The 112195-nt window shown below is 68.2% G+C and carries 106 protein-coding genes, 2 tRNA genes and 2 riboswitches (2 of these 110 running past the window's edge); of the genes, 65 read left to right on the forward strand and 43 right to left on the reverse strand.

The window, feature by feature from the left end; all coding sequences use genetic code 11:
- Nucleotides 1-1755, forward strand: the 3' portion of a protein-coding gene (locus tag LIN44_RS01570; protein WP_227313264.1) for an ATP-binding cassette domain-containing protein. The gene continues 87 nt to the left of window position 1, outside the view; the window shows 1755 of its 1842 coding nt (coding positions 88-1842); the start codon falls outside the window, past its left edge; the stop codon is at nucleotides 1753-1755.
- Between the two features lie 20 nt (nucleotides 1756-1775).
- Complete coding sequence (locus tag LIN44_RS01575; protein ID WP_227313265.1) at nucleotides 1776-2519, forward strand: ABC transporter ATP-binding protein; 744 nt, start codon at nucleotides 1776-1778, stop codon at nucleotides 2517-2519.
- A 258-nt stretch (nucleotides 2520-2777) separates the two neighbouring features.
- Here LIN44_RS01575 and LIN44_RS01580 read toward each other — a convergent pair whose 3' ends face one another.
- Nucleotides 2778-3713, reverse strand: a complete 936-nt coding sequence (locus LIN44_RS01580; protein ID WP_227313266.1) for a LysR substrate-binding domain-containing protein — start codon at nucleotides 3711-3713, stop codon at nucleotides 2778-2780.
- 156 nt (nucleotides 3714-3869) lie between these two features.
- On the opposite strand from LIN44_RS01580, the gene LIN44_RS01585 reads away from it, so the two are divergent.
- The 15 genes from LIN44_RS01585 to LIN44_RS01655 all read left to right on the forward strand — a co-directional run bounded on the left by LIN44_RS01585 (nucleotide 3870) and on the right by LIN44_RS01655 (nucleotide 18334).
- Nucleotides 3870-4865: a tripartite tricarboxylate transporter substrate binding protein gene (locus LIN44_RS01585; protein ID WP_227313267.1), complete on the forward strand. Its 996-nt coding sequence runs from the start codon at nucleotides 3870-3872 to the stop codon at nucleotides 4863-4865.
- Between the two features lie 2 nt (nucleotides 4866-4867).
- Complete coding sequence (locus LIN44_RS01590; RefSeq protein WP_227313268.1) at nucleotides 4868-5740, forward strand: N-formylglutamate amidohydrolase; 873 nt, start codon at nucleotides 4868-4870, stop codon at nucleotides 5738-5740.
- Nucleotides 5741-5951: 211 nt separating this feature from the next.
- Nucleotides 5952-7910: a tRNA uridine-5-carboxymethylaminomethyl(34) synthesis enzyme MnmG gene (gene mnmG / locus LIN44_RS01595; protein ID WP_227313269.1), complete on the forward strand. Its 1959-nt coding sequence runs from the start codon at nucleotides 5952-5954 to the stop codon at nucleotides 7908-7910.
- A gap of 21 nt (nucleotides 7911-7931) precedes the next feature.
- A complete protein-coding gene (gene rsmG / locus LIN44_RS01600; protein ID WP_227313270.1) occupies nucleotides 7932-8633 on the forward strand; it encodes a 16S rRNA (guanine(527)-N(7))-methyltransferase RsmG in 702 nt (233 codons plus the stop codon).
- Nucleotides 8634-8718: 85 nt separating this feature from the next.
- Nucleotides 8719-9492 (forward strand): ParA family protein, encoded by a 774-nt coding sequence (locus LIN44_RS01605; RefSeq protein ID WP_012354286.1) that lies wholly within the window; start codon nucleotides 8719-8721, stop codon nucleotides 9490-9492.
- Between the two features lie 16 nt (nucleotides 9493-9508).
- A complete protein-coding gene (locus tag LIN44_RS01610; protein ID WP_227313271.1) occupies nucleotides 9509-10411 on the forward strand; it encodes a ParB/RepB/Spo0J family partition protein in 903 nt (300 codons plus the stop codon).
- Between the two features lie 317 nt (nucleotides 10412-10728).
- Nucleotides 10729-11235, forward strand: coding sequence for an ATP synthase subunit I (locus tag LIN44_RS01615; protein ID WP_370641599.1), 507 nt, complete (start codon nucleotides 10729-10731; stop codon nucleotides 11233-11235).
- Between the two features lie 242 nt (nucleotides 11236-11477).
- A complete protein-coding gene (gene atpB / locus LIN44_RS01620; RefSeq protein WP_035848827.1) occupies nucleotides 11478-12344 on the forward strand; it encodes a F0F1 ATP synthase subunit A in 867 nt (288 codons plus the stop codon).
- A 71-nt stretch (nucleotides 12345-12415) separates the two neighbouring features.
- Nucleotides 12416-12682: a F0F1 ATP synthase subunit C gene (gene atpE, locus LIN44_RS01625; protein WP_011299478.1), complete on the forward strand. Its 267-nt coding sequence runs from the start codon at nucleotides 12416-12418 to the stop codon at nucleotides 12680-12682.
- A 99-nt stretch (nucleotides 12683-12781) separates the two neighbouring features.
- Complete coding sequence (locus tag LIN44_RS01630) at nucleotides 12782-13252, forward strand: F0F1 ATP synthase subunit B (RefSeq protein ID WP_018006202.1); 471 nt, start codon at nucleotides 12782-12784, stop codon at nucleotides 13250-13252.
- A gap of 2 nt (nucleotides 13253-13254) precedes the next feature.
- Nucleotides 13255-13800 (forward strand): F0F1 ATP synthase subunit delta, encoded by a 546-nt coding sequence (locus tag LIN44_RS01635; protein WP_227313273.1) that lies wholly within the window; start codon nucleotides 13255-13257, stop codon nucleotides 13798-13800.
- 38 nt (nucleotides 13801-13838) lie between these two features.
- A complete protein-coding gene (gene atpA / locus LIN44_RS01640; protein ID WP_018006200.1) occupies nucleotides 13839-15380 on the forward strand; it encodes a F0F1 ATP synthase subunit alpha in 1542 nt (513 codons plus the stop codon).
- 74 nt (nucleotides 15381-15454) lie between these two features.
- Nucleotides 15455-16330 (forward strand): F0F1 ATP synthase subunit gamma, encoded by an 876-nt coding sequence (gene atpG / locus LIN44_RS01645; protein WP_227313274.1) that lies wholly within the window; start codon nucleotides 15455-15457, stop codon nucleotides 16328-16330.
- Nucleotides 16331-16363: 33 nt separating this feature from the next.
- A complete protein-coding gene (gene atpD, locus LIN44_RS01650) occupies nucleotides 16364-17767 on the forward strand; it encodes a F0F1 ATP synthase subunit beta (RefSeq protein ID WP_012354278.1) in 1404 nt (467 codons plus the stop codon).
- Between the two features lie 150 nt (nucleotides 17768-17917).
- Complete coding sequence (locus LIN44_RS01655) at nucleotides 17918-18334, forward strand: F0F1 ATP synthase subunit epsilon (RefSeq protein WP_010811262.1); 417 nt, start codon at nucleotides 17918-17920, stop codon at nucleotides 18332-18334.
- Nucleotides 18335-18749: 415 nt separating this feature from the next.
- Here LIN44_RS01655 and LIN44_RS01660 read toward each other — a convergent pair whose 3' ends face one another.
- Nucleotides 18750-18923: a hypothetical protein gene (locus tag LIN44_RS01660; RefSeq protein ID WP_227313275.1), complete on the reverse strand. Its 174-nt coding sequence runs from the start codon at nucleotides 18921-18923 to the stop codon at nucleotides 18750-18752.
- Nucleotides 18924-18999: 76 nt separating this feature from the next.
- On the opposite strand from LIN44_RS01660, the gene LIN44_RS01665 reads away from it, so the two are divergent.
- From LIN44_RS01665 to LIN44_RS01705, 9 genes are all read left to right on the forward strand, one after another.
- Entirely contained in the window at nucleotides 19000-19440 is a 441-nt protein-coding gene (locus tag LIN44_RS01665) for a CoA-binding protein (protein WP_227313276.1), read from the forward strand.
- 48 nt (nucleotides 19441-19488) lie between these two features.
- A complete protein-coding gene (locus LIN44_RS01670) occupies nucleotides 19489-20439 on the forward strand; it encodes an alpha/beta hydrolase (RefSeq protein ID WP_227313277.1) in 951 nt (316 codons plus the stop codon).
- Nucleotides 20440-20485: 46 nt separating this feature from the next.
- Nucleotides 20486-21583, forward strand: coding sequence for a uroporphyrinogen decarboxylase (gene hemE / locus LIN44_RS01675; protein ID WP_227313278.1), 1098 nt, complete (start codon nucleotides 20486-20488; stop codon nucleotides 21581-21583).
- A gap of 523 nt (nucleotides 21584-22106) precedes the next feature.
- Nucleotides 22107-24422: a primosomal protein N' gene (locus LIN44_RS01680; RefSeq protein ID WP_227313279.1), complete on the forward strand. Its 2316-nt coding sequence runs from the start codon at nucleotides 22107-22109 to the stop codon at nucleotides 24420-24422.
- A 195-nt stretch (nucleotides 24423-24617) separates the two neighbouring features.
- Nucleotides 24618-28601, forward strand: coding sequence for a trifunctional transcriptional regulator/proline dehydrogenase/L-glutamate gamma-semialdehyde dehydrogenase (gene putA, locus LIN44_RS01685; protein ID WP_227313280.1), 3984 nt, complete (start codon nucleotides 24618-24620; stop codon nucleotides 28599-28601).
- A 169-nt stretch (nucleotides 28602-28770) separates the two neighbouring features.
- Nucleotides 28771-29922, forward strand: coding sequence for a branched-chain amino acid ABC transporter substrate-binding protein (locus tag LIN44_RS01690; RefSeq protein ID WP_227313281.1), 1152 nt, complete (start codon nucleotides 28771-28773; stop codon nucleotides 29920-29922).
- Between the two features lie 151 nt (nucleotides 29923-30073).
- On the forward strand, nucleotides 30074-32056 hold the full coding sequence (locus LIN44_RS01695; protein ID WP_227313282.1) for a tetratricopeptide repeat protein: 1983 nt from the start codon (nucleotides 30074-30076) through the stop codon (nucleotides 32054-32056).
- A gap of 166 nt (nucleotides 32057-32222) precedes the next feature.
- Nucleotides 32223-33449: a cation:proton antiporter gene (locus LIN44_RS01700; RefSeq protein WP_227313283.1), complete on the forward strand. Its 1227-nt coding sequence runs from the start codon at nucleotides 32223-32225 to the stop codon at nucleotides 33447-33449.
- On the forward strand, nucleotides 33449-34564 hold the full coding sequence (locus LIN44_RS01705; RefSeq protein ID WP_227313284.1) for a YbdK family carboxylate-amine ligase: 1116 nt from the start codon (nucleotides 33449-33451) through the stop codon (nucleotides 34562-34564). The genes LIN44_RS01700 and LIN44_RS01705 overlap by 1 nt, the downstream gene beginning before the upstream one ends.
- Nucleotides 34565-34582: 18 nt before the next feature.
- On the opposite strand, the gene LIN44_RS01710 is transcribed toward LIN44_RS01705, so the two are convergent.
- The 8 genes from LIN44_RS01710 to LIN44_RS01745 form a co-directional block, all read right to left on the reverse strand.
- Nucleotides 34583-35431: an alpha/beta hydrolase gene (locus tag LIN44_RS01710; RefSeq protein WP_227313285.1), complete on the reverse strand. Its 849-nt coding sequence runs from the start codon at nucleotides 35429-35431 to the stop codon at nucleotides 34583-34585.
- A gap of 19 nt (nucleotides 35432-35450) precedes the next feature.
- Nucleotides 35451-35924: an OsmC family protein gene (locus LIN44_RS01715; RefSeq protein ID WP_227313286.1), complete on the reverse strand. Its 474-nt coding sequence runs from the start codon at nucleotides 35922-35924 to the stop codon at nucleotides 35451-35453.
- 28 nt (nucleotides 35925-35952) lie between these two features.
- Nucleotides 35953-36690, reverse strand: a complete 738-nt coding sequence (locus LIN44_RS01720) for an MBL fold metallo-hydrolase (protein ID WP_227313287.1) — start codon at nucleotides 36688-36690, stop codon at nucleotides 35953-35955.
- 55 nt (nucleotides 36691-36745) lie between these two features.
- Nucleotides 36746-38122: an L-serine ammonia-lyase gene (locus tag LIN44_RS01725; protein ID WP_227313288.1), complete on the reverse strand. Its 1377-nt coding sequence runs from the start codon at nucleotides 38120-38122 to the stop codon at nucleotides 36746-36748.
- A 92-nt stretch (nucleotides 38123-38214) separates the two neighbouring features.
- Nucleotides 38215-41145, reverse strand: a complete 2931-nt coding sequence (gcvP, locus tag LIN44_RS01730) for an aminomethyl-transferring glycine dehydrogenase (RefSeq protein ID WP_227313289.1) — start codon at nucleotides 41143-41145, stop codon at nucleotides 38215-38217.
- Between the two features lie 99 nt (nucleotides 41146-41244).
- Nucleotides 41245-41625: a glycine cleavage system protein GcvH gene (gene gcvH, locus LIN44_RS01735; RefSeq protein WP_018006183.1), complete on the reverse strand. Its 381-nt coding sequence runs from the start codon at nucleotides 41623-41625 to the stop codon at nucleotides 41245-41247.
- Nucleotides 41626-41724: 99 nt separating this feature from the next.
- On the reverse strand, nucleotides 41725-42864 hold the full coding sequence (gene gcvT, locus LIN44_RS01740; RefSeq protein ID WP_227313290.1) for a glycine cleavage system aminomethyltransferase GcvT: 1140 nt from the start codon (nucleotides 42862-42864) through the stop codon (nucleotides 41725-41727).
- 95 nt (nucleotides 42865-42959) lie between these two features.
- A riboswitch (glycine riboswitch) is annotated at nucleotides 42960-43084 on the reverse strand.
- 21 nt (nucleotides 43085-43105) lie between these two features.
- Nucleotides 43106-43193: riboswitch (glycine riboswitch) on the reverse strand.
- 75 nt (nucleotides 43194-43268) lie between these two features.
- Nucleotides 43269-43496 (reverse strand): glycine zipper 2TM domain-containing protein, encoded by a 228-nt coding sequence (locus tag LIN44_RS01745; protein ID WP_227313291.1) that lies wholly within the window; start codon nucleotides 43494-43496, stop codon nucleotides 43269-43271.
- 280 nt (nucleotides 43497-43776) lie between these two features.
- Here LIN44_RS01745 and LIN44_RS01750 point away from each other — a divergent pair, with 280 nt between their 5' ends.
- Complete coding sequence (locus tag LIN44_RS01750) at nucleotides 43777-45891, forward strand: UvrD-helicase domain-containing protein (RefSeq protein WP_227313292.1); 2115 nt, start codon at nucleotides 43777-43779, stop codon at nucleotides 45889-45891.
- Between the two features lie 23 nt (nucleotides 45892-45914).
- Here the strand turns inward: LIN44_RS01750 and LIN44_RS01755 are convergent, their stop codons facing one another.
- Nucleotides 45915-47051 (reverse strand): ABC transporter substrate-binding protein, encoded by a 1137-nt coding sequence (locus tag LIN44_RS01755; protein WP_227313293.1) that lies wholly within the window; start codon nucleotides 47049-47051, stop codon nucleotides 45915-45917.
- 198 nt (nucleotides 47052-47249) lie between these two features.
- Between LIN44_RS01755 and hemN the strand changes: the two genes are divergently transcribed.
- Nucleotides 47250-48722, forward strand: a complete 1473-nt coding sequence (hemN, locus tag LIN44_RS01760) for an oxygen-independent coproporphyrinogen III oxidase (protein ID WP_227313294.1) — start codon at nucleotides 47250-47252, stop codon at nucleotides 48720-48722.
- A gap of 73 nt (nucleotides 48723-48795) precedes the next feature.
- On the opposite strand, the gene LIN44_RS01765 is transcribed toward hemN, so the two are convergent.
- The gene (locus LIN44_RS01765; protein ID WP_227313295.1) at nucleotides 48796-49689 is read right to left on the reverse strand and encodes a cytochrome c5 family protein; all 894 of its coding nucleotides are present in this window, start codon (nucleotides 49687-49689) and stop codon (nucleotides 48796-48798) included.
- Nucleotides 49690-50153: 464 nt separating this feature from the next.
- Between LIN44_RS01765 and LIN44_RS01770 the strand changes: the two genes are divergently transcribed.
- The 5 genes from LIN44_RS01770 (at nucleotide 50154) to arfB (ending at nucleotide 52578) form a co-directional block, all read left to right on the forward strand.
- Nucleotides 50154-50229 (forward strand) — tRNA-Arg (locus LIN44_RS01770).
- Between the two features lie 291 nt (nucleotides 50230-50520).
- A complete protein-coding gene (locus LIN44_RS01775) occupies nucleotides 50521-50790 on the forward strand; it encodes a BrnT family toxin (protein WP_227313296.1) in 270 nt (89 codons plus the stop codon).
- On the forward strand, nucleotides 50774-51121 hold the full coding sequence (locus tag LIN44_RS01780; RefSeq protein ID WP_227313297.1) for a BrnA antitoxin family protein: 348 nt from the start codon (nucleotides 50774-50776) through the stop codon (nucleotides 51119-51121). Before LIN44_RS01775 ends, LIN44_RS01780 begins: the two co-directional genes overlap by 17 nt.
- 208 nt (nucleotides 51122-51329) lie before the next feature.
- The gene (locus LIN44_RS01785) at nucleotides 51330-52145 is read left to right on the forward strand and encodes a MipA/OmpV family protein (RefSeq protein WP_227313298.1); all 816 of its coding nucleotides are present in this window, start codon (nucleotides 51330-51332) and stop codon (nucleotides 52143-52145) included.
- Between the two features lie 28 nt (nucleotides 52146-52173).
- Entirely contained in the window at nucleotides 52174-52578 is a 405-nt protein-coding gene (gene arfB / locus LIN44_RS01790; RefSeq protein WP_112777111.1) for an alternative ribosome rescue aminoacyl-tRNA hydrolase ArfB, read from the forward strand.
- 12 nt (nucleotides 52579-52590) lie between these two features.
- On the opposite strand, the gene htpX is transcribed toward arfB, so the two are convergent.
- Both htpX and LIN44_RS01800 read right to left on the reverse strand, forming a co-directional pair.
- Nucleotides 52591-53469, reverse strand: a complete 879-nt coding sequence (gene htpX / locus LIN44_RS01795; protein WP_183300789.1) for a protease HtpX — start codon at nucleotides 53467-53469, stop codon at nucleotides 52591-52593.
- 125 nt (nucleotides 53470-53594) lie between these two features.
- A complete protein-coding gene (locus LIN44_RS01800) occupies nucleotides 53595-54008 on the reverse strand; it encodes a hypothetical protein (protein ID WP_227313299.1) in 414 nt (137 codons plus the stop codon).
- Between the two features lie 211 nt (nucleotides 54009-54219).
- On the opposite strand from LIN44_RS01800, the gene LIN44_RS01805 reads away from it, so the two are divergent.
- The 3 genes from LIN44_RS01805 (at nucleotide 54220) to LIN44_RS01815 (ending at nucleotide 56269) form a co-directional block, all read left to right on the forward strand.
- Nucleotides 54220-54651 (forward strand): Cd(II)/Pb(II)-responsive transcriptional regulator, encoded by a 432-nt coding sequence (locus tag LIN44_RS01805; RefSeq protein WP_227313300.1) that lies wholly within the window; start codon nucleotides 54220-54222, stop codon nucleotides 54649-54651.
- A gap of 515 nt (nucleotides 54652-55166) precedes the next feature.
- On the forward strand, nucleotides 55167-55586 hold the full coding sequence (gene rnk, locus LIN44_RS01810; RefSeq protein ID WP_227313301.1) for a nucleoside diphosphate kinase regulator: 420 nt from the start codon (nucleotides 55167-55169) through the stop codon (nucleotides 55584-55586).
- A gap of 269 nt (nucleotides 55587-55855) precedes the next feature.
- Nucleotides 55856-56269 (forward strand): hypothetical protein, encoded by a 414-nt coding sequence (locus LIN44_RS01815; protein ID WP_227313302.1) that lies wholly within the window; start codon nucleotides 55856-55858, stop codon nucleotides 56267-56269.
- Nucleotides 56270-56380: 111 nt separating this feature from the next.
- Here LIN44_RS01815 and LIN44_RS01820 read toward each other — a convergent pair whose 3' ends face one another.
- The 7 genes from LIN44_RS01820 to gcl all read right to left on the reverse strand — a co-directional run bounded on the left by LIN44_RS01820 (nucleotide 56381) and on the right by gcl (nucleotide 67874).
- Nucleotides 56381-59518, reverse strand: a complete 3138-nt coding sequence (locus LIN44_RS01820) for a multidrug efflux RND transporter permease subunit (RefSeq protein WP_227313303.1) — start codon at nucleotides 59516-59518, stop codon at nucleotides 56381-56383.
- Nucleotides 59519-59825: 307 nt separating this feature from the next.
- On the reverse strand, nucleotides 59826-60695 hold the full coding sequence (locus tag LIN44_RS01825; protein ID WP_227313304.1) for a neutral zinc metallopeptidase: 870 nt from the start codon (nucleotides 60693-60695) through the stop codon (nucleotides 59826-59828).
- A 242-nt stretch (nucleotides 60696-60937) separates the two neighbouring features.
- On the reverse strand, nucleotides 60938-62401 hold the full coding sequence (gene pyk / locus LIN44_RS01830) for a pyruvate kinase (RefSeq protein WP_227313305.1): 1464 nt from the start codon (nucleotides 62399-62401) through the stop codon (nucleotides 60938-60940).
- A gap of 184 nt (nucleotides 62402-62585) precedes the next feature.
- On the reverse strand, nucleotides 62586-63899 hold the full coding sequence (locus tag LIN44_RS01835; protein ID WP_227313306.1) for a glycerate kinase: 1314 nt from the start codon (nucleotides 63897-63899) through the stop codon (nucleotides 62586-62588).
- A 90-nt stretch (nucleotides 63900-63989) separates the two neighbouring features.
- Nucleotides 63990-64910: a 2-hydroxy-3-oxopropionate reductase gene (glxR, locus tag LIN44_RS01840; protein ID WP_227313307.1), complete on the reverse strand. Its 921-nt coding sequence runs from the start codon at nucleotides 64908-64910 to the stop codon at nucleotides 63990-63992.
- Between the two features lie 267 nt (nucleotides 64911-65177).
- Nucleotides 65178-65960, reverse strand: coding sequence for a hydroxypyruvate isomerase (hyi, locus tag LIN44_RS01845; RefSeq protein WP_115678893.1), 783 nt, complete (start codon nucleotides 65958-65960; stop codon nucleotides 65178-65180).
- A 129-nt stretch (nucleotides 65961-66089) separates the two neighbouring features.
- Complete coding sequence (gene gcl / locus LIN44_RS01850; protein WP_018006165.1) at nucleotides 66090-67874, reverse strand: glyoxylate carboligase; 1785 nt, start codon at nucleotides 67872-67874, stop codon at nucleotides 66090-66092.
- Between the two features lie 283 nt (nucleotides 67875-68157).
- Here gcl and LIN44_RS01855 point away from each other — a divergent pair, with 283 nt between their 5' ends.
- The 3 genes from LIN44_RS01855 to LIN44_RS01865 all read left to right on the forward strand — a co-directional run bounded on the left by LIN44_RS01855 (nucleotide 68158) and on the right by LIN44_RS01865 (nucleotide 70321).
- Nucleotides 68158-68856 carry a hypothetical protein gene (locus LIN44_RS01855; RefSeq protein ID WP_227313308.1) on the forward strand — a complete coding sequence of 233 codons (699 nt, stop codon included), beginning with the start codon at nucleotides 68158-68160 and terminating at the stop codon, nucleotides 68854-68856.
- A 149-nt stretch (nucleotides 68857-69005) separates the two neighbouring features.
- The gene (locus LIN44_RS01860) at nucleotides 69006-69926 is read left to right on the forward strand and encodes a LysR family transcriptional regulator (protein ID WP_025586057.1); all 921 of its coding nucleotides are present in this window, start codon (nucleotides 69006-69008) and stop codon (nucleotides 69924-69926) included.
- 14 nt (nucleotides 69927-69940) lie between these two features.
- Complete coding sequence (locus LIN44_RS01865) at nucleotides 69941-70321, forward strand: DUF2784 domain-containing protein (RefSeq protein ID WP_227313309.1); 381 nt, start codon at nucleotides 69941-69943, stop codon at nucleotides 70319-70321.
- Between the two features lie 10 nt (nucleotides 70322-70331).
- Here the strand turns inward: LIN44_RS01865 and LIN44_RS01870 are convergent, their stop codons facing one another.
- The 5 genes from LIN44_RS01870 to LIN44_RS01890 all read right to left on the reverse strand — a co-directional run bounded on the left by LIN44_RS01870 (nucleotide 70332) and on the right by LIN44_RS01890 (nucleotide 75567).
- A complete protein-coding gene (locus LIN44_RS01870) occupies nucleotides 70332-71168 on the reverse strand; it encodes a crotonase/enoyl-CoA hydratase family protein (protein WP_227313310.1) in 837 nt (278 codons plus the stop codon).
- 39 nt (nucleotides 71169-71207) lie between these two features.
- Nucleotides 71208-71987, reverse strand: a complete 780-nt coding sequence (locus LIN44_RS01875) for an enoyl-CoA hydratase-related protein (RefSeq protein WP_227313311.1) — start codon at nucleotides 71985-71987, stop codon at nucleotides 71208-71210.
- 48 nt (nucleotides 71988-72035) lie between these two features.
- Nucleotides 72036-72839, reverse strand: a complete 804-nt coding sequence (locus LIN44_RS01880; protein ID WP_227313312.1) for an SDR family oxidoreductase — start codon at nucleotides 72837-72839, stop codon at nucleotides 72036-72038.
- Between the two features lie 590 nt (nucleotides 72840-73429).
- Nucleotides 73430-74122 carry a GntR family transcriptional regulator gene (locus LIN44_RS01885; protein ID WP_012354232.1) on the reverse strand — a complete coding sequence of 231 codons (693 nt, stop codon included), beginning with the start codon at nucleotides 74120-74122 and terminating at the stop codon, nucleotides 73430-73432.
- A gap of 47 nt (nucleotides 74123-74169) precedes the next feature.
- On the reverse strand, nucleotides 74170-75567 hold the full coding sequence (locus tag LIN44_RS01890; RefSeq protein ID WP_227313313.1) for a C4-dicarboxylate transporter DctA: 1398 nt from the start codon (nucleotides 75565-75567) through the stop codon (nucleotides 74170-74172).
- Nucleotides 75568-75960: 393 nt separating this feature from the next.
- Between LIN44_RS01890 and LIN44_RS01895 the strand changes: the two genes are divergently transcribed.
- Both LIN44_RS01895 and LIN44_RS01900 read left to right on the forward strand, forming a co-directional pair.
- Nucleotides 75961-77217 (forward strand): allantoate amidohydrolase, encoded by a 1257-nt coding sequence (locus LIN44_RS01895; protein ID WP_227313314.1) that lies wholly within the window; start codon nucleotides 75961-75963, stop codon nucleotides 77215-77217.
- Nucleotides 77218-77273: 56 nt separating this feature from the next.
- Nucleotides 77274-78542 (forward strand): M20/M25/M40 family metallo-hydrolase, encoded by a 1269-nt coding sequence (locus LIN44_RS01900; RefSeq protein WP_227313315.1) that lies wholly within the window; start codon nucleotides 77274-77276, stop codon nucleotides 78540-78542.
- 101 nt (nucleotides 78543-78643) lie between these two features.
- Here the strand turns inward: LIN44_RS01900 and LIN44_RS01905 are convergent, their stop codons facing one another.
- From LIN44_RS01905 to LIN44_RS01915, 3 genes are all read right to left on the reverse strand, one after another.
- Nucleotides 78644-78916, reverse strand: a complete 273-nt coding sequence (locus tag LIN44_RS01905; RefSeq protein ID WP_227313316.1) for a type II toxin-antitoxin system RelE/ParE family toxin — start codon at nucleotides 78914-78916, stop codon at nucleotides 78644-78646.
- The gene (locus LIN44_RS01910) at nucleotides 78913-79197 is read right to left on the reverse strand and encodes an antitoxin of toxin-antitoxin stability system (protein WP_227313317.1); all 285 of its coding nucleotides are present in this window, start codon (nucleotides 79195-79197) and stop codon (nucleotides 78913-78915) included. The genes LIN44_RS01905 and LIN44_RS01910 overlap by 4 nt, the downstream gene beginning before the upstream one ends.
- Nucleotides 79198-79293: 96 nt before the next feature.
- A complete protein-coding gene (locus LIN44_RS01915; protein ID WP_227313318.1) occupies nucleotides 79294-79878 on the reverse strand; it encodes a GNAT family N-acetyltransferase in 585 nt (194 codons plus the stop codon).
- Nucleotides 79879-80050: 172 nt separating this feature from the next.
- Between LIN44_RS01915 and arsC the strand changes: the two genes are divergently transcribed.
- Nucleotides 80051-80410, forward strand: coding sequence for an arsenate reductase (glutaredoxin) (arsC, locus tag LIN44_RS01920; protein ID WP_062795758.1), 360 nt, complete (start codon nucleotides 80051-80053; stop codon nucleotides 80408-80410).
- A 70-nt stretch (nucleotides 80411-80480) separates the two neighbouring features.
- Here the strand turns inward: arsC and LIN44_RS01925 are convergent, their stop codons facing one another.
- The 3 genes from LIN44_RS01925 to LIN44_RS01935 all read right to left on the reverse strand — a co-directional run bounded on the left by LIN44_RS01925 (nucleotide 80481) and on the right by LIN44_RS01935 (nucleotide 82226).
- Nucleotides 80481-80708 (reverse strand): hypothetical protein, encoded by a 228-nt coding sequence (locus LIN44_RS01925; protein ID WP_227313319.1) that lies wholly within the window; start codon nucleotides 80706-80708, stop codon nucleotides 80481-80483.
- A gap of 206 nt (nucleotides 80709-80914) precedes the next feature.
- Complete coding sequence (locus LIN44_RS01930; protein ID WP_227313320.1) at nucleotides 80915-81571, reverse strand: exonuclease; 657 nt, start codon at nucleotides 81569-81571, stop codon at nucleotides 80915-80917.
- A gap of 4 nt (nucleotides 81572-81575) precedes the next feature.
- Nucleotides 81576-82226, reverse strand: coding sequence for an MBL fold metallo-hydrolase (locus LIN44_RS01935; protein WP_227313321.1), 651 nt, complete (start codon nucleotides 82224-82226; stop codon nucleotides 81576-81578).
- A gap of 260 nt (nucleotides 82227-82486) precedes the next feature.
- Here LIN44_RS01935 and LIN44_RS01940 point away from each other — a divergent pair, with 260 nt between their 5' ends.
- On the forward strand, nucleotides 82487-83254 hold the full coding sequence (locus LIN44_RS01940; RefSeq protein ID WP_227313322.1) for a septal ring lytic transglycosylase RlpA family protein: 768 nt from the start codon (nucleotides 82487-82489) through the stop codon (nucleotides 83252-83254).
- 84 nt (nucleotides 83255-83338) lie between these two features.
- Here the strand turns inward: LIN44_RS01940 and rsmI are convergent, their stop codons facing one another.
- Nucleotides 83339-84244: a 16S rRNA (cytidine(1402)-2'-O)-methyltransferase gene (rsmI, locus tag LIN44_RS01945; RefSeq protein WP_227313323.1), complete on the reverse strand. Its 906-nt coding sequence runs from the start codon at nucleotides 84242-84244 to the stop codon at nucleotides 83339-83341.
- A gap of 18 nt (nucleotides 84245-84262) precedes the next feature.
- Here rsmI and LIN44_RS01950 point away from each other — a divergent pair, with 18 nt between their 5' ends.
- From LIN44_RS01950 to LIN44_RS02035, 18 genes are all read left to right on the forward strand, one after another.
- Complete coding sequence (locus LIN44_RS01950) at nucleotides 84263-84655, forward strand: YraN family protein (RefSeq protein WP_227313324.1); 393 nt, start codon at nucleotides 84263-84265, stop codon at nucleotides 84653-84655.
- Between the two features lie 102 nt (nucleotides 84656-84757).
- On the forward strand, nucleotides 84758-85345 hold the full coding sequence (locus LIN44_RS01955) for a phosphoheptose isomerase (protein WP_227313325.1): 588 nt from the start codon (nucleotides 84758-84760) through the stop codon (nucleotides 85343-85345).
- Between the two features lie 55 nt (nucleotides 85346-85400).
- Nucleotides 85401-86270, forward strand: a complete 870-nt coding sequence (locus tag LIN44_RS01960) for a BON domain-containing protein (protein WP_227313326.1) — start codon at nucleotides 85401-85403, stop codon at nucleotides 86268-86270.
- A 183-nt stretch (nucleotides 86271-86453) separates the two neighbouring features.
- Nucleotides 86454-86831, forward strand: a complete 378-nt coding sequence (locus tag LIN44_RS01965) for a c-type cytochrome (protein WP_227313327.1) — start codon at nucleotides 86454-86456, stop codon at nucleotides 86829-86831.
- Between the two features lie 12 nt (nucleotides 86832-86843).
- Entirely contained in the window at nucleotides 86844-88109 is a 1266-nt protein-coding gene (locus LIN44_RS01970; RefSeq protein ID WP_227313328.1) for an NAD(P)/FAD-dependent oxidoreductase, read from the forward strand.
- Nucleotides 88110-88233: 124 nt separating this feature from the next.
- Nucleotides 88234-89145, forward strand: a complete 912-nt coding sequence (locus LIN44_RS01975; protein ID WP_227313329.1) for an EamA family transporter — start codon at nucleotides 88234-88236, stop codon at nucleotides 89143-89145.
- A 51-nt stretch (nucleotides 89146-89196) separates the two neighbouring features.
- Nucleotides 89197-89616, forward strand: coding sequence for a metalloregulator ArsR/SmtB family transcription factor (locus tag LIN44_RS01980; RefSeq protein ID WP_111521233.1), 420 nt, complete (start codon nucleotides 89197-89199; stop codon nucleotides 89614-89616).
- A gap of 116 nt (nucleotides 89617-89732) precedes the next feature.
- Nucleotides 89733-91082: a sulfite dehydrogenase gene (gene soxC / locus LIN44_RS01985; protein WP_227313330.1), complete on the forward strand. Its 1350-nt coding sequence runs from the start codon at nucleotides 89733-89735 to the stop codon at nucleotides 91080-91082.
- Nucleotides 91066-92100 (forward strand): c-type cytochrome, encoded by a 1035-nt coding sequence (locus tag LIN44_RS01990; RefSeq protein ID WP_227313331.1) that lies wholly within the window; start codon nucleotides 91066-91068, stop codon nucleotides 92098-92100. The genes soxC and LIN44_RS01990 overlap by 17 nt, the downstream gene beginning before the upstream one ends.
- A gap of 117 nt (nucleotides 92101-92217) precedes the next feature.
- On the forward strand, nucleotides 92218-92544 hold the full coding sequence (locus LIN44_RS01995) for a c-type cytochrome (RefSeq protein WP_227313332.1): 327 nt from the start codon (nucleotides 92218-92220) through the stop codon (nucleotides 92542-92544).
- Between the two features lie 154 nt (nucleotides 92545-92698).
- The gene (gene soxY, locus LIN44_RS02000; RefSeq protein ID WP_010812118.1) at nucleotides 92699-93154 is read left to right on the forward strand and encodes a thiosulfate oxidation carrier protein SoxY; all 456 of its coding nucleotides are present in this window, start codon (nucleotides 92699-92701) and stop codon (nucleotides 93152-93154) included.
- Nucleotides 93155-93203: 49 nt separating this feature from the next.
- Nucleotides 93204-93515 carry a thiosulfate oxidation carrier complex protein SoxZ gene (gene soxZ / locus LIN44_RS02005; RefSeq protein WP_116355082.1) on the forward strand — a complete coding sequence of 104 codons (312 nt, stop codon included), beginning with the start codon at nucleotides 93204-93206 and terminating at the stop codon, nucleotides 93513-93515.
- Nucleotides 93516-93613: 98 nt separating this feature from the next.
- Nucleotides 93614-94078 carry a DsrE family protein gene (locus LIN44_RS02010; RefSeq protein ID WP_227313333.1) on the forward strand — a complete coding sequence of 155 codons (465 nt, stop codon included), beginning with the start codon at nucleotides 93614-93616 and terminating at the stop codon, nucleotides 94076-94078.
- A 93-nt stretch (nucleotides 94079-94171) separates the two neighbouring features.
- Nucleotides 94172-94999, forward strand: a complete 828-nt coding sequence (gene soxA, locus LIN44_RS02015; protein WP_227313334.1) for a sulfur oxidation c-type cytochrome SoxA — start codon at nucleotides 94172-94174, stop codon at nucleotides 94997-94999.
- A gap of 19 nt (nucleotides 95000-95018) precedes the next feature.
- Nucleotides 95019-95693, forward strand: a complete 675-nt coding sequence (gene soxX / locus LIN44_RS02020) for a sulfur oxidation c-type cytochrome SoxX (protein WP_227313335.1) — start codon at nucleotides 95019-95021, stop codon at nucleotides 95691-95693.
- A gap of 5 nt (nucleotides 95694-95698) precedes the next feature.
- On the forward strand, nucleotides 95699-96193 hold the full coding sequence (locus tag LIN44_RS02025; protein WP_227313336.1) for a TlpA disulfide reductase family protein: 495 nt from the start codon (nucleotides 95699-95701) through the stop codon (nucleotides 96191-96193).
- 57 nt (nucleotides 96194-96250) lie between these two features.
- A complete protein-coding gene (gene soxB / locus LIN44_RS02030; RefSeq protein WP_227313337.1) occupies nucleotides 96251-97972 on the forward strand; it encodes a thiosulfohydrolase SoxB in 1722 nt (573 codons plus the stop codon).
- A gap of 73 nt (nucleotides 97973-98045) precedes the next feature.
- Nucleotides 98046-98121, forward strand: a tRNA-Ala gene (locus tag LIN44_RS02035).
- An 86-nt stretch (nucleotides 98122-98207) separates the two neighbouring features.
- Here LIN44_RS02035 and LIN44_RS02040 read toward each other — a convergent pair.
- The 3 genes from LIN44_RS02040 to LIN44_RS02050 form a co-directional block, all read right to left on the reverse strand.
- Complete coding sequence (locus LIN44_RS02040) at nucleotides 98208-99239, reverse strand: hypothetical protein (RefSeq protein WP_227313338.1); 1032 nt, start codon at nucleotides 99237-99239, stop codon at nucleotides 98208-98210.
- Between the two features lie 202 nt (nucleotides 99240-99441).
- Nucleotides 99442-101358, reverse strand: coding sequence for a hypothetical protein (locus LIN44_RS02045; protein WP_227313339.1), 1917 nt, complete (start codon nucleotides 101356-101358; stop codon nucleotides 99442-99444).
- A gap of 914 nt (nucleotides 101359-102272) precedes the next feature.
- Nucleotides 102273-102524: a hypothetical protein gene (locus LIN44_RS02050; protein ID WP_227313340.1), complete on the reverse strand. Its 252-nt coding sequence runs from the start codon at nucleotides 102522-102524 to the stop codon at nucleotides 102273-102275.
- A 183-nt stretch (nucleotides 102525-102707) separates the two neighbouring features.
- Between LIN44_RS02050 and LIN44_RS02055 the strand changes: the two genes are divergently transcribed.
- Nucleotides 102708-103673, forward strand: coding sequence for a cation diffusion facilitator family transporter (locus LIN44_RS02055; protein ID WP_227313341.1), 966 nt, complete (start codon nucleotides 102708-102710; stop codon nucleotides 103671-103673).
- A 348-nt stretch (nucleotides 103674-104021) separates the two neighbouring features.
- Here the strand turns inward: LIN44_RS02055 and LIN44_RS02060 are convergent, their stop codons facing one another.
- On the reverse strand, nucleotides 104022-104648 hold the full coding sequence (locus LIN44_RS02060; protein WP_227313342.1) for a DNA-3-methyladenine glycosylase I: 627 nt from the start codon (nucleotides 104646-104648) through the stop codon (nucleotides 104022-104024).
- A 105-nt stretch (nucleotides 104649-104753) separates the two neighbouring features.
- On the opposite strand from LIN44_RS02060, the gene LIN44_RS02065 reads away from it, so the two are divergent.
- Nucleotides 104754-105110, forward strand: coding sequence for a DUF2314 domain-containing protein (locus LIN44_RS02065; RefSeq protein ID WP_227313343.1), 357 nt, complete (start codon nucleotides 104754-104756; stop codon nucleotides 105108-105110).
- Between the two features lie 69 nt (nucleotides 105111-105179).
- Here LIN44_RS02065 and LIN44_RS02070 read toward each other — a convergent pair whose 3' ends face one another.
- Both LIN44_RS02070 and LIN44_RS02075 read right to left on the reverse strand, forming a co-directional pair.
- A complete protein-coding gene (locus LIN44_RS02070) occupies nucleotides 105180-106490 on the reverse strand; it encodes an MFS transporter (protein WP_227313344.1) in 1311 nt (436 codons plus the stop codon).
- A gap of 82 nt (nucleotides 106491-106572) precedes the next feature.
- Entirely contained in the window at nucleotides 106573-106911 is a 339-nt protein-coding gene (locus LIN44_RS02075) for a hypothetical protein (protein WP_227313345.1), read from the reverse strand.
- Between the two features lie 272 nt (nucleotides 106912-107183).
- On the opposite strand from LIN44_RS02075, the gene LIN44_RS02080 reads away from it, so the two are divergent.
- Nucleotides 107184-108068 carry a class III extradiol ring-cleavage dioxygenase gene (locus LIN44_RS02080; protein WP_227313346.1) on the forward strand — a complete coding sequence of 295 codons (885 nt, stop codon included), beginning with the start codon at nucleotides 107184-107186 and terminating at the stop codon, nucleotides 108066-108068.
- Between the two features lie 4 nt (nucleotides 108069-108072).
- On the opposite strand, the gene LIN44_RS02085 is transcribed toward LIN44_RS02080, so the two are convergent.
- The 4 genes from LIN44_RS02085 to LIN44_RS02100 all read right to left on the reverse strand — a co-directional run bounded on the left by LIN44_RS02085 (nucleotide 108073) and on the right by LIN44_RS02100 (nucleotide 111444).
- Nucleotides 108073-109284 carry an MFS transporter gene (locus LIN44_RS02085; RefSeq protein ID WP_227313347.1) on the reverse strand — a complete coding sequence of 404 codons (1212 nt, stop codon included), beginning with the start codon at nucleotides 109282-109284 and terminating at the stop codon, nucleotides 108073-108075.
- Complete coding sequence (locus tag LIN44_RS02090; protein WP_227313348.1) at nucleotides 109281-110570, reverse strand: MFS transporter; 1290 nt, start codon at nucleotides 110568-110570, stop codon at nucleotides 109281-109283. Before LIN44_RS02090 ends, LIN44_RS02085 begins: the two co-directional genes overlap by 4 nt.
- A 99-nt stretch (nucleotides 110571-110669) precedes the next feature.
- Nucleotides 110670-111089 (reverse strand): VOC family protein, encoded by a 420-nt coding sequence (locus LIN44_RS02095; RefSeq protein ID WP_227314320.1) that lies wholly within the window; start codon nucleotides 111087-111089, stop codon nucleotides 110670-110672.
- A 4-nt stretch (nucleotides 111090-111093) separates the two neighbouring features.
- Entirely contained in the window at nucleotides 111094-111444 is a 351-nt protein-coding gene (locus LIN44_RS02100; RefSeq protein ID WP_227313349.1) for a GFA family protein, read from the reverse strand.
- A gap of 189 nt (nucleotides 111445-111633) precedes the next feature.
- Between LIN44_RS02100 and LIN44_RS02105 the strand changes: the two genes are divergently transcribed.
- A protein-coding gene (locus LIN44_RS02105) for an HD domain-containing protein (protein ID WP_227313350.1) crosses the window boundary here: on the forward strand, nucleotides 111634-112195 show its 5' portion. Its footprint extends 50 nt past the window's final position; 562 of the gene's 612 nt are visible here — the first part of the coding sequence; its start codon is at nucleotides 111634-111636; the stop codon falls past the right edge of the window.

Raw genomic sequence — 112195 nt, forward strand, 5'->3', positions numbered from 1 at the left:
CTGGCCCTGATCGTGGTGCTGGCGCTGCTGCCGGTGCTGCCGACGCCGGAGTTCTGGATCACGCTGGGCAACTACATCGGGCTGTACAGCATCGTCGCGATCGGGCTGGTGCTGCTCACCGGCGTGGGCGGCATGACCTCGTTCGGGCAGGCGGCGTTTGTCGGCCTGGGTGCGTACAGCACCGCGTACCTGACCACGCAGTTCGGGCTGTCGCCGTGGTTCGGGCTGCTGGTGGGGCTGGTGATCACGATGGCGTCGGCGTATGTGATCGGGCTGATCACGATGCGCATGTCCGGGCATTACCTGCCGCTGGCGACCATCGCCTGGGGCCTGTCGCTGTTCTTCCTGTTCGGCAACCTGGAGTTCCTGGGCAAGTATGACGGGCTGAACGGGATCCCGGTCTTGTCTTTCTTCGGCATCGAGCTGCAGTCCGGACGTTCGATGTTCTACCTGATCTGGGCGGTGGTGCTGCTGGCGGTGCTGGCGATGCAGAACCTGCTGAACTCGCGCCCGGGGCGCGCCATCCGCGCGCTCAAGGGCGGCGGCGTGATGGCCGAGGCCATGGGCGTGAACACCGCGTGGATGAAGGTGGTGATCTTCGTGGTTGCGGCGATCCTGGCATGCGTGTCGGGCTTCCTGTACGCGCACCTGCAGCGCGCGGTGAACCCGACGCCGTTCGGACTGAACTACGGCATCGAGTACCTGTTCATGGCCGTGGTCGGCGGCGTCGGGCACGTATGGGGCGCAGTATTGGGTGCGGGCATCCTGACCATCCTGAAGGACGTGCTGCAGGGCGTGCTGCCCCGGCTGCTCGGCGCCAACGGCAACTTCGAAATCATCGTCTTCGGCGTGCTGCTGGTGCTGCTGCTTCAATACGCGCGCGATGGCATCTGGCCGTTCCTGCGGCGGCTGGTGCCTTCCGGTCCGCCGGTGCTGGCGCCGGCGCAGGCCCAGGCCCTGGCCGTGCGCCAGAAGCCCGAGGCTGGCGAGCTGATCCTGGATGTGCGCGCTGCGCGCAAGGAGTTCGGCGGGCTGGTGGCGGTCAACGATGTCAGCTTCCAGGTGCGCGCGGGCGAGATCATCGGCCTGATCGGTCCCAATGGCGCCGGCAAGTCGACGACTTTCAACCTGGTGACGGGCGTGCTGCCGGTCACGCGCGGCGAGGTGCGTTACCGCGGTGAAGTGATCTCGGGCCTGCCGTCGCGCGAGATCGTCAAGCGTGGCATCGGCCGTACCTTCCAGCACGTGCACCTGCTGCCGACCATGACGGTGCTGGAGAACGTTGCCATCGGCGCCCACCTGCGCGGTGATTTCCGCGCCCAGGGCGGTGTCTCGGCAGCAATCCTGCGCATGAACAAGGCCGAGGAAGAAAAGCTGCTGTTCGAGGCGAAGCGCCAGCTGGAGCGCGTCGGCCTGGCCGACTGCATGTACATGGAAGCCGGCAGCCTGGCGCTGGGCCAGCAGCGGATTCTCGAAATCGCGCGAGCACTGTGCTGCGACCCGGCCCTGCTGTTGCTCGACGAGCCGGCCGCGGGCCTGCGCTACAAAGAAAAGCAGGCGCTGGCCGAACTGCTGCGCAAGCTCAAGAGCGAGGGCATGAGCGTGCTGCTGGTCGAGCACGACATGGACTTCGTGATGAACCTGACCGACCGGCTGGTGGTGATGGAATTCGGCACGCGCATTGCCGAAGGCGTGCCCGAGGAGGTGCAGAAGAACCCCGCGGTGCTGGAAGCCTATCTGGGTGGCGTGGAATAAAAGTGGAGCACGGACCGGACATGAGCCTGATTCTCGAAGTGAAGGACCTGCACGTCCGCTACGGCAAGGTGGAAGCGGTGCACGGCGCCAATCTGAAGGTGGAGGCCGGCAAGATCGTGACCGTGATCGGCCCCAACGGCGCCGGCAAGTCGACCATGCTCAATGCGATCATGGGCGCGCTGCCGGTGACGGGGTCGTCGAGCGGCGCGGTCAGCTACCTCGGCCACGACATGGCCGGCATCCCCGTGGAAGGGCGGGTCGCGCGCGGCATGTGCCTGGTGCCGGAAAAGCGCGAGCTGTTCGCCTCGATGACGGTGGAGGACAACCTGCAGCTGGGCGCCTTCCGCCGCAAGCGCGCTGGCGAGAAGAACTACCTGGACCAGATGGACGTGGTCTACGACCTGTTCCCGCGCCTGCGCGAGCGCGCCCGCCAGGACGCCGGCACGCTCTCCGGCGGCGAACGCCAGATGCTGGCAGTCGGCCGCGCGCTGATGGCCAAACCGCAGTTGCTGATGCTGGACGAGCCCAGCCTTGGCCTGGCGCCGCTGATCGTCAAGGAAATCTTCCACATCATCAGCAACCTGCGCCAGACCGGCGTGGCCACGCTGCTGATCGAGCAGAACGCCCGCGCGGCGCTGCAGGTGGCGGACTACGGCTATGTGATCGAGACCGGCGACATGGCGATGGAAGGCCCGGCCGATGAACTGGCGGCTAACCCGAAGGTGATTGAAACCTATCTTGGATTGGCAAGAAAGGCGGCATAAGTCCTCCCGATTTCGCCAGAGGAATGAGGGCCCGCGCATGCGGGCCCTTTGTTATTGGTGGTGTGAATAACTTTGGGGATAACCTGATTTTCTTCGCCTTTAACACCCTGCCAACAGGTCCACGGCGCTCAGTCGCATTTGTATTTACCCGATGAATGTATTGCCTTTGTAATGAGGGCAATCCATTGATCATGCCGATGTGGCTGTCATCTAAATTCACCGGGTGGATGATTCTGGCCGATTTGACGGAGATAAAACTTATCCGCCGAATAGCGTGGCATTCTCTCTGGCGGTATCCTCGGCGGCAATCTCCAATAGCCATGCGCGGAAACAATGCAGGGCCGGATGATCACGGCGCTCCTTCGGCGCGCACAGGAAATAGCCGCGCTGCAGCGTAATCGGCAGGTCAAACGGTGCCGCCACGCGTCCTGCCGCAATTTCCTCGCGCACCAGGCAGCGCTGCAGCACCGCCACGCCCATGTCGGCGCGCACCGCCTGGATCAGGATCGAGACCTGGTCGAACGCTGTGGATAACCTGGGCGCAGCGTTGGGTACGCCGGCAGCCTGCAGCCAGTTTTGCCAGTTCGCCGGCGCGGTGGTGTGGTAGAGCAAAGGCTCGTCCAGCAGCTCGGCGGGAGACTGCCAGCGGCCTGCGTCGCGCCGCGCGCGGGCGCGGTCCGGGTGGCAGACCGGCACCATTTCCCGGCCGACCACATAGTCGGCTTGCAGGCCGGGCCATTTGCCGGCTTCGCCGGCCAGGATGGCGGCGTCGGGGGAGGGGCCGGACAAGTCTTCGTCACGCTGGTAGGGAACGAAGTCGAGCCGGATTTCCGGGTGGCGGCGGTGGAAGTCCGGCAGGCGCGGCACCAGCCAGACGCTGGCTAGGGTGGGCACTACGGACAGGGTCAGATGGTGCCGGCGGTCGCCGGCGCGCAAGGCGGCGCTGGCGTGTTCGATCGCGGCGAGCGGTTCGGCCACGGCATCGAGCAATCGGCGGCCGGCATCGGTCAGCCCGAGGCGGTGGGCATTACGCTGCAGCAGCGGCTGGCCGAAATGCGCTTCCAGCCTTGCGATGGCGCGGCTGACCGCACCCTGCGTCACGCACAGTTCTTCCGCCGCCCGCGTAAAGCTGCCCAGCCGCGCCGCGGTGGCAAAGGCGTGCAACTCGGACATCGAAGGGGAATGCAGCCGCATGGAGGACTGGGGGAGGGCGCGAAGGAGGTCATCGCCCGCGGGCTCGGCGCAAGGATGATCTTTGGTAATGCAAAGGTGCAATATAGTCGTTTGCGCACAGCCGGTAAACGGCTGACACTCGGCCGGTTCATGCACAACACCAACAGGAGAAACCCCATGATCCGAGCCCGGATGTCCCGCCGCCAGCTGCTGCTGACCGGCACCGCCGCCACCGCCACGCTGGTCTTTGCCGGCAGCGCCCTGGCGCAGGCCAACTACCCGACCCGCCCGATCCGGCTGATCGTGCCGTTTGCCGCGGGCGGCTCCACCGACCTGTCGGCGCGCCTGGTGGCGGAGTTTGCCGGCCGCGAGCTGGGTCAGTCGATCGTGGTGGAAAACAAGGGCGGCGCCGGCGGCTCGCTGGGCATGGAGCAGGTCGCCAATGCCGCGCCGGATGGCTACACCATCGGCATGGCCACGGTCAGCACGCATGGCTCCAATCCGGCCGTGTACCCCAAGCTCAAGTACGACCCGATCAAGGACTTTGCCCCGGTCACCAACGTGGTGGCGATCCCCAGCGTGTTCGCCGTGCACCCGAGCGTGCCGGCCAAGACCATGCAAGAGTTCATCGCGCTCGCCAGGGCCAACCCCGGCAAGTACAGCTTCGCCTCGCCGGGTGCCGGCTCGCTGGGCCACGTCAACATCGAGAACTTCATGATGCTGGCCAAGATCGACCTGCTGCACGTGCCTTACAAGGGCGCCGGGCTGGCGCTGAACGACGCCGTCGCAGGGCAGGTGAACGCGATCACCGACAACCTGTCGTCGACGCTGCCGCACGTGAAGGCCGGCCGGCTGCGCGCGCTGGCAGTGCTGGGCGCGGCGCGCTCCGCGCAGCTGCCCAACGTGCCGACCTACGCCGAACTGGGCTTCAAGGACATGGGCGAGGGCGGCTGGTTCGGCATTGTCGCGCCGGCCAATACGCCGCCCGCCATCGTCGCCAGGCTGAACCAGGCGATCCACAAGGCCATGCAGAACCCCGAGTTCAAGCGCAAGGTGGACGAGTCCGGCGGCACCCTGGTGCCGACCACGCCGGAACAGTTCAAGGCACAGATCCAGCAGGCCATGGCGCGCTATGCCCGCGTCGCCAAGGCCGCCGAGATCAAGCTGGACTAAGCATGGCGGAAGCAACCAACCACGCGGCCGCGCTGCCGCCGGTGATCGTGCGCTTGTCGGAAGGGGAGGCCCTGCCGCTGGTGTGCGATTCGCCGCATAGCGGTACCGCTTACCCGGCGGACTTTGGCGCCGCGGTGCCCGCCGCGCGCCTGCGCGGCGGCGAGGATACGCATGTGGACGCGCTGTGGCAGGCCGTGCCCGCGGCTGGCGGCACGCTGCTGGCGGCGACCTTCCCGCGCGCCTATATCGATCCGAACCGGATGGTCGATGACATCGACCCGGCCCAGCTCGACGGTGCATGGCCGACGGCGCTGGCCCCGGGGCCGAAGACGCAACTGGGCTACGGGCTGATCTGGAGCCGGATCGACGCGGCCACGCCGATCTACGACCGTCGGCTGTCGGTCGCGGAAGTGCAGGCCCGCATCGAGCGCTACTATCGGCCGTACCATGCGGCGCTGGCCGAGGCGGTGGAGGGCGCTTACGCGCGCTTTGGCGCGCTCTGGCACCTGAACCTGCACTCGATGCCGAACAATGCCTACGAGCGCCTGAAGATCGCCAGCCCGCATCCGCTGGCGGACTTTGTGCTGGGCGATCGCGATGGCACGACCTGCGAGCCGGGGCTCGTGGATCTGGTCGAGCGGGAGCTGCGCGGCATGGGATACACCGTCGCGCGCAACGACCCGTACAAGGGCGTGCAGTTGATCGCGCAGATCGGGCGGCCGGCGGAGCGGCGCAACAGCCTGCAGATCGAGATCCGGCGGCCGCTGTACATGGATGAGGTGACGCGCGAGCGCAATGCCGGCTTTGCTTCGCTGCAGCGCGACCTGGGCAAGCTGACGGAGCAAGTGGCGGCCTATATCCGTTCACAGCTGTGAGGCGCTTGTTCCACGTGAAACATATGGCCGGGCCTAGTGCCCGGCTTTTTTGTTTCACGTGAAACACGACGTCGCTTTCAAGCGACTAGCGGCGTACCGTAGGCGCCATGTTTCACGTGAAACATGGTGTCGGCCGGAAAGCGGAAACACGAATGCCGCTATAATTTCGCATTCCCGTATTTTCCCGCCAGCCTCCCGGAGGAGGTGTCCCATGCTTTACCCGAAAGAATTCGATGTCATCGTCGTCGGCGGTGGCCATGCCGGCACTGAAGCCGCCCTTGCTGCGGCCCGCATGGGCTGCCAGACGCTGCTGCTGACCCATAACATCGAGACGCTTGGGCAGATGAGCTGCAATCCGTCGATCGGCGGCATCGGCAAGGGGCACCTGGTCAAGGAGGTGGATGCCATGGGCGGCGCCATGGCCGCGGCCACGGACGAGGCCGGCATCCAGTTCCGCATCCTGAATTCCAGCAAGGGGCCGGCCGTACGTGCTACGCGCGCCCAGGCGGATCGGGTCTTGTACCGCAAGGCGATCCGCACCCGGCTGGAGAACCAGCCGAACCTGATGCTGTTCCAGCAAGCCGTCGACGACCTGCTGGTGGAGGGCGACCGCGTCGTTGGCGCCATGACGCAGGTCGGCATCGCCTTCCGTGCGCGCGCCGTGGTGCTGACCGCCGGCACCTTCCTGGACGGCAAGATCCACGTGGGGCTGGATAACTACACTGGCGGGCGCGCGGGCGACCCTGCCGCGGTGTCGCTATCGGCACGCCTGAAGGACCTGAAGCTGCCGCAGGGCCGCCTGAAGACGGGTACGCCGCCGCGCATTGACGGTCGCACCATCGATTTTTCGGTGATGGAAGAACAGCCGGGCGACCTTGATCCCGTGCCGGTCTTCTCCTTCCTGGGCCGGCCCGAACAGCACCCGCAGCAACTGCCGTGCTGGATCACCCATACCAACAGCCGTACCCACGACATCATCCGCGGCGGACTGGACCGCTCGCCGATGTACACCGGCGTGATCGAAGGGGTAGGGCCGCGTTACTGCCCCAGCATCGAGGACAAGATCCATCGCTTTGCCAGCAAGGAAAGCCATCAGATCTTCCTGGAACCGGAAGGCCTGACCACCAATGAGTTCTATCCCAACGGGATCTCGACCAGCCTGCCGTTCGACGTGCAGCTGGAACTGGTGCACTCGATCCGCGGCCTGGAGAACGCCCATATCCTGCGTCCGGGCTATGCGATCGAATACGACTACTTCGACCCCCGCGGCCTGAAGGCGTCCTTGGAGAGCAAGGCGATCCGGGGGCTGTTCTTCGCCGGCCAGATCAATGGCACGACCGGGTACGAAGAAGCCGCGGCGCAGGGCCTGCTGGCCGGTATCAATGCCGGTTGCTACGTGCGCGAACGCGATCCATGGACACCGCGCCGTGACCAGGCTTACCTGGGCGTACTGGTCGACGACCTGATCACGCGCGGCGTCACCGAGCCGTATCGCATGTTCACCAGCCGCGCGGAATTCCGTCTGAGCCTGCGGGAAGACAACGCCGACATGCGGCTGACCGAGGTCGGGCGCGAGCTGGGTGTGGTCGATGATGCGCGCTGGGACGCGTTCAACCGCAAGCGTGATGCTGTTTCACGTGAAACAGAACGCCTCAAGAGCACATGGGTGAACCCGGCGATGCTGCCGGCCGAAGAGGCGGTCCCACTGCTGGGCAAGCCGATCGAACGCGAGTACAGCCTGGCCGACCTGCTGCGCCGCCCGGAAGTCAGCTACGAAGCGCTGATGGCACTGCAGGGCGGTCGCCATGCTCCTGACGCACCGCTGGACGCGGAGCCGATGCTGGCGGAACAGATCCGCGAGCAGATCGAGATCGGCATCAAGTACCACGGCTATATCGCCCGCCAGGCTGCCGAAGTCGACAAGCTGGAAGCCAACGAATCGACGCGCCTGCCGGAAGGGCTGGATTACACCGAAGTACGCGGGCTCGGTTTCGAGGTCAGCCAGAAGCTGAACCAGCATCGCCCGGAGACACTGGGCCAGGCTTCGCGCATCTCCGGCGTGACGCCGGCGGCGGTGTCGCTGCTGCTGGTACACCTGAAGAAGAAGGGACTGGGCCGCGGCCGTGCCGACGCCGGCGCATCGTCCGGCAACGGTGAAGAGGCTGCCTGAGTGCCCGCTCCGCGACACACCATGACCGACGACGCCACGCAGCGTCGTCGCCTTGAAGCGGGCCTGGCCGAGATCGGGCTGGCCTTGCCGCCAGCCCGGCTCGACACGCTGTTCGCCTACCTGGCGCTGCTGCGCAAATGGAATGGCGTCTACAACCTGACCGCCATCCGCCATCCCGACGAGATGCTTACGCATCACCTGCTGGATTCGCTCGCCGCGGTGCCGGCGCTGGCCGAAGCCGCCCATGCCGCGGAAGTCGAGGCGCCGGCGCGGGGCAGGGTGCTCGATGTGGGCTCGGGTGGCGGCATGCCAGGCCTGCCGCTGGCCATCGCCTGTCCGGAGGTGTCGGTGCTGATGGTCGACATCGTGCAGAAGAAAACAGCGTTCCTGACGCAGTGCCGCGCCCAGCTGGGCTTGTCCAATGCCGCCGCGCATTGGGGGCCGGTGGAGCAACTGGACGATGCCGACGGCTTTGCCGTGATCACCTCGCGCGCGTTTGCCGAACTGACGGATTTCGTCAATCTGTCGGGCCAGTTGCTCGCGGCCGGCGGCAAGCTGATCGCGATGAAGGGCGTGTATCCGCAGGCCGAGCTGGACCGCATGGAAGCCGCCGGACTGATGGCGCAATGGCAGGTCGACGCCGTGCCGCGGCTGACCGTGCCCGGGCTGGAGGCGGAGCGCCACCTGGTGGTGCTGTCGCGCCGCGCGGGCGCCCCCGCATGACCTACGCCGCGGCGCCGCGCGAGCGCGCCGCGAACTGCCAGCCGCGTGCTGGCCGGATGAATTGAAGCAGGAGCCGCAGGAGCTTATGGCCAAGGTATTCGTGATCGCAAACCAGAAGGGCGGAGTCGGCAAGACCACCACCACTGTGAACCTTGCCGCGGGCCTGGCGGCACAGGGCCAGCGCGTGCTGCTGGTCGACCTGGACCCGCAGGGCAACGCCTCGATGGGCTCCGGCATCGACAAGCAGGCGCTGGAAACCAGCGTGTACCAGGTGCTGGTGGGCCTGGCCGGCATCCCCCAGGCGCGCCAGCGCTCCGAAACCGGCAAGTACGACGTGCTGCCGGCCAACCGCGAACTGGCCGGCGCGGAAGTGGAACTGGTCGAGCTGGACCAGCGCGAGCGCCGGCTGCGCCAGGCCATCGCGGAGGTCGACGGCGACTATGACTTCGTGCTGATCGACTGCCCGCCGTCGCTGTCGCTGCTGACGCTGAACGGGCTGTGCGCGGCGCACGGCGTGATCGTGCCGATGCAGTGCGAGTACTTTGCGCTGGAAGGTCTGTCGGACCTGGTCAACACCATCAAGCAGGTACACGCCAACCTGAACCGCGACCTGCAGGTGATCGGCCTGCTGCGCGTGATGTTCGATCCGCGCGTGACGCTGCAGCAGCAGGTGTCGGCGCAACTGGAATCGCACTTCGGTGAAAAGGTCTTCAAGACACTGATCCCGCGCAATGTGCGGCTGGCCGAGGCACCGTCCTATGGCATGCCGGGCGTGGCGTTCGATCCATCATCGAAGGGTGCCAAGGCGTACCTGGACTTCGGCGCCGAGATGATCGCGCGGGTCCGGCAGCTGGGCTGAAGGAGAGGGCAAGAGCATGAGCACTGCAAAGAAGAAGGGCCTGGGCCGCGGCCTGGAAGCGCTGTTGGGCGGGCCCGCCGAAATCGTCGAATCGGTCAAGCAGGAGGGGGCGCCCACGGTGCTGAACCTGAACCAGCTGCAGCCGGGCAAGTACCAGCCGCGCACCCGCATGGACGAGGGCGCGCTGCAGGAACTGGCGGCGAGCATCCGCGCCCAGGGCCTGATGCAGCCGATCCTGGTGCGGCGCGTGGCCGAGCCCGACCACTACGAGATCATTGCCGGCGAACGCCGCTTCCGCGCTTCCAAACTGGCCGGGCTGGACAAGGTGCCGGTGCTGGTCAAGGACGTGGCCGACGAAGCCGCGGCGGCGATGGCGCTGATCGAGAACATCCAGCGTGAAGACCTGAATCCGCTGGAAGAGGCGCAAGGCATCATGCGGCTGATCCGCGAGTTCAGTTTCACGCACGAGCAGGCGGCCGAGTCGGTCGGCCGCTCGCGCAGCGCGGTGTCCAACCTGCTGCGCCTGCTGAACCTGGCCGCGCCGGTGCAGACCATGCTGATGGCTGGCGACCTCGACATGGGCCACGCGCGCGCGCTGCTGGCCGTGGACGGCGCCAACCAGATCACGCTGGCCAACCAGATCGTCAACAAGCGGCTGTCGGTGCGCGAGACCGAGAAGCTGGTGGCGTCGACGCTGAAGCCGTTCGACCTGAAGTCGCTCAAGCAGAAGGGCGGCAACAATGTGCGCGACGTGGCGCGGCTGGAAGAGGAGTTGTCGGACGCGCTCGGGCTGGCGGTGCAGATCAAGCTGTCGGCACGCGGCAAGGGCCAGCTGACGATCCACTTCAGCAACAACGATGCGCTCGAAGGGGTGCTGGTGCGCCTGCGCGAATCGCGCGAAGGGCAGCAGGCTGCCTGATTTACTGCGCGATTAACGGCCATTGCTGCCGCGACTGTTGCGCGCACGCAGCACTGGCCGGGTCGATCCCCGGTATACCTTGTGCCTGACCGGTAATCCCCCATCATGCGCAGGGTTCGCTGCGCAATCCAATTACGTCAAACATCATTGCCGCGCAATTTTCGCGCAGCCATCATGCAATCGTGATGGCAACCGTTGTGCGCAACGCACTGCAAGGTAAATGTAAGCAGATTGACGCGAATCAGTAGTTCCCCTTAAAATCGTGCGGTTTGAATTCTGGTCGGGCCGAAAAGTTCCGGCCCGGATAAGGCAGGCAGGTGGTGGTTCGAGACCGTCAGCAACGAAGCGCCGGGTCCCGTCAGGAAGATGACTGGGACGACTGGAAAGAAGGCGCGGAGCGTGAGGAAGAAGCTGTCGATCCGCTGTCGCATGCCGAAGCGGTGACGCTGTTTGGCGAGCGCGCGCTGCGTCCTTCGCGCATGACCCCGGGCAAGGTTGTCCTGGCGCAGGTGGCGGTTTCCCTGCTGTCGGCACTGTGCTGGGCGCTGTTTGCGAAAGAGCCGGGGCCATATGGATGGTCGGCGCTGTTCGGCGGCATGGTGTGCTTCGTGCCGAGCGGGTTCTTCGCCTTCCGCCTGTGGCTGGCACGCGACCGGGCTTCGGTGGGCGGGCTGGTGCTGGGCGAGGCGATCAAGGTCTTTGCCACGGTGGCGCTGCTGGTGCTGGTGGTGGTGCTGTACCGGGATCTGCGTTGGGTGCCGATGCTGGTCACGTTCCTGCTGGCGCTGAAGACATACTGGGTGGTGGCCCTGGCCTTGCGCTAGGGCGGCTGCCTGAAAACGGTGCTTGCTTTGCAAGTGGTGGCACCAAAACGGAATATCAAGAGTTTCCGTGACGGCTGCGGCGGGTTTCATGGCGCTGACACCGGACACGGCCAAGGTTGGAAACCCGCTTGCATCGCGGTGACCGGCGAATCCGCCGCAGGCAATGCAAGACGCGTACCGGGTGCTGCAAGACTGTGCGGCGCGCGGCCCGAAGATTTCGCAATATACCGTTCGATTCGACAATGGCAGAAGCTACCCAAAGCGCGGAACACGTGCTGACACCCTCCGGCTATATCGCCGAACACTTGCAGAACTTGAACTCGGTCGGCGGCAAGCAGGCGTCGGTGGTCGATTTCTCCGTGATCAACTACGACACGGTGTTCTGGTCGGTGCTGTGCGGCGCCATCGCCGTGCTGTTCCTGTATGCCGCCGCGCGCCGCGTCACCGCGGGCGTGCCGGGCCGCTTCCAGGCCTTCGTCGAGATGATCGTCGAGATGGTCGACGACCAGGCCAAGGGCATCATCCATGGCGACCGTTCGTGGATCGCCCCGCTGGCGCTGATGGTGTTCTGCTGGATCACCATGATGAACGCGATCGACCTGATCCCGGTCGACTGGGTCACCGGCCTGAACAAGGTCCTCGAGATCTTCCACATCCATATCCCCCACCACCGCGCAGTGGCCACGGCCGACCTGAACGGCACGCTGGGCATGTCGTGCGCCGTGCTGGTGCTGATGATCTACTACAGCTTCAAGATCAAGGGCGCGGGCGGCTTCATGCACGAGCTGTTCTCGGCCCCGTTCGGCGCCAAGTGGTACCTGGCCCCGTTCAACCTGGTCCTGAACATCATCGAATTCCTGGCCAAGGCCGTGTCGCTGGGCATGCGGTTGTTCGGCAACATGTACGCCGGCGAACTGGTGTTCCTGCTGATCGCGCTGCTGGGTTCGATCTGGACCTTCGGCGCGGACCTGTCGGCGCTGGGCTTTGTCGGCCATGTCGTGGCCGGCGCGGTCTGGGCGATCTTCCACATCCTGATCGTCCTGCTGCAGGCCTTCATTTTCATGATGCTGACGCTGGTGTATATCGGCCAGGCTCACGATCACCACTGATCACTGCAAGTTTCAGGTTTTTGGTTTTTTGGTTTTTTGGTTCTAAGTCTCTCTAAATTAAAGGAGTCATCATGCAAGCATTTCTCGCCAACATCCAGGGTCTGACCGCCATCGGTATCGGCATCATCATCGGCCTGGGCGCTATCGGCGCCTGCCTGGGCATCGCCCTGATGGGTGGCAAGTACATCGAAGCCTGCGCACGTCAGCCCGAGCTGATGAACCCGCTGCAAACCAAGATGTTCCTGCTGGCCGGCCTGATCGACGCGGCATTCCTGATCGGCGTGGGTGTTGCAATGCTGTTCGCGTTCGCCAACCCGCTGCTGGCTGTCATCCAGTAATTCTTTTCGGTCTGCATGATGCTGACGGGCGGCGCGGGCCACCAGCCTGGCCGCCTTTTGTGCATTTATCTGTAGTTTGATTACCGAAAGGAACACACCATGAATCTGAACGCAACGTTTTTTGCGCAGATGGTCGTGTTCTTCATCCTGTGGTGGGTTGTTGCCAAATTCATTTGGCCGCCGCTGGTGAAGGCGCTCGACGAACGCGCAAAGAAGATCGCCGATGGCCTCGCCGCTGCCGAGAAGGGCAAGGCCGAGCTTGAACTCGCCAACAAGCGCGTGGACCAGGCCCTGGCCGAAGCCCGCACCGAAGGCGCTCAACGCGTCGCTGACGCCGAGAAGCGCGCCCAGCTGACGGCCGACGAGATCAAGCAGAACGCCCAGGCAGAAGCCGCACGCATCATTGCCCAGGCCAAGGCCGAAGCCGAGCAGCAGGCTACCCGCGCACGCGAAGCACTGCGCGACCAGGTCGCCGTGCTGGCCGTCAAGGGTGCCGAGCAGATCCTCAAGCGTGAAGTGAACGCGCAGGTCCACGCTGACCTGCTCAATCAACTCAAGGCTGAGCTCTAATCATGGCTGAAACCGCAACCATTGCCCGTCCCTACGCTGAGGCGCTGTTCCGCGTCGCCAGCGAATCGAGCGCAGGCAATCTGGGTGCATGGTCCGAGCTGGTGTCGGAAATGGGGCAGGTTGCCGCCAATCCCGACATGAAGGCGGTCGCCGACGATCCGAACGTTCCCGGCGACAAGCTGGCCGAACTGTTCCTGTCGGTGCTGAAGTCCCCGGTCAGCGACGAGGCACGCCGCTTCGTCAAGCTGCTGGTGGAAAACGGCCGCCTGACGGTGATGCCGGACATCGCCGAACAGTTCCATGCGCTCAAGAACGCCCGCGAAGGGTCGTCCGACGTTGAAATCACCAGCGCTTTCCCGCTGGAGGATGGTCAGCTGAACGACCTCGTCGCCGCACTCGAACGCAAGTTCGGCCGCAAGCTGTACGCGCAGGTGGCGGTGGACCCGTCCCTGATCGGCGGCGTCAGCGTCAAGGTTGGCGACGAAGTGCTCGACACCTCCGTGCGTGCGCGCCTGGCAGCCATGCAAACCGCGCTGACCGCCGCCTGAGCGGCCGTCCGGCGGATTGAAGAATTAGGAGCATTGTGATGCAACTGAACCCCTCAGAAATCAGCGAGCTGATCAAGACCCGCATCTCGGGCCTTGGCGCCGAAGCTGAAGTGCGCAACACCGGCACGGTGATCTCCGTGACCGATGGTATCTGCCGCGTGCATGGCCTGTCTGGCGTGATGCAGGGCGAGATGCTGGAATTCCCCGGCAACACCTTCGGCCTCGCGCTGAACCTCGAGCGCGACTCGGTCGGCGCCGTGGTGCTGGGCGAGTACGAACACATTTCCGAAGGCGACACGGTCAAGTGCACCGGCCGCATTCTGGAAGTGCCGGTGGGCAAGGAACTGCTGGGCCGCGTGGTCAACACGCTGGGCCAGCCGATCGACGGCAAGGGCCCGATCAACGCCAAGGAAACGGACGTGATCGAGAAGGTCGCCCCGGGCGTGATCGCGCGTCAGTCGGTGAGCCAGCCGGTGCAGACCGGCCTGAAGTCGATCGACGCGATGGTGCCGATCGGCCGTGGCCAGCGCGAGCTGATCATTGGCGACCGCCAGACCGGCAAGACCGCCGTCGCGGTCGACGCCATCATCAACCAGAAGGGCAAGGGCGTCTTCTGCGTCTACGTGGCAATCGGCCAGAAGGCTTCGACCATCGCCAACGTGGTGCGCAAGCTGGAAGAGCACGGCGCGATGGAATACACCGTCGTGGTCGCCGCCGCCGCTTCGGACTCGGCCGCCATGCAGTACCTGGCCGCCTACGCCGGCTGCACCATGGGCGAGTACTTCCGCGACCGCGGCGAAGACGCGCTGATCGTCTATGACGACCTGACCAAGCAAGCCTGGGCCTACCGCCAGGTGTCGCTGCTGCTGCGCCGCCCGCCGGGCCGCGAAGCCTACCCCGGCGACGTGTTCTACCTGCACTCGCGCCTGCTCGAGCGTGCCGCCCGCGTGAACGCCGACTACGTCGAGAAGTTCACCAACGGCGCCGTCAAGGGCAAGACCGGTTCGCTGACCGCGCTGCCGGTGATCGAAACGCAGGCCGGCGACGTGTCCGCGTTCGTGCCGACCAACGTGATCTCGATCACGGACGGCCAGATCTTCCTGGAAACCGACCTGTTCAACGCCGGTATCCGCCCCGCCATCAACGCCGGTATCTCGGTGTCGCGCGTCGGTGGTGCTGCGCAGACCAAGGTGGTGAAGAACCTGTCCGGCGGTATCCGTACCGACCTGGCCCAGTACCGTGAACTGGCTGCGTTCGCGCAGTTCGCCTCGGACCTGGACGATGCCACCCGCAAGCAGCTCGAGCGCGGCCGCCGCGTGACCGAACTGCTGAAGCAGCCGCAATACCAGCCGCTGCAAGTGTGGCAGCTGTCGGCTTCGCTGTTCGCCGCCAACAACGGCTTCCTCGACAACGTGGAAGTGAAGGACATCCTGCCGTTCGAGAAGGGCCTGCACGACCACCTGAAGACCAAGTACGCCGACCTCATCAACCGCATCGAAGAGACCAAGCAGCTCTCGAAGGAAGATGAAGCCGCCCTGCGTGCCGCTGTCGAGGATTTCAAGAAGTCCGCCGCGTTCTAACCGCGTAATTCCACGACATCGTCGCCGCGCCTGGCTCACGCCGGCGCGGCGATGGTTCGGATGGAGAGGAAGATATGGCCGGAACGAAAGAGATTCGAACCAAGATCAAGAGCGTGCAGAACACGCGCAAGATCACCAAGGCGATGGAGATGGTCGCCGCATCCAAGATGCGCAAGGCGCAGGAACGGATGCGCAATGCCCGTCCCTATGCCGAGAAGGTGCGCAACATTGCGGCGCACCTGGCTACGGCCAACCCCGAGTTCAAGCATCCGTTCATGCAGGAGCGCGAAGTCAAGCGCGTCGGCATGATCGTGGTCACGACCGACAAGGGGCTGTGCGGCGGCCTGAACACGAACGTGTTGCGCTCGGTGACCAATGAGCTGAAGGCCCTGCAAGGCCGTGGCGTGGATGTGCAAGCCACCGCCATCGGCACCAAGGGCATGCAGTTCCTGGGCCGTATCGGCGCCAAGGTGATCTCGCACGTGGTGCACCTCGGTGACACCCCGCATCTGGAAAAGCTGATCGGCGCGATCAAGGTCCAGCTCGATGCCTTCACCAATGGTGAGGTCGACGCGGTGTACCTGGCGTACACCAAGTTCATCAACACGATGAAGCAGGAACCGATGGTTGAGCAGCTGCTGCCGCTCGCCGCCGACAAGCTGTCGCAGACCGAAGAAGAGAAGCGCGCCTACTCGTGGGACTACATCTACGAGCCTGACGCCCAGACCGTCGTGGAAGAGCTGCTGGTCCGCTACGTCGAGGCGCTGGTGTACCAGGCCGTGGCCGAGAACATGGCGTCCGAGCAATCGGCGCGCATGGTGGCCATGAAGGCTGCGTCCGACAACGCCAAGAACGTGATCGGCGAACTGCAACTGGTCTACAACAAGACCCGTCAGGCCGCGATTACCAAGGAACTGTCGGAAATCGTCAGCGGTGCAGCTGCGGTCTAAGGCGTCACGAATTCAAGCTATCGGAGATACGAAATGAGTATCGGAAATATTGTGCAGTGTATTGGCGCCGTGGTGGACATCGAGTTCCCCCGCGACGCAATGCCGAAGGTGTACGACGCGCTCGTGCTGGAAGACAGCAGCGATGCCTCGTTCGCCGAGAAGGGCCTGACCTTCGAAGTCCAGCAACAGCTGGGCGACGGCGTGGTGCGTACCATTGCCCTGGGCTCGTCGGACGGCCTGCGCCGCGGCATGGCAGTGAAGAGCACCGGCGCCCCGATTTCGGTGCCGGTTGGCCACGGCACCCTGGGCCGCATCATGGACGTGCTGGGTCGCCCGATCGACGAAGCCGGCCCGATCGCCTCGGACGAGCTGCGTGCGATTCACCAGAAGGCACCGAAGTTCGACGAACTGTCTCCTTCCGTTGACCTGCTCGAAACCGGCATCAAGGTGATCGACCTGGTCTGCCCGTTCGCCAAGGGCGGCAAGGTGGGCCTGTTCGGTGGCGCCGGCGTGGGCAAGACCGTCAACATGATGGAGCTCATCAACAACATCGCCAAGCAGCACAGCGGTCTGTCGGTGTTTGCCGGCGTGGGCGAGCGTACCCGTGAAGGGAACGACTTCTACCACGAAATGAAGGACTCGAACGTGCTCGACAAGGTGGCCATGGTGTTCGGCCAGATGAACGAGCCGCCGGGCAACCGTCTGCGCGTGGCGCTGACCGGCCTGACCATGGCCGAGCGCTTCCGCGACGAAGGCCGTGACATCCTGTTCTTCGTCGACAACATCTACCGCTACACCCTGGCCGGTACCGAAGTGTCGGCACTGCTGGGCCGTATGCCTTCCGCCGTGGGCTACCAGCCGACGCTGGCCGAAGAAATGGGCAAGCTGCAGGAGCGCATTACGTCGACCAAGACCGGCTCGATCACCTCGATCCAGGCCGTGTACGTGCCTGCGGATGACTTGACCGACCCGTCCCCCGCCACCACCTTCCTGCACCTGGACTCGACCGTGGTGCTGTCGCGTGACATCGCCGCGCTGGGTATCTACCCCGCCGTCGATCCGCTCGACTCGACCTCGCGCCAGCTGGACCCGCAGGTGGTCGGCACCGAGCACTACGAAGTGGCCCGCCGCGTGCAGCAGACCCTGCAGCGCTACAAGGAACTGCGCGACATCATCGCGATTCTGGGCATGGACGAACTGTCGCCGGAAGACAAGCTGGCCGTGTCCCGAGCCCGCAAGATCCAGCGTTTCCTGTCGCAGCCGTTCCACGTGGCCGAAGTGTTCACGGGTTCGCCGGGCAAGTACGTGCCGCTGAAGGAAACCATCCGCGGCTTCAAGATGCTGGTCGACGGCGAGTGCGATCACCTGCCCGAGCAGGCGTTCTACATGGTCGGCTCGATCGACGAAGCCTTCGAGAAGGCCAAGAAGCTCCAGTAAGCGTCGTTTCGTCGTTCCCGCGGAAGCGGGAACCCAGCGTCTTTGAACGTCGTTCCAAAGTCACTGGGCCCCCGCGTTCGCGGGGGCGACGGTAAATCGCGTAAGGCGTTTTTGCCGTCGGAAGCGAAGTGAGTGGAGAAAGGATCAGATATGGCAACCATTCTTGTAGACGTCGTCAGCGCGGAAGCGTCGATCTTCTCCGGCCAGGCGAAGTTCGTGGCGCTGCCGGGCGAGTCGGGTGAGCTGGGCATCCTGCCCGGCCACACGCCGCTGATCACGCGCATCCAGCCGGGTGCGGTGCGCATCGAGAAGGAAGACGGCAGCGAAGAGTTCGTGTTCGTTGCCGGCGGCATTCTCGAAGTGCAACCCAAGCACGTCACCGTGCTGGCCGACACCGCGATCCGCGGTGGCGACCTGGACGAAGCCAAGGCCCAGGAAGCCAAGCGCGCCGCCGAGGAGCTGATGCAGAACCAGAGCAGCGACCTCGACCTGGCGCGTGCCCAGAGCGAACTGGCCGTGGCCGCCGCGCAACTGGCAGCGATCGCGCGTCTGCGTCGGAAGAAGTAAGCATCGGGCAGGACCGTCGCATTGTTGTTTTTTCGATGCGACATTTAAAAAAGGCAGCCGCGAGGCTGCCTTTTTTACGAGCCCGCGCTATGCTTTTGCCGCGCCCTGGGCAAAAAAAAGCGCGCGGGCCGGGGAGGCTCCGCGCGGACGGGAAAATCCCTTCGAGGGGTCAATTCGAAGGAACGGGTTCGGTCCAGGTCGACAAGCAAGGCGCACCGGATATCCAAATATCCACTCACAGGCCGCAAAGGCCACGCGCTGCAACGGTCTTCCTGGTGCTCCGGTCCAGCAAGCTTGACGCTGGATCGGAAAATCGGGTTACTGCCGGAAACGCTACAAAAAGGCTTTCTTCAGCACGCCCCTTTAGTCTGCACTGCCATTTTCACCGGGGCGCCACGCCCGCACAGCGGGTGTGTCAATGCATTGTGGGGGAAACTCCCTGGCATGGCAGTAACAAAATGTATCGTTTTGAAAGAAGTTGAAAGCCGGAGCGCTTAAAATCCGGCGTGATCGGCATATTTTCGCGCGTGCGCGTCACGTTTGATGGCGCCAGGTGTTGCGCGATTATCTTTATAACCGCGATTTCCATGTTCGTTTCCGCACCAAATCCTGCGGGACAATTGCGGTTACGATTCCCCTGCCCACGTCCATACCCCGGAGACGCCATGCCGCCTGAGATGCAGCAAGCCATACCAGCCATGCTGGCGATGAAGACTGTCGCCGTGGTCGGCCTGTCCGACCGGCCGGAGCGGCCCAGCCATGAGGTCGCCGAGTTCCTGCAAGGCCACGGCTTCCGCATCGTGCCGGTCAATCCGCGCCATGCCGGCCAACGCATCCTGGGCGAGACCTGCCACGCCACGCTGCGCGAGGCAGCCGATGCCGCCGCCGCGGCCGGCGCGCCGATCGAATGGGTCGATATCTTCCGCCGTGCCGAGGACACGCCCGGTGTGGTCGACGAAGCCATCGCCATCGGCGCGCGCGGGGTCTGGCTGCAGCTTGGCATCGTCAACGACCAGGCGGTGCGCCACGCCACCGATGCGGGGCTGCTGGCGGTGCAGGACTGCTGCAGCAAGATCGAGCTGACGCGCCAGCTTGGCGGGGCCTGATCCCCCGCGGTTCCTCGTTCCTCCCGATTTCCCCATCTGCCGCCGACCATGGCCATCGATCCGCAACTGCTCGCCTACTACCGCCGCCTGGCCGAACGCTATGCCACCGAGCCGGTGCCTGCCGACGTCCCGGCACAGCGCGCCCGTTTCGCCGAGATTGCCGCCGCCTCGTTGCGGCCGGATCCGGATGGCGTGGTCGTGCAGCAGCTCGACGTGGCGCTGGCCGGACGCACGCTGGGGGCACGGCTGTTCCGCCCGCCCGGCGTGGCCACACCGCGGCTGCTGGTGTACTTCCACGGCGGCGGCTGGGTGATCGGTTCGACGCAGACCCACCACACCGTCGCGGCCCTGCTGGCGGCGGATACCGGCTGTGCCGTGGCCAGCGTCGATTACCGGCTCGCCCCCGAACACGCCTTCCCGGCGCCCTGCGACGATGCCGCCGACGCCGTCGTCTGGCTCGCCGGCCAGCGCCAGGCGCTGGATCTCGCCCCCGATTTCCTGGCGGTGGCCGGCGACAGCGCCGGCGGCCACCTCGCGGCGCAGGCGGCGCAGCAACTCAATGCCGGCGACGCGGTGCGGGTCGATGCCCAGCTGCTGATCTATCCGGTCGCGGCGCCGGTGCTCAGCACCGAAAGCTATCGCGCCTTCGCCGACGGCCCCGGCCTGACGCGTGACGAAATGGCCTGGTTCTGGACCCAGTTCATCGGCGCCGAGGCGCTGGCGCAGGGCGCCGCCCACCGCGATCCGCGCGTGCACCTGATGGCCGCGCCGCCGGTGCGGCCGCCGGCGACCGTGCTGATGGTGGCGGCGCACGATGTGCTGCGCGACGACGGCCTGGCCTATGCCGACTTCCTGGTGCGCCACGATGCCCCGGTCATCACCATCGAGGCCAGCGGCATGACCCACGGCTTCGCGCGGCTGCAGCCCGAGGCCGAACGCGCGCGGGAATGGATGCGCCGCGCCGCGTCGGCGTTCGCCGGGATGATCGACGACCTCTGAGCGGCATCCGCGTGCGGCCATCCCTTAGAATGGCGGTCTTACGAGGATGACCATGACCGCACTGCAGAACGATACTTTCCTGCGCGCGCTGCGCCGCCAGCCGACCGAATACACGCCGCTGTGGCTGATGCGCCAGGCAGGCCGCTACCTGCCCGAGTACAACGCCACGCGCGCGCGCGCCGGCAGCTTCCTCGGGCTGGCCAAGAACCCGGCCTACGCCACCGAAGTGACACTGCAGCCGCTGGACCGCTATCCGCTCGACGCGGCCATCCTCTTCTCGGACATCCTGACGGTGCCGGATGCGATGGGCCTGGGCCTGTCGTTCGCGCAGGGCGAAGGGCCGCGCTTCGCGCATCCGCTGCGCACCGAGGCCGACGTGCACAAGCTGGCCGTGCCCGACATGGCGTCGCTGCAGTACGTGTTTGACGCCGTGCGCGAGATCCGCCGCGCACTGGTGCAGGACGGCCGCCAGCGCGTGCCGCTGATCGGCTTCTCGGGCAGCCCGTGGACGCTGGCTTGCTACATGGTCGAGGGCGGCGGCTCGGACGACTTCCGCACGGTCAAGGCGATGATGTACGGCCGCCCCGACCTGATGCACCGCATCCTCGAGATCAATGCGCAGGCGGTCACGGCGTACCTGAACGCGCAGATCGAGGCGGGGTCGCAGGCCGTGATGATTTTCGACACCTGGGGCGGGGCGCTGGCCGACGGCATGTACCAGGCGTTCTCGCTGGCCTACATGCGCCGCGTGCTGGCCGGCCTGAAGCGCGAGCATGCCGGACAGCAGGTGCCGGCGATCGTCTTCACCAAGGGCGGCGGCCTGTGGCTGGAAGCGCTGGCCGACACCGGCGCCGATGCCATCGGTCTGGACTGGACCGTCAACCTGGCCGAGGCGCGCCGGCGCACCGGCGGCCGCGTGGCACTGCAGGGCAATATCGACCCGACCGTGCTGTTTGCGCCCGAGGCCGCCATCCGCGAGCAGGTGCGTGGCGTACTCGACAGCTATGCCGCCGGCGGCGGCAGCGACGGCCATGTCTTCAATCTTGGCCACGGCATTTCGCAGTTCACCCCGCCGGAGAACGTTTCCGTGCTGGTCGACGAAGTGCACCGGCACAGCCGCCAGCTGCGCGCAGCAGGGAAGTGACGGCCGCGGTATGCCCGCAGGCCGGCTGGCCCGGTGCCGCCCCGCGCTGCAGCGTCCCGGCCGCGCCCGTACCCAGTGCTGCGCGAGCCGCGCGGGCGTATCGTGTCAAGTTAACTTTTTCGCCAGCGCCCACCAAAAAGGTGCGCTGAGTTGACTGGCGGCACTTGACTTATGCACACCGATAGGTTTGCCGCAGTGCAGGACAGGGTTACTCCTTAGCCTATCTGGGGTATGTTTGCAAGCCATTGATTTTTAAGGCTTTGGAAGATTTGCAAAGAAGGGCTCGATGCCAGTGGATCCCTTGTTTTTCGGGGCTTCCGGGCCATGCAAAGCGACTTTTCAACAAAGTTATCCACAGGGGCGCTGGAATTAGTGGAAAACCAGTCATCTATCATCGACTTAGGGCCACATTTGAAGTTTTACTTTAAGTTGATGTTGCGCCGCACACCAAACTTCCGCCATGGGTGGGCAGGTCGCCAGTGGACCGACCGCTGCCCCATGGCGAAGCACCTCCAAGTCGTGCATGCTGCCCGATAGCGGCACGCTCCCTCCTGACGCCGCGGCGCCATCGTCCGCCACGGCGACAGCGTCGGCGCCCCCGGTGATCCGGGTTGCGCTCGACACGCCCGCCGACGACTGCTTCGACTACCTTGCTATTGCCGATGTCGCGCCCGGGGACCTGGTGGTGGTGCCGTTCGGCCGCCGCAGCATGGTCGGCGTGGCGGTCGAATTCGCGCAAGATTCGGAAGTACCTGTGGATAAGTTGCGCCCCGTGGCGCAACGGCTGGACTGGCTGCCGCCCCTGCAGCCGGACTGGATCGCGCTGGCAGACTTTGCCGCACGCTACTATCAGCGCCGGCTTGGCGAAGTGATGTTGCCGGCCTTGCCGCCCGCCTTGCGCGAGGCGGAAAGCTGGCCCAACCTGGCGCAGCGTGCCCGCACCGATGAATACCGCCTGCTGCCGGGCCATGCCGACACCCTGCTGGCGGCCGTGCCGCCCCGCGCCCGCAGCGTGCGGGCCCTGGCCCAGGCGCTGGCCGAGGGCGCTGCCGCGGGCGAACCGCTGTCCCTGGCGCAGGCGCGTGCGCTCTGTGCCGCGGCACCGTCGCGCCTGGCCGAATGGCAGGCCGCCGGCTGGATCGAGGCCCGGCGCACCGCGCGCACCTTGTTGCCAACCGATCCCGCCCGGGCGCCATCGGCCGCGCCGCCGCTGCATGACGAGCAGCGCGCCGCGGTGCAGGCCATCGCCGAGGCCGAAGGCTTTGCCCCATTCCTGCTGCATGGCGTGACCGGCAGCGGCAAGACCGAGGTCTACCTGCATGCGATGCAGGCGGTGCTGGCGCGCGATCCGCGGGCCCAGGTACTGATGCTGGTGCCGGAAATCAACCTGACCCCGCAGCTGCAGGCGCGCATTGCCGCGCGCTTCCCGCAGCTGCCGCTGGCGGTGCTGCACAGCGGCCTGGCCGACCAGGAGCGCAGCCTGCAGTGGCTGGCGGCGCACCGCGGCGAGGCCCGCATCGTGCTGGGCACGCGCATGGCGGTGATGGCGTCGCTGCCGGCGCTGGCGCTGATCGTGGTCGACGAGGAGCACGACACCTCTTACAAGCAGCAGGAAGGATTGCGTTACTCCGCGCGCGACCTGGGCGTGTGGCGCGCCAAGCAGCGCGGCATTGCGGTGGTGCTGGGCTCGGCCACGCCGTCGATGGAAACCTGGTGGCGCGCCGGGCAGGGCGCCTACCGCAAGCTGGTGCTGCGCGAGCGCGCCCAGGCCGATGCGGCGCTGCCGGCAGTGCGGCTGATCGACCTGAACCACGAGCGCCAGCGCCAGCGTGCCTTGTTCGAAGGCCTGTCCGTGCCGCTGCTGGAGGCGATCGACGCGCGCCTGGCGCGCGGCGAGCAGAGCCTGCTGTTCCTGAACCGCCGCGGCTACGCGCCGGTGATCGCCTGTGATAGCTGCGGCTGGCTGTCGGGCTGCCCGCGCTGCTCCGCGTACCTGGTGCTGCACCGGCCCGAACGGCGCCTGCGCTGCCACCACTGCGGCCTCGAGGCGCCGGTGCCGCACCACTGCCCGGACTGCGGCAACGTCGATATCGCGCCGCTCGGACGCGGTACCCAGCGCATCGAAGAAGCGCTGGCGGCGCGCTTCCCCCAGGCCCGCATTGCCCGCATCGACGCCGATTCCACACGCCGCAAGGGCAGCGCGCAGGCCATGTTCGACGAGGTCCACGCGGGCGAGGTCGACATCCTGGTAGGCACGCAGATGGTCGCCAAGGGGCATGACTTCCAGCGCGTGACCCTGGTCGGCATCGTGCATCCGGACGCGGCCATGTTCAGCCACGACTTCCGCGCCGCCGAGCACCTGTTTGCGTCGCTGATGCAGGTGGCGGGGCGGGCAGGGCGGGCCGGGCTGCCGGGCGAGGTGCTGATCCAGACCCGCTATCCCGATACCCCGGCATTGCAGGCCCTGACGCGCCATGACTATGATGGATTCGCGGCCACCCAGTTGCGCGAGCGGCGCCAGGCCGGGTTGCCCCCGTTCTGCTTCCAGGTGCTGGTGACGGCGGAACACGGGCAGCTGGAGCGGGCGCTGCAGTTCCTGGAAGCCGCGCGCCGGCATGCCGGGCACTGCACCCTGGCGCCCGAGGTGCAACTGCATGATCCGGTGCCGATGTCGATGGTGCGCGTGTTCAACCGGGAGCGTGCCCAGATGCTGGTGGAAGCCACTGCAAGGCCCGTGCTGCAACGCTTTGTCGCCGAGTGGGTACAGACTTTCGCAGAGGTTGGCACGGAGGTGAAGGGGGTGCGCTGGCAGCTGGAAATCGATCCGTTGCGGATCTAGCGGGCCGGCGATGGGAATGAAAAGTGCAACCCTGGCATTAGGGTTTTCGATAGGGTTGCACCAGGTTGCACCTTGGTGATTTTCGGGAGTATGATCGCGCCAGCTCACAGGCTGCGGCCGGTCGCGCGCCCCTGCCTGTCGGCACGGACGAGGTAGCACCGGCGGCGGCTCCAGTCTTTCGGAGAATTGCCCGCAATGGCCACCACCACCCTTGGCGTCAAGCTCGACGACGCCTCGCGCGACCGCCTCAAGCGCGTTGCCCAATCGATCGACCGCACCCCGCACTGGCTGATCAAGCAGGCCATCTTCTGCTACCTCGAGCAGATCGAGCGCGGCCACCTGCCGTACGAAGCCGGCGCGGCCGGTGCCGAGGGCGAGGGCAGCGACGGCGCGGAAGCGCTGCATGGCGACGGCGCGCCCCAGCCCTTCCTGGAATTTGCGCAGAGCATCCAGCCGCAGTCGGTGCTGCGCGCCGCCATCACTTCGGCCTATCGCCGTCCGGAAACCGATTGCGTGCCGGTACTGCTGGAGCAGGCGCGGCTGCCACAACAGCAGGCCGAGGCCGCGATCAAGATGGCCAAGGCACTGGCCACGCGCTTGCGCGAGCAGAAGGTGGGCACCGGGCGCGAGGGCCTGGTGCAGGGGCTGATCCAGGAATTCTCGCTGTCGTCGCAGGAAGGCGTGGCGCTGATGTGCCTGGCCGAGGCGCTGCTGCGCATTCCCGACAAGGCCACGCGCGACGCGCTGATCCGCGACAAGATCAGCGGCGCCAACTGGCAGTCGCACCTGGGCCAGAGCCCGTCGCTGTTCGTCAACGCCGCCACCTGGGGCCTGCTGCTGACCGGCAAGCTGGTCGCCACCCATACCGAATCGGGCCTGACCAAGGCGCTCACGCGCATCATCGGCAAGGGCGGCGAGCCGCTGATCCGCAAGGGCGTGGACATGGCGATGCGGCTGATGGGCGAGCAGTTCGTCACCGGCGAGACCATTTCCGAGGCGCTGGCGAACGCGCGCCGCTACGAGGCCGAGGGCTTCCGCTACTCCTACGACATGCTGGGCGAGGCGGCTATGACCGAGGCCGATGCCGCGCGCTACCTGGCGTCGTACGAGCAGGCCATCCACGCCATCGGCCAGGCCTCGCGCGGCCGCGGCATCTACGAAGGCCCGGGCATCTCGATCAAGCTGTCGGCGCTGCACCCGCGCTACAGCCGCGCGCAGCACGAGCGCGTGGTGGGCGAGCTGTACGAGCGCCTGAAGTCGCTGACGCTGCTGGCGCGCCAGTACGACATCGGCATCAATATCGATGCCGAGGAAGCCGACCGCCTCGAGATCTCGCTGGACCTGCTCGAGCGCCTGTGCTTCGAGCCCGAGCTGGCCGGCTGGAACGGTATCGGCTTCGTGGTGCAGGGCTACCAGAAGCGCTGCCCGTTCGTGATCGACTACCTGATCGACCTGGCCCGCCGCAGCCGCCACCGCCTGATGATCCGGCTGGTCAAGGGCGCCTACTGGGACAGCGAGATCAAGCGTGCCCAGGTGGAAGGGCTGGAAGGCTATCCGGTCTATACGCGCAAGGTCTACACCGACGTGTCGTACATCGCCTGCGCGCGCAAGCTGCTGTCGGTGCCGGACGCGATCTACCCGCAGTTCGCCACGCACAACGCGCACACGCTGTCGGCCATCTACCAGATTGCCGGCCACAGCTACTACCCGGGACAGTATGAGTTCCAGTGCCTGCACGGCATGGGCGAGCCGCTCTACGACCAGGTGGTTGGCCCCACCGCCGACGGCAAGTTCAACCGTCCGTGCCGCATCTACGCGCCGGTCGGCACGCACGAAACGCTGCTGGCCTACCTGGTGCGCCGGCTGCTGGAGAACGGCGCCAACACTTCCTTCGTCAACCGCATCGCCGACGACACCATCTCGCTCGACGAGCTGGTTGCCGATCCGGTGGCCGTGGTCGAGGCCATGCACCGCGACGAAGGCGTGCTGGGCCTGCCGCATCCGCGCATTCCGTCGCCACGCACGCTGTATGGCAAGAGCCGGCCCAATTCGGCCGGCATCGACCTGGCCAACGAGCATCGCCTGGCGTCGCTGTCGTCGGCGCTGCTGGCCGGCACCGGCGAGCGCCTGGTCGCCGAGCCGCTGTTGGGCGCCGAGGTGGCGCGTGGCGCCGATGCGGTCACCACCCCGGTGCTGAATCCGGCCGACCACCGCGACGTGGTGGGCCATGTCACCGAAGCCAGCCAGGCCGACGTCGACGCCGCGCTGCAGGCCGCCGTCAATGCCGCGCCGATCTGGCAGGCAACGCCGCCGGACGTGCGCGCCGCCGCGCTGGAGCGCGCCGCCGACCTGATGGAAGCCCAGATGCAGTCGCTGATGGGCATCATCATGCGCGAAGCCGGCAAGACCTTCTCCAATGCCATCGCCGAAGTGCGCGAGGCGGTGGACTTCCTGCGCTACTACGCCGCCGAGGTGCGCCGCGGCTTCGACAACGAGACCCATCGCCCGCTGGGCCCGGTGGTCTGCATCAGCCCGTGGAATTTCCCGCTGGCGATCTTCACCGGCCAGGTGGCGGCCGCGCTGGCGGCGGGCAACCCGGTGCTGGCCAAGCCCGCCGAGCAGACCCCGCTGATCGCCGCCGCCGCGGTGAAACTGCTGCGCGAGGCCGGCGTGCCGGCCGGCGCGGTGCAATTGCTGCCGGGCCGCGGCGAGACCGTCGGCGCCGCGCTGGTGGGCGATGCCCGCGTCAAGGGCGTGATGTTCACCGGCTCGACCGAGGTCGCGCGCATCCTGCAGCGCAATGTCGCCGGCCGCCTCGACGCCGCCGGCCGCCCGATTCCGCTGATCGCCGAAACCGGCGGCCAGAACGCGATGATCGTCGACTCGTCGGCGCTAGCCGAGCAGGTGGTCGGCGACGTGGTCAACTCCGCCTTCGACTCGGCCGGCCAGCGCTGCTCGGCGCTGCGCGTGCTGTGCCTGCAGGAGGACGTGGCCGAGCGCGTGCTGGAAATGCTCAAGGGCGCGATGCAGGAACTGAGCATGGGCAACCCGGACCGCCTGTCGACCGACGTCGGCCCGGTGATCGACGAAGAGGCGCGCGCCGGCATCGTGCGCCATATCGATGCGATGCGCGCCAAGGGCCGCCGCGTCCACCAGGCCGATCCCAACGCCGCGCAGGGCGCCAGCTGCCGCCACGGCACCTTCGTGCCGCCGACGCTGATCGAACTGGACAGCATCGAGGAACTCAAGCGCGAGGTCTTCGGCCCGGTGCTGCACGTGGTGCGTTTCCCGCGCGCGGCGCTCGACACCATGGTCAGCCAGATCAACGGCACCGGCTATGGCCTGACGCTGGGCATCCATACCCGCATCGACGAGACCATCTCGTTCATCGTCAGCCGGGCCCGGGTGGGCAACCTGTATGTGAACCGCAATATCGTCGGCGCGGTGGTGGGGGTGCAGCCGTTCGGCGGCGAGGCGCTGTCGGGCACCGGTCCCAAGGCGGGCGGCCCGCTCTACCTGCACCGGCTGCTGTCGGTCTGTCCGCAGGACGCGGTGGCGCGCAGCGTGCGCGCGGCCGACGTCAATGCCGGCGCCGGCGGTGCCCAGACGGTGGGGCCGGACGACGAAGCCGTGCGCGCCACCGAGGCCTTCCGCGAGTGGGCACGCCGCGAGCTGCCCGAGGTGGCGGCCGCCTGCGAGCGCTTCGCCGAGGCCTCGGCCTCGGGCCTGGCGGTGACGCTGGCGGGCCCCACCGGCGAGCGCAACACCTACACCCTGCTGGCGCGCGAGCGGGTGCTGTGCCTGGCCACGCAGGAGGCCGACCTGGCGCTGCAACTGGGCGCCGTGCTGACCGTCGGCGCCGAGGCGGTATGGCCGGAAAACCCTGTCGGCCAGGGGCTGTTTGCGCGCCTGCCTAAGGGCGTACAATCGCGCGTCCGCATGGTGGCCGACTGGACCGCGGCGGACACGGCAATCGATGCGGTGCTGCACCACGGCGATTCGGACCAGCTGCGCACGGTGTGCGAGCAGGTGGCGGCGCGCCCCGGTCCGATCATCGGCGTGCAGGGCCTGGCGCAGGGGGAACGGAACATTGCGCTCGACCGCCTGCTGATCGAGCGCTCGCTCTCGGTCAACACCGCGGCCGCGGGCGGCAATGCCAGTTTGATGACGATCGGCTGAGGCAACCCTCGGACGGCGTCATGTCGAAGCGCGCGGCGGTGGCGGCGATCCCGTCCCGCTGCGCAGAGAAAGCACGGCGCGGCACTGCCAGGCCGCGCCGCAATACAACTGCCGGTAACAGCACCACATCGGCACCACATCGGCACCATTTGGGACCCAAGGAGATCTGATGAGCTCGACTTTCCACAAGACGGCAATGACCGTTGCCCTGACCCTGGCCGGCCTGACCGCCGCCTCCGCCGCGTTCGCGCAGGCGCAGGAAATCAAGCTGGGCTACGCCGGCCCGATGACCGGCGGCCAGGCCCAGTACGGCAAGGACATGCAGAACGGCATCATCCTCGCGATCGAGGACATGAACGCCACCAAGCCCAAGATCGGCGGCAAGGAAGTCAAGTTCGTGCTGGTATCCGAAGACGACCAGGCCGATCCCAAGACCGGTTCGGTGGTGGCGCAGAAGCTGGTCGACAACGGCATCCAGGGCATGCTGGGCCACTTCAACTCGGGCACCACCATCCCGGCGTCGATGGTCTACAACCGTGCGGGGATTCCGCAGATCGCCATGGCGACGGCGCCGGAATACACCAAGCAAGGCTTCAAGACCACCTTCCGCATGATGACCTCCGACACCCAGCAGGGTTCGGTGATCGGCGCCTTCGTGGTGAAGAAGCTGGGCGCGAAGAACATCGCCATCGTCGATGACCGCACCGCCTACGGCCAGGGCCTGGCCGACGAGTTCGAAAAGGCCGCCAAGGCCGCCGGCGGCAAGATCGTGCGCCGCGAGTTCACCAACGACAAGGCGGTGGACTTCAAGGCCGTGCTGACCAACATCAAGCGCAGCAACCCGGACATCATCTTCTACGGCGGCGCCGAGACCCAGTCCGCGCCGATGGCCAAGCAGGTCAAGGAGCTGGGCATCAAGGCTCCGCTGGTGTCGGGCGAAATGTCCAAGACCGACAACTTCCTGAAGCTGGCCGGCCCGGCCGCGGAAGGCACCGTGGTGTCGCTGGCCGGCCTGCCGCTGGACCAGATGCCCGGCGGCGCCGCGTACGAGAAGAAGTACGAGAAGCGCTTCGGCTCGAAGGTCCAGACCTACTCGCCGTACGCCTATGACGGCGCCACCGCGATGATGACCGCCATGGTCAAGGCCGGCTCGACCGACCCGGCGCGCTACCTGCCGGTGCTGGCCGCGACCAACATGCAGGGCGTGACCACCAAGACGCTGGCGTATGACGCGCGCGGCGACCTGAAGGACGGCGGCATCACGGTCTACAAGGTCGTGGGCGGCAAGTGGACGGTGCTGGAGACGGTGGGCGGGAAGTAAGCTGCCAGCCGCGCCAGGCTGACGGGAGAACGCTGCCTGCGGGCGGCGTTTTTCTTTTGGCGCCGCGGGGCGGGTGGCTAAACCAAATCCCGATCGCCGCCATTGGCGCATAATCCCGCACTCGCACTTTTTCAATCCATAGGAGCAGTACGTGTCCGAGCAGGAAGCCAGCTACGACCACGCCATCGGGCTAGCCAACCAGGGGCGCTTCGCCGAAGCGCTGCAGATTGCCGACCAGTTGTCGCTGGCGCGTCCCGAGGTGGTGGATTTCGTCACGCTGCGGGCGCGGCTGCACTTTGACAATGGCGACGCCAACGCCGCGCTGGCGGTGCTGGACGAGGCGCTGGCGCGGCTCGATACGCTGCCGCTGCAGCCGCCGCACCGCTGGGTCTCGCGCGGCGTGATCGCGCACCGCTACGGCGCCATGCTGATGAGCCTGGGGCGCGATGCCGAGGCCCGCCCGTGGCTGCATGAGGCGGCGCAGCGCAGCGGCCTGCTGACCGGCGAATGGGCCGCGCATTTCCACGCCGGCCTGGCGGCGCTGCGGCTGGGCGACATGGCAGCCGCGGCGCGCTACTGGTACGACCTGATGGTGCGCAACCCGGACCTGGGCGCCGACGATATCGCGCCGCTGGTGTCGGACTACATCGCCCGCACCGAGGCCGCCGGCGTGCCGGCGGAGCCGCTGATGCGCGTCTGCCTGGGCCGGGTCGCGCTGGACAACCCGCACCTGCTGCAGCTCGACGCCGCGGCCGGCGATGCCGTCGCCGCTGACCAGGCCGCGCGCGTGCTCGCCGAGCACCCGGACCACCCCGAGGCGCGCCGGCTGCGCGCGCCGCTGCGCCATGGCGTCGGTGACCTGCAAGGTGCGCTCGAAGACCTCGGCGTCTACCTGCGCCAGGTTCCGGACCCGCAGAGCCAGGTACGCGAACTGGCCTGGCGCTACCAGCTGGCGCAGCGCGAGGCCGGCAATGCGGGCACCGCGGGCACCGCCGCCGCCGAGCGCGAACCGTGGCTGCGCTTTACCCTGACCGACCAGTGCGACGACGGCGCCGGCTACTACCGCGCCGCGATGGCGCTGGGTGAGTTCATCGATGACGTGCCGGCCGCCGAGGCCGCGCTGCGTCCGGTGCTGGTGCAGGCCGGGCGCGCGGGGGTGGCGCGCTTCGACCAGTACTTTGCCAGCGGCCAGGGCGATGCCGCCGGCCATGGCGGCAATGCCGACCCCCATGTCTATTCGCTGCTGTGCCGGCTGCTGGCGCGCAGCCTGCCGGCCGACGCCGCGCATGCCGACGAGCGCATCGCGCTGCACCGGCAGGGCATGGCCGCCAGCGAGTTCATCGAGCACTGGATCGACCTGCTCGATTGCCACGCCGATGCGGGCCGGCACCAGCAGGTGGCGGAGCTGGCGGGCGAGGTGCTCAACCGCTACCCGCTCGAGCGCAATCCGGCCGACGTGACCTGGGCCTTCAGCCGCATGATCGCCGCCTGGAAGGCCATCGGCGGCGCCGAGCCGACCGAGGCCGCGCGCGCCGCGATGGCGCACATGGATGCGCGCCTGGACGCGCTGCCGGTGGAAGCCCGCAGCGAGGCCGCGCATCCGATGGCGCATGCGCGCGCGCACTATGCCGCGCTGCTGCAGGCCCGCATGGCGGGCATGGACGAACACGACCGCACCGATGCGCTGGCGGAGATCGAGACCCAGCAGCGGCGCGCGCTGCTGGTCGAGGATGCGTGGCTGTACAACCGTTTCGGCCAGGTCTGGCGCGACCTGGGCGAGCCCGAGCGCGCGCTGCCGCTGTTCGAGCAGGCGGTGGCGCTGACCGAGGGCGATCCTCAGGACCAGGCCGGCCCACGTGTGCAGCGCGGCCTGGTGCACAACGCCGCGCACCGCCACGACGCGGCGCTGGCGGACTTCGTCGCGGCCTTCGCCGCGCATGACGACTGGGACGCCGAAGTGTATCTGCGCGCGGTCCAGTCGGCACTCGGGCAGGGCCAGCGCGAAGCCGCGCTCGGCTACTTCGACAAGGCGCGTGCCCGCGGGGCCGCGCAGGGCGCCACACGCACCCTGTACGGGCAGGTCGAGGCAGCATTGAAGGCCACCCGCCCGGTGTGGAAGGTGTGGGGCGTCTGAAACGTCTCCCGCAGCTCGCGAAACGGCTGAAGATGTAAGGTATGTAAAAAACGCCATCCGCAGATGGCGTTTTTTACGTGAAGATGACCGAAATAAGGCGCGCGTTTGGTGCGGTGTCGGACAATCACTGACATGGATTGTGAAGTGCTTACATTACCATGTCGCCATGAATGGACTGAGCCAACTTTTTCCTAGCCTCCCGCTCGCGCCCGGCGGCCTCTTCTGGGTCGGGCTGGCCCTGGTCGGCGCCGGCCTGGCGGGCGAGTTGAGCCGGCGCTGGCTGCGCTGCCCGCGCATCGTCGGCTACGCCGCGGCGGGGCTGTGCGCCGGCATGCTGGGCCGCGGCATCGTCGACGAGAACATGATCAACCAGACCCGTATCCTGATCGATATGGCGCTGGCGCTGGCCTTGTTCGAACTCGGCCACCGGCTGTCGCTGACCTGGCTGCGTGCCAACCGCTGGCTGCTGCTGACCAGTGCCTTTGAAAGCCTGCTGACCTGGGGGCTGGTGGCGGCGGTGCTGCAGTGGATCGGCGCCTCGCCCGGCGTGGCCATCCTGGCCGGCGGCATCGCGGTCAGCACCTCGCCCACCATCGTGCTGCAGCTCAAGAACGAACTGCGCGCCGACGGCCAGGTCACCGAGCGGCTGCTGGCCATGGCCGCGCTCAACAGCATCTACGCCGCCGCCATCGTGCAGGTCGCCACCGGCTGGCTGCATTCGGAATACGGCAACCTGGGCGCGGCGCTGCTGCATCCGCTGTACCTGCTGGTGGGCTCGTGCCTGCTGGCCTGGGTGGTGGGCAAGCTCGGCCATGCCATCTACGACCGCATGTCGGCCGACGACCACTACAGCTTCCTGGTGCTGGTGGGCCTGGTGCTGTTCACGCTGGCGCTGACCCGGGTACTAAAATTGTCGATGCCGCTGACGCTGATGCTCGCCGGCGTGGTGTTCAAGCACCAGGACAACCAGCCGCACGTGTGGCCGCCGCATTTCGGCAGCGCCGGCAGCCTGCTGATCATCGTCATGGTGGTGTCGCTGGGCCTGCCGCTGACGGCGCAGGACTGGGCCGTGGGCGGCGTCTACGCCATCGCGCTGGTGCTGCTGCGCCATGTGGCCAAGCTGGCCGGGGTGGTCTCGCTGGGTTCGTTCTCGGGACTGAGCCTGCGCCAGTGCATGGCGCTGGGGCTGGCACTGGCGCCGATGTCGGGCCTGGCCTACCTGCTGATGCATGACGTCGCGCGCCTCTACCCCGGCACCGGGCAGCCGCTGGCCGCCATCATCCTGTGCGCGCTGGCCATCGAACAACTTTTCGGTCCCGTGATCGCGGCCTGGGCGCTGCGCTACGCAGGCGAAGTCCGCGTCGATATCCGGGCCAATGGAGGAGGGCGCTGATGTCGCTCGAACCGTTCAAGCAATCCGAGGCGCTGACCTTCGGCGTCGAGCTGGAGCTGCAGCTGGTCAACCGGCATGACTATGACCTGGCGCCGTTTGCGCCCGACCTGCTGCGCGCGCTCAAGGGCGCCGAGCATGCCGGCGACATCAAGCCCGAGATCAGCCCGTCGATGATCGAGATCAGCACCGGCATCTGCCACAGCTACCAGCAGGCGCTGCAGGAGCTGACCGTGATGCGCGACCTGATGGTGGCGGCGTCGCACCCGCTGAACCTGGGCATTGCCGGCGGCGGCACGCATCCGTTCCAGCAATGGTCCGACCGCACCATCTCCGATTCGCCGCGCTACCAGTACATCTCCGAACTGTACGGCTACCTGGCCAAGCAGTTCACCGTGTTCGGCCAGCACGTGCACATCGGCTGCCCCAGCGCCGACGAATCGCTGTTCCTGCTCCATGCCATCGGCCGCTATGTGCCGCACTTCGTCGCGCTGGCGGCGTCCTCGCCTTATGTGCAGGGGGTCGATACCGGCTTTGCCTCGGCGCGGCTGAATTCGGTCGCGGCGTTTCCGATGAGCGGGCGCGCGCCGTTCCTGCTGACCTGGGATGCCTTCACCGCGTACTTCGACAAGATGCGCAATACCGGCGTGATCGAAAGCATGAAGGACTTTTACTGGGATATCCGTCCCAAGCCGGAGTTCGGCACCATCGAGGTCCGCGTGATGGACACGCCGCTGACGGTGCAGCGCGCCTGCGATATCGCCGCGTATATCCAGATGCTGGCGCGCTACCTGCTGCTGTCGCGCCCGTTCATGCCGCAGGAAGACGACTACCTGGTGTACACCTTCAACCGCTTCCAGGCGTGCCGCTTCGGGCTGGAAGGCGAATACGTGCACCCCAACGAACTGACCCGCATGCCGATCGCGGACCACATCCTGTCGATCTGCGACGCGCTGGTGCCGCATGCCGAGGCGCTCGGTTCGCTCGAGGCGCTGGCCAATATCCGTGCACTGGCCGAGCGCCGCGACGGCGATGCCCGCTGGCTGCGCCAGGTCGACGCGGAAGCGCGCAGCCAGCGCGAAACCGTGCGCAAGGCCTGCGATCGCTGGGCCACGTAAAGTCGCGTCGGACAGCCGTCAGCGCTGCTGTCGCGGCAGCAGGAAGGCCAGCGCGTCGCGCCACCAGCCCGCGTCGACGTGCGCGGTCCAGTCGTTGTGGCCGGCCCCCTCGATCACCGCCAGCCGCCGCGGTTCGCCCAGCGACGCATGCAGCGCCTCGCCGAAGCGCGCCGGCACGATGGTGTCGCGTTCGGCCACCGCCACCATCACCGGGCGGCCGAAGCCCGCCAGGTTGGCGACGCTGTCGTAGCGGTCGCGCAGCACCCAGCCTGCCGGCAGCCACGGATAGTGGTGCGAGGCCAGGTGGGCCAGCTTGTCCCACGGCGTGATCAGCAGCACGCCGGCAACGCTGTCGCGCTGGCGCGCCGCCGCGGCTGCCGCCACGCCGGCGCCCAGCGATTCCCCGATCAGCAGCAGCGGCCCGTCGAACTGGCGCCGCGCCAGCGCAATCGACTGCTCCGCGTCGGCGACGAAGCTGCGCTCGCCCAGCGTGCCCGCACGCGGCCCGTACCCGGGATACTCGGCCAGGATCACGCGGACGCCCAGCGGCGCCAGCGCGCTGGCGTAATAGTCGCGATGCCCGGCATGTCCGGCGTTGCCGTGGAACACGATGGCGGTGGCGCGCACCGGCCCGCGTGGCTCGGCCACCAGTCCGCGGAAATCCTCCGGATCCGGCCACGCACGCAGCCCGGGCGAGACCATGTCGTCGACCGCGGCGCGTTCGGGGAAATAGAGGAAGTGGTCCTGCAGCATGGCGATTGCGGCTAGCCCCGCCAGGGCCGCTGCCAGCCACCGCCACAGGCGCGGCCGCGCCGTGCGTGGCGGTGCCGAGGGTGCGGTGGCGGCGGCTGGCACGCTGGCGCGCATGGCCGTATGTCCGTGGCGGCTAGGCGCCGGCGTACACCGGTTCGCAGCGCACTTCGGTCCTGACCGAGTTGGCGATAAAGCAGGCCTCGTGCGCGGCGTGGTGCAGCGCGTCGAGCTGGTCGCGCGTGGGTTCGCGCTCGCCGCCGAACGTGACCTGCGGGCGCAGCGTTACCACCGTCATCGCCATGCGCCCGTCGGCGTTCTTTTCCATCACGCCGGTGGCGGCGTCCAGGTAGCGGTCGACCACCAGGCGCTGCTTGGCCGCCAGCGACAGGAACCACAGCATGTGGCAGCTGGACAGCGAAGCGATGAACATTTCTTCCGGGTCGATCGCGCTGGCATCGGACATCGGCAGCGGCACCACGTGCGGCGACGACGAGCCCGGCACTTCGGCGCCGCCATCAAAGCGCAGCAGATGCCGGCGGCTGTAGCGGTTGCCGGCGAAATCCTGGCCGTCTCGTTGCCACAGGACTTCAGCGGTGTAGGTGGACATGCATGGACTCCTAGGGTTGGGAAGGCATTCAGGCGCCGTGCGGCACGCTTTCGCCGTCGCGCAGGCCCAGGCGCTGGTTGGCGGGCACGGCAACATCGATCAGCTTCGGGCGCGGCAGGTTCAGGTTGCGCATCATCTCGACGAACTGCTCGCGCGTGCGGCCGGCGACGCGGCTGTTGTGCGCGCGTTCATGGCCGATGGTGGAGACGGTGCGGCCCTTGTAATCGTGCGCCGGATAGACCAGCGTGTCGTCGGGCAGCGCGAACAGCTTGCGGGTCAGGCTGTCGTACAGCGTGCCGGCGTCGCCGGACTGGAAATCGGTGCGGCCGCAGCCATCGATCAGCAGCGCGTCGCCGGTGAAGATGCGGCGCACGATGCCGTCGGCGGTGCTTTCTTCCCACAGGTAGCTCATGCTGCCGGCGGTGTGCCCGGGCGTATGGATGGCGCGCAGCACCTGCTTGCCGAAGGCGATGGTGTCGCCGTCGATCAGCTGCTTGTGCGCGGGCTTGATGTCGCAGCCGGACGGCGCCGCGGTATGCGCGCCGGTCTGCAAGGCCAGGTGGCCGGCCGAGGTGATGTGGTCGGCATGGGCGTGGGTTTCGATCACCCACGCCAGGCGCGCGCCGGTTTCTTGCAGCAGTTTCAGGTCGCGCTCGAGCTGGTGGTCGACCGGATCGATCAGCAGCGCGTCCCCGGTGGCGGCGTCGATCAGCAGGTAGGTGAAGGTGGACGAGGTCTCGTCAAAGAGTTGGTGGAAGGTCTGCATGGCCGTCCTCTTGTTGTTTGGCCGGGGAACGCCGCCATGATACGCCGCACCGGCGCTAGCACTCCACGATATTCACCGCCAGCCCGCCGCGTGCCGTTTCCTTGTACTTGGTCTTCATGTCGGCGCCGGTTTCGCGCATGGTCTTGATCACCGAGTCGAGCGACACGTAATGCGTGCCGTCGCCGCGCAGCGCCATGCGCGCCGCGTTGACCGCCTTGACCGACGCCATCGCGTTGCGCTCGATGCACGGGATCTGCACCAGCCCGCCGACCGGGTCGCAGGTCAGCCCCAGGTTGTGCTCCATGCCGATCTCGGCGGCGTTCTCCACCTGTGCCGGGCTGCCGCCGGTGACCGCTGCGAGTGCGCCGGCCGCCATCGAGCAGGCTACGCCGACTTCGCCCTGGCAGCCGACCTCGGCGCCGGAGATCGACGCGTTGAGCTTGTACAGCAGCCCGATCGCGCCGGCAGTGAGCAGGAAGTCGACCACGCCCGCGCGGTTGGCGCCCGGCACGAAGCGGTCGTAGTAGTGCAGCACCGCGGGAATGATGCCGGCCGCGCCGTTGGTCGGCGCCGTGACCACGCGCCCGCCGGCGGCGTTTTCTTCATTGACGGCGATGGCGTACAGGTTGACCCAGTCCATCACCGAGAGCGGGTCCGACAGCGTGCGTTCGGCGCGTTCGGTCAGGCTGCGGTACAGCTCGGGCGCGCGCCGCTTCACCTTGAACGGGCCCGGCAGCTCGCCGTCGGTGCGGCAGCCGCGCGCCACGCAGGCCTGCATCACGTCCCAGATGTGCAGCAGGCCGTTGACGACCTCTTCCTCGCTGCGCCAGGTCAGCTCGTTTTCGAGCATCAGCCGGGCGATGCTCTTGCCGCTGGCGCCGGCCATCCCGAGCAGTTCCTTGCCGCTGCGGAACGGGTGCGGCAACTGCTGCGCGGCCTTGAGCACCTGCGTATTGGGCGCGCCGGCAGTGACCACGAAGCCGCCGCCGACCGACAGGTAGCGCGCCTCGCGCAGCGTCGCGCCGCCGCCATCGAAGGCGTGGAACTTCATGCCGTTGGGATGCTCGGCCATGGCCTCGCGCCGGTAGAAGGCGATGTGCTCCTTCCCGATGAAGGGCACCATATGGCGTCCCAGCAGCGACAGCTCGCGCGTCTTGCGCAGCGCCGCCAGGCGCGTGTCGATGGAATCGGGATCGATGGTGTCGGGCGCCTCGCCCATCAGGCCCAGGATCACGCCCTTGTCGGTGCCGTGGCCCTTGCCGGTGGCGCCGAGCGAGCCATACAGCTCCACCCGCACGCTGGCGACTTGCGGCAGCAGCCCGTCGCGCTCCAGCCCCTGCGCGAACATCAGCGCCGCGCGCATCGGGCCCACGGTGTGCGAGCTCGACGGGCCGATGCCCACCTTGAACAGATCGAATACGCTGACTGCCACGGACCGCCTCCAGATTGATGCCGGACCAGGCCGGCGGGCGCCGCGTTGCGCGGCGCCCTGAGTACAGCTTAGCTTGTGGGCGGGGTGACGGCTCAGTCCACCACGTAGTCGCTGACCGGCACGCAGGCGCAGAACAGGTTGCGGTCGCCGTACACGTTGTCGGCGCGGCCGACCGGCGGCCAGTACTTCTGCGTGCGCAGCGAGGCCACCGGGTAGGCGGCTTCCTCGCGCGTGTACTGGTGGGGCCACTCGTTGGCGGTGACCACCGCGGCGGTGTGCGGGGCGTGCTTGAGCGGATTGTCGTCGCGGTCGAAGGTGCCGTCCGCAACCCGGCCGATTTCCTGGCGGATCGCAATCATCGCGTCGATGAAGCGGTCCAGCTCATGCAGCGCTTCGGACTCGGTCGGCTCGATCATCAGGGTGCCCGGCACCGGGAAGCTCATGGTCGGTGCGTGGAAGCCGTAGTCCATCAGGCGCTTGGCCACGTCTTCGTTGCTGATGCCGGTTTCCTTCTGCAGCGGGCGCAGGTCCAGGATGCATTCGTGCGCGACCAGACCGTGCTGGCCGGTGTACAGCACCGGGTAGTACGGCGCCAGGCGCTTGGCAACGTAGTTGGCGGCCAGGATCGCGTTTTCGGTCGCGGCGGTGAGGCCGGCCGAGCCCATCATCGCGATATACATCCACGAGATCGGCAGGATGCTGGCCGAGCCGAACGGTGCCGCCGACACGCCGCCGATGCCGCGCTCGTCGCGGCGATAGCCGACGCTGTCCTGGTTGGGCAGGAAGTCCGCCAGGTGTGCGCCGACCGCAACCGGACCCACGCCCGGGCCGCCGCCGCCGTGCGGGATGCAGAAGGTCTTGTGCAGGTTCAGGTGCGACACGTCGCCGCCGAACTGCCCGGGCGCGGCGGTGCCGACCATCGCGTTCATGTTGGCGCCGTCGACGTAGACCTGCCCGCCGTGCTTGTGCACGATTTCGCAGATCTGCTGCACGCCCTGCTCGAATACGCCGTGCGTGGACGGGTAGGTGATCATGATCGCGGCCAGGTTCTGGCTGTGCTGCTCGGCCTTCCTGGCCAAGTCTTCCAGGTCGACGTTGCCGTTCTCGTCGCAGGCCACCACCACCACCTTCATGCCGGCCATCTGCGCCGATGCCGGGTTGGTGCCGTGCGCCGACGACGGGATCAGGCAGATGTCGCGGTGGCTCTCGCCGCGGCTGGCGTGGTAGGCGTGGATGATCAGCAGGCCCGCGTATTCGCCCTGCGAGCCGGCGTTGGGCTGCAGGCTGACCGCGGCGTAGCCGGTGGCGGCGCACAGCATGGCCTCGAGCTGGTCGATCATCTCGCGGTAGCCCACGGTCTGGTCCAGCGGCGCGAACGGGTGGATCTGGCTGAACTCGGGCCAGGTCACCGGGATCATCTCGCTGGTCGCGTTCAGCTTCATCGTGCACGAACCCAGCGGGATCATGGTGCGGTCCAGCGCCAGGTCCTTGTCGGCCAGCATGCGCAGGTAGCGCAGCATCTCGTGCTCGGCGTGGTGCGTGTTGAACACCGGGTGCGTCAGGTAGGCGCTGGTGCGCGCCAGCGCGGGCGGGAAGGCGTCCTGCGCGGCGGCCTCGAGCTTGTCGAAGTCGACCTCGGCGGGCAGCGGCTTGCCTTGCGTGAAGATCTCCCACAGTGCGACCACGTCGGCGCGGGTGGCGGTCTCGTCCAGCGAGATGCCGACGCGGGTGGCGCCGGCATGGCGCAGGTTGATGCCGCGCGCGGTGGCGGCGGCATGGATCGCGTCGGTGTTGAAGCCGGTTTCCAGCGTCAGCGTGTCGAAGAAGCTGGCATTGGTGCGCGCAAAGCCCAGCGCCTGCAGGCCGGCGGCCAACGTCGCGGTCAGGCGATGCACGCGCTGCGCGATGCGCTTCAGGCCTTGCGGGCCATGGTAGACCGCGTACATCGACGCCATCACCGCCAGCAGCACCTGCGCGGTACAGATGTTGGAGGTCGCCTTCTCGCGGCGGATATGCTGCTCGCGCGTCTGCAGCGCCAGGCGGTAGGCCTGGTTGCCCTGCGCGTCGATGGTCACGCCGACCAGCCGGCCGGGCATCGAGCGCTTGAACGCATCCTTCACCGCCATGTAGCCGGCGTGCGGGCCGCCAAAGCCCAGCGGCACGCCGAAGCGCTGCGAGTTGCCCACCGCCACGTCGGCGCCCCATTCGCCGGGAGCGGCGATCAGCGTCAGCGCCAGCAGGTCGGCGGCCGCCACCACCAGGCCGCCGGCGGCGTGCACGGCGTCGGCGATGGCGCGGTAGTCGTTGATGTCGCCGTTCACGCCCGGGTATTGCAGCAGCACGCCGAACGCGCCCGCGGCAGCGGCGTCGGCGGCGGGGCCGACCTTGACCTCGATGCCCAGCGGCAGCGCGCGCGTGCGTACCACTTCCAGCGTCTGCGGCAGCACGTCGTCGGCGACGAAGAAGATATTGGAGTCGTGCTTGTTCACGCGCTGCAGCAGCGTCATCGCTTCGGCGGCGGCGGTGCCTTCGTCCAGCATCGACGCGTTGGCGATATCCAGCCCGGTCAGGTCGGTGACCATCTGCTGGAAGTTCAGCATCGCTTCCAGGCGGCCCTGCGAGATCTCGGGCTGGTACGGCGTATAGGCGGTGTACCAGGCGGGGTTCTCGAAGATATTGCGCAGGATGACGCCGGGCGTGATGGTGTTGAAGTAGCCCTGGCCGATAAAGCTCTTCAGGACCTTGTTCTTGCCCGCCAGCGCGCGCAGCTTTGCCAGCGCGGCCTCTTCGCTGAGCGGCTCGGTGAACTCGCCCATCGGCATGCCGTCGCGGCGGCGGATGGCGGCGGGGATGACGGCGTCGATCAGCGCGGCGCGGCTGTCATAGCCGAGCACCTTCAGCATGTGCTGCTGTTCGGGGGTATCGGGGCCGATATGGCGGGCGGCGAAGGCGTCGCGCGCCTCCAGTTCGGCCAGCGTGGGCCGGTTTGCTTGGGCGGCTTTCATGGGCAGCGGGGCGTTCATGGGCAAGAACCTCGTGGTGGGCGCCGGCGGCAGGTGGTCAGCCGTGCCGCGGCGCCGCGAATGCGGTGTGCCGGTCCCTGGCGCGGGACCGGCGGGCGATCAGGCGCCGACGCTGGCCTTGTAGGCGTCGGCCGACATCAGGCCGTTGACGTCGTCGCCGTTGGCCGGCTTGAGCTTGAACAGCCACGCGTCGAAGGCGTTGGCGTTGACGCTTTCCGGCGCCGCGGTGGCGGCTTCGTTGACGGCGATGACTTCGCCGGCCACCGGTGCGTAGATGTCGGACGCGGCCTTCACCGATTCCACCACCGCCAGCGCGTCGCCGGCACCGACCGACTTGCCCACTTCGGGCAGTTCCAGGAAGACGATGTCGCCCAGCGCGTCCTGGGCATGGTCGGTGATGCCGATGGTGAGCGTGCCGTCGGCTTCGACGCGCACCCACTCATGCGACTCGGTGTACTTGAGGTCAGCGGGGAAATTCATGAAGGTTCTCCGGATTCAGATCTGTTTCTTGTTGGGTGATGCCTGCCCGGCAACGCTGCCGGCAGGCGAGGGCGACCGTTGGGTGAGCGGGGCTTGCCCTTAGCTCACGAGTGCCTTGCCATGACGCACAAACGGCAGTTTAACCACAGTCGCGTTGAGTTTGCGGTCGCGGATCTCCACCTGCACGGTGTCGCCTACGTTCACGCCCCGGGGCAGGCGCGCGAACGCAATCGATTGCGACAGCGAGGGGCTGAAGGTGCCGCTGGTGATTTCACCGTCACCGGCGGGGGTGATGACCTTCTGGTGGGCGCGCAGCACGCCGCCCGCTTTTCCTTCCGTCGGACGCAGGATCAGGCCGAGGAACTGCTGGCGTTGCCCGTTGGCGGCCAGCGCCGCCTTGCCGGTGAAGTCGCGCTCGCTCTGCAGGTCGACGGTCCAGGCCAGGCCCGCGTCCAGCGGCGAGACCTTGATATCCATGTCCTGCCCGTACAGGTTCATGCCGGCTTCCAGGCGCAGCGTGTCGCGCGCGCCCAGGCCCGCCGGGCGCACGCCGGCGGCATTCAGTTTCTCCCACAGGCCGGCGACGCTGGCGGCGGGCACCACCAGTTCGAAGCCGTCTTCGCCGGTGTAGCCGGTGCGCGCCACCATCACTTCGCCGAGGGCGGGGTCCTGCACTACCACGGCGTTGAACGGCTTGAGCGTGTCGGAAGGCTGGGTCGACGGGAAGGTGCTCCACACCTTGGCGCGGGCGTTGGGGCCCTGCACCGCGACGATGGCCAGCGGCTGCACGCCCGCGGGCGCGACATCTTCACGGCGCGGCGTGATGGTCACGCCGCTGCCGGTGGCGTCGTTGCGGGCGCGGATCCAGTCGATATCGCCCACCGCGGTGCTGGCATTGACCACCAGGCGGAAACGGTCCTCGGCGAAGAAATAGACGATCAGGTCGTCGATGACGCCGCCGTTCTCGTCGAGCATGCAGGAATAGAGCGCCTTGCCGGGGGTCTGCAGCTTGTCGACGTTGTTGGCCAGCAGGCCGCGCAGGAAGCTGCGGGTATTGGCGCCGGCGAGATCGACCACGCACATGTGCGAGACGTCGAACATGCCGGCATCGTTGCGCACGGCATGGTGCTCTTCGATCTGCGAGCCATAGTTGACCGGCATGTCCCAGCCGCCGAAGTCGACCATGCGGGCGCCGAGGGCGCGGTGGATAGCGTTGAGGGGCGTGGCCTGGAGCGTCATGGAATCCTCGGGGGCAGTCTCGGTTGGCGAAAACAAAAAAGGGTCATCCGCCGCAACGATCGCTACGCCGATATGGCAAGCAATCCGCTGCGGCGGATGACCCCTCTGTCCTCGATACCTGAGAGATTACGAGGCGGATCCAATCGATCCCAGCCTCGCGCGCCCCTTCGGTGGACACGCTCGCCACGAATGGCGGGTGCCGCTCTCCAGAGTGCGGCATGCATCGTGTGCATGTTGCATGCCGATCCGACCGGTCCGTGGTGCCTGAGAGTTTTCGGGTGATACCCCTTCGGCGGCGCAGGCGATGCGCGCTCTCCCGGTCGGATGCGCGCAATGTACGGGAGGCCCCGGCCTTTGTCAAACCACGGCAGGGGCCCGCCGTACCCGACGCTGCGCGGCCGGGCTTACTTCTTCTTGTCGTCGGTGACGACGTTGCCGATCACGCCGCCCACGGCCGCGCCGCCCAGCGTACCCAGCGCGCTGCCGTCGGTCAGGATGGCGCCGCCCACCGCGCCGGCACCGGCACCGATGGCGGTATTACGTTGTTTCGGGGTCATGTCCGCGCAACCGGCAAAGGCCGCGACCGTCATGCCGATCAGGGTCACCTTGGTCAAACTTTGCAGGGTTTTCATTGTTGGCTCCGATGTGATGATCTGTGCATGCCCGCGCGGCCCGGCGGACCGGGGGACACACTGGTTAGAGTGTCGCGTTATGCCATTGGCTCCGGTCTTTACGAAGTGTTACGCCAGTGACACAGCCAGGCCGGCGCGCGCGGCGTGCGCTGACTGACCAGCCGTGGCGCGCGTGTTAACATCGGCAGCTTTGCCGCGGTCCGTTGCCCGGTTGCCGGCAACTCCCGCCGTTCCCCGTCGATTCCGCCGCTGCCCCCAAACGCCCGCTCCGCCTCCCCGCATGACCCATGGCCTGAACCCCGCCCAATCCGAAGCCGTCCGCTACCTCGACGGGCCTTGCCTGGTGCTGGCCGGCGCGGGCTCCGGCAAGACCCGGGTGATCACGCAGAAGATCGCGCATCTGATCGAGGACAAGGGCTTCGAGCCGCGCCATATCGCCGCCGTCACATTTACCAACAAGGCGGCCAAGGAGATGCAGGAGCGCATCGCCAAGCTGATGGAGGGCAAGACCACGCGCGAGGGCAAGCGCATTCCGCTCAGGCAGCTGACGGTCTGCACCTTCCACTCGCTGGGCGTGCAGATCCTGCGCATGGAAGCCGAGCACGTCGGCCTGAAGCCGCAGTTCTCGATCATGGATTCGGACGACTGCTTCGGCCTGATCCAGGAGCAGCTGGGCACCACCGACAAGAAGCTGATCCGCGGCGTGCAAAGCACGATCTCGCTGTGGAAGAACGGCATGGTCGACCCCGAGGCCGCGATCGCGCAGGCCGCCAACGCAGACGAGCACCAGGCCGCGCTGGTCTACCGCAACTACGTCGCCACGCTGAACGCGTACCAGGCGGTGGATTTCGACGACCTGATCCGCCTGCCGGCAGAGCTGTTCGCGCGCGATGAAGCGGTCCGGCTCAAGTGGCAGAACCGCCTGCGCTACTTCCTGGTCGACGAATACCAGGACACCAACGCCTGCCAGTACCAGCTGCTCAAGCTGCTGGCGGGCGGCTCGCACCTGCGCGCGCCGGCCTTCACCGCGGTGGGCGACGACGACCAGGCCATCTACGGCTGGCGCGGCGCCACGCTCGACAACCTGCGCGGGCTGCAGACCGATTTCCCGGACCTGAAGGTGATCAAGCTGGAGCAGAACTACCGCTCCACCGTGCGCATCCTGGAAGCGGCCAACGCCGTCATCGCCAACAATCCCAAGCTGTTCGACAAGAAGCTGTGGAGCGAGCACGGCATGGGCGACCCCATCGCCATCCATCCGATGAACGACGAGGAGCACGAGGCCGAGTCGGTGGTGTTCCGCCTGTCGGCGCACAAGTTCGAGCGCCGCGCGCAGTTCCGCGACTACGCCATCCTGTACCGCGGCAACCACCAGGCCAGGCTGTTCGAGCAGATCTTGCGGCGCGAGCGCATCCCGTATGTGCTGTCCGGCGGCCAGAGCTTCTTCGACAAGGCCGAGATCAAGGACATCTGCGCCTACCTGCGCCTGATCGCCAATCCCGACGACGATCCCGCCTTTATCCGCGCCATCACCACGCCGCGCCGCGGCGTCGGCAACACCACGCTGGAAGTGCTGGGCACCTTCGCCGGCCAGGCCAAGGTGTCGCTGTTCGAGGCGGCGATGATGGGCGGCATCGAGGGCAAGCTGCAGCCGCGCCAGCTGGAACCGCTGCGCGTGTTCTGCGAATCGATGGTGCGGCTGGCCGACCGCGCGGCCAAGGACCCGGCCACCGAGGTCCTCGACGACCTGATGGCCGGCATCCACTACGAGGCCTACCTGTACGACAGCTTCGACGAACGGCAGGCGCAGTCGCGCTGGACCAATACCCTGGAATTCCTCGACTGGCTCAAGCGCAAGGGCACCAAGCCCGAGGGCGCGGACGGCGGGGAAGCCACCGGCTTCGACACCGCCGACGGCTTCGGCAGCGAAGGCAAGAACCTGCTGGAACTGACCCAGACCGTGGCGCTGATGAGCATGCTGGAAGGCCGCGAGGAAGACCCCGACGCGGTGCGGCTGTCGACGCTGCATGCGTCCAAGGGGCTGGAATATCCGCATGTGTTCCTGGTCGGCGTGGAAGAAGGCATCCTGCCCCACTGCCGCGAGGACGAGGACATGAGCGACGAAAAGATCGAGGAAGAGCGGCGCCTGATGTACGTGGGCATTACGCGCGCGCAGCGCAGCCTGCATGTCAGCTGGTGCAAGAAGCGCAAGCGCGCGCGCGAGACCTATTCGTGCCAGCCGTCCCGCTTTATCGGCGAGATGAAGCTGGAAGAGGCGCCCGCGCCGGTCGACGCGACCCCGGCGATGAGCCCCAAGGACCGCCTTGGCGCGCTCAAGGCGCTGCTCGGCAACGGTGGTAATGGTGGTAATGGCGGCAAGGCGGCCGCCGGCTGAGCCGCCGCGGCGCTATCGCATCGCTAGCGTGCGCCCGACACCGCCAGCGTGACGTACTGCGAGCCGCGCTGCCCGCGGCTGAAGTCGAGCGTGAAGTCGCCCACGTCGACGCGCCCCTGCAGCACGCGCCGCAGTTCCGCCGGCCCGCCCGTGCGCACGCCCTGCAGCGCCCGCGCCAGCCACGCGGCGCCGATATAACCGGCCAGCGTCGCCGGCGACGGCGGCTCGTCCAGGTACTGCTTCATGCGCGCCACGTGTTCCTTTACCACCCGCAACGTGGCTTGCTGCGGGCCCGGCGCCACCTGGGTCAGCAACATGCCGCCGGCGTAGCCGCGGCCCAGGATCTCGCGCGCGGCATTGGCACTGACGGACGACAGCCCCACCAGGAACCCGTACCACCCCTGCGCCGCCAGCGCCCGGCCCAGTTCGGCATAGGCCAGGGTGTCGCCGGCGACGATCACCGCGCCCGGACGCGTTGCGGCAATGCGCCGCGCCGCCGCTTCGCCGGTGCCTTCCAGCAGCACGGCGCGGGTGCCCGTCTGCGCCTCCAGCCGGGCCAGCGACGACACCGCAAAATCCGGCGCCACGGCCAGCGCGATGTGCGTCAGCCCGTAGCCGCGCAACTGTTGCGCGGCGGCGTCCAGTTCGGCCTGATAGTCGGCCCGGGTGAACCAGACGTTGTCGGCGGCCAGCGCCAGCCCCGACAGCGGCGCGACGATCTGCATGCCGCGCCGGGCCAGCTCGGACGATGACGCCAGCACCGGCAGCAGCCGGTCGCCGGGGCCGAACAGCAGCCCGGCATGCTCGGTGTCGGCCAGCGCCACCGCCTGCGCCAGCGCGCGGCGCGGATCCGGGTCCGCATCGCGCACCACGTGCTGGATCCGCACCGGACCGCCGGCGGCATTGGCGGCGTCGAACATGACCTTGGCCCCGGCGAGGTAGTCGCGGGCCAGGTCGGACTGCGCGCCGTTGCGGTCGACCAGATGCCCGACCACCACCGTGCGCGGCGCCTGCGCCAGGGTGGGAAGCACCGGCACGGCGGGCAGCGCCAGCGCCATGCCGGTGGCGGCAAGCAACCGGCGCCGGCAGACGTCTGCCGGCGGCTGGCCGCGCAGCGGTGGGTACGGCGCGGGCGTGGTGGATCGGCGGGAAAGCGACATGGCTGGGGATCAGGACGGATCGCGCGCGGGCGCGGTGGCGCGCAGCGTACCCGGCCTCCATGACGCCAATGTGACGTACGCGCGCGTGTCGGTAGGAAGCGAAGGCAGTGGCTCAGGCCCGCGCTTGACGGCGGTCAAGCTGCGGGCGCCGGCCCGGTCCTACGATGACGTGTCGCACACCCATTCCCCCGCGCCCCCATGAACCCGTCTGCCATGACTTCCCCCGCGCTCGACCGCCGCGCGCTCTCCGATTTCCGCGCGCTGGCCGGCCGCATCGACGGCAACGGTCCGCGCTATACCTCGTACCCGACCGCCGACCGCTTCCACACCGGTCCCGACCTGTCGCTGTACCACGACGCGCTCGACGCGTGCCGTGCCGACGCGTCGGCGCCGCTGTCGCTATACCTGCATATCCCGTTCTGCGAGAACATCTGCTACTACTGCGGCTGCAACAAGATCATTACCCGCGACCACGGCCGCAGCGCGCGCTACGTCAGCTACCTGGGCCGCGAGATGGCGCTGGTCGCCGGGCGGCTGGGCGCGCGCCGGCAGGTAATCCAGTCGCACTGGGGCGGCGGCACGCCGACCTTCCTCAACCCGGAGGAAATGCGGCGCGTGATGGCACTGCTGAACACCCATTTCACGCTGGCGGCCGAGGGCGAGCATTCGATCGAGATCGATCCGCGCCGCGTCGACCACGACCGCATGGCGCTGCTGGCCGAGCTGGGCTTCAACCGGGTCAGCCTGGGCGTGCAGGATTTCGACCCCGAGGTGCAGCAGGCCATCCACCGCATCCAGCCGTTCGAAGAGACCCGCGCCGTGGTCGATGCCGCGCGGGCGCTGGGCTTCCGCTCGGTCAGCCTGGACCTGATCTACGGCCTGCCGCACCAGACCGCGGCGCGCTTCGGCCGCACCATCGACCAGGTGCTGGCGCTGCGGCCCGACCGCCTTTCGGTCTACAGCTACGCCCACCTGCCGCATGTGTTCAAGCCCCAGCGCCGCATCGACGAACAGGCGTTGCCGCCGGCCGGCGAGAAGCTCGACATCCTGGTCTCCACGATCGAGCGGCTGAGCGCCGAGGGCTACGTCTATATCGGCATGGACCACTTCGCGCTGCCCGACGACGACCTCGCCGTGGCGCAGCGCGAGGGCCGGCTGCAGCGCAACTTCCAGGGCTATTCGACGCACGCCGGCTACGACCAGATCGGGCTCGGCATCTCGGCCATCGGCGCGATCGCGGGGCGCTACGTGCAGAACGCGCGCACGCTCGACGATTACTACGGCGCGCTCGACCAGGACCGCCTGCCGCTGGCGCGCGGCGTGGCGATGACGGCCGACGACCACCTGCGGCGCGAGATCATCGGCGACCTGATGTGCAACGGCGTACTCGACCTCGCCGGCATCGAGGCGCGCCACGGCATCGATTTCAACCGGACCTTTGCCGCGGAACTCGCCGAGCTGGGCCGCCTCGCCGCGGACGGGCTGGTGCGCTGCGAGCCCGGCCACATCACCGTGACGCCGCTGGGCCGGCTGCTGGTGCGCCGCGTGGCGATGGCATTCGACCGCTACTTGCGCGACGACGCCGCCCGAACTGCCGACAACAGCAACCGCGCCGCCAACGATGGCGCCAAGCCGATCCGCATCGTGCCGCGCTACTCGCGCGTGGTGTAGCGGGCAACCTCGGCCCCGGGCAGGACGAAAAAAAACCCGCGCAAGGCGGGTTTTTTGTCAGGGCGGAGCCGGCTTACCTGGCGGCGTTGGCCATGTAGTCCGACGCGGCGATCACGTCGGCGTCCGGGCCGGTATAGCCGCCCTTGGGCGGCATCACGCCCTTGCCCTTGAGCGCGAAATTGTGGACCGCATCCATGCCTTCCTTCAGGCGCGGCGCCCAGGCGGCCTTGTCGCCAAACTTGGGCGCACCGGCCACGCCGGCGGCGTGGCAGGCGGCGCAGACCTGTTCGTAGACCTTCTTGCCCACTTCGGCCGAGGCAGCTGCCGGCGCGGCAGCGGCGGCCGGTGCGGGTGCGGCAGCGGCCGCCGGAGCAGCGGGGGCCGGAGCCGGAGCCGCCGCAGCAGCCGGAGCGGCCGCTTCAGGAGCTGCGGCAGTGGCCGGCGCGGCAGCGGCCGGGGCAGCCGGCTCGGGGAACTTGGCGCCGCCGGCGTCGGCCAGGTAGACCACGGCGCGGGCCAGTTCGTAGTCGGTGTAGTCGTCAGGCGTGCTGCCGGCGCGCGGCGGCATCGCGCCCTTGCCGTTGAGCACCGACTTCATCAGGCCCTCGAAGCCCTGGCCGATACGCGCGGTCCAGTCGCCGGCGGTACCGTGCTTGGGCGCACCCGCCGCGCCGGTGGCGTGGCAGGCGGCGCAAATTTCCTTGTAGACCTGTTCGCCGGTCTTGAACACGCGCGGCGCGTTGGGGTCCTTGATTTCGAGCGAGGCGACCGGCTTGATGCGGTCGTTGACGGCTTCGGCGGCGGTGCTGGCGCCGGCGCTTTCGGTCGAGCCGTGTCCGACGAAGTTGACCAGCAGGATGATCACGATGATCGGCACCAGGAACGCCGCGATCACGACTGCGATCAACTGCTTCGGGGTTTTGATGGGAGACTCGTGTTCGGGGTGTTCGTTGTGGACGTCGCTCATACAGAACTCTCAGTTTTGCAGGAAACCTTCTGGCCGCTTACGCTCGGCTTGCTTTTTCTGGCCCTGGCGTGGCCCTTCGCTGACCACTATCCGGCCCCATCCGGACCGCCCGCGCTCCCCTGCGGCCCTTGCCTGACTTGGGTCTGTTGCCATTTGCGTACCTCGGACTGTCTCCCGGACCGGGGCCCGATTGTCGCCGACAACCAGCCGCCCGGATTTGACCCCGGTCGACTCGCTGCGCCGACGGCGCGACGGGCACGATTTGACGCAAATAGCTGGCGATTATAGCGCCAAAGCCCCCCTGCCAGTGCCAAAAAGCGGCGGTTGCGAGACGTTCCCCGGCGCCCGTGGCGGCCCCACATGGACGGCGCCCTGCAAAAGCGGTATCCTATGCGACTTTCCTGCGGCGGCATTCGCCCGCCGCAACCGCTGTACCCGCAAAACCGGTTGCAAAACCGTCCTGTGCGCCCGTAGCTCAATGGATAGAGTACTGCCCTCCGAAGGCAGGGGTTGCTGGTTCGATCCCAGCCGGGCGCGCCAATCTCCTTAAGCATCTTCGGTTTTTCCCACCACCGCTGGGAACGGCGACTGCAGCTCGCTCCCGCCTTTTCCCCCGGCAACCCATTCAGCACTGCACCCGTGCCGCACCGCACAGGCCTTTTGTGTCCGAGTGTGCGCAAGTTTTCCAAAAGAATGGCAATCACGCCGATTTCCACCGCCGCACGGACGCGGGAGGATGTTGGCGCTGCGCACGGCATCGCTGGATGCGCTGAGTCTGTGTGGCAACAAATAATGCTTGTACGCTCAAATTAATGTAGCCACAATAATTCCATGCTGATCGAATTCGACGCAGCTAAAGACCGTGCCAACCAAGCCAAACATGGCATTTCGCTGGCGGCCGCTGAATGGTTCGAATGGGACTGCGCTGTATTCGACCCGGACACCCGCTTCGAATATGCCGAGGAGCGTTTTCAAGGCCTTGGCCTGATCGGCAACCGAGTCCACATGGTCGTCTTCACGGTGCGGGGTGACAGCATCCGCATCATTAGCCTGCGCAAAGCCAACCAGCGAGAGGAAAAACGTTATGTCGACCAAACGTAAGATTGTCCGCGTCACCGACGCGGAAGACGTCGCGATCCGCCGCGCGGCTGCCTCGGATCCGGATGCGCGCGAGCTGACCGATGCCGAATTGGCACGCATGCGGCCTGCCCGCGAGGTTCTTCCCAGGATCTTGGGCAAGGAAAAGGCGGAAGCGTTGATGAAGCGCCGCGGCCGCCCAGCGTTGCCCGAGGAAGAGCGCAAAGTCTCCGTCAATGTGCGCTACGACCGAGATGTGATCGACGCGTTCAAGGCCACCGGCGATGGATGGCAGACGCGCATCAACGAAGCGCTGCGCGACTACGCCAAGTCCCACAACATGCTGCCACGGTGATCTCCTGTCACGTGGGTGCCGGGTGCACCCAGCGCACACCCGACAGCCGCGCCCGCAGCGCCACTGCGGTCTGCCCCCGCGCGGGCAAGCCTTAATTCGCGCGACGAAAACTTTCAGCACGCGATTGGCGGTGGCGCGCGCCGGTGCTGATAGATTCACACACTCCATCCCAACCGGGCGCGCCGATGGTGCCGCGCCGCAGACAGCCATGGCGATTCCGACCAAGCTACCGCACGGGCTGGCAGCACTGGCGCTCGCCGCCGCCAGCGCCGCATCCATTGCCACGCCGCTGAACCTGCCTGGCGGCTTGCCCAGCATGGCCGGACTGGGCGTTGGTTCGACCACAGAGTTTGCTGGCGGCAAGGACCGCATGGTCGGCGTGGTGCCGGGCCTGCGCTACGTGACGCCCGGCGGGCGTCTGCTGGAATGGTACGGGCCCTATGCCCAGTTCAACTTCGGCGGGCTGACCGGGTTCCAGTGGGGTCCGGCGGCGAGTCTGCGGCTGGGCCGCAACGACGTGGACGACCCGGTGGTATCGCGCCTGCACGAAATCGACACCACGGTCGAGGCCGGCGGCTTCATCGGCTACGAATACCTCAACACGGGGGCAGTCCCGTGGCGGCTGCGTGGCGGTGTCAACGTGATGACCAACGCGGGCATGGTCTATGGCGGCGCGCGCGTCAACGCGACCGCCTCGCTATGGGTGCCGCTGCACCCGCGCCTCTATGCGGGGATGGGGCTGGGCGCGACCTGGGTCAGCGGCAGCTTCAACCGCACCTATTTCGGCGTGACGCCGGCCGATGCGACCGCCAGCGGCCTGCCGGCGTACCGCCCGGGCGGCGGCCTCGAGCAGTTCACCGGCTGGCTGGCGCTGATCTGGCAACTGGACAAGCACTGGTATGGCGGCGCGATGGTGTACGGCCAGCGCCTCACCGGTGCTGCCGCCGACAGCCCCATCGTGACCCAGCGCGGTACGCGCAACCAGGTCACGTACGGCCTCGGCATTGCCTATGCATGGCGCTAGCCCGGGGTGCGCTTGCTATGATCGAGCCATGACCGACGACCTCGTCATCCCTCACCACGAATACCTGATCACCGCGATCCGGGCGCAGGGGGCGGGCGGCCAGAACATCAACAAGGTGTCCAATGCCGTGCACCTGCGCTATGACGTGCGCGCGTCGTCGCTCGCGTCCGACCACAAGGAACGGCTGCTGGCGCTGCATGACCACCGCATCACGCGTGACGGCGTGGTGGTGATCAAGGCGCAGCAGTTCCGCAGCCTGGACCAGAACCGGGACGATGCGGTGCGGCGCCTGCACGAGCTGGTGCGCAGCGTGGCCACGCCGCCGCGCGTGCGCCGGCCGACGCGGCCGACGCTGGCGTCGCGCCAGCGCCGGCTGGAGAGCAAGAGCCAGCGCAGCCAGGTCAAGTCGCTGCGCGGCCGGGTGTTCGACTGAGCCGCGCTGGGGTCAGCGCGCCGACTGCAGCGCGGCGATGCGCTGCTCGATCGGCGGGTGGCTCGAGAACAGCGCCATCCACGACTTGCCGCCGGCGATGCCCATCGCCTGCATGTTCTGCGGCAGCCCGTCCGGATCCAGCCCGCCCAGGCGGCGCAGCGCCGCGACCATCGGCGTGGGGGTGCCCATCATGCTGGCGGCGCCGGCATCGGCGCGGAACTCGCGCCGGCGCGAGAACCAGGCCACGATGATGCTGGCCAGGATGCCGAACACGATCTCGCACACGATCACCGTGACCATGTAGCCGATTCCCGGGCCGCTCGATTCCTCGTCGTTCTTGCGCAGCATCGAATCGACGAAGTAGCCGACCACGCGCGCCAGGAAGATCACGAAGGTGTTGACCACGCCCTGGATCAGCGTCAGCGTGACCATGTCGCCGTTGGCCACGTGCGCCACCTCGTGCGCGAGCACGGCCTCGACCTCTTCGTGCGACATCGATTGCAGCAGGCCGGTGGACACCGCCACCAGCGAGCTGTTCTTGGTGGCCCCGGTGGCGAAGGCATTGGGCTCGCCCTCGTAGATGGCCACTTCCGGCATCGGCAGGCCGGCGCGCTGCGCCAGCTTCTCGACGGTCTGCACCAGCCACAGCTCGGTGCTGGTGCTGGGATGGGTGATCACCTGCGCGCCGGTCGACCATTTGGCGATGGTCTTGGACATCAGCAGCGAGATAAAGGCGCCGCCGAAGCCCATCAGCGCGGCAAACGCCAGCAGCATGCCGAGGTTCAGCCCGTTGGCGGTCAGGAAGCGGTTCACCCCGAGCACGCTGGCGGTGATGCTGAGGACAAGCATGACGGCGAGGTTGGTCGCCAGGAAAAGCAGTACGCGTTTCATGTGAGTGTGGGGCAGTGGTAGTTCGCGCCATGCGGCGCAAGGATGCGGTCGGACCGCAGGCGCGCGCCGCACTCGTGCGCGGCACGCGGGTTCAGGCTGGCACGGCTTGGCCGCGCCGGTGGGAATCAGGCGCGCGGCGGGCGCGGCAGCCGCGGCAGGTCGGGTTCGGGCAGCAGGGCGCCGGCATAGCGCGGCGGCCCGGCGCGGCCGGCCCCGGGGGCCAGGTGCAGCGGCGCAGGCGGCAGCAGTTGCTCGGCGAGGTCGGCGCCGGGCTGCCATTGCGGCTCGGCGGCTTCGGGGAGCGGCAGGGGATCGCCTGCGGGGGCGCCGGTCGGGTCGCCGGTCGGGTCGCCGGTCGGGTCGCCGATCAGGTCGCCTGTCACGGCGGCTCGATGTGCATCGTCGTCGCCGAGCGCAGCGGCAGGTACGGCCGCGGCTTCGGTGGCGGACACCACGGCGTGCGCGAATGCGGCCGCCCAGCCCGGCAGGGGCAGGCAGGCGAGCATCATGACCAGCAGGAACAGCCGCAGGGCGCGCACGAAAGGGGGACGGCTTATCGGTGGAAGTGGAAGGAATTCTACAGGATGCCGCCAGGCGCGGGCGCCGCCCGTGGCGGCGGTAGCACACCGCGCACGGGCGGCCGGTTCGGCCGGATCCGCTCGCGCCGTCGCTGTCCTGCAGGATGCGGCAGACTGGCCTACACTAGCGCCAACCCTGTAGTCGTTACAGGGTAGGGCGAGGAGCAGGCACATGCGTATCGGCGAACTTTCACGGTCCAGCGGCTGCGATGTCGAGACCATCCGCTATTACGAGCGCGAAGGGCTGCTTGACGCACCCCGGCGCGAGGCCAACGGCTATCGCCGGTATGACGAGGGCCATATGGTGCAACTGAACTTCGTGCGCCATTGCCGTTCGCTGGGGATGAGCCTGTCGGACGTCAGGCGGCTGCGCGAGTTCGAGCGCAACCCGTCGCAGGACTGCGACGACATCAACACGCTGCTCGACCGCCAGATCGCGCAGATCCACGCCCAGCGCGTGGCGCTGGAAGCGCTCGAGGGCCAGCTGCGCGCGCTGCGCGAGACCTGCCGCCATCACCAGCCGGCCAGTGCGTGCGGCATCCTGCAGAACCTGCAGCAGGCGGCGGCCGGGGCGGGCTGTGAGTGCCATGCCACCAATGGGTGACGACCCTGAACGCGGGGCTGTGCTACGATGGTTGCTCCCGCTTCGCACCAGCACGGTGCACGAACCGGGGCGGCGCGGCAGGTGAGCCACCACTTCCGGGCTCGCCGTTGCAGCAAGCCATCCGCTGCCGTTTATCTTTTCCGCAATGACCATGACCGATCGCCTCACGCCGATGCCCGATGCGCCTGTCCGCCCGACGCGGACCGGCCGCGCGCACGCGTCCGCGGTCGCCATGGCCCCCAGCCTGCCCCAGCGCGCCAAGCGCGCGATGTCTCCCCGCCGGATCAGCGCACCGCCTGATTCCGCCCGGTTCCCAGCCTGATTCGTCTCCCATAGCGGGGCCCGGGCCGAACCGGGCCCGAGCCAGCGTTTCCGTTGTTGCCGGCGATTGCCGCAACGCTTTCGCCGATCCGTTGATGCCCGCGCCGCTGCGCGGCAAGCCATCGCAAGACCTGACCGCCGCCGCCCGCCATGCTGGCCGGCCGCGCCCACCCACGATTGCCGGAGGACCCGCCATGACGGCCACCAAGACCCAGACCGCCACCCTGTACCTGACCGAACTCGACGTGACCCGCCTGGAGCGCATCGCCAGCCGCGCCGGCTCCGCGCAGCTCGAGGACATGCTCGACAGCCTGCTGGCGCGCGCCACCATCGTCGCGCCCGAAGAGATCCCGACCGACGTGGTGACCATGAACACCCGCGTGGTGTGCACGCTGCCGGGCGAGCAGGCGCCGCGCAACTGGACCCTGGTGTATCCCGACGCCGCCGACTTCGACGCGGGCCGGCTCTCGGTGCTGTCGCCGGTGGGCCAGGCGCTGCTGGGCGCGCGCGCCGGCCAGACCGTCAGCTACCGCCTGCCCGATGGCCGCGAACAGCAAGTGACGGTCGCCGAGATCGCATTCCAGCCCGAAGCCAGCGGCCAGTACACCCTTTGAGCGGCTGCGGGCGCGCCCTCGCGGGTGCGGCCGCCGCCACGCGCACCCGCCAGTGGCGGCGTGTCTCCGGCGATCCGTGGACACCATTCATCGGCAAGCGAGTCGTTTCACGACTCGCAACGCACCATTCGTCGCAGCGATATTTCTGCTGGCGCGGGCTGTGACTAATCTTCAGTCCGTGCTCGCATCGCAACATAGATTGCAGAGCGGCCGGAGTCTCATCCCGGACCTACAAGAAAGAACGACGAAATCAGTTGAAGGAGTCCCAAATGATCGCCAGACGTATCCTTGGCGGCGCGCTCGCGTTCGCGGCAGTGGCCGCGTCCGCTACGGCGATGGCTGCCCCCGCTGCCAGCAAGGTTGGCAAGTTTGATGTGTATGCCGACGCGCTGCGGGTCGGCAAGTATGATGTGTATACGGACGGCGCCAAGCAAGGCAAGTTCGACACCTACACCGACGGCGCCCGCACCGGCCGCTTCGATCCGTACTCGGAAGGCGCGCGCCGCGACGGCAAGTTCGACACCTTCAGCGAAGGGACGCACAGCTTCAGCGGCGAGATCTCGCAGCGCGGCAAGTTCGACACCTTCAGCGAAGGCACGCACACCTTCACCGGTGACGTGGCCGAGCGCGCGCTCGACAACTCGCGCACCGGCGACGGCTCGCTGTACGGCTATCGCGTCTGATACCCGGTCTGCTTCCAGACCCGACGCGGCCACTGCGGTGGCCGCAAGTTTTCTCTCCCGCCTGCCCGGCCGACCTCCTCCTCCTTCTCTCTTCGCCTGGCAGGCGTTTTTCTATTCCGCAGACACTGCCGCCTCAGGTTCCGCGGCGGGCTGCGCACGCGGCAGACGGCGCGCGATGGCCGCGTACAGCAGCGGCACCGCCAGCGTGCCCAGCACGGTCGCGCCCAGCATGCCGCCCAGCACGCCGGTGCCGACCGCCTGCTGCGCGCCCGCGCCCGGGCCGGTGCTGATGGCCAGCGGCACCACGCCCAGCACGAACGCCAGCGAGGTCATCACCACCGGCCGCAGCCGCTGGCGCGCCGCGCGCGTGGCGGCTTCGACCGCGTCCATGGCGCCCGCGGCGCCGCGCCGCAGCTGCTCGGCGTATTCGACGATCAGGATGGCGTTCTTGGCCGCCAGCCCCATGATCACCACCACGCCGACCTTGAAGTAGACGTCGTTGGGCATGCCGCGCAGCCAGATCGCGGCGGCCGCGCCCATCAGGCCGGTCGGCACGATCGCGATCACCGCCAGCGGCAAGGTCCAGCTTTCATACAGCGCCACCAGGCACAGGAAGATAAACAGCAGCGACAGCGCGAACAGCCACGGCGCCTGCGTGCCGGTCTGCTGCTGCTCGTAGGCGCGCCCGGTCCAGCGCACGTCGAATTCGGGGCCCAGCCCGCGCACCAGTTCCGTCAGCCGCGTCATCGCCGCGCCGGTGGTGTAGCCCGGCGCCACTTCGGCATTGATGCGCACCGAGCTGAAGCCGTCGAAGCGCTCCAGCGTGACTTCGCCTTGCCCCCATTCCAGCGAGGCGAACGCAGCCAGCGACACCATCGCGCCCTGGGCGTTGCGCACATGCACGCGCGCGAGCTGGTCCGGCTGCATGCGGAACGGGGCGTCGGCCTGCAGGATCACGCGCCGCACCCGGCCTTCGCGCGCCACTTCGTCGATATAGCGCGAGCCCAGCGTCGCCGACAGCGTGTGGTGCACGGCTTCGGCGTCGACGCCGAAGGCCTCGGCCTTGCGATAGTCGATCTTCAGGTCCAGCGCCGGCACCGGCTGGCCGGTGGTGGCGCGCACCTCGCCCAGCACCGGGTCTTGCCTGGCCCGCTCGATCAGCTTGTCGCGCGCGGCGAAGAGTGCCTCGCGCCCCACTGGCTGGCGCGCCACCAGGCGCATGTCCAGGCCGCCGATGCTGCCCAGTTCCGGCAGCGCCGAGCTGTTGTAGGCGAACAGTTGCGCGGCGCCGCGGCCGGGCCAGCTTTCCAGGCCGGCCGAGAGCCGCTCCAGCACCGCCTGTGCGGTGTGCTCCCGCCCGCGGGCCTTCCAGTCGGACAGGCCGATAAACAGGCTGGCACGCTGCTCGCCGCTGCCGCCGCTGGACCAGCCCAGCACGGCAAAGCTCGAGCGCACCGGGTAGTGCTGGTCGCGCATCCACTGTTCCAGACCGGCGACGAGGCGGCGCGTGTCGGCCTGCGTGCTGCCTGCGGGCAGCTCGACATCGACCACGATCTCGCCGGTATCCTCTTCCGGCAGGAAGCCGCTCGGCATCTTCCACAGCGCATAGCCGCACGCCAGCGTCAGCGCCAGGTACACCGCCAGCCAGCGCAGCCGGCGGCGCTGCAGCGCCTGGACCCAGCCGGCATAGCGGCCGGTGAACGCGGCGAAGCGCGCATCGAACCACGCCAGCGGCCCGCGTGCCGGCGCCGCGCTGTGGCGCAGCAGGCTGGCGCACATTGCCGGCGCCAGCGTCAGCGCGAAGAACAGCGAGAATGCGATCGATACCGCCAGCGTCACGGCGAAATGCCGGTAGATCACGCCCACCGCGCTGCCGAAGAACGCCATCGGCACGAACACCGCGCACAGCACCAGCGTCACCGCGACCAGCGCGCCGGAGACCTCGCGCATCGAGCGCGCCGCGGCCTGCATCGCACCGACGCCGTCGGTGCGCATGATGCGCTCGACGTTTTCCACCACGACGATGGCATCGTCGACCAGGATGCCGATCGCCAGCACCACGCCGAACAGCGTGATCACGTTCAGCGATAGGCCGAGCGCGTACAGGCACGCGACCGTGCCCAGCAGCGACACCGGCACCACGATGCAGGGGATCAGCGTGGCGCGCAGGTTGCCGAGGAACAGGTACAGGATCAGGAACACCAGCACGGTGGCCTCGACCAGCGTCAGCACCACGCGCGAGATCGACGCCTGCACGAAGGTGGCGCCGTCATACGAGATCTCGTAGCGCACGTCGCCCGGGAAACCCTGGCTGGCGGCGTCCAGCGCGGCGCGCACGGTGCGCGAGGTCTGCAGCACGTTGGCGCCGTCGGCCAGCTTCAGGCCGATCGAGGCAGCGTTGCGCGTGTTCAGCGTAGAGCCATAGCGGTAGTCGCTGGCGGCCAGCTCCACCCGCGCCACGTCGCGCAGCAGCACCGCCGAGCCGTCGGTGGCGGCGCGCACCACGATGCGCCCGAACGCCTGCGCATCGCTCATCGGCGCGGGCGGACGCACGATCGCCTGGAACGGCTGCCCCGGCACCGCCGGCGCGCCGCCCAGCTGGCCCGGCGTGACGTTGCCGTTGCGCGCGCGGATGGCGGCCTCGACCTCGGCCGTGGTCAGGTTGAAGGCGTGCAGCTTGTCGGGGTCGAACCAGATCCGCAGGGCGTACTCGGCGCCATAGGGCTCGGCCTTGCCGATGCCGGGCAGGCGGCGCAGCAGCGGCAGCACCGAGCCCGCGGCGAAGTCGCCCAGCGCGGTTTCATCGAGCTGGCCGCTGTCCGAGACCAGCGACACATACATGAAGGCGCTGCTGCTGGCCTGGTCGACATAGACCCCGCCGCGGCGCACCGCTTCGGGCAGCAGCGGCTCGGCCTGGGCCACGCGGTTGCGCACGTTGACCTGCGCCAGCTGCGGGTCGGTGCCCTGGCGGAAGCCCAGCGTCACCGTGGCGGTGCCGCCCTCGCTGCTGGAATCGAGGTAGAGCAGGCCGGGAATGCCGTGCATCTGCTGCTCCAGCACCGCGGTGACGCGATCTTCCACCGTGCGCGCGGACGCGCCCGGGTAATCGGCATAGATGATCACCGTCGGCGGCGCCACCGCCGGATACTGGGCGATGGGGATGCGGTTCAGGGCCAGCAGGCCCGCCACCACGGTCAGGATGGCCAGCACCCAGGCGAACGCCGGGCGCTTCAGGAAAAACGACGCCATGTCAGGTCAGGGCTGGCACGGGCGCACGGCAAGTGAAGATCGGCCGTGGCTCCGGTGCGGTTGGAACGGAACGGCTTGGATGCGGAGACGCCGCAAACGACTGCGGCAAGTGGCGCGCGTACCGGCGGTACGGGGGTCCGGCGGGAATGGACCCGGCGCTGCGGCGGGAAGGATCGGGTAAGGATCAACGCCGGCGACCGGCCGTCATACTGCGGCCTTGCCGGCGATTATAGACAGGGAAGCGTAGCCCGGACAACGCAAACATCACATTGTCGGCCCCCCACGGAGGTCGGGGGAGGGCCGGGGACTACAGGTCGCGCGCGGCGAAGGCGTCGCACTTGCGGATGTCGCCGGACTCGATGCCGCGGCGCAGCCAGCGCACGCGCTGCTCGCTGGAGCCGTGGGTAAAGGCTTCCGGGACGACATAGCCTTGCGACTGACGCTGCAGCCGGTCGTCGCCGATCGCCGCGGCGGCCTTCAGGCCTTCCTCGATATCGCCAGGCTCCAGCAATTGCTGGTTGGCGCGCTGCGCGGTGGCGGCCCAGACCCCGGCGAGGCAGTCGGCCTGCAACTCCATGCGCACCGACAACTGGTTGGCCTGGGCCTCCCCCATGCGCCGGCGCGCGCTGTCGACCTTGTCCGAGACGCCGAGCAGGTTCTGCACATGGTGGCCGATCTCGTGCGCGATCACATAGGCCTGGGCGAAGTCACCGCCGGCGCCGAAGCGCTGGCGCAATTCGTCATAGAAGGCCAGGTCGATATAGACCTTCTGGTCGCCGGGGCAGTAGAACGGGCCCATCGCCGACTGGCCGGTGCCGCATGCCGTCGGCGTGGCGCCGGAGAACAGCACCAGCGTCGGTGGCGCATAGCGGCGGTTGAGCTGGGTTTCGAAGATGTGTTGCCAGGTGCGCTCGGTATTGCCCAGCACCTTGCGCGTGAACACGGTCATCTGGTCCGTCGCCGGCGGCCGGTTGACCTGCTGCTGTTGCTGCTGCGGGCCGGATCCCTGCAGCACCGACGCGCCCTGCATGATCAGCATCGGATCGATGCCGAAGAAGTACGACGCCGCCAGCGCGATGATCACCGTGCCGATGCCGATCGACTTGCCGCCAAGACCGCCGAATCCGCCGCGACGGTCTTCAACGTGCTGGCTTTCGGCTTCGTCATCTAGGCGCATGGGGGCTCCGCTGCTTGGGAAAGAGGGTGAGGAAAGTGGAATTCAGTATAGCAATCCGCGCTTCGGTGCTCGTTGCGGCGTCGCGCCGTGCCGGCGGATGCGCGCGCCACGCCAAAAAAAACACCGCCCACTCACCCTGGAGACGGGCAATGCGGGCGGTGTGCGGCAAAGCGAAGAACCGGGTTTGCACCCGGTTCCGTCATGGCCTGGAGGTTCCGGAGCGGGAACGCGCGAGCGCGCGCTCAGGCCAGCGCGGCCTCGCGTGCGGCAGGCGCGGCGGCCACCACGCTGGCGCTGACTTCGGCCACGCGCAGCAGGTTGGTGGTGCCGCCCTGGCCGAACGGCATGCCGGCGGCGATGGTGATCTGGTCACCCGGCGCGGCGTAGCCTTCGGCGACGGCGGCGCGCGTGGCGGCTTCGACCATTTCATCGACGCTCTGCACGTCCGGGCTCACGGTGGAGTGGATGCCCCACGCGATCGCCAGCCGGCGCGCGATCTCCAGGTTGGGCGTGATGCTGACGATCGGCGCGCACGGCCGTTCGCGCGCGGCACGCAGCGCGGTCGAGCCGGACGAGGTATAGGTCACCGTCGCGGCCGCGCCGATGATGTGCGTGACTTCGCGCAGCGCGGCGCAAATGGCATCCTGGCGCGTGTTCAGCGGGGTCTCGTGCTGGGCGTCGAGCAGGTTGCGGTACAGCGGGTCGCGCTCGACCTCGGTGACGATGCGGTTCATCATCGACACCGCCTGCACCGGGTAGCGGCCGTTGGCCGACTCGGCCGACAGCATTACCGCATCGGCGCCTTCATAGATCGCGCTGGCCACGTCCGAGGCTTCGGCGCGGGTCGGCACCGGCGAGTCGATCATCGATTCCAGCATCTGCGTGGCGATCACCACCGGCTTGCCCAGCTGGCGGCACACGCGCAGGATGCGCTTCTGCACGCCCGGCACGCGCTCGGGCGGCAGTTCCACGCCGAGGTCGCCGCGCGCCACCATCACCGAATCGGACACCCGCACGATCTCTTCCAGCTGCTGCAGCGCGGCCGGCTTCTCGATCTTCGACAGGATGCCGGCACGGGTGCCGACGATCTCGCGCGCCTCGACGATGTCGGACGGGCGCTGCACGAACGACAGGCCGATCCAGTCGGCGCCCAGCGACAGCGCGAAGTCCAGGTCCTTGCGGTCCTTCTCGGTCAGCGCGGGGATGGGGATCACCGCGTCGGGCACATTCACGCCCTTGCGGTCGGACAGCGTACCGTTATTGGCCACGCGCGTGGTGATGGTGCCGGTGGTGACCGACTCGATCGCCAGGCGCACCTTGCCGTCGTCGATCAGCAGCGACTGTCCCGGCTGCGCGGCCTGGAACAGCTCCGGGTGGGGCAGGTAGACGCGGGTGCCGTCGCCCGGGGTCGGGTCGCTGTCGAGCACGAACACATCGCCGGTGCGCACCGCAACCTTGCCGGCGGCGAAGGTGCCGATGCGCAGCTTGGGGCCCTGCAGGTCGGCCAGCACGGCGATGGGGCGGCCGGTCTCGGCCTCGACCTGGCGCACCGCGTCGTAGCGCGCGCGGTGGTCGTCGTGCGTGCCGTGGCTGAAGTTCAGCCGGAACACGTCCGCGCCGGCCTCGAACAGCGCGCGGATCACCGCGATGTCGGTGCTGGCGGGGCCGAGCGTGGCCACGATCTTCGCTTTGCGCTGGCGTCTCATGATGTCTCCTCTTCCATTCTCGGTAGCGGCGCGTCGGCGCCGCGAGTCAATTGGTACTGCTGTGCTTAACTGCTCGTCATTCCCGCGCATACCCGAAGGGCACGTGGGCGGGAATCCAGCGTCTTTCACGTCCCCCTGGGGAAAAAGTCACTGGGTCCCCGCGTGCGCGGGGACGACGCTTGGGTCAGGTAATCAAAATCGCGCGGAAATCGTTCACGTTGGTGCGGGTCGGGCCGGTGACGATCAGGTCTTCCAGGCCGGCGAAGAAACCGTAGCCGTCGTTGTTCTCCAGGTGCGCGCGCGCATTCAGCCCGCGCGCGCCGGCACGGGTCAGGGTGTCGGGCGACAGCATGGCGCCGGCGTTGTCTTCCGAGCCGTCGATGCCGTCGGTGTCGCCGGCGATGGCGTGCACGCCGGGCAGGCCGTCGAGCGCCACCGCCAGCGCCAGCAGGAACTCGGCATTGCGTCCGCCGCGGCCCTTGCCGCGCACGGTCACGGTGGTCTCGCCGCCGGACAGGATCACGCAGGGCTTGCCGAAGGGCTGGCCGCGCTGCGCCACCTGGCGCGCAATGGCGGCATGCACTTCGGCGACTTCGCGGGCTTCGCCCTCGATGCAGTCGGACAGGATATGGGCCTCGAAGCCCAGTTCGCGCGCACGCGCCGCGGCGGCTTCCAGCGCCTGCTGCGCGGTGGCCAGCGTCACGCTGCGGTGGCCGTTGAAGCGGGCATCGCCGGGCTTGGGGGTTTCGCCGGCACCGCTTTCCAGATGCGCGCGCACGTTGGCGGGCACGTCGATGCCGTACTTGGCGATCACCGCCAGCGCATCGGCGCAGGTGGTTGCGTCGGGCAGCGTCGGGCCGCTGGCGATCAGGGTCGGGTCATCGCCGGGAATATCGGAAATCAGCAGCGTTTCCACGCGCGCCGGCGCGCAGTGCAGCGCCAGGCGCCCGCCCTTGAGGGCGGACAGGTGCTTGCGCACGCAGTTCATCTCGCCGATGCTGGCGCCGCTCCTGAGCAGCGCCTTGTTCACGGCTTGCTTGTCGGCCAGCGTCAGTCCCGGCGCCGGCGCGGCCAGCAGCGCGGAGCCGCCGCCGGAGATCAGGCACAGCACCAGGTCGTCGGCAGTCAGTCCCTGCACCAGTTCCACCATGCGCTGCGCGGCGCGGGCGCCGGCTTCGTCGGGGACGGGGTGGGCGGCTTCGACCACTTCGATGCGCTGGCAGTCGGCGCCGTGGCCGTAGCGCGTCACCACCAGGCCCGACAGCTCGCCTTGCCAGTTCGCTTCCACCGCCTGCGCCATCGCCGCGGCGGCCTTGCCGGCGCCGATCACCACGGTGCGGCCCTTCGGCGGCGCGGGCAGGTGCGGCGGCAGGCAGTGGCTGGCGCTGACGGAGGCGACCGCGGTATCGAACAGGTCGCGCAGCAGCGCGCGCGGTTCCGCGTTGGCTGCGGTGCGCTGGGGCGACAGCAGGGCGGCTTGGGGTTCGGTGACGAGCATGAAGAATCCTGGGTGCTGACGGGTACGCTGGGTACAAAGCGGTACTGCAAAGCGTGTCGTCCCCGCAGGGCGGGGACGACGGGTTGCTGCTTACTTGGCGTTGGCGATCTGGTGGTTCGACATGATCTCGATCGCGCGGCACAGGGCCGAGTGGTCCTGCTTGCCGAGGCCGTTGGCCGAGCAGGTATTGAACAGCTCCTGCGCGGTGGCGGTGTTGGGCAGCGCCACGCCCAGCGCCTTGGCGCCCTGCAGCGCCAGGTTCAGGTCCTTCTGGTGCAGCTCGATGCGGAAGCCCGGATCGAAGGTGCGCTTGACCATGCGCTCGCCGTGCACTTCCAGGATGCGCGACGCGGCGAAGCCGCCCATCAGCGCCTCGCGCACCTTGGCCGGATCGGCGCCGGCCTTGGAGGCGAACAGCAGCGCTTCGGACACGGCCTGGATGTTCAGCGCGACGATGATCTGGTTGGCCACCTTGGTGGTCTGGCCGTCGCCGTTGCCGCCGACCAGCGTGATGTTCTTGCCCATCAGCTCGAACAGCGGCTTGACCTGGTCGAAGGCCTCCTGCGGGCCGCCGACCATGATCGTCAGCGACGCGGCCTTGGCGCCCACTTCACCGCCCGACACCGGCGCGTCCAGGTACGAAGCGCCCAGCTTGTTGATGCGCGCGGCGAAGTCCTTGGTGGCGATCGGCGAGATCGAGCTCATGTCCACCACGATCTTGCTGTAGCTGGCTTCCTTGCCGGCAGCCTTGAACGCGGCGGCGACGCCCTTCTCGCTGAACAGCACCGCTTCCACGTGCGGCGTGTCCGGCACCATGATGATGATGATGTCGGCACGCTTGGCGACTTCCTCGGCGCTGGTGCAGACGGTCACGCCTGCATCGACCAGCGCCTGCGGGGCCGGGTTGACGTCATGCACGAACAGGGTGTGGCCGGCGGCGCGCAGGTGGCCCGCCATCGGTGCGCCCATGATGCCCAGGCCGATGAAGCCGACGTTGCGAGTGGATGCCATGTGATGTCTCCTCAAAATAAAAAGCGAAAACGAAGCCAGCGGTGTTGGGTGCTCCCAAGCTGCCCGAACTGGCCTCAGCAAGGTGTTCTCCCTCTCCCCTCATGGGGACAGGGTCGGGGTGAGGGGTGGGCTAGCCAGGTGCCACATCAAGCGGGGCCTGCGGTTTTTTCCAGCACAACGCCCGTTGAAGCACCAGCCCTCACCCCCGCCCCTCTCCCGCAAGCGGGAGAGGGGAGCAAACAAGCGGGAATTGAATAGCGGCGGTAGTTACTGCACCCCGTGCGCGGCGCGCCAGCCCAGCCCGGCTTCGGTCGTCGTCTTCGGCTTGTACTCGCAGCCGATCCAGCCGGTGTAGCCGATCTCGTCCAGGAACTTGAACAGGTACTGGTAGTTCAGCTCGCCCGTGCCCGGCTCGTTGCGGCCCGGGTTGTCGGCCAGCTGGATATGCTTGATCTTCGGCAGGTTGGCCTTGATGGTGTTGGCGATCTCGCCTTCCATCCGCTGCATGTGATAGATGTCGTACTGCACGTACAGGTTGGGCGCGTTGACCTGGGTGATCAGGTCCAGCGCCTGCTGCGTGCGCGACAGGAAGAAACCGGGGATGTCGAAGGTGTTGATCGGCTCGACCAGCAGGTCGATATGCTCGGCGGCCAGCGCGCCGGCGGCGAAGCGCAGGTTTTCCACCAGCGTTTCCTGCGCCTGCTCGCGCTTGACGTTCTGCGGCAGGATGCCGACCAGGCAGTTCAGCTGGCGCACGCCCAGCACCTTGGCGTACTTGATGGCTTCGCCGACGCCGTCCTGGAACTCGCCGACGCGGTCCGGGTGGCAGGCAATGCCGCGCTCGCCCGCATCCCACTTGCCGGCGGGCAGGTTGTGCAGCACCAGGTCGAGCTGGAAGCGGTTCAGGCGGTCAGCGATCTGGTCCGCGTGGAACGCATAGGGAAACAGGAATTCCACGCCGCGGAAACCCGCGCGCGCGGCGGCTTCGAAGCGGTCGAGAAAACCCGCTTCGTTGAACAGCATGGTGAGATTGGCCGCAAGTTTCGTCATTTGTCATCTCCTGTGACTTGGTTGTTATTCGTCGTTCCCGCGCAGGCGGGAACCCAGTGGCTTTTGGAAAGACGCTGGATCCCCGCTTGCGCGGGGACGGCGGATGGTCCTGCAGGGGCGGGAAGCGTCTTACGCCGTTTCCACTTCTTCCTTCAGGATCGCTTCCTCGATGTCCTCGAGGTCTTCGATCGGCTCGAACTCGTTGATGTTGTCGATCTCGGTGCCCATCGCGATATTGGTCACGCGCTCCAGGATCACCTCGACCACCACCGGCACCGAGAACTCGGCCATCAGGTCACGCGCTTCGGCGAAGGCCGGGGCGATGTCTTCCGGCTTGAACACGCGGATCGCCTTGCAGCCCAGGCCCTCGACCACCTTGACGTGGTCCACGCCATAGCCGTTCAGCTCGGGCGCGTTGACGTTGTCGAACGCGAGCTGCACGCAGTAGTCCATCTCGAAGTTGCGCTGCGCCTGGCGGATCAGGCCGAGGTAGGAGTTGTTCACCACCACGTGGATGTACGGCACCTTGAACTGCGCGGCCACGGCCAGCTCTTCGATCATGAACTGGAAGTCGTAGTCGCCCGAGATCGCCACCACATCCGAATCCGGCGAGGCGGTCTTCACCCCGATCGCGGCCGGGATGGTCCAGCCCAGCGGGCCGGCCTGGCCGCAGTTGATCCAGTGGCGCGGCTGGTTGACCGACAGGAACTGGGCCGCGGCGATCTGCGACAGGCCGATGGTGCTGACGTAGCGCACGTCGCGCGGGAAGTACTGGTTCATCTCGCGGTACACGCGCTGCGGCTTGACCGGGACGTTGTCGAAGTCGCTCTTGCGCTGCATGGTGCGGCGGCGCTTCTGCACGTCGGCGACCCAGCTCTTGCGGCACGGCAGGCGGCCGGCCATCTTCATTTCGCGCGCGACTTCGACGAACAGCTCCAGCGCGGCCTTGGCGTCGGAGACGATGCCAAGGTCCGGGCCGAACACGCGGCCGATCTGGGTGGGCTCGATATCGACGTGCACGAACTTGCGGCCCTTGGTGTAGACGTCGACGCTGCCGGTGTGGCGGTTGGCCCAGCGGTTGCCGATGCCCATCACGAAGTCCGAGGCCAGCAGCGTGGCGTTGCCGTAGCGGTGCGAGGTCTGCAGCCCGACCATGCCGGCTTGCAGCGGGTGGTCGTCGGCCAGCACGCCCCAGCCCATCAGGGTCGGCACCACCGGCACGTTGACCAGCTCGGCGAACTCGACCAGCAGTTCCGACGCATCGGCGTTGATCACGCCGCCGCCGCACACGATCAGCGGGCGCTCGGCCGCGTTCAGCATGGCGATGGCCTTCTCGATCTGGGCGCGCGAGGCGGCCGGCTTGTACGGCTGCAGCGACTGGTAGGTGTCGGGATCGAATTCGATCTCGGCGACCTGCACGTCGAACGGCAGGTCGATCAGCACCGGACCCGGGCGGCCCGAGCGCATGATGTGGAAGGCCTGCTGGAACACCTGCGGCACCAGCGCCGGCTCGCGCACGGTCACGGCCCACTTGGTCACGGGCTTGGCGATCGATTCGATGTCGACGGCCTGGAAGTCTTCCTTGTACAGGCGCGCGCGCGGGGCCTGGCCGGTGATGCAGAGGATGGGGATCGAATCCGCCCAGGCCGAGTACAGGCCGGTGATCATGTCGGTGCCGGCGGGGCCCGAGGTGCCGACGCAGACGCCGATATTGCCCGGCTCGGCACGGGTGTAGCCTTCGGCCATGTGCGAGGCGCCCTCGACGTGGCGGGCCAGCACGTGGTTGATGTTGCCCGACTTGCGCATTGCCGAGTAGAACGGGTTGATCGCCGCGCCCGGCACGCCGAACGCGGTGGTCACGCCTTCCTTCTCCAGCACGGCGATTGCCGCGTCGATTGCTCTCATCTTTGCCATGATCCTGTCTCCGGTAATGGTGGGAATTTCGTTGGAGTTGATCCTATTCCCGCAGGCCGGTTGGGATAAACAGAAGAGCGATCAGTTGATTCGATACCTGTAGTACGCAATATGGGCTGCAAAGCCACGTCGGCTGGTCGGCGCAGGCGCGCCGATGCATGCCATTGGATATGTGGTGTGACGGTACGGACACGCCGCGCAGCACCGGGTACGCCAGCCCGCCGGCGTGCCGCCGCGGCGCGCTGCGGCAAAATGGCGGCATTTCCTGCCATCCGGGCCGACCATGTATTCCAGGCTGCCGTCCACCTACGAACTGCTGGAAGCGCTTGCCGCCGCGTCGTCTACATCTACGCCCGCGCCCGCGCGCGCGCCGGAGAGCCGGCTCGGGCGCGCGCTGTGGCTCGGCTTTGTCGCGGCGCTGGCCGCGACGATTCTGTGCGGCGCCGGCCTGGCCGCCTGGCGCCTGGGGCTGAAGCAGGCCGTGCCGCTCTGGTCGCTGCGCGGCTTCGAGGCCCTGCTGGCGCTGGCGGCCGCGTGCTATGTCGGCGCGGGACTGGCCCGTGCCGGCACGGTGCTGGCGCGGCTGCGCCATCCGCTGCGCTGGCAGGCCGCCGAGCTGGACCGCGACAGCGCCGCCGAAGACGCGCTGCTGCGCCGGCTGGCGCGGATTCCGCCGCAGCAGCTGCAGGCGCGCCAGCGGCGCGTGGCGCTGCAGCTGCGGCTGTGGGAGGGCGCGGCGCGCACGCTGGCGGTGCTGCTGGCGCTGGCGCCGGCCGCCGCGGTGATGGCCGCGCTGCCGCGCCAGCAGGCAGTGGCCGGCACGCTGCTGTGGCTTTACGGCGTGATGGTGGTGCTCGGCGCCGCCTGCTACCTGTACCTGCATTGGCAATGCAGCCGGCCGCTGCGGCGCTTGGCCCATGTGCTGGGCGAGGCGGCCGAACTGAACGCGCAGCTCGGCAAGCGCACGGCGGGCGCGGGCTGACGCCGCTCACGCAACGGGTGCCGCCCAGTGCCCGTGGCGGGCCCCGGCAGCAGCCCTTATGCGGTGGCTTCGATCCGGTCCATCAGCCGCGCAGGGATGCCACAACCCCGGCGATGCCGCACAATGGCGCCCGGGAGACGAAATATCCGATGGACAAACTCAAGCAAATCGAAGCCTTTATCGCCGTGGTGGAGCACGGCAGCATGGCGGCCGCGGCGCTGACGCAGAACGTCACGCCGGTGATGATCGGCCGCCGCATCAACGCACTCGAAGCCCGCATCGGCGTCAAGCTGCTGCACCGGTCCACGCGCCGCATCGCCGTGACCGAGCAGGGCGCGGTGTTCATGGAGCAGTGCAAGAAGGCGCTGGCCGACCTCGACCGCGCCGAGATGCTGATCGCCGAAGGCAAGCACAAGGCCACCGGCCACCTGATCGTGTCGGCGCCGGCGGCGTTCGGGCGCAAGCACGTGGCGCCGCACGCGCCGGCGTTCCTGGCCAGCAATCCCGAGGTGCAGATCTCGTTCAACCTGACCGACCGCGTGGTCGACCTTGTGCGCGAAGGCTATGACGTCGGCATCCGCATCGGCGGTGCCATCGACCCCAACTTCGTCGCGATCAAGCTGGCGTCGAACAAGCGCGTGGTGTGCGGCACGCCGGCGTACTTCGCCAAGTACGGCGTGCCGCAGACGCTGGACGACCTGGCGCAGCACAACTGCCTGGCGTTCAACCTGCAGGGCGGGCAGCAGCGCGGCTGGTACTTCAGCCAGAACGGCAAGACCGTGACCGTGCGCGTCAACGGCAACCTCGACTGCAACGACGGCGAGCTGCTGCACCGCTGGACCGGCGAGGGCCTGGGCCTGGGCTGGCGCTCCACCTGGGAAATCCTGCCGCAGCTCGAGAGCGGCGAGCTGATCACGGTGCTGGACGAATACGCGCTGCCCGCCTACGACATCCTCGCCGTGTACCCGCAGCAGCGTCCGGTACCGGCCAAGATCCGCTTTTTCATCGAGCACCTGAAGGCGCAGTTCGCGCGCCCGGGCTACTGGATGGACACGGCGGGCGGCAACTGACGCCGCCGCATACGATGCCGATTGCCGCCTGGCTGGCCGACCTTGTCGTGATCGCGCACGCGCTGTTCATTGTGTTCGTGGTGGCGGGCGGCCTGCTGGTATTGCGCTGGCCGCGCGCCGCCTGGGTGCACCTGCCCGCCGCGGTGTGGGGCGTGCTGATCGAATGGGCCGGCTGGATCTGCCCGCTGACGCCGCTGGAAAACACGCTGCGCCGGGCTGCCGGGCAGGCCGGCTACAGCGGCGGCTTTGTCGAGCGCTACCTGTTGCCGCTGATCTATCCGGCGGGGCTGACGCCCGCGGTGCAGCTGTGGCTCGGCATGGTGGTGCTGGTGGTGAACGTGGCGATCTATGCGCTGTGGTGGCGCCGGCGGCGCCACCATCATGCCAGGCGCTGAGCGACCGGCTTCAGCTTGCCGGCGTGAAGCGCGGCGCGCGTTTCTCCAGGTTGGCCAGCACCGCCTCGCGCTGGTTGGGCGAGCCCACCAGCCGGTCCTGCTCGTCGGACTCGGCCTGCAGGATGGCGGCGTGGTCGCCGCGCTCGGCCACGGCCATCAGCCGCTTGGCGGCGCGGATCGCATCCGGGTTCTTCTGCGCGACTTCGCGCGCCGCGGCCAGTGCCGCAGCGCGCGGGTCGTCGGCAAGGTAGGTGCCCAGCCCCAGCGCGCACGCCTCGTTGCCGCTCAGCACGCGCGCGCTGTAGACCAGTTCGCGCAGCACATCGGGGCGCACCAGCCCGCGCGTCAGCACCATGCCCGCCATGTCCGGCACCAGCCCCCACTTCAGCTCCATCACCGACAGCCTGGCATCCGGCGCGACGTAGCGCACATCGGCGCCCAGCGCCACCTGCAGCCCGCCGCCGAAGGCCACGCCGTGCACCGCGGCGAAGACCGGCACCGGCAGCTCGCGCCAGACCATGCAGGCGTACTGCGGGCGGTTGGAGATGCCGTGGGTGCGCTGTCCGAGCCGGCCCGCGCCGAGGCTGTCGGGCTGCGACGCGCCCGCATCGTCCGCCAACATGCCGGCCATGCGGCCCATGTCCAGTCCTGCGCAGAAGGCGCGGCCTGCGCCGGACAGCACCACCGCGCGCAGGTCCGGCAGGCGCGCGAGCTGTTCGCCGGTCTCGATCAGGGCATCGAACATCGCCTGGTCGAGCGCGTTCATCTTGTCAGGACGGTTCAGGCGGACGTCGGCGACGCCGTCTTCGATCGTCACGAGGATACGTTCGTTGCTGCTGGCGCTCATGCGCGGGCTCCTTTGGAAGTGGCGGGGCAACCGCTGCGCTCAGCGGCCCTTGAACTGCGGCTTGCGCTTCTCGACGAAGGCGGCGACGCCTTCCTTGCAGTCTTCGCTGCGGCTGGCGCGCGACTGCAGCGTGGCTTCCACCTCGAGCTGCGCGGCCAGGTCGTTGCCGAAGCTCTGGTTGAGGGCCTGCTTGATCATGGCGTAGGCCATGGTCGGCATGGTCGCCAGGTGGCGGGCCAGCTTGCCGGCCTCGTCCTGCAGCGCGGCGTCGTCGTGGACTTTCCACACCAGCCCGATGCGGTGGGCTTCTTCCGCGTCGATCTTCTCGGCGAGGATGGCCAGTGCGCGGGCGCGCATCTCGCCGGCATAGCGCGGCAGGAAGTAGGTGCTGCCGGCATCAGGGATCAGGCCGATCTTGGAGAACGCCTGCAGGAAGCTGGCCGAGCGCGCCGCCAGCACCACGTCGCCCGCCAGCGCCAGGCTCATGCCGGCACCGGCGGCGACGCCGTTGACCGCGGTGATGACCGGCTTGGGCATTTCGCGCAGCGCCATGATGATCGGGTGGTAGCGTTCGCGCAGCAGCGTGCCGGAATCGGACACGCCGCCGCCCTGGCGCGCGGCCAGGTCGGCGCCGGCGCAGAAGCCGCGGCCGGCGCCGGTCAGCAGCACCGCACGCACCTCGGCGTCGGCCGCGGCGCGGTCCACGGCCTCGCGCAGTTCGCGCAGGATGTCGGCGTTCAGTGCATTGAGCACGTCCGGGCGGTTCAGGGTCAGCGTGGCCACGCCTTCGCTGGCTTGGTAGAGGACGGTTGCCGTCATGGAAGTTCTCCTGATTTTCGTTGCGGGTGCGGGATCCGGTACAGCGGTCTATTGCGGCTTCTTCAGCGCGTCGGCCGAGGCGTCGCCGAGCTTGCTGCCGCCGTCGCAGTCGAGGATGGTGCCGGTGACATAGCGGGCGTTGTCGCTGCTCAGGTACATCGCGGCGTCGGCGATATCGTCCTTGGTGCCGTAGTCGCGCAGCGCCAGCCGCGCCTTGTAGCGGGCCTCGATCTCGGGCGTCGGCGCCAGCCGCGCCATGCCTTCGGTGTCGGCGATCGGGCCGGGCGAGATGCCGTTGACGCGCACCCCCGCCGGTCCCCATTCCATCGCCAGGCACTTGATCAGCATGTTGATGCCGGCCTTGGCGGCGCAGGCATGGGCCTGGAACATCATCGCGTTGACCGCCTGCGGCGCGGTGATTGCGATCAGCGACGCGCCCGGCTTGTTGAGGTGGTCGAAGCTGGCGCGGAACACGTTGAAGGTGCCGAGCAGGTCGATATCGACCACGGTCTTGAAGGCATTGGCCGACATGCCGACCACGGGCGCCAGGAAATTGCCGGCGGCGCCGGAGATCACCACATCGATCGGGCCCAGTTCATCCTGCGCACGCGCGAGGGCGGCTTCGACCGCGGCGTAGTCGCGCACGTCGGCGGCCATGCCGATGGCGGTGCCGCCGGCCGCGGTGATGGTGTCGGCGGCGGCCTGGATGCGCTCGGCGGTGCGGCTGATCAGCGCCAGCCGGGCGCCGGCGCGGGCAAAGCCGTGCGCGATGCCAAGGTTGATGCCGGACGAAGCGCCGGCGACGAATACGGTCTTGCCGGCAAAGGCGTCGGGACGGAAGGCGCTGGGCATGGGAAGTCCTTTTCGGTCGGAAGCAGGGCTGGTGCAGGAAAGGGCTAGCGCCGGCGGCGCGGCGGCACGGCAGGTATCGCGCGATGGCGCATGGCGGTCTCCCTGTGATCGTTATGGTGTGCGGCTGCCCCGCAGCGTGGCGGGACGGCGCCGGCCCGTGGCGGGCGTGCGGCATCCTAACCCGAAGCCGCGATTCGTTTTTCATGCTGCGGCCGGCGCGCTGTGCGCGGCAAACGCACTCGACGCCACTACGCGGGTATCCGGAGCGCAGGCCCGGGCCATCGCAAACTGCTGTCAGGAAAGGGAAAAAACGATGCCGGACGGCACGGGTTCGAGGCGGCGGGGCGGCGCGCCATTTCGCGGCGCGGAACCCCGCCCTCAGAAAAAAGAAAGCCCGCACACCGTTGCAGCGTGCGGGCAGCCTGCCGACGATGAGGTGCCGGCAGGCAAGTGCTCATGAAGTGCGCCCCCGCGTCTTCATGGCGAGATGAAGTTTGCGCGCGGGCGGCCGGTGGTGCTTTGACTCACGTCAAGCGGCCGGCAAAGGCCAGCAATAGGGGAGGAAGGTGAACCGGGCGGGTGCGTGTCGCCTAGGCCAGCAGCGCGGCCACCAGGTCCTTGCCGCGCGCAACCGGCGCGGTTTCCTCGAAATGCAGCGCGCCTTCCACGTGGCCCAGGTGGTCGACCATCAGCGTGACGGCGCGCTCGACATCGCCGGCGCGGGCGGCCTCGATGAACTCGCGGTGCTCGTCCGACGAGCAGGCCGCGTCGCGGCGCGACTGGTACAGCATGGTGATGACCGCGCTGCGCGCCGACAGCTCGCGCATCATCTCGGTCAGCACGCCGTTGCCGACCACTTCGGCCAGCACGATATGGAAGTCGCCCAGCAGCCGGGTGCGCACCTGCGCATCGTTGCCCGCCAGCGACTTGCGCTCGGCCGCCAGGTGGCGGTCGATGCGCTTGTAGTCGGCGGCAGTGGCCTTGGCGACAAACTCGCGCGCCAGCGCGGCTTCGAGGATGCGGCGCACCGCGAACACCTCGCGCGCTTCCTCGGCGCTGGGCTTGGCCACGAACGCCCCTTTGTCCGGCACGATCTGGATGACCTTGTCCTTGGACAGCATCAGCAGCGCCGCGCGCACCTTGGTGCGGCTGACGCGGTAGACACTGGCCAGCGCCTCCTCGCGCAGCTTGGTGCCGGGCGGCAGGCGGTGCGAAACGATGGCCGCGACGATGTCGTCGGCGATCGCTTCGGCGGTCATGTCAGGATCGATATGCTCGGGCATGGCAGCGCACTTGCGCAGAGGCTGCGCGGTTGGGGAGATGCGTGATTCTAGCGCCCCGCGACCGGGCCCGGCACGATGGCCGCAGCGGTGGCGTCCTGCGCCATCGCGGCCAGGCCGGCATCCAGGTCGGACGCCTCGATGGTGCCGTTCAGCACCCCGTGCGCCCGGGCGCGGTCGATGTCCTTCTCCCACGCCGCCACCACCACGGTGGCGACGCAGTTGCCGATCAGGTTGCCGAGCGCGCGCGCGATGCCGATAAACCAGTCCACCGACAGCACCAGCACCAGGCCGATCGCCGGGATCGCCGGATGCGCCGACAGCGTCGCGGCCAGGATCACGATGGCCGAGCCGGGAATCCCGTGCGCGCCCTTCGAAGTGATCAGCGCCACCGCCAGGATGCCGAGCAGGTCGGCCATTGCCAGCGGCGTGTTGGTCGCCTGCGCGATGAAGACCGCGGCCAGCGTCAGGTAGATCGAGAACGCGTCGAGGTTGAACGAGTAGCCGGTCGGGATCACCAGGCCCACCACCGACTTCTTGACGCCCATGAACTCGAGCTTCTTCATCACCTGCGGCAGCACGCTGTCGGACGAGGCGGTGCCCAGCACCACCAGCAGCTCGGCGCGCAGGTAGCGGATCAGCTTGATCACCGAGAAGCCGCAAGCGCGCATGATGCCGCCCAGCACCACCAGCACGAACACGATCACCGCGCCGTAGAACAGCAGCACCAGGAAGCCCAGCTGCTTGAGCGAGCCGATGCCGTACTTGCCCACCGTGAACGCCACCGCGCCCAGCACGCCCAACGGCGCCAGCTTGATGATAAAGCCCATCATCTTGAACAGCGTGTGCGAGAAGGTATCGATCAGGCTCACCAGCGGCCGGCCAGGCTCACCCACCAGCGACAGCGCGCAGCCGAACAGGATCGACACCACCAGTACCTGCAGCACGTCGCCGTTGGCGAAGGCACCGAACACGGTATTGGGGATCAGCTTGAGCAGGAAGTCGACCGTGCCTTGGTCCTTGACCTTGGTGGCGTTGTCGATAAAGCCGGCAATGGCCGAGGCGTCGAGCGACCGCGGATCGACGTTCATGCCCACGCCGGGCTGGAACACGTAGGCCAGCACGATGCCCAGCGCCAGCGCGATGGTGGTGACGACCTCGAAGTACACCACCGCCTTGATGCCGACGCGGCCGACCTTCTTCAGCTCGCCGGCGCCGCAGATGCCGGCCACCACCACGCAGAACACGATCGGGCCGATCAGCATCTTGATCAGCTTGATAAAGGCATCGCCAAGCGGCTTGAGCTTGGCGGCGAATTCCGGAAATGCCAGGCCCAGTGCCGTGCCGATCACCAGGGCGATCAGCACCTGGCCGAACAGCGAGCGGGTAAAGCGGGTGTGCAGGCGGGGGCTACCCGGGCGCTGCTGCGAGGGAACTGCGTGCTGCATGGTTGTCTCCGTGCGGGGCCGGTCCGGCGCCTGTGCGCTGGCGGGCCCATTTCGATCCAGGAATCACCGGCGGCCCCATGTTGCTCTGACGGCTGGGGTGGGCTGCCGGCCTTACGCTCTGGCGCGGGGCTCCGGGTCGGGAACGCGCCACCGCGGAGCGCCCCCCTGTTGGGGCGGACTCCACGCAATTCGCTGTCCGGACCGGATTGTCCGCGGCGAATTGTCTGAACGTGGAACCGAATATAGTGCATATCATTTTTGTATGCAATTTTTGAATTCACTGTGCTACCATGGATCGCACAGAATAGAGCTTCGGCCATGGGCGCCCGCCCGCACTGGCACTCCGCCAGCCCCGCCGCCGCGGCTTTCACGCACTTCCAGCAGGAGACACGCATGGCAGCAAATCCGTCGCCGTCCGCCGCAGAGACTGGCACGCGCATCATGGCCTGGGCCGACGCCCTGGCCGTCCACACCGAGCAGCCCGGCATGCTCACCCGCACCTACCTGACCGAGGCCCACCACGGCGCCGCCGCGCAGCTGACCGAGTGGATGCAGCAAGCCGGCATGACGGTGCGCCGCGATGCCGCCGGCAACGTGATCGGCCGCTACGAGGGCACCACGCCGGACGCGCCGGCGCTGCTGACCGGCTCGCATTTCGACACCGTGCGCGACGCCGGCCGCTATGACGGCAACCTGGGCGTGATCCTGCCGATCGCCTGTGTGGCGGAATGGAACCGGCAGGGCAAGCGCTTTCCGTTTGCGCTCGAGGTAGTGGGCTTTGCCGAGGAAGAGGGCGTGCGCTTCAAGGCCACGCTGCTGGGCAGCCGCGCCATCGCCGGCACCTTCGACAACAACGTGCTGGACAATGTCGACGACAGCGGCAAGACCATGCGCGAGGTGATGCGCGAGGCCGGTTTCGACGCCGCCGCGCTGCCCGCCGCCAAGCATGACCGCAGCAAGGTGGCGGCCTTTATCGAGGTGCATATCGAGCAAGGCCCGGTGCTGCTGAACGAAGGCCTGCCGGTGGGCGTGGTGACCGCGATTTCCGGCGCGACCCGCTTCCTGGTCGAGCTCGAAGGCCTGGCCGGCCATGCCGGCACCGTGCCGATGGACATGCGCCGCGACGCCGCCATGGCCGGCGCCGAAATCGGCCTCTATATCGAAAAGCGCTGCGGCGGCAAGCCGGGCCTGGTCGGCACCGTGGGCCAGTTCAACGTGCCCAACGGCGCCACCAACGTGGTGCCCGGCCGCGCGGTGTTCTCCATCGACATCCGTGCCGGCGAGGACGCCGAGCGCGAGGCCGCCGTCAATGACGTGCTGGCCGAGATCGAGCGCGTCTGCGCGCGCCGCAACGTGCGCGCGCAGATCCGCAAGACCCACGAGGCGAAGAGCGTTCCCTGCGCCCCGTGGCTGCAAGAGCAATGGGCCGCCGCCATCGCCCGCCAGGGCGTGCCGGTGCGCCACCTGCCGTCGGGCGCCGGCCACGACGCCATGGCCATTGCCGCCATCGCCGATGTCGCCATGCTGTTCGTGCGCTGCGGCAACGGCGGCATCAGCCACCATCCCACCGAAACCATGACCGCCGAGGATGCCGCACTGTCCGCGCGCGTGTTCAGTGATTTCGTCGAGCACTTCCGGCTGCCGCAGTAAGCCAGCGCGCCCGGAAGCCCCACCCGAACCTCCCTCAGAAGTTAAGAGAACAAGTCATGACCGCACGAGACAATATGAACCCCATCGAAACCACGCTGACGCAGTTCATCGACCAGCACCGTCCGCAGCAGGAAGCCTTCCTGGCCGAACTGGTCAAGGTGCCGTCGGACAACCCCGCGGGCGATTGCGACGCGCACGGCAAGCGCGCCAAGGAACTGCTGGAGGGCCTGGGCTTCACGGTGGAGGCCCACAAGGTGCCCGACGAGCAGGTCAAAGCCGCCGGCATGATCAGCGCCACCAACCTGATCGTGCGCAAGCAGTTCGGCACCGGCGGCCCGACCATCGCCATGAACGCCCACGGCGACGTGGTGCCCCCCGGCCTGGGCTGGACCAAGGACCCGTACGGCGGCGAAGTGGCAGACAGCGAGCACGGCCCGGTCATGTACGGCCGCGGCGTGGCAGTGTCCAAGTCGGATTTCGCCACCTACACCTACGCCGTGCTGGCACTGATGGAAGCCGAGAAGCAAGGCGCGAAGATCAACGGCGCGGTCGAGCTGCAGTTCACCTATGACGAGGAGACCGGCGGCGACATCGGTCCGAAGTTCCTGCTCGACAATAACCTGAGCAAGGCCGATTACGCCATCTCGGCCGGCTTCTCGTACGGCATCACCTCGTCGCACAACGGCTGCCTGCACGTCGAGGTGACGGTCAAGGGCAAGCAGGGCCACGCCGCCATGCCGCACACCGGCGTCGACGCGATCGAGGCCGCCACCCACATCCTGCAGGCCATCTACGGCCTGCGCGCCGAACTGGCCACGCGCAAGTCGAAGGTGCCGGGCATCGACACCGCCACGCTGAACGTCGGCCTGATCAAGGGCGGCATCAACACCAACGTGGTGCCGGACCTGGTGACCTTCCGCGTCGACCGCCGCATGATCCCCGAGGAAATCGGCTTCGACGCCGAAGGCGAGATCCGCGCCGTGGTCGAGAAGGCCGCCAAGGACCGTCCGGGCATCGAGGTGAAGGTCGAGCGCATCATCCTGGCCGAGCCGCTGTCGGAACTGCCGGGCGTGGAAAAGCTGATCGGCGCGCTGAAGAGCCGTGCCGAGTCGGTGTTCGGCGTGGAAATCCCGGTGCAGGGCGTGCCGCTCTACACCGATGCCCGCCACTACACCAAGCGCGGCATCCCCACCGTGCTGTACGGCGCCGGCCCGCGCACGCTGATGGAAGCGCGCGGCCATAACTCCGACGAGAACCTGCGCCTGAACGACCTGAACCGTGCCACCAAGGTGGTGGCGCTGGCGCTGTCGGACCTGATGCAGTAAGGCATGCCGGGCTGCCGGCGCACCACTCCAGCTGTTCAATGCAAAACGCCACGGAAACCCGTGGCGTTTTTCGTTGCTTTGCCTGAAGCGCCGACAGGCCGCTACAAGGCACGCCGCGATGTGTGTGCGACTGCCACTACCCAGATCACTCCTTCATCAAGTTCGTAAACCAACCGGTAATTCTCGTGCGCCACGTACTCACGAGCGCCAGTCGAGCGACCCGCCGTGCCAAGTTCGGGGAATTGCTGCAGCCGCGCAGCCGCCTCGTTGAACCGCCTTTCCATCCGTACCGCGGCAACGGGATCATGCTGAGCGATGAAGCTCCGGATCGCCATACGTTGTTTCAGTGCCTGTGGCGTCCAGACGAGCTTCAAGTTTGCCGCAAGATTGCCGCGCACCAGGCGGCGGACTCGGCCTCCACCTGCTCGTTTGGAATGCCGATGCCGGCGCGCATGGAGGCCCTGCCTTCTTCAACCATCTGCTGAAAAAGGGCCTCGTCATCGCGCGATTGCTGGCGTTGCGCGAGATACTGACGTATCAGGGCTTCGGCCACCTGCGAGGTGGTAAGGCCTTCGGCCGCGGCCTCGGCCATGAAGGCATCACGCAGTTGCGGATTCAGCGTGAGGGTGAGCTTGGATTTTTCCGACACAAGCATTTCCGGGGTCCTTGTGATGACAGAGTATAGGCATTGTCGATACCGGAGACCCGCCTGCCTATGAGATACGTCTGAACTCGGGGAAGCCGATTCCGCCTATGCCGGCAGCGATGTCGCACCGGCCCCGAGCACCCTCTGCATCAGCACCGTGTCGATCCAATGCCCATGCTTGAAGCCCACCGCCTCCAGCCGGCCGACGGTGCGGAAGCCCAGCCGCTCATGCAGGGCCAGCGAGCCCGCGCCCTCGCCGCCGGCGGTGCACGCGATCACGGCGACCATCTGGCGCCACGGGCCGGTCTCGCAGCGCGCGATCAGCTCGGCCAGCAGCGCCTGGCCCAGGCCCTCGCCGACGCGGCGGTGGTCGATGTAGATCGAGTCTTCGATGGCAAAGCGGTAGGCGCTGCGCGCGCGATAGGCCGAGGCATAGGCGTAGCCCAGCACCTCGCCGTCGCGCTCGGCGACCAGATAGGGCAGGCCCTTGCGGTGCACTTCGGCAAGGCGCAGCTGCATCTCGTCGACACTGGGCGGCACTTCTTCGAACGAAGCGCGCCCGTGCCGCACATGGTGGGCGTAGATCGCGTGGATGGCGGCAACGTCGGCGCCGCCGGCATCGCGCAACGTAAAGGGTTTGCGCGTGCCATGGCTGCGTGGCTCCGCGGCGGAAACGGGAGTGGAGGTCATCGGAATGGCGCCTGTGGCAAGAAGCCGGTGCAACGCAGGATGCGTGCCGGTGCAGATGCACCGCACGATGCTGCGCGCCGGCCGCTGTCTTGTATATAGTGCGGATGGATTTGCACCGTATCAGTGCCGATGCCCAGCTGCGGGGCACGGCCATGACAAGAAAGGAACTGCCATGATCACCATCTACCACAACCCCCGCTGCTCCAAGTCGCGCGAGACCCTCGCCCTGGTCCAGGCTGCCGCCGAGCGGCTGGGAGAGCCGGTGGAGATCGTCGAGTACCTGAAGGACCCGCCGTCGCTGTCGACGCTGCGCCAGCTGCACACGCTGCTGGGCGTGCCGGTGCGCGAGATGCTGCGCGACAACGAAGCGCCGTATGCCGAGCTGGGCCTGGCCGATCCCGGCCTGACCGATGCCGAGCTGCTGGCGGCGGTGGCCGACAACCCGATCCTGCTGCAGCGTCCGGTGGTGGTGCGCAACCGCCGCGCGGCGATCGGCCGCCCGCCGGAGAACGTGGCGCCGCTGCTGGCCTGAAATAAAACCGGCCCCCACGGTGGGTGGGGGCCGGCCGGTCTGCGAGGCAGTCTGCTTCAGGCAGGGTCGTCTAATGAACACCCAGCCAGTGCATGGCCTCCTGACCGAAAGCGATGGCCGCCAGCACCACCAGCAGCACCACCAGTGTCACGGTGCTGACGTAGAGCGTGGCCTTGGCGACTTCGGCGTCCTCATCCGAGGAGTGGCGGTGCGTAATGGGCGTGGCGTTCCGCGTGGCATGCGGCCAATGGATCCGGCCAGCCAGGTCTCTCAAGTGCAGGTCGGTAGGGAAACGCATGATCGACACCTCCTCGGCAGGCGCCGCGCGGTCCGGGCAAGATGGCTCAAACGGCATATGGCGTGGCTGCGCAAGTGCGCCGGTTAGTCATGGCTCGTTTCGCCCGGTAACGCCATATCCGCTTCTACTATAGCCGGGCTGGCGCCAGATGCGAGCAGCGGCCTGCAAGGGACATGCCGCCGCGCTTGACGCGGCGCAAAAGGCGATCAGGCTCGTGGCGGCGGAGGTGAGGGCACGCTTGCGTTGGCAGCCTCTTCCGGCAAGGCTGCCGCCAGCGTCGCTTCGCGCTCGCGCAGCGTCGCCAGCATGTTGCAGAACAGCGCGCCCTGTTCCATCGCATCGTCGAGCGCCACGTGGGTGTGCGGCAGCGGATCCATCCATCCCGCCGGGAAGGCCGCCTTGACGGTCTTGCGATAGGGCCGCCCGGTCAGTGCAAAGCCCAGCGTCTTGACGTCGAGCGCGGCCCAGCCGAATGGGGAGCGCCCGGCGAAGCGCATCATGTACCAGAACATCCAGGTGAAATCGAAGCCGGCCGGAAAGGCGACGAAGACCGGCTTGCCGGGCAGGGCCTCGACCCATTCGACATAGCGCACCATGGCGTCCTCGGGCCGCTGCAGGTCGCGCCGGCAGGCGCTCCAGGCTTCGGGCTGGGTCTGCCACCACTGCATCTGCACCGGGTGGCCGGCGGCGCCGGGCAGGGTTTCGAGGTTGGCCGAGAAGGTGCCGAGCACGGTCTTGTCCGCCAGCATCGCCACCGAGGCGAAGGACAGCATCGAGTGCGGCCCCGGGATCGGGCCGTCGGCCTCGACGTCGGTGCTGACGTAGATCTCGGGACGGGTGTCGGGCGCCTGTCGCTTGGCCATGGCCTCAGCCCGCGTCGACCAGGTGATCGGCGACGAACGGGTTGTTGCGGCGCTCCTGGCCGAAGGTGGAGACCGGGCCGTGGCCGGGGATAAAGGTCACGTCCTCGCCCAGCGGCCACAGTCGCGTGCGGATCGAGCGGATCAGGTCGGCGTGGTTGCCGCGCGGGAAGTCGGTACGGCCGATCGACCCGGCGAACAGCACGTCGCCGACCACTGCCAGGCGGTTGGCACGCGAGAAGAACACCACGTGCCCCGGGGTATGGCCAGGACAGTGGTAGACCTCCAGGGATTCATTGCCGAACTGCACGGTGTCGCCGTTCTCGAGCCAGCGGTCGGGCTCGAAGCTCTCGCCATGGCCGAAGCCGAAGCGGCGCGTCTGCTCGGGCAGCTGCTCGATCCAGAAGCGCTCGTCCTGCTGCGGGCCCTCGATCGGGATGCCGAGTTCGCGCGACAACGCCGCGGCGCCGGCGCAATGGTCGACGTGGCCGTGCGTCAGGAAGATCTTTTCCAGCGTCACGCCTTGCTCCTTCACCGCCGCGCGGATGCGGTCGAGATCGCCGCCCGGATCGCAGACCGCGGCGGCACCGGTGCTTTCATCGATCAGCAAGGAACAGTTCTGCTGGAAGGGCGTGACGGGAATGAGGAGGGCTTTCATGGAGATCTTATGTGGCCGGCCCGGGCCTCTGGTGGCGCGATCGGCGGCAGTGCCCAGCATTGTAGCGCCGGGAGGGTCGGGCACGCCTGACGGCTTCGATGTGATGATTGGGTTACCCGTCGCGGGCCCTGCCGCATCGGGCTGAATCCGTTGCCGCAAAAGGGATTCCGGCCAATTAGACCCCGATCGTGCGAAATCGCACAGATTTCGTAACAAATTGAAAGAGATAGTCCCAAACAGTCAATGTTAGACTGCCGCCCATGTTACGGATCTCCGCTCTCACCAAGCGCTGGCAACGGCTGGCCAAGCTCGGCGCATGCACCGCATGCGCCGTGGTGCTGGCCGCTTGTGCCACGCCGCCTGAAAGCGATACCGCCGGCACCGACGCCGGCGATGCCGTGCCCACGCGCGCGGCCAAAAACGGCAAGCCCGCCCGGACCGAACGCGCCGAGGCCAAGCCCGCCGCGCGCACGCCCGACACCGGCAGCTGGAACCTGTTCGGCTATGACCCCGACGAAGGCCGCAGCGGCAACTCGCTCGAAGGCCTGCGCGCCGACATCGGCACGTTCGAGCAGCGCGGCGTGGCCTCGTGGTACGGCAAGGGCTTCCATGGCCGCAAGACCGCCAACGGCGAGCGCTTCGACATGCGCGCCATGACTGCGGCGCATCCGTCGCTGCCGCTGGACAGCTGGGTGCTGGTGCGCAACCTGCGCAACAACAAGGTGGCGGTGCTGCGCATCAATGACCGCGGGCCGTACCACGGCAACCGCGTGCTGGATGTGTCCTATGGCGCGGCGCGCCGCCTGGGCTTTGTCGAGCGCGGCGCCACCAACGTCGAGATCCGCCGCCTGACCCGCACCGAAGTCGCCGCGCTGGGCCCGCAGGTGGATGCCGGCGGCACCGAAGCCGGCGACGGCAGCGGCGATGACGACGTGTCCGTGCCCGAACTGGCCAGTTCGCTGGCGCCCGCCAAGGCGCGCAAGACGGCCAAGGCCAGCGGCAAGACCGTCAAGCGCAAGCGCCGCTGAGTGCGCCAGCGCCGCCGCATGCCGCCGCGCGCTGACACTTTCCTCTTACATTCTTACCTGCAGGCCCGCGCGCGGGCCGCGGCATCAATCGTCGGCGTCGCCGGCACGCTGCGCCAGCGCAAGCTGGTACAGCGCGTCGGTGCCGGCGCCCGTGATCGCGGCCGCCAGCTTGGCGGCGCGCTTGGCCGGCAATTCGGCCAGCAGCAGCGCCAGCACGCGCTGCGCTTCGGCATCCGGCAGACTGTCTGTGGCGGCGCTGCCGGCCCCTTCCACCACCAGCACGAATTCTCCCTTGGCGCGGTTCGGGTCGGCCGCCAGCCAGGCCGGCGCCTGCGCCACCGGCATCACGGCGATGTCCTCGAACAGCTTGGTCAGTTCGCGCCCGACCAGCAGCCGGCGCGCGCCCGGCAGGCCCGCCGCCAGCGCGGCGAGTGTGTCGGCGATGCGGTGCGGCGCCTCGTAGCAGACCCAGGCGTGGTCCAGCGCCGCCAGCCGGGCGATCGCCTCGGCGCGGGCCTTGGGCTTGGGGGGCAGGAAGCCGGCAAAGGTGAAGCGGCCCGCGCCGGCGTCGAGCAGGTCGCCCGCCACCGACAGCGCCGCCACCGCCGCACTGGGACCGGGCAGCGGCACCACCGGATGGCCGGCGGCGCGCACCGCCTCGACCAGCCGCGCGCCGGGGTCGGAGATGCCCGGCGTGCCGGCGTCCGAGACGTAGGCGATGCGCTCGCCCGCCGCCAGGCGCTCGGCGATGCGGCCCGCGGCCTCGCGCTCGTTGTGCTCGTGCACCGCCACCAGCGGCCGCTGCAGGCCGAGGCGCGACAACAGCTGGCCGGTATTGCGGGTGTCTTCGCAGGCCACCGCGTCGGCCAGCCCCAGCACATGCAGCGCGCGCAGCGACAGGTCGGCGACATTGCCGATGGGCGTGGCCACGACATAGAGCGTGCCGGCGGGGTACGACTGGCTTGCCGCCAGGGAGATCCAGTCACTCATGCTTGAGAACTTCCGTTGATGCGATCATTCAAATCCACGCAGGCGCCGAGCCGTCAGGCACGCGGGGCGCAGGCCGAGGACCGGGCCCTGGCCCACTTGCGGGGCCAGGGCCTGGAGCCCGTGGTGCGCAATTATCGCTGCAAAGGCGGCGAGATCGACCTGGTGATGCGCGCGCCGGACGGCACGCTGGTGTTCGTCGAGGTGCGCCAGCGCAGCGGGCGCGGCTTCGGCGGTGCCGCGGCGAGCATCACGCTGGCCAAGCAGCGGCGCGTGCTGCTGGCCGCGGGACACTACCTGGCGACGCTGGCCCGGGTGCCCCCTTGCCGCTTCGACGTGGTGGCGCTCGAGCCCGGCCGGCTGGAGTGGCTGCAGCACGCCTTTGACGCGGATGCCGCCGGGGCTGGGTCATAATGCGCGGCAGACATCAGCGGCAGACATCAGCGGCAGACATCAGCGGCAGACATGAGAGCGGCGATCTGCGGATCGCCATGGCAACAAACAGGCCCCCGAGCCATGAGTATCGACAGTATCCAGCAACAGTTCCTAGACAGTGCCGAAGCCAAGCGACAGGCCGCGGCGGTGATGGCCCCCTATATCGACGCCGCGGTGGAACGCATGGTCGGCGCGCTGACCAGCGGCAACAAGATCCTGGCCTGCGGCAATGGCGGCTCGGCGGCGCAGGCGCAGCATTTCGCCGCCGAGCTGGTCGGGCGCTTCGAGCGCGAACGGCCCGGCCTGGCCGCGATCGCGCTGAGCACCGACAGCTCGATCCTGACCGCGATCGGCAACGACTACGACTTCAGCAAGGTGTTTGCCAAGCAGGTCGAGGCGCTCGGCCAGCCCGGCGACATCCTGCTGGCGATTTCCACCTCGGGCAATTCGGACAACGTGATGGCCGCGGTGGCCGCCGCGCGCCAGCGCGAGATGGCCGTGGTGGCGCTGACCGGCAAGGGCGGCGGGGCCATCGCCGGCCTGCTCGATGAATTCGACATCCACCTGTGCGTGCCCAGCGAGCGCACCGCGCGGATCCAGGAAGTGCACCTGCTGACGCTGCACTGCCTGTGCAACGGCATCGACGAGGCACTGCTCGGGGAAGCGTGATGCCGCGCATCCGCCGACCTTCCCATTCCCAACATCCCGACACAGCAAGGACCGCATGACCCATCTGCCCACTACGCAAGCTTCCCGCAACGGCGCGGACGCGCGCCATCCTTCCCGTCCGCTGGCCAGCTCCGGCCTGGGCCGCGCCGGCCTGGCCGCCGTCGCGCTGGTGTGCGCCACGCAGCTGGCCGGCTGCTTCCCGGTGATCGCCGGCGCCATGGGCACCGGGGTGGCGATGGCCACCGACCGCCGCCCGGCCGCCACCCAGACCGTCGACCGCGGCCTGCAGCTCGAGGCTGAAAGCACCATCAACTCGCGCTTCAGCGGCCAGGCCCGCGTCAACGTAACCGTCTTCAACCGCAAGGTGCTGCTGACCGGCGAGGCGAAGAACGACAGCGTCAAGCAGCAGATCGAGCAGTACGTGCGCGGCCTGCAGAATGCGCGCGTGGTGATCAACGAGCTCGAGGTGGTCAACTCGCCCGGCTTCATGACCCAGAGCCAGGACGCCTACCTGACCAGCAAGGTCAAGACCCTGCTGATGACCGCCGAAGGCGTGCCGTCCAACTCGATCAAGGTGACCACCGAAAAGAGCGTGGTCTACCTGCTCGGCGTGGTCACCAGCGCCGAGGGCGACCGCGCCACCGACGTGGCGCGCAATGCCTCGGGCGTGACCAAGGTGGTCAAAGCCTTCGACTACGTCAACGACGCCGAGCGCGCGCGCCTGGATGCGGCTTCGACCTCGCAGAACCCGTCGTTCGACGGCAGCGTCGGCACGCCGGCGCCGGTGCAGTCGGTACCGGGCGTGGGCGGGCCGATCGATGCGCCGGCCGGTGCGGCATCGGGTACGGCGGGCGCCACCACCGCGCCGGTGGCAGCCCCGGTCACTTCGCCGGTGGCGCTGCCGCCTGGCCGCAACCTGCCCTGAAGCGCGCAGCGCTCCCCGTCCTGGCCGGTCAATATGGCGCCCCGCGGCGCCCGCTTATGCGGGCGCCGTTTTTCATTCTGCGGTTTGCGGCGCACACCGTGGCGGGCCGATGTGCTACGGTTGCCACGCTGGCTGACTGCGCTGACTGCGATAGCGCTGCGCCGGCCCAGACGGAGCGAGACCATGACAACAACGATCCCCCGGCCTGCCTGGCGTCTGCCGCTTGGATGGGCGCTGCTGGCAGCGATGCTGTGCGCCCAGCCGGTGCTGTCGGCCGAACCCGGCGCTGCGCCGGCCGCGGCGCCTGCCCCTGCCACCGATGCCGCGCTGCGCGCGCGCAGCCGGGCCGCCGCCTGCACCAGCTGCCACGGCCCGTCCGGCCGGGCCCCGGCCGGCAGCACGATCCCGCCGCTGGCCGGCCGCCCGCAGGCGGAGCTGGCCGCGCAGATGCAGGCCTTCAAGGCCGGCACGCGCCCGGCCACGGTGATGCACCAGATTGCCAGGGGTTACAGCGACGACCAGATCGCCGCGATCGCGGCGTGGTTTGCCGCCGTGCGCTGACAGGAGCGAGCCATGCAAAGACGAAGCTTCCTCGGCGCCGCGGGCGCCGCAGTACTGGCTACGGCCGGGATCCGGCCGGCGCGCGCCGCGGCCCGCGCCAGGGTGGTGGTGGTCGGCGGCGGCTATGGCGGGGCCACGGCGGCGCGCTACCTGCGCGAATGGAGCGGGCAGGCGATCGAGGTGACGCTGGTCGAACCGAATCCGGCCTTTGTCTCGTGCCCGCTGTCGAACCTGGTGCTGGGCGGCAGCCGCGAGCTCGGCGACCTGACGCTGCCGTACGACGCGCTGGTGCGCCGCCACGGCGTGCGGCTGGTGCGCGACACCGCGGTCGCCATCGACCCGGCCAGGCGGACCGTGCGCCTCGCGGGCGGCGGCGTGCTGCCCTATGACCGCCTGCTGCTGTCGCCCGGCGTCGAGATGATGCGCGACGCGCTGCCAGGGCTGAAGCGGCCCGGCGGCGACCAGATCCTGCATGCGTGGAAGGCCGGCCCCGAAACCGTCGCGCTGCGCCGCCAGCTGGAGGCGATGCCCGATGGCGGCACCTATGCCATCAGCGTGCCGCTGGCGCCGTACCGCTGCCCCCCAGGCCCGTACGAGCGCGCCTGCCAGGTGGCGCACTATTTCAGGCAGCACAAGCCGCGCAGCAAGGTGCTGATCCTCGACGCCAATGCCGATATCACCTCCAAGGCCGCGCTGTTCCGCCAGGTGTGGGCCGCGCAATACCCGGGCATGGTGGAATACCGGCCGCAGCACGAGGTGGCCGATGTCGACCCCGCCACGCGCACGCTCAAGTTCGAGGTGCAGGACGATGTGCGCGCCGACGTGCTCAACGTGCTGCCGCCGCAGCGGGCCGGCGCGATCGCGGTGTCGGCCGGGCTGGCCACCGCCAACGCCAAATGGTGCGAGGTGGATTTCCTCAGCTTCGAAGCGCGCGCCGCGGCCCATATCCATGTGATCGGCGACGCCATCCAGATCGCGCCGCAGATGCCCAAGTCCGGCCATATGGCCAACCAGCACGGCAAGGTCGCGGCGGCGGCGCTGGTGGCGTTGCTGTCGGGCCGCGCCCCGGACCCGGAGCCGCTGTACAACAACACCTGCTACAGCTTTACCTCCGACCGCGAGGCGGTGCACGTGGCCACCGTGCATCGCTACGACGCGGCGCAGAAGACCATGGTCACGGTGCCGGGCTCGGGCGGGCTGTCGCCGGCGCCGACGGTGATCGAGGGCGATTACGCGCTGGCCTGGGCGCGGGGCATCTGGGCGGAGATGCTGGGCTGACACTGCCGGCGGTGCGGGCGGCACGGCTGCCCGCACAAAACCGCAAGAACGTGCAATGCCGCGCGTGCCTGCGCTGCTACGCTAGGCGTTCCGTTCGAACTCCGCGCGCCCGCGCACGGCACCCATGCAAGCCAGAGACCGTCTCCTCGCCCTCGCCATCGTCTGCGTCTGGGGCGTCAACTTCGTTGTGATCAAGGTCGGGCTGGCGGGCGTGCCGCCGATGCTGCTGGGGGCGCTGCGCTTCCTGCTGGTGGTGTTCCCGGCGATCTTCTTCGTGCCGCGCCCGCGCGTGCCGTGGCGGCTGCTGCTGGCCTACGGCGTCACCATCAGCCTGGGGCAGTTCGCCTTCCTGTTCTCGGCCATGGCGGTCGGCATGCCGGCCGGGCTGGCGTCGCTGGTGCTGCAGTCGCAGGCCTTCTTCACGCTGGCGATCGCCGCGCTGTGGCTGGGCGAGCCGGTGCGCTGGCACAACCTCGCCGGCATGGCGGTGGCGGCCGGCGGGCTGGCGCTGATCGGCGCCGGCGCGGGTGACCTGTCGGGCGGCATGGGCGGCATGGGCGGCATGAGCGCGGCGGGCTTCGTGCTGACGCTGTGCGCGGCGTTCTGCTGGGCCAGCGGCAATATCGTCAGCAAGAAGATCGGCCCCGTGGACCTGCTCGGGCTGGTAATCTGGGGCGCGCTGGTGCCGATCGTGCCGTTCGCGCTGCTGTCGCTGTGGTTGGAGGGCCCGGCGCGCATCGTGCAAAGCGTGACGCAGGTGTCGGGCATGGCGGTGTTCGCGGTGGCGTACCTGGCGTTCGCGGCGACGGTGTTCGGCTACACCATGTGGGGCCGGCTGCTGACGCGCTATCCGGCCAGCCAGGTGGCGCCGCTGACGCTGCTGGTGCCGGTGGTGGGGCTGGTGTCGGCGCACGTGCTGCTGGGCGAGGACCTGTCCGGGGCGCAGTGGATCGGCGCGGCGGTGGTGATGGCAGGGCTGCTGCTCAACGTGTTCGGCCAGCGCCTGTGGGCGGGCAGGGCGCTGGCGCGCCGCTGAACTGGCGCACGCGGCGCCTCATGTTGTGCTGCATCAATGGGTAAACACTATATGCGCATTCACGCATATACGAATATATTGGACGGCATGGAAGAGCTGGATCGCGTGTTCGAAAAGGTATCGGGTTATTTCAGCCTGCTGGCGGAGCCGACGCGGCTGAAGATCCTGCACGCCTTGTGCGATGGCGAGAAGCCGGTCAGCACGGTGGTCGAGACGGTGGGTTCGTCGCAGACCAATGTGTCACGGCATCTCAACGCGATGTACCGCTCGGGCGTGCTGTCGCGCCGCAAGGAGGCGAACCTGGTGTTCTACGCCATTGCGGACGAAAGCGTGATCGAGCTGTGCCGCACGGTGTGCGTGCAGGTGGCGAGCCGGCTGGAGGACAATGCCTTGCCCTCCGGCGTGGTCGACCGCTTCATGGCACAGCCCGCGCCGGAAGCCCCGGCGCGCCGGCGGCGCACTGCAGGCTAGCCGCGCCACCACTCTTCCGGCAGCAAACGGAGGCGCCGCACCCGTTGCAGCGCCCTGTACAACAGGCACGCCGACCGGTCTGACCGACCGTGGCGAGCGCGCCGGAGGAGACCGCATTGCAGGAACGGAACCGGCCCGGGCGCATCGTGCCCGCGCCCGAGCACTTCGTCAGCGCATCGCTGCAGCAGGACATCGGCCGGCACGGCCTGGACGCGCCGCGCCGCGAATTCCTGCGCAAGAGCTTCCTCGGCGCCGCCGCCGGCATTGCCGCGGCCACGGCGGGCCGGCAGGCGCTGGCCGCGGATGGCGACCCCGCCATCCTGCAGCCGCAGCCGTGGGCCACGTCGCTGGGTCAGCCGGTCGCGGCGCGACCCTATGGCCAGCCCTCGGTCCATGAGAAAAACCTGATCCGGCGCGAGTCGCCGGGCCTGACCCGGGTGTCGGCGGCCTCGGTGGCGTTCGCGCCGCTGCAGGGCTTCTTCGGCATCATCACCCCCAACGGCCTGCACTTCGAGCGCCACCACCAGGGCTGGCACGATATCGACCCGGCGCGCCACCGCCTGATGATCAACGGCCTGGTGCGCACGCCGCGGGTCTACACCATGGACGACCTGATGCGCCTGCCGGCGGTGTCGCGCATGCATTTCATCGAATGCGGCGCCAATACCGGCATGGAGTGGGGCAACGTGGCGGTGCCGACGGTGCAGTACACCCACGGCATGCTGTCGTGCTGCGAATTCACCGGCGTGCCGCTGCGGGTGCTGCTGGACGACGCCGGCGCCGACCTGCGCCGCGGCCGCTACCTGCTGGCCGAAGGCGGCGACGGCTCGTCGATGACGCGCACCATCCCGATGGAACTCGCCGACGAGATCATCGTGGCCTGGGGCATGAACGGCGAGATGCTGCGCCCCGAGAACGGCTACCCGCTGCGGCTGGTGGTGCCTGGCGTGCAGGGCGTGTCGTGGGTCAAGTGGCTGCGCCGGCTGGAACTGGGCGACCAGCCCTGGAACGCCAAGGACGAAACCATCCACTACGTCGACATGATGCCCGACGGCAAGCTGCGCCAGTACACCTCGATCCAGGAGTGCAAGTCGGTCATCACCACGCCGTCGGGCGGGCAGCAGCTGGTGGGCAAGGGTTTCTACAACATCAGCGGCCTGGCGTGGTCGGGGCGCGGCCGCGTCAGGCGGGTCGATGTCTCGACCGACGGCGGGCGCAACTGGCGCACCGCACGGCTGGAGGCGCCGGTGCTGTCCAAATGCCTGACGCGCTTCAACCTGGACTGGGTCTGGGACGGCGGCCCGGCGATCCTGCAAAGCCGCGCCATCGACGAGACCGGCTACGTGCAGCCGAAGCTGGGGCAGCTGCGCGCGGTGCGCGGCACGCGCTCGATCTATCACAACAACGCGATCCAGAGCTGGCAGGTGGCGGCCGGCGGCGAGGTGACCAATGTCCATGTGGGTTGAGCTCAGGATCGCGGCGGCGCTGCTGGCGGCCGGCTGCGCGGCGCCGGCATTGGCCGGCACCGGCGACGCGCGTGCGGCACTTGGCCGCACCGCCACGCCGGCGGAGGTGGCCGCGTGGGACATCGACGTGCGCCCGGACTTCAAGGGCCTGCCCCGGGGCAGCGGCACGGTGGCGCAGGGCCAGAAGGTCTGGGACGGCAAGTGCGCGTCGTGCCACGGCGACTTCGGTGAATCCAACGAGGTGTTCACGCCGCTGGTCGGCGGCACCACCGCCGATGACATCCGGCGCGGGCGCGTTGCCGGCATGACCGGCAACCAGCCGTACCGGACCACGCTGATGAAGGTCAGCACCGTCAGCACGCTGTGGGACTACATCCACCGTGCCATGCCGTGGAACGCGCCCAAGAGCCTGAGCGTGAACGAGGTCTATGCGGTCACCGCTTACCTGCTCAGCCTGGGCGAGATCGTTCCCGCCGACTTTACGCTGTCCGACGCCAATATCGCCGAGGTCCAGCGGCGCATGCCCAACCGCGCCGGCATGACCACCGACCACGGGCTGTGGCCGGGGCGCGGCCGGCCGGACACGCGCAACACCGCGTGCATGTCGCGCTGCGCGGAGCAGGTCGCGATTGCCTCGTCGATGCCGGACTATGCCCGCGACGCCCACGGCGACCTGGCGCAGCAGCAGCGCGCGTTCGGCCCGGTGCGCGGCATCGCGGCCGCCGGCGCGGCCAGGCCAGGCGGTGCAGCGGTGGCCGCGGCGGCGCCCGCGCAGGGCGCGCGCCTGGCCAGCCAGTATCAATGCGTGGCCTGCCACGCCATGGACCGCAAGCTGGTGGGGCCATCGTTCACCGATATCGCGGGCAAGTACAAGGGGCAGGATGCGCATGCGGCACTGGCGCGCAAGGTCAAGGCGGGCGGGCAAGGCGCGTGGGGCGCCGTGCCGATGCCGCCGCAGCCGCAAATCCCGGATTCGGACGTGCAGGCCATGGTGGGCTGGATTCTTGAGGCAAAATAGCGGACTGGCCGCCGCAGTGCCCCCAGGCGGCGGCCAGTGTGTGCCGCCAGGCCATTGCAGCACGGCCGCGCGGCCTTTGCCGTCCCCACGGCTTTACAGAGCTTGGAGAGCTTAACAATGAAGCAGTTTGTCATCGCAGCGCTGTTGCTAGGCGCCGCCGCATCGGCCCACGCGGTCGATGCCGCCAAGGCACAGGAGATCGCCAACAAGAACGCCTGCATGGGTTGCCACCAGGTCGACAAGAAGCTGGTCGGCCCGTCCTACAAGGAAGTGGCGGCCAAGTACAAGGGCGACAAGAACGCCCTGGCAAACCTGAGCAAGAAGGTCAAGAGCGGTGGTTCGGGCGTGTGGGGCCCGGTGCCGATGCCGGCCAACGCCGCCATCAGCGACGCCGACCTGAAGACCGTGGTCGAGTGGGTGCTGGCAGGCGCCCCTGCCAAGTAAGACCGACTGCCACCGCGGGCAGTCCGCCGATGCACCGGGCCGGGCGGTCAATGCCGCGGCCTGGGACAACCAGCGGCCGGCGATGTACCGGCCGCAAGCAACACCCCTGGAACGGTCCACGACCGACTGGAACGGAGTAGCCGGAGAGCAAGCAATGAATTCCAAACGACGAGAAGTGCTGCGGGTCACCGCTGTCCTGTCGCTGATGGCCGCCACCGGTCTGATCAGCGAAGCGCAGGCGGCCGAGTGGAACAAGAACGCCTTTGACGGCAAGAGTGTTGCCGACGTGATCAAGGCCCTCGGCGGCAGCGGCACCGAGAAAAGCACCGCCATCACCTTCACCGCCCCCGATATCGCCGAAAACGGCGCCGTGGTGCCGGTGGCCGTGACCAGCACCATTCCGGATACCGAGCAGATCGCGATCCTGGTGGAAAAGAACCCCAACACCCTGGCCGCCGACTTCATCATCCCGGCCGGCACCGAGCCGTTCGTCTCCACGCGCGTGAAGATGGGCCAGACCTCGGTAGTGCATGCCGCGGTCAAGGCCGGCGGCAAGTGGTACGTGGCATCGAAGGAAATCAAGGTCACGCTGGGCGGCTGCGGCGGCTGACGCCGCGCCCCGGACCGAGATTCCCGCCAAACTGCAACAGGAGAAACACATGGCAGACCCGATGCGCGTACGCGCCACCGAAAACGGCGGCGTAGTGGACGTCAAGATTCTGATGAAGCACGACATGGAGACCGGCCAGCGCAAGGATGCGTCCGGCAAGGTCATCCCGGCCTGGCATATCCAGACCGTGACCGCCCAGTGCAAGGGCAAGGAAGTGTTCCGCGCCCAGTTCGGCCCGGCGGTGTCCAAGGACCCGTTCCTGAACTTCAAGTTCAAGGGCGGCGCCAAGGGCGACAAGGTTGCCGTGACCTGGATCGACAACAAGGGCGACAAGCGCACCGACGAGGCCACCATCGCCTGAGGGGCCCGGCCACGCTGCCAAGCCGCGCGGCACGCTGCGCCGTCCTCTGCTAAGGTTCGGGGCGGAATGCCGGGACGGACCCGGCCCGAAGGAGCATTATGCGGCGAGCATTTATTCGAGCATCGGCGGCCCTGGCCGCGATCGGCCTGGCGGCCAGGGCTTCGGCCCAGTCCGGCCAGTCCCCGGCAGCCGGTGCCGGCAAGGGCGGGCGCGTGAAGGTGGTGTACCAGCTGTCGGAAGGCATCGACCAGGCGGTGCGCGCGATGGGCAACCTGCGCAACCACCTGAATGGCGCCCCCGGCACCAAGATAGTGGTGGTCGCGTTCGGCTACGGCATCGACTTTCTGGTCGAAGGCGCCAAGGATGCGCGCGGCAACAGCTTCGAGAGCCCGGTGGGCGCGCTGGCCGCCGAAGGCGTGGAGTTCCGCGTGTGCCGCAATACGCTGACCGCGCGCAAGATTTCCGAATCGCAGCTGTTGATGGAAGCCAAGGTGGTCCAGGCCGGCGTGGTCGAGATCGCCCGCCTGCAGGCGGAGGAAGGCTACGCGTATATCAAGCCCTGAGCCGGGCTGGCGCGGCCTGACGGCAATACAAGAGAGAAGCATCGAGAAAAAAAGCGGCCCGTCCCGCAAGGCGCGGCCGCGAGGAGAAGCCCCATGACACCGATCCGAAGCCGGGCCCGGCGCGCGGCACTGGCGCTGGCCGCCACCGCGGCGGCCGCAGCTGCCGCCGCCGTGCACGCGCAGGGCAGCACCGCCGACGAAATCGCCAAATACCGCCAGATGCTGGCCGAAGGCAATCCCGCCGAGCTGTGGGAAGCCGCTGGCGAAGAGCTGTGGAAGAAGCCGGCCGGGCCGAAAAACGCCTCGCTCGAGCAATGCGACCTGGGCAAGGGCCCGGGCGTGACCAAGGGCGCCTACGCCGAGCTGCCGCGCTACTTCAAGGACACCAACAAGGTGATGGACCTGGAGCAGCGGCTGGCCCACTGCCGCATGACGCTGCAGGGGCTGAGCAAGGAAGAGGCCACCAAGAACCCGTTCTCGTCGTCGGGCAAGCCGTCCGAGATCGAACGGCTGGTGGCCTACCTGACCGGCGAGTCGCGCGGCGTGAAGATGAACGTGCAGCTCAGCCATCCGGAAGAGAAGCGCACCTATGCGCTGGGCGAGAAGATGTTCTTCTACCGCGGCGGCGCCTATGACTTTGCCTGCGCCACCTGCCACGCGGTCGACGGCCAGCGCATCCGCCTGCAGGACCTGCCCAACCTGCTGACCGACAAGGGCGCGCAGGCGGCCTACACCACCTGGCCCGCCTACCGCGTGTCGCAGGGCGAGGTCCGCACCATGCAGCACCGGCTGTACGACTGCCTGCGCCAGCAGCGCTTTCCCGAACCCGCCTATGGCTCGGACGTGATCACCGCGCTGACCATGTTCCTGGCGAAGAACGCCAACGGCGGCACCTACGACGGCCCGGCGATGAAGCGCTGACCAGTACGGGAGAGACACCATGCAACGACATACCAAGGCAGTGGCCGTCGCGGCCCTGGCCGCCCTGCTGGCAACCGGCGCCTACGCACAGGACAGCGCACCAGGCAGCGCCAGGGCCCGCCCCGCCAAGGGCAAGCCCGCCGCCATCAGCGGCGCCGACATGAAGCAGCTGATCGAAGACTCGTTCTCTTCGCGCGGGCCGGTCACGGTCGAGGGCGTGCTGAACCAGGACGGCATGCAGCAGGCCTGCAGCCAGTACCCGGACCGCACCAGGGTGCCGGCCAAGGTGGCGAAGAAGATCGAGGCCGCCGAGCTGAAGCAGATCAAGTACCCGGCCGACGACAAATGGCTGGGCGACTGGAAGGAGGGCGAGAAGGTCGCCCAGAACGGCCGCGGCATGCAGTTCACCGACCAGGTCGGCGGCACCAATGGCGGCAACTGCTACGCCTGCCACCAGATGACCAAGGCCGAGATCTCGTTCGGCAATATCGGCCCGTCGCTGTACCAGTACGGCAAGCTGCGCGGCAACTCGCAGGACGTCATCAAGTACACCTGGGGCAAGATCTGGGATTCCAGCGCCTACGCCGCCTGCTCCAACATGCCGCGCTTCGGCCACAAGGGCATCCTGACCGAAGCCCAGATCCGCGACGTGATGGCGCTGCTGCTCGACCCGGCCTCGCCGGTCAACCAGTAACGCCAATGCGCGCGCCCGCGATGATGCTGCGCGCGCTGCTGGCCGCTGGCCTGATGCTGGCCGCGGCCGGCGCCGCCGCGCTGGAGGTGGGTGACACCGTGCGCCTGCCCGAGGTCCGCACCCTCGACGGCCGTACGCTGAGCGCGGCCGCGCTGGCCGGCAAGCCGCTGGTGGTCGAGTACTGGGCCACCTGGTGCCCGTTCTGCGCAATGCAGAACCCGCGCCTGCAGAAGCTGTACGAGCGCACCCGCGGCACGCCGCTGCAGGTGCTGGCCATCAGCATCGACAAGGACCCGCGCGAGGCCGCCGATTACATGAAGAAGCGCGGCTACACCTTCGCCGCGACCATGGATTCGCCCGCGCTGCAGGCGGTGTTCGGCAAGCGCAAGGGGCTGCCCGAGCTTTACGTGATCGACGCGCGCGGGCGCGTGGTGCAGAAGGAAGTGGGCGAGATGCTCGAAGACGACGTGGCCGCGCTGGAGCGTTACGCAAAGCCATAGCGATGCGATGCCGGACGCCACGCGCACACCGGCACGCACTTATCCACAGGAAGAGACATGAACCGACGCGAGTTCCTGCAGGTGCTGGCCATTGCCGGCGCCGGCGGCATGACGTTCCCCCATCAGGATGCGCACGCCGCGCAGGCCGCCGACGCCATGTACGACCTGCCGCGCTTCGGCAACGTCCACCTGCTGCATTTCACCGACTGCCATGCGCAGCTGCGGCCGGTGTACTTCCGCGAACCCAACGTCAACCTCGGCATCGGCGACTATGCCGGCAAGCCGCCGCACCTGGTCGGCGAGGCACTGCTGCGCCACTACGGCATCCGGCCCGGCACCGCGCAAGCCCATGCGTTCACCTACCTCGATTTCAACGAGGCGGCGCGCCGCTATGGCAAGGTCGGCGGGTTTGCGCACCTGGCCACGCTGGTGAAGCGGCTCAAGGCCGGCCGTCCGGGCGCGCTGTTGCTCGACGGCGGCGATACCTGGCAGGGCTCGGCCACGGCGCTGTGGACCAAGGGCCAGGACATGGTCGATGCCGCACTGGCGCTGGGCGTGGACGTGATGACGCCGCACTGGGAGATGACGCTGGGCGCAGAGCGCGTCAGGGAGATCGTCGACAAGGACTTCAAGGGCAAGGTCGCGTTCCTGGCGCAGAACATCAAGACCAACGATTTCGGCGACCCGGTGTTCGATCCGTACGTGATCCGCGAGATCAACGGCGTGCCGGTGGCCATCATCGGCCAGGCGTTCCCGTACACCCCCATCGCCAACCCGCGCTACTTCGTGCCGGACTGGACCTTCGGCATCCAGGAAGAGAACCTGCAGCAGGTCATCGACGCCGCGCGCGGCAAGGGCGCGCAGGCGGTGGTGCTGCTGTCGCACAACGGCATGGACGTCGACCTGAAACTGGCCTCGCGCGTGCGCGGGCTCGACGCCATCCTGGGCGGCCATACCCATGACGGTGTGCCCGCGCCGGTGGCGGTGAAGAACGCCGGCGGCACCACGCTGGTGACCAATGCCGGCTCCAACGGCAAGTTCCTCGGCGTGCTCGATTTCGACGTGAAAAACGGCAAGGTGGCGGATTTCCGCTACCGGCTGCTGCCGGTGTTCGCCAACTACCTGCCGGCCGACCCGGCCATGGATGCGCTCATCAGCAAGGTACGGGCGCCGTATGAAAAGAAGCTGTCCGAAGTCCTCGCCGTCAACCGTGGCCTGCTGTACCGCCGCGGCAATTTCAACGGCACCTTCGACCAGCTGATCCTCGACGGCCTGATGCAGGTGCAGGGCGCGCAGATCGCGTTCTCGCCGGGCTTCCGCTGGGGCACCACGCTGCTGCCGGGCCAGGCCATCACCATGGAGCACCTGATGGACCAGACCGCGATCACGTACCCGTACACCACGGTGACGCAGATGAGCGGCGCGACCATCAAGACCATCCTCGAAGACGTCGCCGACAACCTGTTCAATCCCGACCCGTACTACCAGCAGGGCGGCGACATGGTGCGTGTCGGCGGCCTGCAATACACCATCGATCCGGCCGCCGGCATGGGCAAGCGCATCACCGACATGCGCCTGGCCGGCAAGCCGCTCGACGCCGCCAGGACCTACAAGGTGGCCGGCTGGGCCCCGGTGGCCGAAGAAGCCCGCGAGGCCGGCGGCGCGCCGGTCTGGGACGTGATGGCGCAGTGGCTGCGCAGCACCCGCGAAGTCAGCGCGCGCCCGCTGAACCTGCCGCGCGTGCGCGGCATGGATGGCAATGCCGGCATCGCGGCGTGATGTGGCAAACAGCACGCATGGGGGCGCGGAGGATTGAAGCGCGCCGCCCAAGTACGCTACAATCCTCCGCGACGGGCCGATAGCTCAGCTGGGAGAGCGCTGCGTTCGCAATGCAGAGGTCGGGAGTTCGATCCTCCTTCGGTCCACCAGAATTTTTCCCGTCCGCAAGACGCACGAATACCCCGGAGCCGCCAGGCTGCCGGGGTTTTTTGTTGGCGGCGTTCCCGCCGCCCCCTCACAACGCCGCAGCGACCTGCACCGGCAGCGTTTCCAGCCCCAGCAACTCCCTGAATCCCGCCTCATGATGCCGCAGCGCATGCGGCGCATACCAGGCGTTGGCGGCCCGGCCGATGCGCCAGGCGGCGTCCAGGTCGGAGGTCATGGCCTGGATCGAAGCCAGGTAGTGCGCGGGCGTGATGCCATCGTGCACGCCGCCGTGGCGGGACAGCAGCACCGGGCAGAGCGCGTGGGCGCAGTACGCGGCGAAGACCCCGCTCTTGGCCGCATAGTCGACGGGATAGGCCAGCACGCCATAGGTCGATGCCGACAGCAGCCGCGCCGCTTCGGCGGCTTCGACGCGGCCGTGCACCACCGCGCCGCGCCGCGCGATGCGGGCGGCGAGGGCGGTGTCGCCGAGGGGTGGCCCGATGTCGTGCAGCGTGAAGCCGCTACGGCCGACCCAGTCGAACAGGGCGTCGCCAGCCTCCTGGTAGGTGTGGGCGCGCAGCGCGGCGCCCCCGAGCACCACCACGGCGGCTTGCCGGTCCCGTTGCTGCGGGCCGCTTTCGCCCAGATTGGAGAACACCGGCAACACCCGGTGCGGCCGCGCCGGCGCGTGGGTGTTGAGCCAGCGCGCCGAACCCTCGCGGTTGGTCACCCAGAAGTCGGCCAGCGCTGCCAGTTCCGCGGCAATGTAGCGCTGCACCGGCGACAGCCAGAACGCCGAGCGCCACGGTGCGCCGTCCGCATACAGTTCGTGGAAGAAGATGCCGAGGCGGCGCATGTGCGGACGGGCCTCGCGCAGGCGCCGCAACAGCCACAGCGGCGTGCCGCGCCGGGCGTAGCCGTAGCCGACGTAATGGAGGACCACATCGGCGCCGGCCATCGCGGCCGCTGGCAGGTCGGGCGTTGCTTCGAGCAGATGTCCCTGCAGCAGCCCGTTGAGCGTCGCGGCATAGTCCCTGACGCCACCTTCGCCGGGCGCGACCAGGCTGATGGGGGCGCCGATGCCGCGGGCGTTCAGGTCGTGGGCGGACGGATTCGGCATGGGACAGGCTCCTTGCGCATATGGCGAGGTTGTCATGTCCCCGGGCAGGACATCTGTGCTCCAGCGCACGCGGCGTCACGGCGTGAGCGGCGTCTGCCCAATGGAAAAAGCCCGCACGGCGAACCGTGCGGGCCTCGAACAAGCGATATCAGTGGGAGAAGCTTGCCGGGATCAACCGGCGCGCTTCAGGCTGACATGACGCTCAGGGTACATTGCTCTGGGTGAAGTTGAACGGCTTGCCGGCCACCTGATAGGAACCGCCGAACTCGAACTCTTCATTGCCCGACTGGCCCACGCCGATATACAGCGGGCTGTTGGCACCCTGCAGGTTGATCGGTGCATAGCGATAGTTCAGCACCTGCTTGCCGGAATAGTCGGTCAGCGAGATCACGCTGGTCAGCAGCGGGCTTTGCTGGGACTCAGACACCGTGATCGGGTCGACGATACGCGAATCCTGCAGCGTCTTTTCGACCTTCAGCGTTTCCATGTCGACCAGCTGGACCTTCTGCTCGCCGCGCGACACCACCCACAGCTTGGTGTTCGAGCTGCCGAAGCTCTCGCGATTCACCTGGTGGATCATGCTGGTCGGGTTCTTGCCCACTTGCAGGCTGGTCACTTCCTTGATCAGTTCCGGATCGAGGTTGGTACCCGACTGCACGCCAGCCACCGAGATCGCGTGGATCACGCCGTCTTCCGTCGCCACCCAGGCCTGGCCCGGGTTGGCCAGCAGCGACAGCTTCACCGCGGTCGGCTTCTCGGCCAGGTTCATGGTCTTGACGATGGTCGGGGCGTAGTTGTCCACCGAGAACGTCTGCGGCCACTGCGAGTCTTCCAGGCCGGTATTGTTCAGCGTGTTCTGCAGGTCGCTGAAGCTGCCTTCGAAGTAGGTGTTGTTGACCTTGTCGAACAGCGGCTTCAGGTCCAGGAACACCACCTTCTTTTCCGACTTCGAGATCACCGCGGCAACGCCGGAGCGGGAGATCAGGTTGGCGTTGACGCCACCCGAGGCAAAGCTCTTCTGGTTGGCTTCGCTCAGGCCAGGCGTCGCTGCCGGCAGGCCCAGGCTCGCGCCGCGGTCGCCCACCGGGTCACGCAGCCAGCCCTGGGTGGTGTTGTCCTGCATGGTGCTGAAGTCGGTCACGGCGGAAATGTCCGTCGGGGCCTTCATGTCCGGCAGGTCAACGAAGCCCAGCAGCTTCATGAAGACGAAGTTGGACATGTTGCGCAGGCCCGGGTAGAGGCCATGCCACGACATATCGCTGGAGTCATACGGACCGCCCACCTTGCTGCCGTCGGCGAGGCTGCCCAGCGCAATCACCGCCACCTGGCCCTTCAGGTTCTTGGTGTCCCAGATCGTCACCAGCGCGAACTCGGAGTTCGACGTGATCGCGATTGCCGTCGGCACCTTGCCCTCGGGCAGCTTCACCGATGCCGAGTGCGAGGCCGTGTTCATGCCGACCGAGGCAATCAGGCCGTTCTGGAAAGCCACCAGCGATTGTGCGCAATCGTGCTCGCTGCAGCGGCCCATGGCGATCGGCTGCGTGGGCATCGCACCACCGTTGGCCGCCATGTGGTCCTTCAGCAGCGGATTGGTGGTGGTATGGCCCCAGAACCACGGGGTTTGCGGCTTTTCGGCAATGGTGCCGGCGCTCAGCGCGAGCGTCAGCAGCGGCGTGACGGCGGAGTCCGAAGCGGAGTCCGAGCGGTAAATCACGTCGCCCATGTTGCTGCCGTAGTCGTTACGGCCGCAGTCGATGTCACCCAGCTGATAAATGACGCTGGTGCTGGTATCCATCTGCGCGCCCGGATATTCCTGCTGGAAACAGGTATTACCGTGCGGGTAAAAGGTCTTGTCCTCGGGTTTCCAGACCGTACCAACTGCTGCGGCGGCCGAATTACTCGGGCCGTAGCGATAAGCCATGGCTTTTTCGCTGCTGTAATCCGAGGCAATGGCGACATATTCGTCGGCATTCAAATTGCCGGAACCGTCGAAAATCTCGTCGGCGACTTGGGTCGATTCGGCCGGGGTGGTCGGGCTGCGCGAAGCTTCGGTCGACGAGGTGCTACCGGAGGTGGTTGCATCGCTGCCATCGCCGCCGCCGCCGCATGCCGTCAGCACCACAGCGGCGCAGGCGGCAGCCAGGAAGTTCAGGCTCGGGAGAATGTAAGAATTGCGCGCTCTGCGCAGGTCGGATGGGTTATCGCGAGGTAGATTTTTCCCAGTCATTGATTTTTAAGTGAATGGATAAAAGATGAAAGTGAATAAACATCACCACGCCCGTTCTTGTGCCGGTTTGCAGTGTGCGCGACGAATTGCAGTGGCATAAAAAGCGGATCGGGTTAACCCCTTGGAAAACCCGGCAGCGGCGATACTAGGGGTACGTGTCCGAGACCGTACAGGACGGTAACAATGGGTTACGTGTGATTTTCGGGCGCGGCACCTGTGCACTATTGCAGTGCGCGGTTGCGACGTAACGATTACTCGCGGGTGGATCACATGTAAGGATTTGTTCGATTTGTGGACAGTTTTCCGTACGCCGCAATATCATCGCGCGCGATTTTCAGCTGCGGAAAAGGGGTAATTGCGCCGGCTTGCGGCAGGTCGGAAGGGGGATTAATGCCGGCGCAGCGCCAGCGGCGCGCCGGGTTAATGCCACCTGAATTCCACATGAATGCCAGCGGGGTGGGGCGTTAAGCGCCATGCGCGGCGGTCGCGCGGTCCGGCGGCTGCGACTCGCTACACGGGTCGCCATGCGTTATCGTTGAGCCCCTTGGGGCGTGGCCGCCAGGGCCTATTGACCGTCCGTCCGCACAGTGCCGGTGGTGGGTATCGGCGAGGCCGCGATGCGCGCCGCCGCGGCGCCCCGCGCGGGCACTGGAACAGCGCTTTGCGATACCGGGGAGCGGGCCGCTCCCGGCCGCATGCGAGGCACTGGCCCGCGCATCGGGCCTGGCCTTGCGCCAAGCGCCGGCGGCCTCGCCGACGGCGGCTGCAATCGGCGCCTGAGGGGCCTGGCGCGCACCAGGCGCGGCCTAGGCCACGCGCGTCGGACGTCTGGCCTTCATCGCCGAGGGGCGTACCTGTTGCAGCGCGCGCAGTGACTGCAGGGCATCCTCGACCGCTTCGATGCCGTCGCGCAGGCGGCCGGTGGCATAGCCCAGGCGGCTTTGCGCATCGGCATCGGGCGTGGAAAGGTGTTCGAGTGCGTCGACTTCCGCCTGCATCTGTCCGATCAGGCGGCGTAGCTGGGATGTGCTGTGCGAGGCTAGCGACCGGATCGCCATCGTGAGAGCCCTCCTTGCAAAGACCGGGTGCGCCGGCTGGCGCTGGTCCGCACGCCTGGTGCGGTGCCCGTCCTTTCTACGGTAAGGGTGGCGCACTCAGTTAGCCAGCGCTGTTACGAAATCGGCACGATGGCGTGGCCGCGCGCTGCGCGGCGCTCCGGCAGGTTCGGCTATAGTCACCCGATGGATTCGCACTCCTCCCGCATACGCACGGAACCGGGCGGCCTGCCCGACGACGGCGCCACCCCCGCGGCGCAAGCCGCGGCACGTCACCGCGCCGGCCGGCGCAGCACGCTGGTCAGCGTCGCGGTCAATCTCGGCCTGACCGCGGTGCAGTCGGTCGCGGGCGTGATCTCCGGCTCGCAGGCGCTGATCGCCGACGCCGCGCATTCGCTGTCCGACCTGCTGTCAGACTTTGTGGTGCTGGCCGCCGGCTGGCAAAGCCGCAAGGATCCGGATGCCGACCACCAGTACGGGCACCTGCGCTTCGAGACCGCGGCCTCGCTGGCGCTGGGTGTGCTGCTGCTGACGGTGGGGGCGGGCATGCTGTGGGCGGCGCTGGGCAAGCTGCAGCCTGCGGCCAGTACGCAGCCGGTGCAGCCAGTGGCGCTTTGGGTGGCGCTGGCCACGCTGGCCGCCAAGGAATTGCTGTTCCGCTACATGCTGGCGGTGGCGCGGCGGGTACGGTCGAGCATGCTGGTGGCCAACGCCTGGCATGCGCGCTCGGACGCGGCGTCGTCGCTGGTGGTGGCGCTCGGCATCGGCGGCAACCTGCTGGGCTACCACATCCTGGATCCGATCGCGGCGATCGTGGTCGGGCTGATGGTGGCGCGCATGGGGCTGCGCTTCGGCTGGGACGCGCTCAACGACCTGATGGACCGCGCCGCCGACGCGGAAACCGTCACCGCGATCCGCGCCACCATGCTGGCCACGCCCGGCGTGCTCGGCCTGCACGACCTGCGCACGCGCAAGATGGGCGACCAGGTGCTGGTCGACGTGCACCTCGAGATCGACGCCACCCTGACCGTGGCGCAGGGCCATGCCATCGCGGTGGAGGCGCGGCGCCGCACGCTGGAACACCACCATGTGCTGAACGTAATGACGCACGTCGACCCGGTATACCTTGGCGCAACCGCTGCCGATGGCTGAGCCGGGCTGTGGACAGCTTCGCCCGAGCCTGGGGATAACCGGCCGGACAAGCTGTGCCGCGCCTGGGGACGCGCTGTGGGACGTATACGGACAACTTGCCGGGGCGCGCGGCAGATGTATACGTTGCCGCCGTCTTGTCCCGGCAAATAAGGGTTATCCCGGAGCCGTTATCTTTGCTGCAAGTCACTGACCCGAAAGGGAAAAGGTGACTTATCCACGGCTCGCGGCGAGGTTTACCTACTACTACTATGTTTACATACGTAAACAATATAAAGGTCATCACCATGACCTTTGCGTCGGATGAAGATATCCCGATGGGCACGTATACGCGGCGGGGATGTATACCGGCTAGCGCGGCACCTTGAACGCCTTGCGCGCGGCCAGCACCTGCGCGCGCGTGGCGCAGCCTTCCTGATGATCGTTGACCAGGCCCATGGCCTGCATCAGCGCATACATCGTGGTGGGGCCGACGAAACGCCAGCCGCGCTTCTTCAGGTCTTTCGACAGCGCGGTGGACTCCGGCGAAGTGGCCATGGTCCGCAGCACCTCGGGCGTCAGCACCTTGGGCCGGCTGGCCGGATCGGGCTCGAAGCGCCAGAAGTAGGCCGCCAGCGAGGACTCCGATTCCAGCAGTTCGCGCGCGCGCCGGGCATTGTTGATCGCGGCCTCGATCTTGCCGCGATGGCGCACGATGCCGGCATCGCCCAGCAGGCGCGCGATATCGCGCTCGGTGAAGCGCGCTACCTTCTCGATGTCGAAATTGGCAAACGCCTTGCGGAAGGCTTCGCGCTTGCGCAGGATGGTCAGCCAGCTGAGGCCGGACTGGAATCCCTCCAGGCACAGCTTCTCGAACAGCCGGCGGTCGTCGGCGACCGGAAAGCCCCACTCGGTATCGTGGTAGTGGCAATAGTCCTCCAGCGTGCCGCACCAGCCGCAGCGCACCGGCGCGGCCAGCGCTTCCTTGTTGCTCGTCATGCGTACCTTTCCAGTATGGAATGAATGGGGCGCCGGGCTGGCCCTCGCCGGCCGGCGCATTTGCTGCGATCATGCCCGCACCCGAGAGATTGCGGAAGGCTGAAAATGGACATGCGATTGACCACCCTGGACGAGGACGGATGGGAGCTCGACGACGCCGAGCCCATCGCCGCCGCCCACCCCGACACCTTCTGGATGCCGCCGCGCGCGGAACGCGACGCGCTCGCCGCGGGCCAGCAGGTCAAGCTGATCTTCCGCATCCTGGTCGCGGACGAGGCCGGCAACGAGGAAGTCCACGTCGAGCGGATGTGGGTCAATGTCACCGGCCGTGAAGGCCAGCTCTATACCGGCGAGCTCGACAACCAGCCGTACTGCACCGACGAGATGAACCCCGGCATGCCGCTGTGTTTCGAGGCCAGGCATGTGATCAATATCTATCGCGAAGGCGACGAGGACGCGTGAGCGGCCGCCGGCGGGCGACAAAAAAGCCAGCCGCGAGGCTGGCTTTTGCGTTGCGGAGGCACGACGCGCTCAGGCCAGCCGCTTGCCGGTCCGGTCGTGCATGAACACCAGCGCGACAAAGCTCACCGCGGCGGCGGCGATCACATAGTAGGCCGGCGCCAGCTTGTTCTGGCTCGACTCGATCAGCCAGGTCACGATCAGCGGGGCAAAGCCGCCGAAGATGGTCACGGCGAAGTTATAGGCCAGCGACAGGCCGGTCGAGCGTACTTCGGTCGGGAACTGTTCGGCCAGCACCGCCGGCGCCGGACCGGTAAAGGCCGCCAGCAGGATGCCCAGCACGATCTGCACCTGCAGCAGCGTCTGCGTGGTCGGCGCGACGTTGAGCCAGTGGAACAGCGGATAGGCGAGCACGCCGATCAGCAGCGCCACCACGCCCAGCATGCGCTTGCGGCCGACGCGGTCCGACAGCATGCCCATCAGCGGGCACAGCACCAGGATGATGGCGCCGCACAGCGCGGTCGACTGGAACGTGGCGCCCAGCGGCAGGCCCAGCTGCTGCTTGGCGTACGACGGCATGTAGAACACCAGCACGTAGGTGCAGACCGTCCACAGGATGGTCACGCCGAGGCCGGCCAGCACTTCGCGCGGGTGGTCGCGCAGCACCTGCGACAACGGCGAGAACTTCACCTTGGCGGCGCGGCGGGCGGCCTGGCGCGCTTCGAACTCGGGCGGCTCGTGCAGGTGCGAGCGGATATACATGCCCACCGGGCCGATCAGCAGGCCGAACAGGAACGGGATGCGCCAGCCCCAGGCGTCGATCTGCTCGGGCGACAGGCCGTTGGTGACCAGCGCGCCCATGGCCGCGCCCAGCATGAACGAGATGCCCTGGCTGGCCTGCTGCCAGCTGGCATAGGCGCCGCGCTCGGCGTCGGGCGCGTGCTCGATCAGGAAGGCGGTGGCGCCGCCCACTTCGCCGCCGGCAGAAAAGCCCTGGATCAGGCGCGCAATCACGATCAGCGCCGGGGCCCACAGGCCGATCTGGTCGTAGGTCGGGGCCAGCCCGATGATGGCCGTGCCCAGCGCCATCAGCAGGATGGTCAGCGTCAGCGCCGCCTTGCGGCCGACGCGGTCGGCATAGACGCCCAGCACGATGGCGCCGACCGGGCGCATGAAGAAGCCCACGCCGAAGGTGGCGACGGTAAGCAGGAACGAGGTCAGGTCATTGCCGGTGGGAAAGAACAGCTTGGCGATGATGACGGCAAAGAAGCTGTAGACGGTGAAGTCGAACCACTCCAGGCCATTGCCGATGGTGGCGGCGATGATGGCCTTGCGTCGGGTGGCGTTGGTCAGTTCTGGAACGGGGGCGGTAGTCGCGGTCATGAAGCGTTGGTGATGCGGGGAAACCGCCATATTAAGCGATTCCTTAATCCCGGGCCTCCACGCCCTCGTTCGCGGCTTCAGATCAGCCGGGCAGTGCAGGTTCAGTCGCCCGGTGGTCGGGCTTGGGCGGAGTTTCGGCGGCGCTCTCGGCGGCCGCCGAGCTGACGGGGGCGAGGCGGCGCCGCATGAGCCACAGCAGCAGCGCGCTGGCGACCCAGCCGGTCACGAATACCGTGTCCCCGGCCCGGTTCAGCCACGCGGCCGCGGCCGGCATGCCGGTCACCGACAGCAGCAGGCCGGCCGGCAGCCGCGCCAAGATCCACAGCGCGACGGCGGGCATGCTGCCGTAGACCCCCGGCTGCCACCATTGGCCGGGAATGCGGTTGTGCCGTCCGGCGCGGCGCGGATTGCGCGATGCCACCTGAGTCTCCTGCCCTGCGCACGGACAAAAAGGCCGTGGCGGTCTGCGTTGCGGAAGTTCCTGCGGAGCGCCTGTAACGGGCTTCCGGCTGCAGCATAAGCCTCTCGCATCGGCCAGGGTGCCGGTGCGGCGCGGGTTGTGTGGGCCGGGCCACGGAGCGTCCCGCGGGTTCAATTTTTTTGCATGAGGTGTCCGCAAACGGCGTCCGCGAGCGCCGCCCTTCTTTGCCAAACTGGAAGCCAGTACACAAACCGTTTGAAGGCGGTATTGCCATGCTTCCCTCGCTCTATATCTCCCACGGCTCGCCGATGCTGGCCATCGATCCCGGCCCCACCGGCGCCGCGTTCGAGGCGCTGGGCGCCCGGCTGCGCGCGCGGCGCCCGCGCGCGGTGCTGGTGATCTCGGCGCACTGGATCTACAGCACGCTGGCCGTCACCCGCCGCGAACGCCAGGAGGCCTGGCACGATTTCGGCGGCTTCCCGCGCGAGTTGTACGCGCTGCGCTACGACGCGCCGGGCTCGCCGGAACTGGCGGCGCGGGTGAAGGCGCTGGTCGAGGCGGCGGCGATTCCCGGCGCGGGCTTTGTCGGCCACGATGACGAGCGCCCGCTGGACCACGGCGCCTGGATGCCGATGCGCCACTTCTTCCCCGATGCCGACATGCCGGTGGTGCAGCTGGCGCTGAATCCCTACCTGGCGCCGGCGACGCAGATCGCCATCGGGCGCGCGCTGGCGCCGTTACGCGACGAAGGCGTGCTGGTACTGGCCTCGGGCAGCTTCACGCACAACCTGCAGGAAGTGTTTGGCGGCGGCCGGCGCGAACAGCATGGCCCGCAGGCCGAGCCGTATGTCGAAGCGTTCCGCAAGTGGATGGCCGAGGCGCTGGACCAGGCCCTGGCCACCGGCGACACCCGCCTGATTGCCGACTACCGTGCCCAAGCGCCGTATGCGCGCCGGGCGCACCCGACCGACGAACACCTGCTGCCGTTCTATGTGGCGCTGGGCGCGGCGCTGGGGCCCGAGGGCGCACAGCCGGCATTGCCGGAGCCGGCCACGGTGTCGCGGGTGGCCGACGAGGTCACTTATGGCGTGCTGGCGATGGACAGCTTCGTGTTCGAAGGCATGGGCGCCGGGGCGCCGTTGCGCGCCGCGGCCTGAAGGCTTACCGGCCCGACGGCGGGCGCGGCGGCTGCGGCGGCAGGTAGCGCCGCGCCGAGCGCGCGCCCGCCAGCGCGATCCAGCCCATGGTCAGCGCCACCAGGGCCAGGCCGGCGCGCAGGCTGGCCAGGTGCGCCACGCCGCCGATCAGCACCGGGCCCAGCAGCAGCCCGATGTAGGCGAAGCGCGCCACGCGCGCAATCGCTTCCGCCGGCGCCACGCCCGGCAGCCGCGACGCGGCGACAAAGAAGATCGGCACCATATTGGCCGCGCCCAGCCCCATCAGCGCGAAGCCTGCCAGCGCGGCCAGCGGCAACGGCACCGCCAGCGCCAGCGCAATGCCGGCAAAGCCCAGCCAGGCACTGCCGGTCAGCGTGGCGCTGTCGCCCAGGCGCGCGCGCAGGCGGTCGCCGCCGAAGCGCCCGCACGCCATGCCGCCCGAGAACGCGGCATAGCCCAGGCTGACCCAGCCATCGGGCGCCCGTGTCACATCACGCATGTAGACGCTGGTCCAGTCATACATCGCGCCTTCGCCGATCAGCCCGAGAAAGGCCAGCAGCCCCAGCAGCCATAGCGCCCGCACCGCATGGTCGCGATGGTGGGGCGCCGAAGGCGGCACCGGATGGTCGGCCAGCAGCCCCGGCAGCGTTGCCACCGCCACCGCCGCGGTCACGCCGGCCATCATCGCCGCATGCGCCAGCGGCGCCACGTCCAGCGCCAGCATCAGGCCGCCGAAGCCCGCGCCCGCCATGCCGCCGAGGCTGAACATGCCATGCAGCGACGACATCACCGGCCGCGTGCGGCTGGCCTCGACCGTGGCGGCCTGCGCGTTCATGGCGACATCGAACGCTGCATTGGCCATGCCGAATGCCAGCAGCGTCGGCAGCAGCAGCCAGAACGAGGGCATCGCCAGGATCGCCACCGTGGCCAGCGCGAACAGCAGCCCGCCCGCCATCGCGGCGCGCGCACTGCCGGCGCGCGCCACCCAGCGCCCGACCGGGCCCATCGCCACGATGGCGCCGCCGGCCACTGCCAGCATTGCCAGCGACAGCATCGCGTCGGACAGGCCGAAGCGGGCCTTGATGGTGGGGATATGCACGCCCCAGGTGGCAAAGGTGGCGCCGTTGACGAAGAACAGCGCCATGGTGCCGCGCGTGGCGCGCGCGACGCGGCCAGCGGGCAGCACGGTGGCGGCTGGCGTGCGCGCGCCGGTCATGGCCGGCCCGCGTCGATGCGCAGCAGCCCGCGCCGCTGCAGCGCGTAGCCGAAGGCCAGCAGCGCGGTCAGCGCAAGCGCCAGCATCACCCACAGCATCAGCCAGTAGCCCCCGGCCGCGCGCCACAGCAGCGCGCCCAGCCACGGCGCTGCCGCCTGCATCAGCAGCACCGGCGTCATCATCAGCCCGTTGAGGGTGGCGTAGTGGTGGCGCGAGATCAGCTCCGGCATCGCCATCGCGCGCAGCATGGTGTTGACGCCGTTGGCGCAGCCGTACAGCACGGCCGCCACCATCAGCCACGCGCCATGCCCCAGCGCGAAGCACAGCAGGCCGGCACTCATCAGCGCATAGACCGGCAGCGACAGACGCACCGGGTGGCGCACGCCCGCGCGCATCATCAGCATGCGGCCCGCCACCTGCGCCGGGCCGATCAGCGCCGCCACCGCCAGTTGCTGCGCCACCGGCATGCCTTTCTCCGTCAGCATCGGGATCAGGTGCGCGCCCAGCAGCGACGCCACCACCGCGGTCGCGGTAAAGGCCAGCACCACCGCCCAGAACACCGGCTGGCGCAGCGTGGCGCGGGCAATGTCGCGGCTGCCGGCGAGGCCGTCGGCGGCGCCGGTGCCGGAGTAGGAGGGATGCAGGGCGTAGCGCATGCGCGCATGCAGCGGCGCGCAGACCAGCAGGTTCAGCAACGCAAAGCCGACCAGCGTGGGCCGCCAGCCGAGATGCAGCACCAGCCATTGCGCCAGCGGCACGAAGATGGTGCTGGCAAAGCCGGCCATCAGCGTGACCGCGACGATCGGCTTCTGGTACTGGTCGCCATAGGCCTGGCGCAGCACCACGAAGGCGGGCTCGTACAGCGTGGTTGCCATGGCCAGCCCGAGCGGCACCCACATCAGCAGGAACACGGATTGCGACGGTGTCCACGCCCACAGCAGCAGGCCCAGCCCGGCCAGCACCGAGCCGGCGCCCATCACCTTGCGCGCCGGCGCGCGGTCCAGCAGCCGGCCGACCGCGAACGAGCACAGCGCCCACACCAGCAGCCCCAGCGAATAGCCGCCCGCCAGGAAGGGCTTGGACCAGCCCAGGCTGCCGATCATGGGGTCGATGAAGACGGTGAAGGCGAAGAACAGCGTGCCCCAGGAGATGGTCTCGGTCAGGCCGAGGATCCACACCAGCCGGCGCGGCGGCGTGGCGGGCCGGGCGGGTCCGGCGCGGGCCGGGCTGGCGTCAGGATCGGTGTCGGCAGCGTCCGTGCCGGTGCTGGCTTCGAGTGTGGTCATGGCGGGCCCGGCGGGGGATGGCCGCCATCGATGCGGCGCGCCTGGGACCAGTCGGAAATTGTAGCGATGCGGCGCGCGGCGCGCTGGTCGCCGCGCACGTTACTGTGCGGTCACCGGCGTGGGCGGCCCTTTCAGTTCGACCACGTTGCCGTCGGGGTCCTGCACATACAGCGACGGCCCCTTGCCTTCGGCGCCGAAGCGCTGCGCCACCTCGCCCGCGTCGATGCCATGCCGCGCCAGGTGCGCGCGCAGCGCCGCGGCATCGAAGGGGTCGATGCGCAGGCAGAAATGATCGAGGTTGCGGCCTTCGGCACCGGGCCCGGCGCCACCGGCACGGCCCAGCGGGCCGTCGAGCGCGACCAGGTCGATCAGGCTGTCGCCCGCGCGCAACTGGGTCAGGCCCAGGTCAGCCTGCTCGCGTTCGACGCTGCAGCCGAGCACGTCGACATAGAAGCGCTGCAGCGCGGCCACATCGGCGCTGCGCAGCACCAGGTGGTCGATGCCGAGGATGCGGAACATGGCGTCAGTGGTGCAGCCCGTCATAGTCGATCACCTTCAGGCTGTCCAGGTCGACATTGTCGAGGCAGCGCACATTGACCGCGGCCATCGGCTTGCCGTCCTTGTCCTGCCCATCCGCATACGGGCCGCAGCCGCACACCGGGCAGAAGCGGTGCGCGATCTTCATGGTGTTGAAGCGGTAGGTGGAGGCGTTGCTCTCCGGCGTCTCCAGCTTGAAGCTCGCGCGCGGCACGAACCACAGCAGGTGGCCGCGCCGGCGGCAGATCGAGCAGTTGCAGCGGATCACGCTGGGGATGCTGTCGGCCTCGACCGCGAAGGCGATGTTGCCGCAATGGCAGCTTCCGTTGAAGGTCATGTTGTCTCCTTGAGATACAGTCCGATCGAACCAAATCACATCAACGCTGCTGCGCCGCAATATGCCGGCACATTGTTTGGTTTTTGACAGTGTAGTGCGGCCACGGGTGCCACAATGCCCGCAAGCCGCTGCAAGACGATGGCGGCATGTTCGCGCATGCCCATGAATCGCCCACAAAAGGAGACCCGCATGAGCCACACCGACGCGCCTGCACGCGCCACCTTCAGCCATATGGAACACGGCACCCGCGACGACTGGGCCGCCATCTCCGCCGAGTTCATGCCGTACGCACGCGCACTGCCCGAGCGCGTGCTGGCGCACCTGCGCCTGCTCGACGGCGACTGCGGCGGCTTTCCGGTAGACCGGCTCACCCATTCGCTGCAGACCGCGACGCTGGCGCATCGCGACGGCCGCGACGAGGAATACGTGGTCTGCGCGCTGCTGCACGATATCGGCGATACGCTGGGCAGCTTCAACCATCCCGATATCGCCGCCGCCATCCTCAAGCCCTTCGTCAGCGCCGAGAACCTGTGGATGGTGGAAAAGCACGGCGTGTTCCAGGGCTACTACTTCTTCCATCATCTCGGCCTCGACCGCAACCTGCGCGAGCAATACCGCAGCCAGCCCGAGCTGTTCGAGCGCACCGCGGAGTTCTGCCGCAAATACGATGCCGCCGCCTTCATGACCGACTACGACACGCTGCCGCTGTCGTTCTTCGAGCCGATGGTGCACCGGGTGCTGTCGCAGCCGA

It is taken from the genome of Cupriavidus sp. MP-37 (assembly GCF_020618415.1).
Classification (GTDB): domain Bacteria; phylum Pseudomonadota; class Gammaproteobacteria; order Burkholderiales; family Burkholderiaceae; genus Cupriavidus.

Bases quoted from the DNA above. Each gene is read 5' to 3' on its own strand.
- LIN44_RS01575 (WP_227313265.1), top strand. From the start codon at position 1,776: ATGAGCCTGATTCTCGAAGTGAAGGACCTGCACGTCCGCTACGGCAAG.
- LIN44_RS01580 (WP_227313266.1), bottom strand. From the start codon at position 3,713: ATGCGGCTGCATTCCCCTTCGATGTCCGAGTTGCACGCCTTTGCCACC.
- LIN44_RS01585 (WP_227313267.1), top strand. From the start codon at position 3,870: ATGATCCGAGCCCGGATGTCCCGCCGCCAGCTGCTGCTGACCGGCACC.
- LIN44_RS01590 (WP_227313268.1), top strand. From the start codon at position 4,868: ATGGCGGAAGCAACCAACCACGCGGCCGCGCTGCCGCCGGTGATCGTG.
- mnmG (WP_227313269.1), top strand. From the start codon at position 5,952: ATGCTTTACCCGAAAGAATTCGATGTCATCGTCGTCGGCGGTGGCCAT.
- rsmG (WP_227313270.1), top strand. From the start codon at position 7,932: ATGACCGACGACGCCACGCAGCGTCGTCGCCTTGAAGCGGGCCTGGCC.
- LIN44_RS01605 (WP_012354286.1), top strand. From the start codon at position 8,719: ATGGCCAAGGTATTCGTGATCGCAAACCAGAAGGGCGGAGTCGGCAAG.
- LIN44_RS01610 (WP_227313271.1), top strand. From the start codon at position 9,509: ATGAGCACTGCAAAGAAGAAGGGCCTGGGCCGCGGCCTGGAAGCGCTG.
- atpB (WP_035848827.1), top strand. From the start codon at position 11,478: ATGGCAGAAGCTACCCAAAGCGCGGAACACGTGCTGACACCCTCCGGC.
- atpE (WP_011299478.1), top strand. From the start codon at position 12,416: ATGCAAGCATTTCTCGCCAACATCCAGGGTCTGACCGCCATCGGTATC.
- LIN44_RS01630 (WP_018006202.1), top strand. From the start codon at position 12,782: ATGAATCTGAACGCAACGTTTTTTGCGCAGATGGTCGTGTTCTTCATC.
- LIN44_RS01635 (WP_227313273.1), top strand. From the start codon at position 13,255: ATGGCTGAAACCGCAACCATTGCCCGTCCCTACGCTGAGGCGCTGTTC.
- atpA (WP_018006200.1), top strand. From the start codon at position 13,839: ATGCAACTGAACCCCTCAGAAATCAGCGAGCTGATCAAGACCCGCATC.
- atpG (WP_227313274.1), top strand. From the start codon at position 15,455: ATGGCCGGAACGAAAGAGATTCGAACCAAGATCAAGAGCGTGCAGAAC.
- atpD (WP_012354278.1), top strand. From the start codon at position 16,364: ATGAGTATCGGAAATATTGTGCAGTGTATTGGCGCCGTGGTGGACATC.
- LIN44_RS01655 (WP_010811262.1), top strand. From the start codon at position 17,918: ATGGCAACCATTCTTGTAGACGTCGTCAGCGCGGAAGCGTCGATCTTC.
- LIN44_RS01660 (WP_227313275.1), bottom strand. From the start codon at position 18,923: ATGGAAATCGCGGTTATAAAGATAATCGCGCAACACCTGGCGCCATCA.
- LIN44_RS01665 (WP_227313276.1), top strand. From the start codon at position 19,000: ATGCCGCCTGAGATGCAGCAAGCCATACCAGCCATGCTGGCGATGAAG.
- LIN44_RS01670 (WP_227313277.1), top strand. From the start codon at position 19,489: ATGGCCATCGATCCGCAACTGCTCGCCTACTACCGCCGCCTGGCCGAA.
- hemE (WP_227313278.1), top strand. From the start codon at position 20,486: ATGACCATGACCGCACTGCAGAACGATACTTTCCTGCGCGCGCTGCGC.
- LIN44_RS01680 (WP_227313279.1), top strand. From the start codon at position 22,107: ATGCTGCCCGATAGCGGCACGCTCCCTCCTGACGCCGCGGCGCCATCG.
- putA (WP_227313280.1), top strand. From the start codon at position 24,618: ATGGCCACCACCACCCTTGGCGTCAAGCTCGACGACGCCTCGCGCGAC.
- LIN44_RS01690 (WP_227313281.1), top strand. From the start codon at position 28,771: ATGAGCTCGACTTTCCACAAGACGGCAATGACCGTTGCCCTGACCCTG.
- LIN44_RS01700 (WP_227313283.1), top strand. From the start codon at position 32,223: ATGAATGGACTGAGCCAACTTTTTCCTAGCCTCCCGCTCGCGCCCGGC.
- LIN44_RS01705 (WP_227313284.1), top strand. From the start codon at position 33,449: ATGTCGCTCGAACCGTTCAAGCAATCCGAGGCGCTGACCTTCGGCGTC.
- LIN44_RS01710 (WP_227313285.1), bottom strand. From the start codon at position 35,431: ATGCGCGCCAGCGTGCCAGCCGCCGCCACCGCACCCTCGGCACCGCCA.
- LIN44_RS01715 (WP_227313286.1), bottom strand. From the start codon at position 35,924: ATGTCCACCTACACCGCTGAAGTCCTGTGGCAACGAGACGGCCAGGAT.
- LIN44_RS01720 (WP_227313287.1), bottom strand. From the start codon at position 36,690: ATGCAGACCTTCCACCAACTCTTTGACGAGACCTCGTCCACCTTCACC.
- gcvP (WP_227313289.1), bottom strand. From the start codon at position 41,145: ATGAACGCCCCGCTGCCCATGAAAGCCGCCCAAGCAAACCGGCCCACG.
- gcvH (WP_018006183.1), bottom strand. From the start codon at position 41,625: ATGAATTTCCCCGCTGACCTCAAGTACACCGAGTCGCATGAGTGGGTG.
- gcvT (WP_227313290.1), bottom strand. From the start codon at position 42,864: ATGACGCTCCAGGCCACGCCCCTCAACGCTATCCACCGCGCCCTCGGC.
- LIN44_RS01745 (WP_227313291.1), bottom strand. From the start codon at position 43,496: ATGAAAACCCTGCAAAGTTTGACCAAGGTGACCCTGATCGGCATGACG.
- LIN44_RS01750 (WP_227313292.1), top strand. From the start codon at position 43,777: ATGACCCATGGCCTGAACCCCGCCCAATCCGAAGCCGTCCGCTACCTC.
- LIN44_RS01755 (WP_227313293.1), bottom strand. From the start codon at position 47,051: ATGTCGCTTTCCCGCCGATCCACCACGCCCGCGCCGTACCCACCGCTG.
- hemN (WP_227313294.1), top strand. From the start codon at position 47,250: ATGAACCCGTCTGCCATGACTTCCCCCGCGCTCGACCGCCGCGCGCTC.
- LIN44_RS01765 (WP_227313295.1), bottom strand. From the start codon at position 49,689: ATGAGCGACGTCCACAACGAACACCCCGAACACGAGTCTCCCATCAAA.
- LIN44_RS01775 (WP_227313296.1), top strand. From the start codon at position 50,521: ATGCTGATCGAATTCGACGCAGCTAAAGACCGTGCCAACCAAGCCAAA.
- LIN44_RS01780 (WP_227313297.1), top strand. From the start codon at position 50,774: ATGTCGACCAAACGTAAGATTGTCCGCGTCACCGACGCGGAAGACGTC.
- LIN44_RS01785 (WP_227313298.1), top strand. From the start codon at position 51,330: ATGGCGATTCCGACCAAGCTACCGCACGGGCTGGCAGCACTGGCGCTC.
- arfB (WP_112777111.1), top strand. From the start codon at position 52,174: ATGACCGACGACCTCGTCATCCCTCACCACGAATACCTGATCACCGCG.
- htpX (WP_183300789.1), bottom strand. From the start codon at position 53,469: ATGAAACGCGTACTGCTTTTCCTGGCGACCAACCTCGCCGTCATGCTT.
- LIN44_RS01805 (WP_227313300.1), top strand. From the start codon at position 54,220: ATGCGTATCGGCGAACTTTCACGGTCCAGCGGCTGCGATGTCGAGACC.
- rnk (WP_227313301.1), top strand. From the start codon at position 55,167: ATGACGGCCACCAAGACCCAGACCGCCACCCTGTACCTGACCGAACTC.
- LIN44_RS01815 (WP_227313302.1), top strand. From the start codon at position 55,856: ATGATCGCCAGACGTATCCTTGGCGGCGCGCTCGCGTTCGCGGCAGTG.
- LIN44_RS01820 (WP_227313303.1), bottom strand. From the start codon at position 59,518: ATGGCGTCGTTTTTCCTGAAGCGCCCGGCGTTCGCCTGGGTGCTGGCC.
- LIN44_RS01825 (WP_227313304.1), bottom strand. From the start codon at position 60,695: ATGCGCCTAGATGACGAAGCCGAAAGCCAGCACGTTGAAGACCGTCGC.
- pyk (WP_227313305.1), bottom strand. From the start codon at position 62,401: ATGAGACGCCAGCGCAAAGCGAAGATCGTGGCCACGCTCGGCCCCGCC.
- LIN44_RS01835 (WP_227313306.1), bottom strand. From the start codon at position 63,899: ATGCTCGTCACCGAACCCCAAGCCGCCCTGCTGTCGCCCCAGCGCACC.
- glxR (WP_227313307.1), bottom strand. From the start codon at position 64,910: ATGGCATCCACTCGCAACGTCGGCTTCATCGGCCTGGGCATCATGGGC.
- hyi (WP_115678893.1), bottom strand. From the start codon at position 65,960: ATGACGAAACTTGCGGCCAATCTCACCATGCTGTTCAACGAAGCGGGT.
- gcl (WP_018006165.1), bottom strand. From the start codon at position 67,874: ATGGCAAAGATGAGAGCAATCGACGCGGCAATCGCCGTGCTGGAGAAG.
- LIN44_RS01855 (WP_227313308.1), top strand. From the start codon at position 68,158: ATGTATTCCAGGCTGCCGTCCACCTACGAACTGCTGGAAGCGCTTGCC.
- LIN44_RS01860 (WP_025586057.1), top strand. From the start codon at position 69,006: ATGGACAAACTCAAGCAAATCGAAGCCTTTATCGCCGTGGTGGAGCAC.
- LIN44_RS01865 (WP_227313309.1), top strand. From the start codon at position 69,941: ATGCCGATTGCCGCCTGGCTGGCCGACCTTGTCGTGATCGCGCACGCG.
- LIN44_RS01870 (WP_227313310.1), bottom strand. From the start codon at position 71,168: ATGAGCGCCAGCAGCAACGAACGTATCCTCGTGACGATCGAAGACGGC.
- LIN44_RS01875 (WP_227313311.1), bottom strand. From the start codon at position 71,987: ATGACGGCAACCGTCCTCTACCAAGCCAGCGAAGGCGTGGCCACGCTG.
- LIN44_RS01880 (WP_227313312.1), bottom strand. From the start codon at position 72,839: ATGCCCAGCGCCTTCCGTCCCGACGCCTTTGCCGGCAAGACCGTATTC.
- LIN44_RS01885 (WP_012354232.1), bottom strand. From the start codon at position 74,122: ATGCCCGAGCATATCGATCCTGACATGACCGCCGAAGCGATCGCCGAC.
- LIN44_RS01890 (WP_227313313.1), bottom strand. From the start codon at position 75,567: ATGCAGCACGCAGTTCCCTCGCAGCAGCGCCCGGGTAGCCCCCGCCTG.
- LIN44_RS01895 (WP_227313314.1), top strand. From the start codon at position 75,961: ATGGCAGCAAATCCGTCGCCGTCCGCCGCAGAGACTGGCACGCGCATC.
- LIN44_RS01900 (WP_227313315.1), top strand. From the start codon at position 77,274: ATGACCGCACGAGACAATATGAACCCCATCGAAACCACGCTGACGCAG.
- LIN44_RS01910 (WP_227313317.1), bottom strand. From the start codon at position 79,197: ATGCTTGTGTCGGAAAAATCCAAGCTCACCCTCACGCTGAATCCGCAA.
- LIN44_RS01915 (WP_227313318.1), bottom strand. From the start codon at position 79,878: ATGACCTCCACTCCCGTTTCCGCCGCGGAGCCACGCAGCCATGGCACG.
- arsC (WP_062795758.1), top strand. From the start codon at position 80,051: ATGATCACCATCTACCACAACCCCCGCTGCTCCAAGTCGCGCGAGACC.
- LIN44_RS01925 (WP_227313319.1), bottom strand. From the start codon at position 80,708: ATGCGTTTCCCTACCGACCTGCACTTGAGAGACCTGGCTGGCCGGATC.
- LIN44_RS01930 (WP_227313320.1), bottom strand. From the start codon at position 81,571: ATGGCCAAGCGACAGGCGCCCGACACCCGTCCCGAGATCTACGTCAGC.
- LIN44_RS01935 (WP_227313321.1), bottom strand. From the start codon at position 82,226: ATGAAAGCCCTCCTCATTCCCGTCACGCCCTTCCAGCAGAACTGTTCC.
- LIN44_RS01940 (WP_227313322.1), top strand. From the start codon at position 82,487: ATGTTACGGATCTCCGCTCTCACCAAGCGCTGGCAACGGCTGGCCAAG.
- rsmI (WP_227313323.1), bottom strand. From the start codon at position 84,244: ATGAGTGACTGGATCTCCCTGGCGGCAAGCCAGTCGTACCCCGCCGGC.
- LIN44_RS01950 (WP_227313324.1), top strand. From the start codon at position 84,263: ATGCGATCATTCAAATCCACGCAGGCGCCGAGCCGTCAGGCACGCGGG.
- LIN44_RS01955 (WP_227313325.1), top strand. From the start codon at position 84,758: ATGAGTATCGACAGTATCCAGCAACAGTTCCTAGACAGTGCCGAAGCC.
- LIN44_RS01960 (WP_227313326.1), top strand. From the start codon at position 85,401: ATGACCCATCTGCCCACTACGCAAGCTTCCCGCAACGGCGCGGACGCG.
- LIN44_RS01965 (WP_227313327.1), top strand. From the start codon at position 86,454: ATGACAACAACGATCCCCCGGCCTGCCTGGCGTCTGCCGCTTGGATGG.
- LIN44_RS01970 (WP_227313328.1), top strand. From the start codon at position 86,844: ATGCAAAGACGAAGCTTCCTCGGCGCCGCGGGCGCCGCAGTACTGGCT.
- LIN44_RS01975 (WP_227313329.1), top strand. From the start codon at position 88,234: ATGCAAGCCAGAGACCGTCTCCTCGCCCTCGCCATCGTCTGCGTCTGG.
- LIN44_RS01980 (WP_111521233.1), top strand. From the start codon at position 89,197: ATGCGCATTCACGCATATACGAATATATTGGACGGCATGGAAGAGCTG.
- LIN44_RS01990 (WP_227313331.1), top strand. From the start codon at position 91,066: ATGTCCATGTGGGTTGAGCTCAGGATCGCGGCGGCGCTGCTGGCGGCC.
- LIN44_RS01995 (WP_227313332.1), top strand. From the start codon at position 92,218: ATGAAGCAGTTTGTCATCGCAGCGCTGTTGCTAGGCGCCGCCGCATCG.
- soxY (WP_010812118.1), top strand. From the start codon at position 92,699: ATGAATTCCAAACGACGAGAAGTGCTGCGGGTCACCGCTGTCCTGTCG.
- soxZ (WP_116355082.1), top strand. From the start codon at position 93,204: ATGGCAGACCCGATGCGCGTACGCGCCACCGAAAACGGCGGCGTAGTG.
- LIN44_RS02010 (WP_227313333.1), top strand. From the start codon at position 93,614: ATGCGGCGAGCATTTATTCGAGCATCGGCGGCCCTGGCCGCGATCGGC.
- soxA (WP_227313334.1), top strand. From the start codon at position 94,172: ATGACACCGATCCGAAGCCGGGCCCGGCGCGCGGCACTGGCGCTGGCC.
- soxX (WP_227313335.1), top strand. From the start codon at position 95,019: ATGCAACGACATACCAAGGCAGTGGCCGTCGCGGCCCTGGCCGCCCTG.
- LIN44_RS02025 (WP_227313336.1), top strand. From the start codon at position 95,699: ATGCGCGCGCCCGCGATGATGCTGCGCGCGCTGCTGGCCGCTGGCCTG.
- soxB (WP_227313337.1), top strand. From the start codon at position 96,251: ATGAACCGACGCGAGTTCCTGCAGGTGCTGGCCATTGCCGGCGCCGGC.
- LIN44_RS02040 (WP_227313338.1), bottom strand. From the start codon at position 99,239: ATGCCGAATCCGTCCGCCCACGACCTGAACGCCCGCGGCATCGGCGCC.
- LIN44_RS02050 (WP_227313340.1), bottom strand. From the start codon at position 102,524: ATGGCGATCCGGTCGCTAGCCTCGCACAGCACATCCCAGCTACGCCGC.
- LIN44_RS02055 (WP_227313341.1), top strand. From the start codon at position 102,708: ATGGATTCGCACTCCTCCCGCATACGCACGGAACCGGGCGGCCTGCCC.
- LIN44_RS02060 (WP_227313342.1), bottom strand. From the start codon at position 104,648: ATGACGAGCAACAAGGAAGCGCTGGCCGCGCCGGTGCGCTGCGGCTGG.
- LIN44_RS02065 (WP_227313343.1), top strand. From the start codon at position 104,754: ATGGACATGCGATTGACCACCCTGGACGAGGACGGATGGGAGCTCGAC.
- LIN44_RS02070 (WP_227313344.1), bottom strand. From the start codon at position 106,490: ATGACCGCGACTACCGCCCCCGTTCCAGAACTGACCAACGCCACCCGA.
- LIN44_RS02080 (WP_227313346.1), top strand. From the start codon at position 107,184: ATGCTTCCCTCGCTCTATATCTCCCACGGCTCGCCGATGCTGGCCATC.
- LIN44_RS02085 (WP_227313347.1), bottom strand. From the start codon at position 109,284: ATGACCGGCGCGCGCACGCCAGCCGCCACCGTGCTGCCCGCTGGCCGC.
- LIN44_RS02090 (WP_227313348.1), bottom strand. From the start codon at position 110,570: ATGACCACACTCGAAGCCAGCACCGGCACGGACGCTGCCGACACCGAT.
- LIN44_RS02095 (WP_227314320.1), bottom strand. From the start codon at position 111,089: ATGTTCCGCATCCTCGGCATCGACCACCTGGTGCTGCGCAGCGCCGAT.
- LIN44_RS02100 (WP_227313349.1), bottom strand. From the start codon at position 111,444: ATGACCTTCAACGGAAGCTGCCATTGCGGCAACATCGCCTTCGCGGTC.